Raw genomic sequence first — 115,343 nt, 5'->3', positions numbered from 1 at the left:
ATCTACAGCGTCAAGCTGATTATCATTGCCTTTAGTGAGTCAGTGTTATGGGGTTTATTATATTTGTTCCTACCATTCGCTAATCTGTATTTTATTATCACCCGCTGGGCGCAGTGCAAAGACCCTGTTATAAAAGCGCTACTTTGTATTCCATTCATTATTATAGGGGTGCTGTTGATGCCTTTGACGGTCGAGTATTAGCCACTGCTATAATAAATAGCCCCATAAAAGCTCAGGAACTACTGAATAGTGGCATGATAGCGGATATCACTGATAAATAATGCTAGACTAAATTAGCATCCTAGTATCAATATAAGTAAGTATAAATATAAACTTCATTAAATTTTAAGGAGAGCAGTCATGACTATAGAGCAGCACATTTTAGCCTGTATCGATGGTTCAGCAGTGACTGAGTCTGTCTGTGGCTACGCGTCTTGGTATGCCGAGCGCTTAAATATGCCCGTGGCTTTATTGAATGTCATTGAGGTTCCAGCGTCTACGAGGCGCGATTTGTCAGGCTCGATAGGGGTAGATAGTCGGCAAATACTATTACAAGAACTATCGCAGATTGATGAGCACCGCGCCAAGATTGCTAATAGTTATAGCAATGCCTTAATAGAAGATGCCAAGAGCCATATTAAGGAAAACTTTGCTGTAGACGTTAATGTTTATCAGCGCCGTAGTAAGCTGCTACCCGCCATCGAACACTTCAAATCAAAAAACCGCGCTATTATCATGGGTCGACGCGGTGAAGATCACAAAGATAGCCGTATCAATATCGGTAGCCAAATCGAAACCGTCGCTCGTGCATCGAGTGTGCCTATCTTGATTTGCTCAGAAGCGTTCACCACGCCTAACTCCTATATGATAGCCTTTGATGCTAGCAAGACCTCTATAAGAGCTATTGAGCTGGTGGCTAGAAGTCAGGTGCTAAAAGGTATGTCCGGTCATATCGTGATGATAGGTAATAATGATGATAGCTCAAAAAACCATTTAGCCGCGGCCGCCGCAAAGCTGATGGATGCAGGGTTTATGGTCACATCACATCACTTGCCACAAACGGATGCGGTTAATGGTTTATTAACTTTTCAGGCTGAGCATAACATCGATATTATGGTGATTGGTGCTTATGGTCGCTCGAAATGGCAGCAGCTGTTCCTAGGTAGTACGACGACTGAGATTATCGCTAGCACCTCGTCGCCTGTGATCTTGGTGCGTTAAAGCGAGCTGGTGTCATTCCAAGCGCTATCTTAAAAGCTGTTAGCTATTTAAAAGCCAGTAGCTATTTGAAAACACTATGTTAAGCGGGAGAAAGTCATTGCGCGCGGTTCCTTATAAGTCTATCGTTATCATAGGGTTGGTTATAGTTATCGCTGCTTTTTTGACTTTTCGCTGGTGGCAAGGACCGCTATTACCGAGCTATACCATATCTTCGATGCCCTTGGTACAAACCGTAGTCGCGACCGGTCGAGTCGTCGCCGTATCACGTACTGAGATTGGTAGCGAAGTGGCCGGTGTAGTCGTAGAGCGACTAGTGCAAGAGGGCGAGCAAGTAGCGGTAGGTGATCTATTACTATCCCTGAGCTCCGATGAGGTTGCCGCTCAAGTAAGTCAAGCGCAGGCACAGCTTGCACAGCTGACAAGTAGCACCCGTCCACAGGCAACGGTAGATCTGGCCAATGCCCAAGTGGCGCTAGCGCAAGCGAGCCGTAATGTCGAGCGTAGGCGTGATCTAGCAGCGATATCAGCTATCTCTGACGAAGAGATGGAGCAGGCGATTCAAGCGCAAGCACAAACCCGTAATGATCTCGAAAACGCTCGCCTAAGAGCAAATGCATTATCCGCTGGCGGTGTCGAAGAGGACTTATTACGCGCGCGCATTGCAGCTTTGCAGGCGCAATTGGATAAGACCCAAGTCCGTAGCAAAGTATCAGGCACTATCCTTAGCCGTACTGTCGAGATAGGTGATTTGGTACAGCCAGGTCAAGGCCTGTTTACGATCGCTCTCGATGGCAATACTGAGATACGAGTACCGCTGGATGAGCGCAATCTATCGCGATTGGCCGTGCAGCAAGAGGCGATTGCTATTGCTGATGCTTATCCTGATGAGGCGTTTCCCGTACGTATCAGCTTTATTGCACCAAGCATAGATCCGCAGCGCGGAACGGTCGAAGTCAGATTGGCCGTCGATCCTGTCCCTGATTTTTTGCGTCAAGATATGACCGTTTCAGTCAACATTGAGACCGATCGACGCCTCAAGGCATTGGTCGTTCCTAATGATGCGCTAGCTAACGTTAGAGGGGATAATGCCGAGGTCTGGTTGTTGCGTGAGGGTCGAGTACAACGCCAGCCAGTGACATTAGGACTACGCGGGTTAGCAGCATCAGAGGTACTCTCAGGTTTGAGTGCTGGCGATGAGATACTGGTTGATGCAACGCTTGCATTAGATAATGGCGCACGAGTTAAAACCACCCAACAATCAGCGTCTTTTGCTAATACTGATGAGCAGATAACAACGACGACAAGCGTTGAAAATCAAGCAGCGGGGACAGTCAATTGACAGCCCTTTTTGGTAGGCTTTGGATTGAAGCTACTATTGCCATTAGTTTTTTACGTGAGGGGCGCGTACAGTCGCTAATGATTACTCTAGGAGTTGCGATAGGGGTTGCAGTGATTATATTCATCACCGCACTAATCCAAGGGTTACAGACTAACCTTATCGATAGTACGCTTGGTAGTCAGGCTCATATTCGCTTAGTATCGCCAGATGAAGTCAATCTAATAGTGCCGCCTCATGATGACACGCTACAGTTAATACAAGAGGACAGACGTCCACAGCGTTTGCGATCCATTAATAACTGGCAGCAGATCACAGATACCTTAGATCAGCTACCGCTACTAACCGCTGTATCGCCAAACGTATCTGGGCCTGGGTTTGTTCGACGTGGTGAGGCATTAGAGTCAGTAATATTGGTCGGTACTGATCTGGCACGTTATCAACAAATCATCCCGCTTGATGAGTATTTAGTGAGTGGCGAGCTACGCGTAGGTGCGGACAATGTACTAATCGGTAGTGAGCTGGCCAAAAATTTAGGTGTACAAGTCGGCAGTAAGTTGCGCTTAGATACTGCTCAAGACAGCAGTAATAGTAGCACTATAAATATTGGTGCTGGCAACAACGCCAATGGCGTTAATAGCAACAACGACAGTGCCGTGGTCAATATTGCCGGTATCTTTGAGCTAGGTGTACGAGAGCTGGATGCTCGTTACGTTTATTTAGACTTAAAGCAAGCGCAGTCTCTGCTCAGTCTGCCAGGTGGTATCACTGTCATTGATTTAACCGTCGAAGATATCTTTGATGCAGAGGAGATCGCCGCGCAAGTGGGGCGCTTGACCTCCTTACAGGCGGAGAGCTGGATTGAGACTAATGCTCAGCTGCTGCGTGGTCTCACTGCGCAAAGTTTATCGAGTAATATGATCGTAATTTTTGTAGCGATCTCAGGCGCTTTTGGCATCGCCAGCGTATTATCAGTCAGTGTCGTACAGCGCACGCGCGAGATCGGTATCTTGCGAGCTATGGGCGCAACCCGTCAGCAAATCCTGCGAGTATTCTTAGTTCAAGGCGCTATATACGGCCTATTAGGCTCGATTGTCGGTAGTGGCGTCAGCTATATATTAGTCTGGTCGTTCAATACCTTTGGGCCCAGTATATTTACGATTCCAATATCTATAAATTTGATCTCAATAACTATGCTGCTAGCAACGCTAACGGGGATTATAGCAGCGGCTATCCCAGCCCAGCGCGCCGCAGCCCTTGATCCAGTGGTGGCCATTCGCTATGTCTAATCCTGACTCTAGCCATACTCTTACCGATACTTTGGATAATGCCGACCAGTCTCTGGCTAAGCCGTCAACGTCTAACCTCAATCACTCTCATGAAGTTTTGCGTTTAGAGGCTCTAAAAAAGTCCTATAACATCGGACAACCCAATGAGATTGAAGTGCTGCACGGTATCGATCTGACGATTAGTAACGACGACTTTGCCGCATTAATCGGCCCTTCAGGATCTGGCAAAAGCACCTTGTTAAATGTGTTAGGTTTATTGGATCAGCCGACCAGCGGTGAGCTGTATCTACTGGGTCAAGCCACCAGCGCTATGGATGATGCTGGCCGCACCGCTTTGCGTGGCAATAGCATTGGCTTTGTGTTTCAGTTCCATCATTTGATCCAAGCCTTTAGCGCTTTGGATAATATCCTGATGCCGCTCACCTTGACGCAAGGTCGTCCAGATAAGTCAGCTATCCAAAAAGCGAGAGAGTTATTGGCAGCGGTTGGTCTAGAGCGCTTTGCTGATAGTAAGCCTAACGAGCTCTCAGGTGGACAACAGCAGCGTGTGGCTATTGCACGAGCCTTGATCACTGAGCCGGCCTTATTGCTGGCTGATGAACCTACGGGTAATCTGGATACGGTCACGGCAGGGGAGGTGTTTGAGCTGTTTCGTAAGGTCAATCGTGAGCGTGATTGCGCAGTATTGCTAGTCACTCACGATCCGCGCCTATCAGCGTCCTGTGATCGTACTATCAATCTAGTGGATGGACGTATTGAGAGTGATTCGCTTAATAGTTAATATTATTTTATTAATAAATCCTCAAGCTAAACAGCTATCCGCGAAAACTTGTCTTGATACTCTTTTGGCGTCAGCTCTGTTGCGCGCTTAAAGAGCCGCGTAAAAGAGGAGATATCGCTATAACCTACTTGATCTGCTAACGATTTGATACTGACGTCTCTCAACTCTAATAAACGTTTGGCCTGCTCAATTCTGACTGCTTGAATGTACTCAATAGGGCGCAGATTTAGCGCCGATTGAAATCGTCGATTTAGAGTACGTGGCGTAATATTAACTTGAGTGGCAAGCGCACTTACTGATAGCGCTTGCTGAAAGTTATTCTCAATATAATCCTGTACCTTTTTGACCAACTGATCGCTGTGAGGCTTATACAAGGTCACATTAGTATAACTGTTCTGATTGCCTCTTTTACTATCAATAATCTGGGTCTTTGCCACTTGCGTTGAGATCTCACGCCCGCAATAGCGCTCTATCAATAACAGCGCTAAATCATAAAAAGCGCTGCCTCCTGCCGCACAAAATATATTATCCGATTGGGTGACGAACTGGTTTTGTTGCAAGTCAACTTGTGGATAATCGCGCTTAAACTTATCAGCATAGCCCCAATGAGTGGTTGCGGCGCGTCCGTCGAGCAATCCTGCTTTGGCCAACCAAAAAGCTCCGCTACAGTTACTGGCGACATCCGCTTTGGTATTAGCCAAGCGAATAATATGAGGTATCAATAACTGATTGTGCAACAGCACTTTATCGATAGAATCACCAATAGTCGGTATCAATAATAAGTCACACTCTATAACTTCGTTGATATCGCAATGGGCTTGCAGACTCAGGCGATTGCTACAGCGAATATCGACGCCGCCAAGGCTCGCAATCTGTACCTTAAATCTTGGCGTAACCTCTTGATCCAAAAAACGCTGCCAGCTAACCCCCGTGAATGAAAACAAGTCTAAAGCGCCTGCCAACACGCTACCGAGTACACCATCAAACCCAAGAACGATAACCATGTAAGGCTCTGCCTGTGACATTGGATTTCCTTTATTTACTAATTATTGTCCTATTTGACCTTAATTATGTCATAAATGACAATACGGTAAGTCGCTAAATTAGCTTACTATTGATAAATACTAATTTTAATGCCTTTAATTTTTATCCCTATAAGTCAATATAGATCAATACAGAGAGCATATTATGGCGACCGATACCCTTATCAATGACTTTGAATTACCCTTTCAGTTGTACGATGTCTTGGATACTCAGAGTCTTTGCAGTAGTGCGAAGTTTGCTGAGCATAACCGCGAAACCTTTAATGCGGTGTTAGATACTGCCAAAAAAATAGCAACAGACTTGTTTCTGCCGCATAACCATATAGCAGACAAAAACGAACCGCAGTTCGATGGCAAAACCGTCAGCATGATCGATGAGGTCAAAGTCGCGTTTGATGCCTTTCGTGATTCAGGATTTATCGCAGGTCGTTATAGCTTTGACGATGGTGGGATGCAATTACCAGAGACTGTGATGACAGCGGTAGCCGGTTATTTTATGGCGGCTAATCCTTCGACGACCGCCTATCCTTTTTTGACCACCGCTGCGATCAATGTGATTTCACATTTTGCCAGCGATGAGGTAAAACAAGCCTTTATGCCGCGTATGCTGACGGGTGAATTCACGGGTACGATGGCACTGACTGAGCCGCATGCAGGCTCATCATTGGCCGATATCAGAACCACAGCGACGCTACAAGATGATGGCTCTTATCGAATAAAGGGCAGCAAAATTTACATCTCTGGGGGCGATCATGAGTTATCTGGCAATATTGTGCATTTAGTATTGGCCAAGATTCCAGGCGGGCCGGGTGGGGTTAAAGGCATCTCATTATTTGTCGTACCAAAGTTTAGATTGGGTGATGAGGGTGCAATAGGCGAGCGTAATGATGTGCACTTAACAGGCTTGCTACATAAGCTGGGCTATCGCGGTACGACTTCTACTTCACTGAGCTTTGGTGATAAAGGCGAATGTCACGGCTATCTGGTAGGCGAACCGCATTTTGGTTTGCGTTATATGTTTAAGATGATGAATGAGGCGCGTATCGCGGTTGGCTTTGGCGCGGCGATGATTGGCTATCGCGGTTATCAGTACTCGCTCGATTATGCTAAAGACCGTACTCAAGGTCGTATCGCCCCGAACAATAAACCTGAGCATGACGCGACCGCTATCATCAATCACGGTGATGTCAAACGTATGCTACTGGCACAAAAAGCCTATAGCGAGGGTGGTATTTCATTGTGTTTATATGGCTCAAATTTGATTGACCGTATTAACACTACCGATGACGATACGCTTAAAAGCGAGCTGTCTGAATTACTTGATTTATTGACCCCAGTCCTCAAAGCTTGGCCGTCAGAATATGGGCCAAAAGCCAATGATCTAGGTATTCAAGTGCTAGGCGGTGCAGGCTACACCCGAGAGTATCATGCCGAGCAGTTTTGGCGCGATAATCGACTCAACCCTATCCACGAAGGCACAAATGGCGTACAGGCGCTGGATCTATCCTTTCGTAAGTTATGGCAGAATAAAGGCTTAGGTATTCAAATTCTAAAGCGTGAAATCACCACTGATTTGGAGAGTATCACGACACCTGAGACGGCTAAGCTGGCAGGTAAACTCACGCCTTACATGGGACATTTGCATGAAGTGCTAATGCATTTAAGCAAGGTATTACCTACCGAAAAGGCTATTACCTTAACGGGTAATGCGCAAGCGCTGATGAATATATTTGCCTCAATCGTGGTCAGCTGGATTTGGATCCGTCAAGCCAGCAAAGCTGAGCAGCTGCTTATTAATGTAGAAGCTAACGATTCGCAAAATGCTGATAAGCAAAACTTTTATAAAGGTAAAATTCAGGCGGCTAAGTACTTTATCGATTGGGAGCTGCCGACTATCCAGCGCGATATTGCGCTATTAAATAATGACAATGCGGTGTGTACTGACATGCAAGCGCAGTGGTTTTAGAGTCACTAAACGTCATACATCTCTAAAATAAAGCAGCTATAAAACAGCATAACTCAAACTCTGATAGTCAATAAAAGGAAGTAATGATGACAGATATATTAAATTTACCAGCATCGAATGTTACAGGTAAGCGAGTCCTGATCACAGGTGGCGCATCAGGTATTGGCGCAGCAAGTGCACTATTGCTAGCTAGTCGGGGCGCTAAAGTGGTCATCGGTGACATGAATGAGGAGCTAGGTGCAAGTATTGCTCGGCAAGGAGTAGACGCAGGCAATAGCATCACCTTTAAAAAGGTCGATGTGACCAATGGCGATGAAGTACGTGCACTATTTCATTTTGCTATGAAAGAGCTTGGCGGTCTCGATGTCGTGATTAATAATGCAGGTATCGATCATAACCCTAAGCCGATGCATGAGCTGAGTGACGATGATTTTGATCGTAGTATCGCGGTCAATTTAAAAGGCGTCTGGCACTGTATGCGTGCGGCTGTCGCTTGTATGGCGGGCAGTGGTGGCGGTCATGTGATCAATGTGGCTTCTATTGCGGGTCTGCGCTCAGCGCCGCTGCTATCGGCTTATAGCGCGAGCAAACATGGCGTGATGGGTCTTACTAAGTCAGCCGCTCATGAATATGCGCGGGTCAATATTCGCTTTAATGCCGTATGTCCGAGCTTTATCGATACGCCTATGGTACAGAATACGATGGCCAAAATGGACGAGCGCGCGCAAAAAGCCACTATCAATGCCAGTCCACTGCGTCGCTTAGGAAAAGTAGAAGAGGTCTCTAGCGCCATTGCTTGGCTGGCGAGTGATGAGAGCAGCTTTATGAATGGTCATGCCTTTACTCTAGATGGTGGGATGTTGGCTTAAATTGCGCTATAAATGAACGTCACTATAAATAAACAGAAACTATAAAAACATAAGGAATAGTAATGGAAGACTTATTTGACTTAACAGGCAAGATTGCTTTAGTGACAGGCGCTAGTCGCGGTATTGGCGAGTCTATCGCGCGCCTGCTAGCTACAAGAGGCGCACATGTCATCGTCTCTAGTCGTAAAATCGATGCCTGCCAAGCGGTTGCCGATAGTATTGTGGCAGATGGTGGCAAGGCCAGTGCATTTGCTTGTCATGTTGGTGAGATGGATCAAATCGAGGCCATCTTTGCGCATATTAAAGACAGCTTTGGGCGCATTGATATTTTAGTCAATAATGCCGCGGCTAACCCTTATTATGGTCATATTCTGGATACGGATGTAGCAGCGTTCGAGAAAACCGTCGATGTCAATATTCGCGGTTACTTCTTTATGTCAACCACCGCAGGTCAGATGATGGCCGAGCAGGGTGGTGGTGCTATCTTAAATACCGCTTCGGTAAATGGTATAGTAGCAGGCGATAAGCAAGGTATTTATTCTATTACCAAAGCCGCAGTTATTAGCATGACCAAAGCCTTTGCCAAAGAGTGCGGTCCGCTCAATATTCGCGTTAATGCACTACTACCAGGGCTAACAGACACTAAGTTTGCCTCAGCGCTGACCTCTAATGATAAAGTATTGAACATGGCACTGCATGCCATTCCGCTAGGACGTGTTGCGAACCCTGATGAGATGGCAGGGACGGTATTGTACTTAGTATCTGATGCCTCAAGCTATACAACGGGCGCTTGTATTATCGTTGATGGTGGAATGTTGGCTTAGGTTAATGTTGGCTTAGGTTTTAGCAACGCTATAAACAAACATATCCTCAGATCAATAAAAAGCACAGACTATTATTTAGACTGTGCTTTTTATACTATTAATATTAAGTCATTGATTATCATCAAGAAACTAGTATTGCGACACGATTACTATCGTATCAGCCACATAATCAATGTTACTGCTATATTTAAAATATAAATTGAATCTATAAATCATAAACCAGATTACTTCTTAACTCAATGTTATAGTAATCTGACTTTAGAGCTAGTTATACTGTGAACAATACAAATGATATGATTGAGGTTTATAGCAAAAATGCAGTCAAACAGTACTGAAAAAACTATCGCAACTCATAACGATTTCGCCAACATCAATAGCTGGCTATTCGTACCTGCGACTCGAATGGATCGAGTAGCCAAAGCCTTTGCCAGTGGCGCGGATGCCGTTATTGTTGATTTAGAAGATGCCGTCGCTCAAGCAGATAAAGCACAAGCGCGTATAGCTATACAAGACTATTACCACAGTCAAGACTATCAGCCTATTTGGCTACGAGTTAATAGGGCGAGTAGTGTAGAGTTTATGGAAGATATCGCGCTGTGTCAGCAGTTGCCAAATCTAGCTGGCGTAATACTAGCCAAAGCTGAGCAAGCCGCCGCTATCGAATATGTGAATCAAGCGACTAACTTACCCGTTATTGCTCTGATTGAAACCGCGTTAGGATTGTCTCAAGTCGATAACATGGCAGGTGCGTCAGGATTGCTGGCTTTTAGCTATGGATTCTTAGATTTGTGTAATGATTTAAACGTACAAGTTGGCACGCCAGCGGCTGATCATATTGCCAATCAGATTCGCTATCAGCTGTTAGTTAGCTCCAAAGTGCAAGGGTTACTGGCTCCTATCGATACTGTTTATCCTGATTTTAAGGATAACAAAGGTCTTTATGATAGAGTAATACTATGGTCGCAAATGGGTCTGTCAGGCATGCTGTGTATTCATCCTAAGCAAGTGGCCGTTATCCAGCAGTCCTTGCAACCTAGCGCGGCTGAGCTTGATTTTGCCAAGCGAGTAGTCGTCGAGTATGAACGGAGTCATGAGGCGGTATTTGAAGTCGATGGTAATATGGTGGATGCGCCAGTGATTGAGCGTTGTCGTCAGCTATTGGCAAAGTGGCCGAACATTTAATAATAGGTTATGATAAAACCTCGTTAATCATTCAACATACCTTATTCAATACACCTTAGTAAAACGCTATGATCTTTATTACACCTAGTATTAGCCTCGATGATAGTGAGATTGAGATTACCGCTATTCGTGCGCAAGGAGCAGGCGGTCAAAATGTCAATAAAGTATCTTCCGCCATACACCTACGTTTTGATATAACCGCATCCAGTCTAAGCACTGTTAATAAACAGCGGCTCATCGATAGTAAAGATGGACGTATTACCAAAGATGGCGTACTTATTATCAAAGCTCAGCAGTTTCGCACCCAAGAAAAAAATAAAGCCGACGCTTTTGAACGCTTGCAGAGCTTTATCAAAAAAGCCACTTACGTCACCAAAACTCGCAAGGCTACGAAACCAAGCAGGAACGCTAAACGTAAACGCGTGGACAAAAAGACTCAGCGCGGCAAAACCAAAGTGCTACGTGGTAAGGTCGATTATTAAAAGATAAAAATAGATAGGTAAAAAGTAGGGAGAGTTATGAAAAAAGTTATGTTTATAGGCTACGGCTCGATGGCAAGAAAAGTCCATCAGATGCTACCTGAGACTGTCGTCCTGTCGACAATTATAGCCAGTTCTAGAAGTGCCGATAGAATAAGAGCTGAGCTTGGCGATGATGTAAAGGTTATTACATCGGTCAATGAATTGTCCAATATGCCTGACTTAGCTGTTGAGATGGCAGGGCAAAGTGGTCTTGAAGCACATGCTATTGGGGTTTTAGAGAGAGGCATAACCCTTGGCATCGTATCAGTAGGTGCTTTTACTGATGACAAGTTTGCATGCCTTTTGCATGATACTGCCCAAAAAAATGGGGTAAAAATCCATATATTAGCTGGAGCTGTCGCGGGCATTGATGGTATCAATGCGGCAAGCTTAGCAGGACTCAATGAGGTGACTTACCAAGGCCGCAAAAAACCTGAGAGCTGGAAGGGCAGTCATGCCGATGAGCTGATCGACTATGATAACTTAGAGCAAGCTGAAGTGTTTTTTACCGGTAGCGCTAGGCAAGCGGCTACTTTGTTTCCTGCTAACTCTAACGTCGCCGCGACTATCGCGCTAGCAGGGGTAGGCTTAGATGATACTAAGGTTGAGCTAATCGTTGATCCGACGCTTGAGCATAATACTCATCATATTGTAGCAAAAGGTGTGTTCGGTCAGCTTGAGATCAGTATGATAGGCTTACCTTTAGCTGAAAACCCTAAGACGTCGAGCCTAGCGGCTTTTAGTGCGCTACGATTATGCTGTCAGCTTGATCAGGTTTACCAGATGTAAAGGCAGAGCTCAGGCTTCGTAATAAGCAAGGCAATAAGCAAAGCAATAAGAAAAATAGTTGTTACCAATAAATAACTCAGTATTAGTCAGTATAAGTAATGAAGCCTTTCGCTTTTAATGGGCGATACTTGAAGCGCAAGCCCAACCTCATTAAATAAATCAAGTTGATTAATATGTTTTTAGTCACTGTAATTTTATGGTAATATGGCATCAACCAAAAACAGTTCAACGCACCTATCTCATCGAGTAGCGATGAGTCTTGCACAATAATGATGGGTGTATTATCAATTGTGATTAAGCGTAGCGGTCAAAGGATGATCGTGAAAGGTATTAAGGAAGTCATTTAGCGGTCTGTAGATGTACCCCCAAACCGTATCAGATATTCTAAAGTTAATTGTCCGAACTACTCCCTGATTTGCAAGAGATAACGACTCTGGTTCTGCCCAAGTGCGCCATGCCTGATACCAATAATATTGAACTTAATATTAAACTCTTGACAGACAAAGCAATTTGACGTGTTTCTATCAGCACATCTGCTATATATTAAAACATAAAATATTATCTAAAGCACAACTCCGTGCGCCATTAGAAATAACCGCAGTTATCACTCAACAAAATTCAAGCAACACAAACCGCCAAGCTATGTCTGAGGATTTTGACCATAGCTTAGCCTTCCAAGCTGTATATGATTGAGTGTCTAAAGAAAAGTTTTATCCAAACGGCTAGGCTTCTTCTTTGCTCCATGAGTTCAAACATCAATTGATCGCAGCACAAAACCAAAACCACTAAGGAATACTATAAATGTCAACAAAAAGTACTTATTACGCCCCAACTGGTGGTCTGCCTCCACAAACACAATTGCTATCTGATCGCGCTATCTTTACCGAAGCTTATGCGATTATTCCAAAGCGCGTATTAACTGATATTGTTATTAGCTACCTGCCTTTTTGGGAAGGCATGCGCATGTGGGTAATTGCCCGTCCTTTGACTGGTTTTTCAGAAACCTTCTCGCAATACATCGTTGAAGTTGCACCAAATGGTGGCTCTCAAAAACCTGAGCTAGATGCCAAGGCTGAAGGGGTTGTATTCATCGTTGAAGGTGAAATGGACATGACTATCGAAGGCGTGTCGCATCACCTTGAAGCGGGTGGCTATGCATTCTTACCACCAGGCTGCAAATGGTCGCTAAAAAACAACAGCGACAAGCATGTTAAGTTCCATTGGATCCGTAAAGCTTATCAGTTCGTAGACGGTATTGATGCGCCTGAAGCTTTTGTTACTAGCGATCATGATGTTGAAGCTATTGAAATGCCAGGTACTGATGGCGTATGGACAACCACTAGATTCACCGAGCAGTCTGATATGCGTCACGACATGCATGTCAACATTGTAACCTTTCAGCCAGGCGGTGTGATTCCATTTGATGAAACTCATGTTATGGAACATGGCTTGTATGTACTAGAAGGTAAAGCGGTCTATCATTTAAACGCTGAATGGGTCGAAGTAGAAGCAGGCGACTTTATGTGGTTACGCGCGTTCTGCCCACAGTCTTGCTATGCTGGCGGTCCTGGTCCGTTCAGATACTTGCTGTATAAAGATGTAAACCGTCATATGCCGTTTATCCGTCCAGAAAGATAAGATATTATAAGTAGTATTTATATTACTTTTGAAAACTGCGCTATCAATGCTGTTGATAGCGCAGTTTTTTTGCAACCAGAAAAAATGTGTAGCCCTTATATTTAAGGACTACACAGTTCGGCATTTCGACAGTATTTAAATATCAGTATTAGGCATTAGTTTTCAAATACTCTAACATAGTGTCCGCATCTGATACTTCAAAGGGGTCGATTGGGCAGTTATCGCCAAAATCAGCTTCCTTAAACACTTTTTTAACTTCTTTATTGTCGACAACCATCGAATAACGCCATGAGCGCATACCAAAGCCAAGATTACTCTTATCAACAAGCATGCCCATTTTACGAGTGAACTCACCATTACCATCAGGCAGTAAGAAAACGTTTTCACGGTTTTGCTTTAGGCCCCATTGGTACATGACAAAGGCATCATTGACAGAGATACAAACTATTTCATCTACGCCCAACGCCTTAAACTCACTGTATAGCTTTTCATAACGAGGGAGATGGCTGGTCGAACATGTTGGCGTAAAGGCACCTGGTAGCGAGAACACAACCACTTTTTTATTAGCAAATAACTCATCTGTGGTTAAGTCATACCATGTGAATGGGTTGTCTCCTCCGATAGATTCATCACGAACACGAGTCTTAAAAGTCATATCAGGTACATGGGTAATCATTATTTACTCCGATTTAGGGTATTGTATTTTTTTCCAAAATGCTTCATTTATATAACAATAGTTGTAGCAGTCCACAAGCAAATCTTTAAGCTCATATCCACGATATAAGCTATCAAAGTAAATGGTAAGAAAAGCCAAGTCAAAGATTAGTTTATCCCAAAGGACTTATCTTTATTGACAGTATGGTTTATCTCATAGGCTTTTGATGGCCATATTTATGATGGGATAGTGTTATGGGACGGTTCATACTACCTTTTATCAAGTTACGTTACCACCAAAACTATGCAAAAATTGACTTGTAGTTTCTGATCGATTCGACACAAGGCTCTCACTGACATCAAGTTGTTCCAATGCTTTTAGGTTGGCAATACTATCGAGTAGATGTAGTGCGTCAGGATCACGAGGAACAGTACTGTCAGAGCTGCCATACCTATTATGGTTATCAATCCCGTCTCATATCTCTCTCATCCAGCCTTCAACGCGCGTATCTTGATTGCGAGTCTTATCCAGAGAGTGACGCCTATGTAGATAGTAAATTTGATGAGGCAGCGTATATAAGTAAAGTTAGCAGCAAAAGTAAGTAATGATATAATGTCCCGATAATCGATATTTTATAAAGGAGTTAAATTATGGCTCGTACCGCCAGCGCACTACATATTTTAGTAAAAGACAAAGAGTTAGCTGAAGATATTATTGCCAAGCTCAAAAAAGGTGGCCAGTTTGATGTGTTGGCTAAGAAACACTCAACCTGCCCATCAGCTAAAAAAGGTGGCAGCTTAGGTGAATTTAAAAAAGGCGACATGGTGCCAGCATTTGATAAAATCTGCTTCAACGGTGAACTATTTATCCCGCATTTGGTAAAAACCAAATTTGGCTGGCATGTGGTGAAAGTGCTTTATAGAACATAAAAGTTAGAATTGGAGCTTTGGTTGTAAGCCAAAGCTTTTCTATAGTTTGGTCATGGTGCTGATTTTTGGGCTTTTAATATATTAGATAAAACTAATGATAAGATTGGTTAAAGAATTACAAAAACCGCTGCAGCTCTTGAAAATTAGACAAAAAAAAGCCTCACTGTTAAGTGAGGCTTTTAATGCTTTTTCAAGCCATATTTGGAGCGGGAAAAGAGATTCGAACTCTCGACCCCAACCTTGGCAAGGTTATGCTCTACCACTGAGCTATTCCCGCTAATTATCAATTAACTATCGTCAGTTGATGAGGGCACATTATACGCAGTTTTTTGAGCGTGTCAATACATAGTACGAGAAAAATTAAAAGTAAGTAAATTGGCATATTATCCTAACCTTCATTTATGTTATAACAGATTATTATAATATACATTCCAAAAACTTTGCTTTCTATAAATAGGCTGGAATGCAGTTTTATAATTACTTTTATCATATTTATGATTTATAAACATCACACTTAAGGATAAGTAGTATGAGTCAACAATATACCATCGCTGACTATTTATTTGAGCGTATCGCTGAGGCAGGCGCAACTGAGATCTTTGGGGTGCCAGGCGATTTTAACCTAGCGTTTTTAGATAATATTATTGAATCAGATAAGCTGCGCTGGGTCGGTAATACCAATGAGTTGAATGCAGGTTACGCCGCAGATGGTTATGCCCGTGAGCGTGGTTTTGCAGCTATGGTGACTACCTTTGGCGTAGGTGAGCTATCGGCAATCAATGCTACCGCAGGCTCATTCGCTGAGCATGTGCCAGTACTGCATATAGTTGGCGCGCCATCGACCAAGCAGCAACATGCCAAACAGCGCATTCATCACTCATTAGGGGATGGCGTATTCAATCATTTTATTAAGATGGTAGAGCCAGTTACTGTAGCTAGAGCCCAGCTCACTGTCGAAAACGCAGCTTCTGAGATTGATAGAGTCATTCGGATGGTGCTCAAAAAGCATCGCCCAGGCTATCTAATGCTATCTCCAGATGTGGCAAGTCAGCCTATCTATCCGCCGACGACTAAGCTTGTCGATAGTGTAGAGGATGTGACTAGCCAAGCTGCCCTAGCAGCCTTTAAACAAGGACTGATAGACTTTCTGCCTAATAAGACAACGACTTTGATGGCAGATTTGATGGTGCATCGTTTGGGTTTGCAAGATCAGCTCAAGGCGCTGATTGCAGATACCGTAATTCCTTATACTACACTATCATGGGGCAAGACGTTATTAGATGAAAACAGTGAGCGTTGGGCTGGGACGTATGCTGGAATCGCTTCACGTCCAGTGGTTAAAGATGCGGTTGAGAACTGTGAGTGCTTAATTAAAGTTGGTGTGCAATATACGGATACTACTACCGCAGGCTTTAGCCAAGATATTGATGACAAGGTAGTAGTTGATTTGCATTACGAGCGCGCTAGTATTAGCGGTCAGAATTATGCCCCTATTGCGCTAAAGGATGCTTTGCAAACGCTACATGAGGTTATGACATCGGGCATAGAGATCACGCCTATGCCTCTAGCTGATGAAGTACATCCGTACGAGCAGAACGGCGCTGATAATGAGCCTATTCGCCAAGATGATCTATGGCATATCATTGCTGATCATTTAAGCGCTAATAACATCGTCTTTGCTGATCAAGGCACCTCTTATTTTGGTATTAGTGGGGTGCGCTTGCCTGAAGGAGTGGTTTGTTATGGACAGCCGATGTGGGGTTCGATTGGCTATACGTTGCCAGCCAGCTTAGGGGCAGCGCTTGCTTCTACACACAAGCGCAGTATCCTACTTATCGGTGATGGTTCGGCGCTTTTAACCATTCAAGAGATGGCGACTATGATTCAACAAGGCATTAATCCTGTAATCGTACTGATCAATAATAGTGGCTATACCGTTGAGCGTGCTATTCATGGGGCAAACCAGCGCTATAACGATATTCCTCAGTGTGATTGGCAGCTGATGCCGCAAGCGTTTGGTGCTAATAAAGACAACAGCTTATCTATCAAGGCTAAAACGATGGGTGAATTAAAGTCCGCTCTCAAAAAGGCTGCCTTAGCGACGGATAAATTAGTAATGCTTGAGGTAGTGACTGATAAGCATGATATACCACCTATGCTTGCCGATATTGCTGCTGCGCTTAAATAATGGTTCTAAAGAACGATTGCTTTTAACAATACAAAAAACCCGTTCAATTATGAACGGGTTTTTTATGATTAGGAAGTTTGATAACTTAGAATAGTAGAGATTAAAAGTGAACTTTTAATAGGGCACTTGGTACGCTTTGAGTAACGTCTTGACCAAACTTATTATTCCAGTAGCTGTATTCAACACCAAGCTCAACACGGTTATCTATACCAAGCACTTCTTGCAAGTTGTACTTAATCTGCGGGTTGATGTGTAGGCTATCTTTTTTATCATCGTTATTAAAAGAGTAATCAACATAACCGTCGACGATGAAATTATTCTTTTCCCAACCGTAAGTTAAGGTAATTTGTTGGTCATCGGCATCACTAAATGTATCGTCGTTAAAAGCGTGATAAAGCGATGCCGAAGCGTACTTCATACCATCGATAGGGATATCTAAATCAACACCAACGCCCACTAAATAGTTGTCTTGCTCAAAACCGCTACTACTGGTTCCAAACTCATAAGTACCTGCTAGATTAACTTGTTTGATAAAGCTGTTGCTATAGTCTGAGATCTTGAACTTAGGTGATAGCTCACCATAGATATCTTTGGCTCGGCTGCCCGCCGCATCGCTGGAACCTTGTAGGCGATCAACGAAGAAGAATAGACCACCCCAGTCAAAGGCTGACGCATGCTCTAAAGTAAGAGTAGTCAATTCGCCCTCTTCTGCTAGCTCATAATCACTACCATAGAGGACTGAAATACTGGTATCAGAAAAAAAGCGTTTGGCATTGGCACTCGTAGACATCGTGCCCATAGCGATAACAGTAACGGCTGCGATAGTTAACGGCTTAGTGACAGATAGGTTTGATAGATTAAAACGCACAGTGTAACTCCCTTATGTACAGTCGTAATTTCCCTAGCAGTCTCGGCTATAGTGGCACGTAACAACGGGTTTTAACTTCCTGTCAAAACGCAGCATCACCACTAGGGGATAAGTAGATATAGTTTAGATAGTCAGTAATGACTTAATCAGTAATAACTGTGAATAAAATAACGATGATTATTAGCGCTATTGGTAATCTCAAAGAGTTACTGAATAACTTGAACCATTAACAAAGTAACAGAACGTTTACTTATGGTTTAAAGCAGTTAACCATACTTTCTAAAGCCTAACAACTCTAATTTATTCCAAAGTAAAGGTACTTTAAGTGTCGTTATGTCACGAAAATAAGCTAAAGCGCTGATTTTAATAAATAAAATTGACCAAATAGTCAGGTTTTCTTATCGATAAAAAATAAGAATAATTTGTAACAATGGTAAATGAACTTATCAGCACTCTAAAAAATTAATTATATAGCAAAAGCAAAGGGTTAGATTCAGTTACAAAAAACTGAGTCTAACCCTCAAGTTATGACATCTTTGTTTATTAAAGCCCGTTATCAAAATGCTCGTTCAGCAAACCACCATAAAGCTATCGCCACACTAATCAGCGAGCCCAAATAAAATATAGCTATCTTATAAAACTGCGTATGACGTAGTAATAGCGCTATCGGGAATACTACTAAGATGAATACTAATTGTCCAAGCTCAATACCTACGTTGAAGCTCAATAGTGCTAATACACGCTCGCTGGTCGCTAATGGTAGATCTACTAACACATTGGCAAAACCAAAACCGTGAATCAAGCCAAACACAAACGCTAGATAGATAGCACGCACCCGTAACATAGGCACTAAGTTATTGAGCGCAGCAAAGGCTATCGATAGAGCGATGACAGACTCGATAAAGGCGGCTGGGATACTGACGATATCTAGAGCCGCCAGTGTTAAAGTGATGGAATGGGCGAGGGTAAATGAGGTGGCGATCCAAAACACCTCAACTAGCGCGGCTTTTGGTTTGCTGACAGCTACTAATCCATGTTCCTTGCGAGAATATACGGCGGGGATAAGTAACACAAATAAGAACAGTAGATGATCCCAGCCGATCAATAGATGGTGAATACCGCTCTTTAGGAATATAGTCGCTGTCGCCAGCCAGCCTGTATCGGCAGCTGCTCCTAATGGACTTTGTCCCACTGCCATGACTTGCACGGGTAGCCCGCCCTCTATCTGGGTCAAGATCAGGCGATGATTGGCATCGACACCTGCTAGTACCTGATAGTCAAGGCTTGAGATGGGTGCTGAGCAGCTTAGTTTGAAATTAGTATATAAATAATTAAAACCGCCGCGATTATTGATCGCAAGCGGCGCAAAGTCGGTGGGTTGGCAAGCTTGGGTATCTGTACTAAGCTTGACTTGAGCGCCAATCAGCTGCTCTATCAGTGTCGATTGGGACTTCACCTCAGCCCAGCTGACTTGACTGTCATTGTTGGCATCTATATTGATAAGCAGTGCGAGATCTCGCAGGGACAGCTCATATTCAGCATTATAAGTATTATCAGCGCCACTTTCAGCGCTAGTGGGTTCTAGATTTAGATAAGCGGTACTGGCTTCGTGAGCCTGTAGCGTCGTACAAGTCAGTATTAGCACCAGTAAAGTTAAGTAGCGATAAGTATGACGCCAGATGAGGCTACAAAAGACACTCATAGTGGTATCTCCTTAATAGATAATGGACTAACTGCTCGCACTGTATTAATAGGGTTTATTGTACCTAGCCGATCAACAGCATTCATAGCGTTAGTCGTGCCTAAGGCTTTTAGATTTAAAAGACTGCTCAATGAATCATGAATAAAAAAGTCAGAACGGTAAGCGGATCTGCTAGAAGCTTGAATATCAGAGGTTTGACAGTCTAAGCAGCCACTGATTTTACCTAAGCGCAAGTCGCGCTCTAGAGCAGGGTACTCATAGTTATTATCGGTAATAAACTGTTGAATAACTTCGATATCCTTGTCACTGCCTGTTTTGATGGCAGCGGTTGCATAAAGAATAATATCGGCAGTCTCACGCTGTTGCTGCCAGTTTGCACGAGCCAGCTCAAGTGCTGAGTCAAGCTGATTAGTCAGTAGCGCGTAAGTAGCTTGCTCGCGAATATGAGCGCTCTCTTCACGTAATTGTAAGACCTCCATACGTTCCTTCATAAGTGCAAGATTTTGCTGCGCCTTTGGATCTTTAAGCTTAAGCTGAGCGGTAATAAGCCTGAGCAGTAGTGCGTCTTTATCGGTATGATCTTGGAGGAGCTGGCGGGCTTGGCTGTATTGCCCCGTCTTTAATAGCCAGTCTGCTTGCGCCATGAGCGCGGGCACCGTATCGCTATCCATAACTCTAAAGACTTGCTCGGCAAGATCGGTATCTCGACTACGCAAAGCGGCATCAGCTTGGATAAGGTATATCCAGCGAGCAGTAGAGGGGTCAAGTCCGGATGCGATACTAGCAAGAGCATTTAAAGTTTGTTTAGCTTGCTCAAGCTGGCCTGTCATCGTCTGGATCTGCGCCATACAGGCGAGTTGATAGACTTGTAATGAGCTATCATTAAGCTTTTTGCAATGCTCCATAGCAGGTTTGTATTGACCTTCTACGACTAGCAAGGACGATAAGGTTAGTAGGGCATCGGGGTTATTAGGCTCTTTGGCTAATATTTGCTCCAAAGTATCTTTGGCCTTATCGAATTTATGATCAGATTGCAGCGCCCGTGCTTTTAACATTAGCGTTGCAGTGTCTTGATTGGTGGTTTGATCGAGATGGGCTTGTGCTTGCCCTAGCGCTCGTGGATCACCTTGCAGATAAGCACGCTCTAAAAGCTGCTCGGTTTGCATATTATTAAGGGGTTTGGTCGATGTCGAAAAGCTTTGGGCATTGCTATAAAGAGGAGGCGCTGCGTTTGTAGGGAGGATCGCTAGTATTTGTTGATCGTTAGCTGGGGTAAAGGGTGCAGCATATAGCGGTAGGCTAGCTATAGATAATATCAGAGCCAAGCCAATAGGACAGTTGATTCTATGCATGCATTTTATTCTGCGCATAAGGTATCTCCATAAGGGCGTGTTGAGCATTCACAAATGAGCACTGCTGATAAACAAACACCCAATCATTTGCATGATCAGGTGTTTTATTTAATTAAGCTTAAATTATAATGAAGCATTAGCGCCAGTAACGACAACAGGCTCAGCTAGGTTCGCCTCAGGTAGTACAATACGGCTGATATCTTGCGGCTCGTCGGTATCTAAATTGCGACTGGCCGCAATAACGGCTTCGACTTGACTGGCAGCTTGTACCGCTTTTGCTTGGTCTATAGCCACCTCGCCAATGTTTTGACTATTGAATCCATCATCGTCGTCATCACCAAAACAACCGGTAAGCGCCACTGATCCTGCTATCAATACGGCTAAACATATATAACGCATTTTGTTTCTCCTTAAATGAGGCTTATGAAACGTTTGAGTTAGTATCTGTAGCGCCTGGGTTAGGCGTTCTTAGATACGGAAAGACTGAATCAAACTCAGCGGCTGTTTTGCGGACACGATCAGTGTATGGAAAGTCACCAGCAGGAGCGTCATCAGACACGCAGGAAATATTGAGTTTACACAGCTTACCCATAGCTACTCGTAATGAGACATCAGTGACATCATCACCAGGTCGGCGACCATTCGGGAATCCTGCATTATCACCAGCAATCACCCCTAAATCATCTTGATTATTAGCAGGTTTGGTAGCAATACTAGTATTTAGGCGCAGCATATCTCCAGGTACTTGATTCGCATTAGCAGGTTTATTAATAGTGGGTACACCTGTTAAAAACGCTGTGACTAGATCTTGACGCGGGAAGTTAGTAGGTGCTACTACCCCTTTATCTGCGAATAATATCTCAATTAATTTAGGAAGCGTAGGATAGAAGACGTAATCCTTAAATTTATCCACATCGTCTTTTGGCTCTGAGGCATTAAATTTGTCTTTATCTTTGAGTCCGATAACCACTTCATTGACCAGTGGCATACCTAGTCTTGACACTTGCGTCCAAGCGCCACCTTTTTTGGTTGTCGTGCTAATACCAGATTCAGGCGATGGATTCACTAAAGTGGCTTGACGTACGCTCGCAGTCGTCCAAGCGCCAATCACAGGATCAACTTTATCTAAGCTGCCATTACCGTCTGAGTCTACTGCTAGCGTTGAGTTAACTAGACAGGATTTTGGCACTTCCATAGCGATAGAGGTTACGTTTTTGTTAGCTAAGATATTGGTGCCACCGTCGCGACTGCCGACTGGGTCTAGATTGATAAGATCGAACACTCTACCCAAATCAATAGCGAAGCTCTCAGCGCGTTGACCGACGAATACTTTACCCATTTTTCCATTTGCGCAGCTGCCCATATCTAGGGTTTTAACAAAGCCATTCGCATAGGCTGGATAGCTATCATTTGGGAAAGACTTAGTACCGATGTAATCAAAAGGCTTTTGATAGCTACCTAAAGCGGTACGATCGGTACTGCGTCGATCGCCTTTGACCATGTTGATAGCATAGCTCTCATTGGTTTGTACGTTACCTGGCATAGTAGCGTTGCCAATGTTAACAAGAGGTACTGCAACCTTTGCTGTACTTGGATCGCCATCAGTATCAAGCTCAATGCTATTTAGCTGTTGAGTAAATCTAAACTGGAAAGTGATGTCCTCGACCGCATCGCCGTTGTTATCGACATGGATTTCATACAGAGCATCGTCATCGAGTGAGAAATAATTAGGTCCGCCATAAGCATCCTGCAATGGCAGATAGTTAGCGATAATGGTGACATAATCTTGTCGGCCATTCTCATAACTATTGAACATATATAGGTCAGTAGCGTCGACTTTTGGCGATTTAGTAATAGAAGGGGCTTCACGATGGCTTGAAGCGAGAGCAGTTGCACTGGCACAAATGGCCATGGCTGCTATAAGGGCGGTTGCAGTATGTCTCATACGAATCCTTGTAAAGAAACTGAAGTGATAGTTAAAATAAATAGGTTACTATCCGAAGCTTAATAAGATAAATTACATAGTCGTCTCATTAAGTTAACCTCAACTATACACCTATCTTTTTGTATCTGTAGGTTTTTTATCAGAAAAATCGTATCATTTATCGGTTTTTACATTTATTTACAATTGTAAAAATTGCATGGCTAAATAGCTGACTCAAGCGGATCTTGCCGAAAAAACTTTACCATAATCGCATAAATCTCAGGATAAGCATCAACCAACTTACTTGGCGTTTCAAAAAACACTTCGCTCAATACCGCAAAGAACTCTGCTGGATTGGTCGCGCCATAACGATCGAGTCCCGCCTTACGATGCTTTTGAAAGTCCGCAAAACCGTGCTCCATAGTCTGCGTCCAGCGACTGGCATCCATATCAGGCTGTAGCGGCGGAAAGCCATTAGCGCGACCGTTCAACATATCGAGCTTATGCACAAACTCATGAATCACCACGTTATGACCATCGCGCTCGCCTGAGTGCTTGGCATCACTCCATGACAGAATCACAGGACCACGTAGCCATGCCTCGCCGCTACGGCTATGACTGTTTTGATGGACGATGCCCATCTCATCGATAGTCGTACTATCGTTCTTAAAAGCGCCTGGGTAGATAATAATAGACGACCAGCCTGCATACCACTCAAGGCTCAGATTTAAGATAGGCAGGCAAGCTTGTAGAGCAATGGAGCGTTTTACACTATCGGTGATAACAAAGCCTTGCGCGCCACTAAAAGATTTATCATCGAGCAGTAAAGTCGCCAAATCAAATAGTCGAGTGAGCTCGTCCTCTGTCAATCTATCGAGTATCGGAATTTTCTGCGCGGCTTGCTGCCAGTCAGCGCGTTTAAATGGGCTGTTATCTAAGATACGCTGTTCGCGCCAGTCCTTTATTATGCTAAACATGCTCTATGTCCTTAAGATGGTTTAATGGTATTAGTATGACTGAAATCACTTAAAGTATTTGTTGTTATCATTCGAGGTATTGACGGCTATAGGGTTAATAATTTGCGTAATAATCTTTATACTACGCACATAAATTATCTCCTTGTATAGTGAAGTCGTTATAGCCATTTTGCCTTAGTCATACTGTATAAGCACAACTTAAATTGAACGTTATGAAACCTACTGTCCAAGCCCAGCCAGACTCTCGCCGAACCCAATATTTTCGAGTTATATTAATGGGCATTAGCGCATTTGTGATCAATACCACAGAGTTCGTTCCTGTAGCGCTGTTGACCGATATCGCGCAAGACTTTTCTATTACTACGGCCGAGACAGGGTGGATGTTGACCTTGTATGCTTGGATCGTCGCTGCCTTGTCACTACCACTGATGTTATTGACAGGTAAGCTTGAGCGCAAACGCTTACTGCTAGCAGTATTTGTAGTATTTATCGCCAGCCATGTGCTGACTGTTTTTGCGTGGAATTTTGAGATATTGATGATCAGCCGTATCGGTGCGGCCTCAGCGCATGCGATATTTTGGTCGATTACCGCAGCCATAGCCCTGCGCGTAGCACCCAAAGGTAAAGGAGCGCTAGCACTAAGTGTCATAGCTATGGGCACCTCATTAGCTATGGTACTTGGCGTACCTATAGGGCGCTTGATCGGGCAATGGTTCGGTTGGCGGACTACTTTTGCGGGTATCGGCGTTATGGCGCTTATTATTTTTATCCTGCAGGCTAAGCTGTTACCGACTTTGCCCAGTCAGTTTGACGGTGATTATAAAAAAGTGCCAGAGCTGCTCAAGAATCCTTTGTTAGTGGGACTGTACTTATTTATTTTACTGGCATTTACCGCTCACTATACTGCTTATTCTTATATCGAGCCTTTTATGCGGGAGGTGGGATTTATTAGTGAAAGCTCAGTGACCTTAATGCTATTAGTATTTGGCGGGGCAGGGCTTATTGGCAGCGTGTTGTTTAGCCGGTGGGGTGAGGGATCGAGTCAAACCTTACTCGTCATATCTTCGCTATTGTTAGCGCTGTCGATGCTTGTCCTATTATGGGTGGTGACCTCGATATGGCTGTTGAGTGCAATTGCAATGATTTGGGGCACTGTGCTGATGCTACTGATACTTGCCGTTCAGGCAAAAGTCATTATAATCGATAAAAATGCTCAAGATGTGGTGATGGCGATGTTCTCAGGTATTATCAATCTGGGTATTGGCGCAGGCGCACTGATTGGTGGCTATACGGTCACCCACCTGACGCTGCCTTTTATCGGTTTTGTAGGCGCAGCGATTGCGGCTTTAGCTCTAATGCTAATACTATTTATGATAAAACGCTTTGCTAGGTTACGTTAGATGATGTTATTGCCAATTATTATTGCAAATGCCACGACTAACAAAAAAAATACTATTATAATCGACACCTATCAAATCTCTAAGAGTACAAGATGTTGAAGAAAATTGAGTTATCACTGGAGAAAACGATTTTTAATAGTCGTTGGATACTAGCTCCTTTTTATCTAGGTTTGGTATTAGGCATCATTTTACTATTCATCAAATTTATCCAAAAATTATGGTATATGATCGCCGATATCTTTGTTTCGACCGAAGCTGACGTTATTGTTGGTATTCTAATATTAGTCGATATTGCTTTAGTTGCCAGTTTACTGCTCATTATTATCTTTAGTGGCTATGAGATTTTTGTCTCAAAAATTGATACGGGCGAGCATGATGATCGACCTGCTTGGATGGGTAAGATAGATTTTTCTGGTCTAAAGTTAAAAGTAATTGGCGCTATTGTCGCTATCTCGGCAATCGATCTCTTAAAATCATTTATGAATATATCTAATGAGATAAGCGAAGGTGAAGCTGATAAGTTAATGTGGAAAGTCATTATTCATATGACCTTTGTGTTGTCTGGATTGTTATTTGCCCTTATGGACAAAGTAGTTGGTGATACCAAAAAGCACTAACAGATATTTCACACTAACTCGCCATAACTATTTAACGGCCTCCTCACGTTTGAGACCGATAGTTCGCAGACCGCCTTTGTCATCCAGCTCCTTGATAACTAGTGACCATTCGTCATTAATAGCGACGGTGTCACCTGAGACGGGCTTAACGTCTAAACTTGCGGTCACATATTCAGCTACGGTTTGCTGCCACATAATAGTCGCGTCATCATCAGTCTTAGACCTAAGCCGAGTGACCAGCGACTCTGATTGCATAACCCCAGTAAAAAACGGTAAGTCGCCAAGCTTGACACTCGGAGATAATAACCAGTCGCCATAAAAGTCATCGATAGCGCGGCGATCAAGCTTAGTATCATTGAATATTTGTGCGATTGGACGAGCATGATTACTTTGCATGGCATACCAGACATGGTCGCCAAACTTTAGCTGGGTATCCTCTGTAACGGTTACTAATTTTTGCTGGCGCACCAAAGCGAACACACTGATTTCATCAGGACTGACTCGATTGGATATGACTTTGGGATGGCGACCAATAGCAAACGCGCCCGATTGCACCTCAAACTCGTAAAGCGTGATGCTGGCCTTGTCCGATACCCAAACTTCGTGCTCTTCTTTAGGTTCGTTATTGGCAGGAATACGCACTTTAAATAGGGTTGCCATGAGGGGAATGGTGGTACCTTGTAATATTAGAGACAACACCACAACGCCAAAGGCAATATCAAAGAGCATAAAGGCATCATCAACCCCTGCCATCACAGGCAAAATAGCAAGGGTAATCGGTACAGCGCCACGCAAGCCTACCCAAGAGATAAAGCCTATTTCGCGGTCTTTGAATTTAAAAGGTTTGACGCTGGTATAAACCGCGATAGGGCGGGCGACCAAAATCATAAAGGCCACAATCGCAACAGAGTAATACCAGACATCTAACACATTAAAAGGGGTGACCAGCAAGCCAAGCACTACGAATAATACGGCCTGTGATAACCATGCAAAGCTATCCATCACTCGCAAAACATGCTCAGTCGAGTGTGCTTTGTGATTGCCAATGATAACCCCAGCTAAATATATCGCCAAAAAGCCACTACCGCCAATCAGATTAGTCGCGGCAAACACTGACAAGCCTGCTGACAATATAAGGATGGCATACATGCCCTCTGGCAGATGCAGCTTAGGTAATAATTTGGACAGCAAAAACCCAGCCAGCAAGCCGACTATTAGTCCAAAGCCCAATTGCTGTAATAGTAAGAGTAAAAATCCCACGACTGTCTGACCAGCAGGATCAACGTTCAATGCAATCAGGCCAGTCACTAATAATATGGCAAAGGGGTCGTTTGCGCCTGACTCTAATTCAAGCGTTGCCTGTACCCGATCATTGAGCTTGACACCGCCGTTACGTAACAGCGAAAAGACCGCTGCGGCATCGGTTGAGCCGACGATAGCCGCCATAAGGACACCTATTCGCCAATCCACATCCAATAGCCAAGTGACGAATACCCCTAGCACCACGACCGTGATTAGTACGCCCCAAGTCGCCAGCACCACCGCAGGCCTCAGGCCAACTCGAAACGACTGAAACGAGGTGCGCAGTCCGCCGTCAAGCAAAATACAAGCTAGTGCCGCCTGTCCAACAAAGTTTGCGAGACCATACTCCGCAAACTGAATCCCTAAAATACCGTCTTCACCTGCCAGCATGCCGACTATCAAAAATAGTAGCAATAACGGCACACCCAAACGCGCTGATAAAGTGCTGGCCATGATACTGGCAAATATGAGCAATGCACCGACTAAGTACAGGATATTCAAGGTATCCATGTTTTTTTAAACCCTGTTGTTAGATGATAATGGTATTGATAAAAGACTTATAAAGTAAGACGACTTAGCTAGTATTAGGTCGGTTCATTCTATGTGGTTTTGTTTACTTAGACCATAATGCAAAAAGGTATGATCTGCAAGGTCTGTCAAATTTGTAAGCGTACCCATTTTGCTCAAACATTCTGGACTTGCACAAATCACAGTGCGGATGGTGGCTAAAGGTCTTGCTTGATAACTAGAGTCCTGCAACTCAGCAATACGAATGGCTAGCTCATCGACAATACGTACAAATATTAGCATATCTCCAAGCTGCACCACAATTGTTCTCCAGATTAGAACTTACATTTGTCATTGCCACTGTTTATCCAAGCTCCGTCAACAGTTAGAATGCTATTATTACTCAGCAACAAGTTAATGAATAAAGGAAGGTAATCTAAGTTAACTTTAAAGCATTAACGCGATATTATAATTAATAGCTATTAATTAAAGCACACCTTAATATCTGAGATTAAGTATGAAGAATAACTAACAGCTAAAAACTAACTAAGAATATTGGAGAGTATCATGGGCTTATTAGTCGACGGCCAATGGCAAGATAAATGGTATGACACCGAATCCAATGGTGGTCGTTTTAAACGTCAAGATTCAAGCTTTCGCAATTGGGTAACCTCTGACGGTAGTGCCGGGCCTACAGGTGACAGCGGCTTTAAGGCTGAGGCTGATCGTTATCATCTGTATGTCTCGCTGGCGTGTCCTTGGGCGCATCGTACGATGATCTATCGCAAGCTAAAGGGCTTAGAGGATATGATCTCAATATCAGTGGTCAATGCCTTTATGGGAGGCGAGGGCTGGACGTTTAAGTCTGGTGAGGGGGTCATAGCTGATCCTATTTTTAATGCTACTCATTTATATGAGATTTATACCGCCGCGCAAGCCGATTATACCGGCCGAGTGACCGTACCTATTTTATGGGATAAAAAAACCAATACTATCGTGAATAACGAATCCTCTGAGATTATTCGTATGTTTAATAGTGCCTTTGATGAAATCGGTGCAACCGCAGGAGACTTCTCACCCGCAGAGCTGTTGACAGATATTGATGCATTAAATGACTTCATTTATCCAAACATCAATAATGGGGTCTACAAAGCAGGTTTTGCCACGACCCAGGATGCTTATAAGGAGGCGGTAACAGAATTGTTTGAAGCGCTAGATACACTAGAGGCGCGTTTGCAAAATAAGCGATATTTGCTAGGCGATACTATCACTGAGGCGGACTGGCGACTGTTCACCACTTTAGTACGCTTTGATGCTGCTTACGTCGGACATTTTAAATGTAATGTGCGCCGTATTGTTGACTATCCGAACCTTTGGGGTTATTTGCGTGACCTATATCAAGTACCAGGTATCGCCGACACTGTGGCGATCGATAATATCAAAGCGCATTATTATGGCAGCCACGAGACCATTAACCCAACCCGTATTATACCTGTCGGTCCTGATCTTGACTTTAATACTCCGCATGGGCGTGAACAGCTATCGTCGATGAATATCTAGCAAATATCAGTTATCAAATGAGCAGTAACTAAGATATTAATCATCAAATTAACAGCTCTCAATTATTACAAAATAGGAAATAACTATGTCAGTGATTATTAAAAAACTTTAAGCCCATCAGTGAGCGTCTACGGGTGCTAGGGCAATAAAATCGCAAAAATCTTATAAAAGGCTACGCTGCCACTCTCGAAAAAGCTTACCTTATATTCTCTAGGTCTAAAATTAACAACGATAATTAATAAAACCTACTGGTCTAAGCTGCTATTTATCGCTATCATTGTTAGGCTTATATTCGAGCTATTAATTAATTCACTAGGCAGCCAAAGTTTGCCTTTTCACCTTATGCTATACCGAGTCGTCTTATGGAACACTCAGCGCAGTCAGAAAGATTGCCGCATTTACATGAATCAGAGCTATTTCACGCTGTGAAAAACCCTGCCTTTCGTCGTATTGGGTTGATGGGGCGGGCAGGTAAGCGTAGCGTTACCCAGAGTCTGGCGCAAGTGGCGAATATCGTCAATGAGATGGGTCTGACCTTAATCATGGATGTGCAAACTGCTAATCTACCAACTTTAGATTTGACAGAGATCGAAAAAGTTAAGATCGTTAAGCGTAGCCTGATCGGTGAGATTTGTGACTTAGTTATCGTGGTCGGCGGTGATGGTTCAATACTGCATGCTGCAGAGGCGTTAGCACGCTACAGAGTTCCTGTGCTTGGCGTTAACCGTGGTCGGCTTGGCTTTTTGGCAGATGTGAAACCCAATGAAGTGGCACAAAAGCTGCGTCAAGTATTGATGGGAGACTATCAGCTGGATCATCGGTTCTTATTAACGATGGAGATACGTGAGGGTCAAAAAGTACTGCATGAAGATATGGCGCTTAATGACATCGTACTGCATGCTGGTAAGTCGGTACACATGATAGATTTTCAGATGAAAATTGATGGGCAAGATGTCTATCGTCAGCACAGTGATGGGCTTATAGTATCGACGCCTACGGGTTCAACGGCTTATGCTCTATCAGGTGGCGGGCCTATTATTCACCCAAGCATGGATGCTATCTGCTTAGTGCCTATGCATCCGCATACGCTATCGAGTCGGCCTATCGTAGTCAGTGGTAACAGTGAGATTTGCATTCGTATTCACGAGGATAATCGTACCCAGCCGATGGTAAGCGCAGATGGTAAGCCGAGCATATCGCTTGATCAGGAGCAGAGATTATATATTCGTAAGCATCCTGATAAGTTGACGCTGCTGCATCCACCAGGATTTGAGTTTTATGAGGCTTGTCGAACAAAACTACACTGGAACGTCCATGCTGAAGAGTTCGATCTTGATAGAGACGATGATACTATGGATGATCTGTAAGTAAAAAAAGTGTTGAAACGGCATAAGACTCGCCAATAAGTATATTAAAGATATAATTGGAGTAAGTAGCATGGATAAACAAACCGTATTAGCTAGCATAACCCCAGAAGTTGTCGATAAGTTTCGTATGGCTATTGAATTGGGCAAATGGCCTGATGGGCGTCAATTAACCTCTGATCAGCGCGAGACTTGTATGCAAGCAGTTATGATATGGGAGCATGAAAACCTACCGCCAGCTGAACGTACAGGTTTTTTGCATAAGCCAGTAAGAGACGACGGAACTGTCGTAGGTGCTGAATGCGATGTCGAGCATGAGCATCATTATCCTAATATGCCCAATCCCAAAGGGGCGATACAACCTGTGAAGTTTGTTGATAAGTAGCTAGTTTGAGTAAATCGTTTTTAAACAAAAGGGCCTCGCTATTATCATAAATAGCGAGGCCCTTTTATAACAAGTGCTTTAACAGTCGTTGACGAGCTGTTTTAGCTTTATAGCTCAGTTGTATCGACAGTTGGTCGAGCAGTCAGTGGGTTTTTTTGCATCAAAAACCCTTGCCAGCCCCAATGTAAAAAATTACGAATATTGGCATGATCGGTGCCATTAGGGGTCTCTTGGACCCGAGTATAATACTCACCAAATAATTTAAGAGTATCAAGTTGGCTTAGTCCGTGATGCTTGGCAAAGCCAAAGATCTTAGCACTACCTTCGTTTTCACCAGCGCCGTTATAGACCGTACCATTAGTAAAAGGTCTTGGCGTATAGCGATAAAAGTCATCGATAAAACTGATAACATCATTGAATCCGATAGATTTTTTATTTAGACCATTCAGTAGGGCGGATACATCTGCTTGGCGAATACTCATAAGTTATGACCTTAAAGCGAATTAAACCAATAAAATTTTAATAAATATTCAATATAAAAGCTAAAAACAAAGGTGTTTATAAAAAATATCAAGTCTTTAACGATTGAAATAATCTTCATCGTCAAATGATGGCGCAAAGCTGCCTGATTCTAAATGCTGCATCTGCGACTTTACCGAGCGCTCGTGCTGAATGCGCTGGTAAATCTCTTCACGATGCACTGCTATATCTTTGGGGGCATTAACCCCAATACGTACCTGATTGCCCTTAACGCCTAAAACCGTTACGCTAACTTCATCACCGATCATTAATGTCTCGCCCACACGGCGTGTCAAAATTAACATGCGTCATACTCCTTATGTCGCAATAAAATAGTATTGCTCATTGCTTTGCTTCTTAATTGCTGAATATCACTATAGCGCTAGTTGTCAAAATATAGATATTAAACTATACCTTGAAAATAACTACTTAAGTCTATTAATTTCTATTAAAATGTTAAATACAAGCATATATAACGATATGTGAATGTATTTTGCCCAAATAAGTCACCATTATAAGTGCCACGTTCAAGACTGTCACTGATTTTCACAAAACTGCTAGGTAGAGCTAAATATTAAAACACAAGGCTAGTGATAACTCTGCTGTACTAATAATTATTAGTCAAGATACCCGTCATTTGTAAAGCTATTGTCCAGCAACTTTACTATCACCATCTTCGCGATCAAGACCGAATGCGGTATGTAGCGACTTGACGGCCTTATCCAAATACTGCTCTTGAATAAGTACAGAGACTTTAATTTCACTAGTTGATATCATTTGAATATTGATGTTGTTTTCGGCAAGAGTCTGGAACATAAGGCTGGCAACACCAGCGTGAGAGCGCATACCAACGCCGACTAATGAGACTTTAACAACTTCATCATTGGCCAATATCTCTTTGGCACCGATCTCATTTTTGACTTCGTTTTCTAGTACTTTCATGGTTTTTTCCATGTCAGTACGGTTGACGGTAAAAGTAAAGTCGGTCGTACCGTTGGTAGATAGGTTTTGTACTATCATATCAATTTCTATATTGGCACGTCCAATAGGGCTAAGGATAGCAGAAGCAATACCAGGATGATCGGGAACACCGCGCACCACGATTTTTGCCTCATCACGGTTAAAAGCGATACCTGAGATAATTGCCTGTTCCATACTGTCTCCTTCGTCTATCGTAATTAAGGTGCCTACGTTGTTTTTAAAGTCATCATCAAAGCTGCCATCTGCATCGGTATCAAAGCTAGAGAGTACACGCAGCGGTACACCATATTTTCCAGCGAACTCTACTGAGCGAATCTGTAATATTTTTGAGCCAAGACTGGCCATCTCTAGCATTTCTTCAAAGGTAATTTTCTCAAGCTTTTTAGCTTTTGAAGTCACACGTGGGTCAGTAGTGTAAACCCCATCAACGTCAGTATAAATCTGGCACTCATCAGCGCCTAGAGCTGCAGCAATAGCGACCCCCGTGGTATCAGAACCGCCACGACCTAGCGTAGTGGCATTGCCATACTCATCAATGCCCTGAAATCCTGCAACGATGACCACATTACCCGCATCAAGCTGCTCGCGGATATTTTTATCATCAATTGACTCAATACGAGCCTTATTGTGCGCGGTATCCGTTTTTATTGCTACTTGACGACCCGTAAATGAGCGCGCGCCAACGCCGAGCTCTTTGATCGCCATAGCGAGTAGGGAGATTGATACTTGCTCGCCTGTTGAGACCATTTGATCATATTCACGCGGATCAGGTTGTGTGCTAATCTGACGGGCGAGATCGATAAGACGGTTGGTTTCACCGCTCATAGCCGATACCACTACCACCACTTGATGACCATGATCATGCCAGCGCTTGACTCGTTTGGCGACATTTTTGATGCGGTCAATACTGCCCATGGAAGTGCCGCCGTATTTCTGTACTATTAACGCCATAAAAATATTACCTATTATTTACAAGGGGCTGTATAGCTATTTATCATTTCAATTGGAATAAATACTATTCCTTGATAAAGATAACGCTCAATTATAAACATACCGTTTATGTTATATCATATTTACGTAAAAAAATTAACCCAGCTGTTCTGCAACCCAAGCGGGTAGCGCATTGATAACGGCTGCCGTATTTGCCGCTTTTGGCGCGCCGCCCTGAGCGTAATCAGGCTTACCGCCACCCTTACCGCCAAGCTCGCCTGCTAAATGACGGATAATATCGCCCGCTTTGATACGAGCAGTAAGCGATTTGGCTACACTAGCTGAGAGCGCTAGCTGACCGTCTTTATCACCGACTAATACAATTATACTATCAGGTAGCTTTGACTTGATATCATCCATCAGCGGACGGATGGATTTACCATCGACCCCAGCAAGGGTACTGATTAACACAGGGACACCTGCGATAGTTTGTACTTCACTGATCAAGTCAGCGGCTTGTAGGCTGGCAAGTTTCTGCTCTAGACGCTCTAACTGCTTTTCTAGCTCACGCTGCTTGTCCGCCATACTTTGGACGCGTGCGACTACCTCAGGGCGCTTGGCTTTGAGCTGGCTTGCAAGCTGACCCAATTGTTGATCGTTTTGCTGGATGTATTTGATTGCACCCATACCAGTTACGGCTTCAATACGGCGAATACCTGCTGCAATGCCTGCTTCACTAGTGATTTTTAATAGGCCAATATCGCCTGTGCGCTGCACGTGTAATCCACCGCATAGCTCAATAGAGAAGGGCTGAGACTTACCATCAATGATACTGTCCGTACCCATCGTTAAGACGCGCACATCACTACCGTATTTTTCACCGAATAGGGCGATTGCGCCTTTATCCATAGCCGCATCGATAGATATGGTTTCGATACTAGCTGAGGTGTTGGCTTGGATTTGCTCGTTGACTAAGCGCTCAACGCGCGCGATCTGAGTGCTATTAATAGGTTTGTCGTAGGAGAAATCAAAACGCAGTACTTCGCTAGAGACTAGCGAGCCTTTTTGAGTGACCTCATCGCCTAATACTTCACGCAGGGCGGCATGCAATAGATGCGTTGCTGAGTGGTTTTTGGCACTAGCTGCACGAATACTGGATAGTACATGAGCCTCTGCGGTTTGGCTGGTATGAACAACGCCCATATTGACCACGCCATAATGGATAATGGCTTGTCCAGATTTTTTGGTATCTTGTACCTCAAACACGCCAGACTCCGTACGAATCTCGCCCAACTCACCGACTTGTCCACCGCCTTCGGCATAAAATGGGGTACGATTCAGGACGAGTACACCCTCATCTCCTTCCGTCAAGCTAGTCGTCGCATCGCCGTCTTGATACATCGCTATCACTTCGACCTCAAGATCGCTCAGCTGCTCATAGCCGATAAATACTGTCGGCTCATCGACCTGAATTACACTACTATAATCAACATCGAACTTACCTGCATCACGAGCACGTTCGCGCTGCGCTTGCATGTGTTCATCGAACTGGGCTTCATCGATACTGATACCGCGCTCACGGGTGATATCGGCAGTCAAATCAAGCGGAAAGCCATAAGTATCGTACAGCTTAAATGCAGCCTCGCCAGAGAGAATATCTCCCTCTTTTAAGTCATCTAGCTCACCAGCTAGCAGGCGGAGACCTTGTGCCAAGGTTTTAGCAAACTGGGCTTCTTCTTTTTCAATAGCGCTCTCAATGATGCTTTGGCGCTCTTTGAGCTCAGGATAAGCGTCGCCTATTTCCTCGACTAAAGGCGCAACCATCTTGTAGAAAAATTCACTCTGGGCACCGAGCTTATTGCCATGACGTACCGCACGGCGAATCACACGGCGCAATACATAGCCGCGACCTTCATTGCTTGGCATCACGCCGTCAGCGATCAAGAATGATACCGCGCGTATATGATCGGCAATCACCTTTAGAGAGGCCTGTTGCTCATTATCAATCTCTAAAATAGCGGCCGCAGCATCCATCAAATGGGTGAATAAATCAATTTGGTAGTTGCCATGCACGCCTTGCATGATAGCGCTGATCCGCTCAAGCCCCATACCGGTATCGACGCTTGGCGCAGGTAGTGGCAGCATGGTGCCGTCTTTTTGACGATTGAACTGCATAAAGACGCAATTCCAAATCTCAATATAGCGATCGCCATCTTCCTCAGGTGTACCTGGCAAGCCGCCTTCGATATCAGCACCGTGATCATAAAATACTTCGGTACAAGGGCCACAGGGGCCGGTATCACCCATTGTCCAAAAGTTATCCGAGGCATAGGGTGCGCCTTTATTATCGCCAATACGAATAATACGCTCCGCTGGCAAGCCGATATCATTATGCCAAATATCAAAAGCTTCGTCATCAGTCTCATAGATAGTGACATACAGACGATCTTTATCTATCGCCAGCCACTCATCGGAGGTTAAAAACTCCCAAATATAAGCGATACCCGCTGATTTGAAATAATCGCCAAAAGAGAAGTTGCCGAGCATCTCAAAAAAAGTATGATGACGCGCGGTATAGCCGACATTATCAAGATCGTTGTGTTTGCCACCAGCACGCACGCATTTTTGTGAAGTCACTGCGCGGGTATAATCGCGTGGCTCCAATCCCAAAAAGGTCTCTTTAAACTGATTCATACCGGCATTGGTAAACAGTAAAGTAGGGTCGTTATGCGGAATTAAGCTCGATGAAGATACAGGGGTATGCTGCTTACTTATAAAAAAATCGAAAAACGCCTTACGTATATCGGCTGTTTGATGTGGCTGGCTCACAGCGGCTCCTTACTGGCAAATAAATAAAATAATAAAAGGTAAGTTAAAAATCAACTTAAATAATTTTGCAAGCGATTTTAGCACAAATGCTCGTAGGGTGTTTGACCATTCACCTTTAGTCTTACCTAGTCATCCATCAATACATAGTGATTGTATAATCTTTGGCTCTACGACTTGTTAATTGGTCAAAATAGCGGCATCGGTTTTGTCAAGCTTATCTCTGATAACCGGGTTAGATTCAATAACTTGTACAGGTATGTAGCGCAGTTGCAACTTGATAGGTAAGTAGTTTGGATAATTTTCAACCATGTCTTGAGTAACCACGGCCTCAATTTTATTGACATCGCTTGAGTTAGGGATCGTCTCACCGCGAACAACCGCACGAACAATTTGATTGCCATTGGCTTTGGTAAACTGAGTATTGGTCAACACATTACCTTGATCTATAAAGTGATCATTAATGGCTTGTTTGACACTGCTCTCAAACACTTGTTGCTTGGCATTGGTTTGTAGATTTATCGTTAAATAAGATCCCACGCCAGCTAATAGCAGTATGGTTATCGCGTTGCGGCGCAAAAAAGTCAAATAAGTTTTAGATTTATAATCATCATCTACCAAACGCCTAAAGCCTAATAGCCACAGTACCATAGCATTGGTAAACTGAATGGCAATAATATTAGTAAGCGCAAGCAGTGCCGCTCCAAATCCCATCGACAGCTCACCATGAGCGAACAAGATACCGCTGGCAGCTAAAGGTGGCACCAAAGCAGTCGCTACCGCTACACCTACGACAGCGACAGACAGATGCGGTGAGACCATAGCATAAGCACCCGCCGTACCACCCGCTAAGGCAATCATTAGATCCATAGATGTGGGCTGAGTACGCGATAATATCTCTGCGGTTAGCGGCTGTGCGCTATGTAATGTACCAATCAAAAACCCTACAAATATAACCAAAGAGACGCCAGCTAGCACCGTAAATAATGACTTACGTAATAGCGGCATACGATAATCAATGATGGCAAGTGCGACACCTGTGATAGGCCCTAGCATCATAGCAACTAACATAGCGCCAATAACGACAGCTGCTGAGTTGGTGACCAGTCCATAGCTTGCAATAATAGCGGAAAGAATATTCATCACAAAGTACATTTTGCTTGGTAAGGCATTTGCTTCGATCTTGACACGTATCTCTGGATAATCTATTTTTTGATTGCTAAATTGCTCAGCGATAAACTGCTTATAAGACTCAAGTTTGGCTTCTTTTTTTTCTTGAACCGCCTCTTCAGCTTTTTCGATATCTTCTAGATCCTGCAAGTCAGATTCAGTCTGATCATCTGTACTTGTAGTATCATTTGACTCATCCTCATCAGGCATAGGCGGCGCTTGCTCAAGCTCTATATCGATGACACCTTTTTCAACCAACCTATTAAGGTTGTTAAGATCATCACTATCCTCTGTATTCACAGAGAGTATATCTTCATTTTCGATGTCTTTCGTTGCGGCTATATCGGGGGCGGTAGAGGTTTGCGCTTTATTTGAAGACACTATTTCAGTAGGAACTGAGATATCTGTAGAAGTTTCAACATCAACGCTCTCCACAGTAGCTATAGCGACATCAGGCTCAGGCGAATCAATAATTATCTTAGTCTCAGTCTCCTGCATGCTCGCATCTAGTGTTGTCTGCTTATGAGCATCATCTGTACTATTACTAAGCTCTTCGCTATGATTTGCAGTCACTGCATCATCGTTGCTAGCTAGTTCCTCAGAGATATAGTCTTCACTTGTCGTGGCGGATTGAGCATCATCTGGGTTCAGAGAGGTAGGGTTGCGCGTAGGTTGAGTATTAGCAGAGGGTGAGGTCATAGTAATAAGGCTTTATTAATAAAATAATAGAAAGCCACAATTATAATGATAAATATAAAAAGTTATATCGCCTTTTTGCTATCAGATACCTGTGTTGTTTTACGTTTTGTATATCTAAGAGATAAATAGAAGGGATTTGGTAGTCGAATAACTTGAAAAATAGAGGATTTCATAAGACCTCAACTAACTCCCTAATAATAACATGGTTTTACTGCGGAGTCACTGAAAATAAAAGGCTCTAGAGTCTATGTCAAATACTTACTATTTTTGTGGATATAGCGTATAAAGGTGGTATACAAGATAAACACACACCTAAAATAAGGATTTGATTATGAACTGGCCTCTATTTTCTGTTATCTACTCTATGGCTGCTACTGTAATCGTCGGAATATTTATGATTACCGCTTTGGTCACAGGCTTTAATGAGATCCCTCATATTCAAACTGCTGTAGTCGTAGGGCTTTTAGTCTCTATACCAGCAGGTATGTATTTTACCAAAAAAATAAATAGTATCACTGGTAATGAAGAAGGTTATAAAGATATTACTATTTAACATGCTTAGATTTGAAAACATTAGATATCAATAACTATAAGTTTTGAGCTAGAAAGGTTTTAAACAAAAAACAGCTTCTAATAAATAGAAGCTGTTTTTTTACTTTGACGTTAGAGGACTACTTATTGCAATACTACGGTCGCACCATTTTCGATGTTAGCGTATACCTCAAGCACATCCCAGTTAGTCAAGCGCACGCAACCTGCCGATGCTTGGCGACTGATGCCCTCAGGCTTTGGCGAGCCATGCAGACCATAAGAAGGCTTAGATAGACCCATCCATACGACACCTACTGGATTGTTAGGGCCAGGTGGTATCATATGCACTTCTTTACCACTACCTTCACCAACAGTGGCTTTATACCAAGGCATTTTGACTTTATTGACGATCTTAAAGGTACCTTGCGGAGAAGGGGTGCTACTGCTGCCTACTGTAGTCGGATAAGTAGCTACTAATTTATCACCGTTATAAGCATAAAGTGTTTGATCCGCTTTGTTCGCCACTACGCGATTGATACGCTGATTGAGCGCACCGCGATTGTTAAGCACAGTAATCGTTTCGCCAACTTTATAATCTTTGTTTTGATTGAGCTTATCTAAATAGCGCACATCCATATGGAAGCGCTCACCGAGCATCTCTTTGATGTCTTGATAATAAAGCCCTTTCATTTTTGATTTAGCCTCATAACCTGAAGGCGTCGCAGAAAAGTTGGTTTTAAGATCGTCTTCGGTCAAAGTATAAGTAACTAGCACGGGCTTATTGGCAGGGATATTTTTATTTAGCGCCTCCCAAGTTTTTTGATTCATTTTGCCTGTCGCTTGCAAGCCTTTCATATTTTGAAAGTTAATGAGCGCTTTTTTGCTGTTCATACCCCAGCCGCCATCGATAGGACCTGGAGAGGCATGATTCCAATCCAATAAGGCTTGCATCTTAATAGTCATTGCCGAATTAACATTCATATTGGGCGACCATTTTGAGTCATTGACCTGTTTGGCATAATTAGACAGATTCAATGTCGTATAAGTCTTGCCATCTTTATCTTCAATACTTTTTATAGCAGAGTCATTGTTTGAAAGTTGATTTTGTTCGCTCTGCGACACATTTGACGTTGTATCAGGACCTGCAAATGCTTGCCCATCGCTAATATCGTCAGCACTCTCTGATTGGCGATCTTTAAGCACTAATTCTTCAACACTCATGTTATCAGGACTAACGCTCGCCGTTGAAGGTTGCTCGCGCTGGCTATTGATCAGCTGGCCCATTCGATCTGTTGATGGCTTAGCGGCAGGCTTACTGGGTTTAGGATTAACATTAACACTGCGACTACGATTTTCATCAACATTAAGGCTTGCTAAGACTGCCATACTAGACTGGCTATCCATCGTACGTACAGGTAGCGTACGCGCATCGGTATCTACAGCGGCTTGAGCACTGATGTTAATACCAGCACTGAGAGCTACGATAGCCATTGATGTAATAAGTAATTTTATTTTCATAATAGGGGATCACAAGGTTGCTACGAATGAGCCTATTATGCGCAAACTTTCGACGCTGCGCAAACTTTTGATACATATATTTAGATCAATAGAATACTAAGTGCCAGCAGTTGACGTATTCGCTACAATTTGGTGATATTTGAGATATGCTAGATAGGGAGTAGAGAGTCTGTTGTTGAGTGCATGACTGAATAAATTACGAGGTTGGCGATCTATCAGCACTATTTATTCTAATTGATGTTTATAATGTAAGCCTTATTTAGAGTACAATCTTTGATAACAGATATAGGCGGGCATCATTGGCGCTATTGGCTATTTATGTCTATAATGCGTGATGGTTTTAAAATGACAAATTATCAATAAATAGACAGTTAATAAGGGGCGATATGCCAGAAGATCAGATTATAAGCGCGGAAGCTTTTCAAAATCAGTATGATTATGAGGATAATGAGAGGCTCAGTGAGGACGAGCTTGCAACCTTACAGGCAGAGCTTACAGAGGCGCGTGAGGAGCTAGTGAGTATTCGTGACTTTATCCGATTTTCCGTCACACAATTGCGCAATTATGATGTCGTAGTAGCACAAGGGACTACCGATGAGTTTGCTGAGGCGGCCGCAATCGTTCTACACTCTTTATCGTTAGAGTGGTCAGCGGATGAGCAGATACTCGATTGTCGTCTGACGACTAGCGAGAAGCAAGCGGTGCTAAGTCTTTTGGAGCAGCGTATCAGCGATCGTAAGCCGTTGAGCTATTTGATTAATTTGGCATACTTTTGTGATCTGCCTTTTTATATTGACGAACGCGTACTCATACCGCGCTCACCGATAGCGGAGCTGATCCGTCAGCAGTTCTATCCTTATTTTGATGCCAATGAATTTGCTAAACCTCTAGGCGCGACTGTTAATAATCAGCCTGCAACCTTTTATGAGCACGGGCTTGAGATGAAGCAGCTGTCACAGCCTGAGCGCATATTAGATCTATGTACGGGCTCTGCTTGTATTGCTATTGCACTAGCTACCCGTTTTGTCGATGCGCTAGTCGATGCTGTCGATATCGATAAGGGAGCGCTTGAAGTTGCTATGGTCAATGTCGATCATCATGATCTCAATCATCAGGTCAATGTCATTGAGTCGGATTTGTTTGCCAAGCTGCCTGCTGAGCATCAATATGAGCTAATCGTCACTAATCCACCTTATGTCGACGCCGCCATTATGGCAGATTTGCCGCCAGAGTTCTTATATGAGCCTGAGCAAGCGCTCGCTGCGGGTCAAGACGGCTTAGATCTTGTGCATCATATCTTGTTCGAGGCCGCAGATTATCTCAGTCCTGAAGGTCTATTGGTCTGTGAAGTTGGCGATAGCGAATGGGCATTAAGCCAAGCCTATCCAGATATTCAGTTTGATTGGCTCAAGTTCGCGCATGGTGGTCATGGCGTATTTGCTATTACCTTTGATGAGCTAGTAGAGCATCGTGAGCTTTTTGCGCGTTACGTAAATGCAGCCGCAGCCGTCAAATAATAGACAGTAGTGTTAGCTACTGTTTTAGTTGCTAAGTTTTAGTTGCAAGAAGTAAAGTACTGACAAATAAAATCGATTGTTAAGGATAGACATGGCAGGCAATAGTATTGGTAAGCTCTTTAGTGTGACCACTTGCGGTGAGTCGCACGGGCCAGGGTTATTAGCAATTGTGGATGGTGTGCCACCTGGGCTTGAGCTGTGCGCTGAGGATCTACAAGTTGACTTAGATCGTCGTAAACCTGGTACGTCCAAATACTCAACCCAGCGCCGTGAGTCTGATGAGGTCGAGATTATCTCAGGGGTATTTGAAGGCAAAACCACAGGCACCTCTATCGGTCTGCTCATTCGCAATACCAATCAAAAATCAAAAGATTATAGCGAGATCAAAGACACTTTTCGCCCAGGTCATGCCGATTATACTTATAGCATGAAGTATGGCTTTCGTGATTATCGTGGTGGGGGTCGCTCCTCTGCTCGTGAAACCGCTATGCGCGTGGCAGCTGGCGCGATTGCCAAAAAGTATTTGCATGACCGTCTAGGCGTGCAAGTGCGTGGTCATGTCACCCAAATAGGCAACGAGTTTAGTAAAGTAGTAGACACCGACGCTATTGATTGGGAATTCGTCAATAGCAATCCGTTCTTTTGTGCTGATAGAGATGCAGTTAGTCGTTTTGAAACGCTTATAGACAGTCTACGCCGCGAAGGCACTAGCTGTGGCGCGCGGTTAGAAATTATCGCTAGTGGCGTGCCTGTAGGATTGGGTGAGCCTGTATTCGATCGACTAGATGCTGATATTGCCCATGCGATGATGAGTATCAACGCGGTAAAAGGCGTTGAGATTGGCGATGGTATGAGTGTCGCTGGTCAGTTCGGGCATAAGTCACGCGATGAGCTAACCCCAGATGGCTTTACGGCCAATCATGCAGGTGGCATCTTAGGCGGTATCTCTTCAGGTCAAGATATTAGCGTGAGTATTGCACTCAAGCCTACCTCGAGCATCACCACTGCGGGCAAGAGTATCAATACCCAAGGCGAGGCGGTTGATATGCTGACTAAAGGCCGTCATGATCCGTGTGTTGGTGTACGAGCGACACCTATCGCTGAGGCTATGCTCGCTATAGTATTGCTTGATCATTATCTACGTAACCGTGGACAGAATGGGGATGTTGTACCGCCAGTTGAGTCGATTACTTAAACTCATTATTTTTATCGGAAACTAGCCCTTTATTTCTTGATTTAATAGATAGAGGGTTTTTTATTGGCTAATGGTTTTGTAAATATCAAAATTAAGACTATATCGCGTTTTTTAAAGTAAAAAAATTGAATTTATAAATAGGTAAGCCAAGTGATATAAGGCTTTAAACGCTAGTATCGTAGTAATTAACCGCGACGCAGTGCTGATGACGAAAGACCAACAGTAATTGCTGGCTAGGAATAGCGAGCCAGTGCGCAAAGGCAATATTGCTTATTCTATGGTCTGATAATAATTGTAAGCAGTGCTGACGACTATAGCCTAAGCAATTATTGATGAAAGAGTTTTGAAGAGTAGGGTGAATTGTAGAATTGTGCATGGTTTTATACCTGTATTTAAATAGCTGATTCAATAAGCTATCGTAGAATAAGCAGATATAAAACTGATGGGTAAACGATGAAAAGTTAATGAATTAGTTTGCTCAATTTTTCGAAGGTTTAGCTAAAGGCAGGGTAATGCTAAATATTACCCCAGCATATGAGTTAGCGTTAGCGTCACCTTCTACATTATCGATAGCTACCGTACCGCCATGATGCTCGATCACTTGCTTAACTAGTGTTAGACCCAATCCTGTACCTTTTTTTGGTGTGGTTTGTAGCGTAGGATTTTGCTCAGCCTTTGACTCAGTCGTTTGATTAGCTTGATTACTAGTCTGGTAGGCGCTGTTTTGGTTGACATTGCGTTGATGCGACAAGCTAAAATAGCGATCAAAAGCTTTGGTTAAAGCATAATCGGGTAGTGGCTTGCCATCATTAAATACAGTTAGAGTAACTACTTGCTCTACATGAATATTTATATTGAAGCTGACATTGTTTTGGGCAAAATAAATCGCATTATCGAGCACATTTTGTAGTGCTTGTAGTAGCCAAAAGCTATCGGCATACACCGTCGTTTTTTCCATCAAATCATTTTTAATGATATCTTCTTTAGCTAACAGCTGATTATTTATAAACAATTCGATAGCAGGTAGCTGACGCTGCTGTAGCTTTGGTGTACTGTCTTTGATCAGGCTACTAAGCAAAGGCAATAGGGCTATCGGTTCACGATTGAGCTTAAAAGTTGGCTGCTCCACTTTAGCCAATAGCAATAGCCGATCTATCAGCTGATGCATCTTAATACTTTGCTCACCTATCGTCTGATTGAGCATTTGCCGATCATCAGCGTCAAGACCATCATCTTCTAATAGCTCGCTGCTGGCACGAATAGCGGTCAATGGACTTTTAAGCTCATGAGTCAATGTATGCACATAGTCACTGACATAAGCACGGTTTTCTAGTCGATGCTTCATACTCTCGATAGTATCGGTCAGGCTGTTGAGCTCGTGGCCTAAATAAAAGTAAGGCTTTTTGGTCTGCTCTGCCAGCTCGCGAGTATAATGAGTGACTAAAGTAATACTTTGCTTGAGCCACCAAGCAACCAGCCCTGCTAACAGCAGCGCGACTATACTTATCAGTAGCATAGTAATGAGCATGCGCCGACGGGTATTGTCCAAATAAGGCATTACGCTATCGACGGGTTTGCCGACGCTGACCACACCGATAAGTTGACCTGTCGCATCGTTAATCGGCTGCGCCACATACATGATTGAGCTATCACGTTTGCTATTGATATCTGGCGTACTGCGTGCGCCGTATTGACCTAGTAGCGTTAGATAAACGTCGTTCCATCGGCTATAATCTTGGCCTTCGGCATTAGTAGACGTGGGACGTGAGTCGTAAATGACTAAACCTGTGCTATCAGTGACATAAATCCGAAAGCTACTATAAGCTTTGCGTCGATAGGCAGGCTCTTCTTTATAGACTTGTCGGTACTTATCCGCGCTATTGGCGAGCCTAGTACTGTTGGCTGTTTTACTACTATTATTGGGTTCAGACGTTACTGGCACATGGACAAAGGCACTATCGAGTTGTCTTTGATAAGACTCAGTCAACATCTCGCCTGTTTGCAGAGGTGTCTGTAAGCTGGCGGCCAGCAATTTACTAGTATCTAATAGCGTATCTTCGATCACTTGCTGGGCGGTAGGTTTGACATGACTGAACAGTTGAGTAAATACTACGATACCGCAGATAATAAGAACTAAAGCGACTGCAAGCCAAATCCGAAAAAATATACTTAAGTTTAGGACGCGCTTGGGCGCAGTGGTTTGTTGATCGCTACCTATAGGATGCAGCTTGGCATACCAACTGTTTTGGCTCGACTGAGTGCTGTTATTGGGCTTATTATCAGTCATTAGGCGGGACACAAAGCATAACCAAGACCGCGATGAGTATGAATAACATCGGTATCTGGATTAATCATAGCCAACTGCTTACGGATGGATTTAACATGACTATCGATCGTTCTTGCCAGACGATGATCCGGATAGTCGCTGACAGCATTTAGTAGCTGCTCGCGGCTAAAGACTTGATTGGGTGCTTGTAATAACGCTAATAGAATCTTACGCTCAGTATTGCTCAGGTCTAGCTTTTGCTCTTGCCAAGTCAGCGAATAATTTAGCGGTTGATAGTGCCAGTGACCTGAGGGGCCATCAAACGTTAAAGCTTTATCTGCTGCGGGCTTATCAGTGTTACCAGCGCTTACGGACTCTTGCGCTTCTACTAATAATTGCTCGCGCCGCCAAATCGCTTTGAGGCGTGCGACCAATTCACGAGGACTAAAGGGCTTAGCGCAGTAATCATCACCGCCCATCTCAAGACCCAAGATACGATCCACCTCTTCGCTACGTGCGGTCAAAAATATAATCGGAATGTTTTTTAGGCTATCAATATCAGCGGCATGGCGAATCTGCTGGCAAAGGCTCAAGCCATCACCATCGGGCAGACCGACATCTAGAATGATAGCGGATAGATCTTGCGCCTCGGCAGCATGAAGCATCGGCAGCACGCTACTGGCATTATCCAGCCAAGTGATCTGCCAGCCTTCACGTTTAGCAGTCACTTTCAGTGACATGGCGATAGCGGGATCGTCTTCTACTAAAAGAATATGAGTCATAAGATTTTATCTTTTTATTATCGATTAGGGCGTATTGAACATTCATAAATGAGCACTGCTGATAGCTACAATTGGTCTAGTCTAAGTGAAAATCGCAGGTAATGCAGATGCCTTGGCTAGCTGTTTTTAGTTAGACGGTTACAACGAATAGAGCGATTTTAGCATCAGCCCTGAGAACGGATCGAGCAAAGCACTGCTTTGCCCGTTCGCAAGACGAGAGCTGTGCTCGAGTGGGACAGGACTCTTTTTTACCGCTTCATTGCTAAAAATAGACGCTTAGAATGACTAAACTTACAATTTTTATCTGCGAATCACCTAAAAAATAGTCACTGTCAGTGCCACGATCGAATGTTCAACACGCCCTAAATACTGAGAAGATGCTAACAAGCTTTACCAGTAATATAGAAATTAGATTTGCAGCGTTAACTATTGAAAAGGGCTGATCTAACATCATAAACAGTAATGATTATTCAAAGTGCAAGTATTTACACTGATTTAAGCTTAGCATAAAATTATTTTCATATTATGCAATAGCTAAGCAAAGATTGTGGAAAATTGATGGATAACAGTCACTGTAATAAAGCTTTCCATTATTTCAATTTAATAACTATTTTTAATTCATCTTTTAATAAAGACAGGAAGATTGTATGAGCAACTATCTAGACGTCGTAACGGTAGAGCACAACCCATCGAACAAGCCAATAGACCGCGCGGTTATTTGGCTGCATGGTCTAGGCGCAAGCGGTCATGACTTTGAGCCAGTCGTCCCGCAGTTGGGCTTAGATAACGATATGGCAGTACGTTTTATATTCCCACATGCACCGAGTCGTCCAGTAACTATTAATGGCGGTATGGTGATGCCATCGTGGTACGATATTTTTGAGATGAGCCTAGATCGTAAAGTCGACGTTGCGCAAATAGAGCAATCAAGCCAGCAGATTAAAGATCTCATCAATCGTGAGGTTGAGCGCGGCGTCAAGCCTGAGCATATTGTGATCGCAGGATTCTCACAGGGCGGGGCAGTGGCTTATCACTTAGCACTCGGCTATCCGCAGCGTTTGGCAGGCTTGATGACGCTATCCACTTATTTAGCCACTAACGATCAGATTAATTATAGCGATGCTAATAAAGAGTTACCGATATTGATTGAGCATGGCATTCATGATCCCATTGTGCCTGTCGCTTTAGGCGAGCAAGCATCTAAGACTTTATCAGCCAAAGGCTATAATGTTGAATACATTACCTATCCTATGGCGCATCAAGTCTGTATGCCACAGATTCAAGGTATTGGGGTATGGCTGAATAAGGTATTAGGATAAGTTTTTAAGCGACTTCTCGTTGTTAATTAAATTCGACAAGATCTGTTTGATCTTATACTAGATAATAATAGAACTAGTCCTATAAAGGGGCTGGTTTTATTATTTAATAAGCCATAGTAATACTTGCGCTATACATTTACACTAGTAAATATAGAGTTTGACTTTGCTTGATGGTGGGCAATTATTTATTTCAATGCTCTCATCCAAATAACACATAATTTTTGGAGGCAACCCATGCAAACAACTCATTTAGCGTTTTACATTGCGGATCAAGGCAAGTTATTGGATCGAATCATTAGCAAAATTGATGGCTCACCCTATAGCCATTGCGAGCTAATCATTGAGGATCTTGGGAATAAACACTATGACTGTATTAGCTCAAGCCACCGTGATGGTGGGCTTAGACGCAAGGTAATTGATATGACTACCGATCATTGGGAGCTAGTACCTGTACAATGCGATCTTGATTACGCGGTACGTTGGTTCAATAAGCGCCAAGGCTTTGGTTATGATTATCTAGCCTTGATTCGTACTATCGTACCGGGTTTTTATAATCCTGAGCGCCTAGTATTTTGCTCTGAGGCCTGCGCTGATATGCTGGAGCTTATAGATCCTGGAAGTTATGGACTTGAAAAGCTATATCGCTGGGCAACTCAACTAAAGCGACCTAAAGTTGAGTGAAGTGTATAATAAAATTGATGATGACATGCCTTAGAGTAGAGTGGTTATAAGTTATCAAACAAACTAGCTGAGCCTATAGAACATAAGCTGTTAATTAATGTAATGTTATCAAGTTAGCAGTTGAAACAAACCTTATAACTGCTATATAATATGCCCATCTATTGGGGATGTTCTGGCTTCGACGCTGGTGATGAAACTCAATGATGCATGTCGAGAGTATATGTCCTCTCGTTAATCCAACATATATTGTTATAGTCGCAAACGACGAAAATTACGCTCTAGCAGCTTAAACCCAGTTTACTTGGTTTAAACCCTGTTTACTTAGTTGCTGATCACCTACAGTTGGTCAACTAAGTTGAAGCGTCCGCATGTAGGCTCGCCACAAGGGATTGTCTCAATCGCTTGGGTTCAAAAGTAGAGAATCGGCTAATCCATCCTGACTGTCGGATCGGTGCAGACTAAAATTAAAGACAGAAACTAAACATGTAGATTCATGAGCGTAATGCTGGCGGACGCGGGTTCAACTCCCGCCATCTCCACCAAATTTTAATAGAGAAACCAGTCACTTAGGTGGCTGGTTTTTTTATGCCTATAAATTGATGATAATTGTCTCTAAAACGCTGTTCATACACGTTAGTAAAAGCTTGCATGCAAGCCATACCCAAATCGGCTAAGCTCGATACTGTACTTTGGCTAATACCAGAGACAGGAATATTTCTTCGGTGCAAACTAACTGCTGGCAATGATGCGGCTAAGCTGACAAATCAATGTTTGGCAAAAGGGATGGTATTAGCGTCAAGTAATTTTTTAGCCAAGCACAAAATGCCCAGAGCTTTATGATACTTTATGTGGCGCAAGCTGCGGATGCGAAAATCTATGAAGTGTTGGCTGGGGCTTTGGAGTGATTGGAGCAACGTTGCGTAGGTTGCAACCTATAAGTTACGTTAGATGTTATTTTTCAAATGGTTTCTCATAGCGATTACTACAGAAGCAGCAAGCTATCGTTTCGAAATTTGCATCAAAGTTATGGTTAGTAATCGGTGCGCAGGGCGCACCCTACAAAAACTTAAACCAGCTTTGTGTTTAGTGGAGATGGCAGGAGTTAAACCTGCGTCTTTAACTTAAAAAACCGAATAGTCTTATTAGCTTTTATATTATCAACCCAATATAAATCATCTTCCAAACCAAAGATTATCCTCAAGACCGCCACTCTCATTTGGCGTTGCGATATGACGCGCCGCTTTTGCAAATATATCGTGTGAAGCACTAGAGAACACTTGCCACTCAGCCCAGCGCTTAAGTACATATATTGTCTTTGGTACGTGCTCATCTAGACTGTCGGTAGTTGATTGCAAAGTTTGCAGCCACCAGAATTTTTCTTCATCATCTAACTGATATCCGCTAGATTTTTCCTTGCTTTGATGAGTATTCCATTGTTCCAGCATGGTAAGAGCATCTGTAACGCCAGGACTGCCTTGAAGGATAATGACCGCTATTAGTGCTCGAAACCAGTAGCCCAAGGCATTACGCTGTGCGTTTTCATCGAGATGTGGCAGCACGCACAATACTGCATGCAGGCTGGTCAATCCATGTACGATAAAGAACTCATTATCGCTACTGTACACGGCAATTGCTGCAATCACGGTTAGTACTTCGATAGAAGCCGTTAGGTCAGAGGCAGCTAAGTTGTCGTCAATGTCAGGTAATCTTAGCGTCACCATCTCGTTAAGGAACTGTGCCATCGGTTCATCAGGATTATCAAAGGTAATCAAGCGCTGTTGAAACTTACCTCTATTTAAATTTTTATAATCTTCAGTCTTGCTCAATGCATAAGCTTGCTCTGTCAGTTTGGTGGTTCTGTCATCGGTCAAGATTTGCTTAAGCACTTCGATTATATCTGGCGCATCAGGCGACCATAGCTGACAAGGTTGATAGTCACTATGATTTGCGCCAGTTGCTAAGGGCTGAAAGGCCGTTGCCATATAAGCAAGTCCTTCTGATGCCATATCATCAGACTCAACATCGACTGCCCAGCCCGTATGAATGACTGGATGTAGTGCAGCTCCAGCCATACCTTTTGAAAGCGTAGGGTAGTAGCGCTTGAGGCAGACGCTTAATCCTAGCTCTGCTATTTCTGCATCAAAAAAGTCACGATATGATTCAAAGCCAATCCGAGTAGACTGCAAATTGTTTAGCCAATTAGCTTCTGTTATTGCGGTGTAGTAAAGTGCATTTTTACGAGGTGGCGCAAGCATTCCAGACTCTGCTATAGCGCTCATGGCATCTCTGTTCGTATCCTTAACATCATCTTTAAGAATGCCCTCATTGATATAAACGGTTTGCCACCACTGCATTTTACTTTTGCTAACGCCAGCGGCATCCAATGCAATCCAATTGTGGGTAATGTGGTTGGAGAGGTATTGATCATATTCAATGTGCCAGTTTCTACCGCGTTTGAGCCACTCATGTAGATGCTTAGAATAGTTTGGCTTTGAATAAAATATCATAATGATGATCTGCTATATTTAATACTAAAAATATAGCATAAAAAAAGCCAGTAACATAAGTTACTGGCTTCTTTTAATCCAAACAAGCTTAGCTAAAGATTACTCTTCAGAATCATCCGCTTGTTCTTCTTCTACTAGATCTTCGTCTTCATCATCGCCATCTTCTGATAGGATAGTGACCAAGATAGTAGCCGTTACATCATGATGCAATTGGATATCAACATTGTATTCACCGATCTGACGTAGTGTACCTTCTGGTAGCTTAACCTCAGCACGATCTACTTCTAGACCTGAGTTGGTTAATGCTTCAGCGATATCACGAGTACCGATAGAACCGAATAATTTACCTTCATCGCCTGATTTTGCACGCATGATTACATTAACGTCAGTTAACGCGTCAGCACGTGTTTGAGCAGTTGCGACCTCAGCAGCTTCTTCAGCTTCAAGTTCGGCACGACGTGCTTCGAACTTTTCAATGTTAAGCTTAGTAGCAGGAAGTGCTTTGCCATGAGGGATAAGAAAGTTACGTCCGTAACCTGGTTTTACATCGACAGTTTCACCGAGCTTACCAAGGTTGACGATACGCTGTAACAAAATAATTTGCATGAGTCATTCCTAGTTAACGGTTAACCCTGATGGTTATCAGTGTATGGTAAGAGCGATAAATAACGAGCTTGCTTGATAGCAGTCGCTAGTTGACGCTGATATTTTGTAGAAGTACCAGTAATACGACTTGGTACGATTTTGCCATTATCACTGATATACTGTTTTAGCAATTCAACATCTTTATAATCGATGTGAGTAATGCCTTCAGCGGTGAAACGGCAGAATTTGCGACGGCGATAGAAACGTGCCATGAGTATTCTCCTTTAATTAGTCATCACTGTTGTTGTCGTTGTCGTCATTGTCTTGATCTGGACGACGAGGAGTAGCTTTGCGTGCGCGTTTTTCATCGGCATTCTTAGCTAACATCGACTCTTCAGTGACAGCTTCGTCACGACGCATAACTAGGCTACGAATAACGGCATCGTTATAACGGAACAATTCTTCAAGCTCTTCTAAAGTATCACCGTCAGTTTCAATGTTGAAAAGAACATAGTGAGCTTTATGGATCTTGTTGATTGGATAAGCCAATTGACGGCGGCCCCAATCTTCTAAACGATGGATAGCGCCACCATTGTCTTGAACCAACTTGATATAGCGTTCAACCATGCCGACCACTTGGTCGCTTTGGTCTGGGTGTACAATTAACACCACTTCGTAATGTCGCATTTGGACTCCTTACGGATTAGTAGCTATTAACCCTATGTTAATAGCAAGGAGATTTATAGAGTAAACTCAATCTTAATAATAAAGGGTCTTGATAATAAAAAGCCTTTAAAATAAAGAATAAGCTTAGCTTATAAAGCGCCGTAGTATAACAGTAACTGATGATTAATACAAAGTTTAAAAACAACAGTAATGAATTTTGGCAAATAAAGATTTTATCTACAAAAGGGAGTTCATAAAAAAGCAACGCCGAAGCGCTGCTGTTATTTTTATTAAAACTATTAGTTTTTATCGAATAGCTTAAAGCTATTTAATTTTAGGTTGTTTGACCAATTGACTACTATTGGCTTTGACGACTAAGGTCTTAGCCAATTTATCATGCCAGCCGATATTTTCAGGGCTTTTTGAGGCCATGTAATAGTTGATCGCAACGACTAAAAAGCCCATAAAACTAGTAAAAGAAAATAATAGATTGTAAATGATAAATAATAATAGCGTACGAGTACCAATCAGCTTGATAAATGAAGGCAGACGATGAGTGCTTTGATCAACCACCCGAATACCTGTAATGAGCTTACCAAGAGACTGCCCACGTAGGGTAATAAATACCAGTTGCAGCGCAAATAGTCCAAATACGAGTACCTGTGACATCATCAGAGTGCCACTAGGCATACTTTCCATCAATGTCAAAGAGTACTGGTAAGCGGCATCCATATTTTGGATATCTTGAAACTTAGTATAATCGACATCCATCTTGGCTAAAGCCAACACCAAGGGAAAGATGGCTAATAGATACATCAGCGCATTAATCGCTGTCGCTAATATTCGCGACATAATAGGCGCAAGGATCACATCACCAATGACAACATCTTTTGCCGAAGCTGCTTTATTGGTTTTATTCAATGAAACGTTGTTGGGCGAATATTGACGATTGGTCGTCATATCAGCTTTAGTATTTTTAGCAGTAGACTTAGACTCAGGCTTACCATAGAGTCTATCGATAGACATCTTTTTACCATCATTAGTCTTTGAGCCTTGAGGATTATTATCTTCAGGGAACACCGTGACATTGTTAATAATAGAATCATTGGTAACTGTTGAGTTAGATCCTGTATTAGCAGGGCGATAAGCGTATTGATTGGCGGTCAAATCGCCGATACGTTGCCATTTATCTAAACCCTCATGCCATACCAAATCATCAAGCATCACCTCACCTGAGGTCAACATGATATTGAGCTGATCTAAGGTATAAGGACCCGCTTGTACATTATTTCGAGCAAGAAAAATCTGCATAATAGCCTATATCTTTAGTGGTAGCTTACTTTGTTATATTAGGGCGTATTTACTATTCACAAGTAAACTGATTTCATAAGTAAACTGATTAACCGCTATCAGCGCCTACTTAATACAGTTTAGGGTTTGCTTGCCGATTCATCAAAGTGCAAGATGAGTGGCAAACAAACCCTAAATATAAAGCGTGTAACTTATGGAGCGTTTATTTGACTTCTTCATCCGCTAAGAAGAACCAAGTATCGAGTACTGAATCAGGGTTCAGTGATACTGAGCTGATACCTTGCTCCATCAGCCAATAGGCAAGATCAGGATGATCTGATGGGCCTTGACCACAGATACCGACATACTTGTTTTGTTTACGGCAAGCTTCAATCGCCATAGTAAGTAGCTTTTTGACTGCAGGATCACGCTCATCAAATAGATGCGAGATAATACCTGAATCACGATCAAGACCTAAAGTCAGCTGAGTCAAGTCGTTTGAGCCAATAGAGAAGCCATCAAAGTATTCTAAGAACTCTTCTGCTAGTAGGCAGTTGGTTGGCAGCTCACACATCATGATAACGCGCAGACCGTTTTCGCCACGTTTGAGACCGTTTTTCTCAAGCAACTCGATAACTTGCGCCGCTTCACCGACAGTACGCACAAACGGAATCATAATCTCAACGTTAGTTAGACCCATCTCATCACGGACGCGTTTGAGGGCTTTACACTCAAGCTCAAAGCAGTCACGGAAATTGTCAGAGACATAACGGCTCGCACCACGGAAGCCCAGCATTGGGTTTTCTTCTGATGGCTCGTATAATTTACCACCCAAAAGGTTGGCATATTCGTTCGATTTAAAATCAGACATACGTACGATGACCGGTTGATCCATAAAGGCAACCGCTAGTGTTGAGATACCTTCAACCAATTTATCAACGTAGAAGTCAACAGGTGAAGCATAGCCTGCAATACGCTCATTAATAGCTTGTGCCACTTCACGCGGTAAGCTGTTCATATTGAGCAGTGCTTTTGGATGCACGCCAATCATACGGTTGATGATAAACTCTAAACGGGCAAGGCCGATACCTTCGTTTGGCATTTGGGTAAAGGAGAAAGCGCGATCAGGATTACCGACGTTCATCATCACTTTGAATGCAAGCTCAGGCATAGACTCGATAGAGTTGGTCTGAATATCAAAATCAATTTGGCTCTCATAGATAAAGCCAGTATCACCCTCAGCACAAGAGACGGTTACATCTTGACCATCGACGAGCAATTCTGTGGCATTACCACAACCGACGATAGCAGGCACACCGAGCTCACGGGCGATAATAGCGGCATGACAGGTACGACCACCACGGTTAGTGATGATAGCTGAGGCACGCTTCATGACGGGCTCCCAATCTGGATCCGTCATGTCTGAAACTAGTACGTCGCCATCTTCTACTTTGTCCATCTCGCTAATATCATTGACGATACGCACTTTACCAGCACCGATACGTTGACCGATTGAGCGACCCTCGCATAGCACTTTAGCACCTTTAGTGTCGATGATATAACGCTCCATGACGTTACTGTCCTGACGACTCTTAACGGTCTCTGGACGCGCTTGAACGATAAAGATTTCACCCGTGTCGCCGTCTTTTGCCCACTCAATATCCATCGCTTGACCATAATGTTTTTCGATGGTCATGGCTTGCTTGGCTAGTGAGTTTAGCTCTTCGGTCGATAGTGAGAACTGCATACGCTCTTGCTTTTCAACATCGACAATTTTGACTGATTTGGCAGTGCTGCCTTCATCGCCATAGATCATCTTTTTATGCTTGCTACCGATGTTACGACGAATAACCGCAGGCTTGCCATTTTCTAGTAATCTTTTAGATAAATAAAACTCATCAGGATTGACCGCACCTTGTACGACCATCTCACCTAGACCATAGCTTGAAGTAATGAATACCACTTGATCAAAGCCGCTTTCGGTATCTAGGGTGAACATAACGCCAGCTGCGCCCGTCTCTGAGCGTACCATACGCTGAATACCAGCAGACAACGCAACGCCTTCATGCTCAAAGCCTTTATGGACGCGATAAGAGATCGCGCGGTCATTATATAGCGATGAAAATACTTCTTTTATAGCAATCAGTACGTTATCAATACCGCGAATATTTAGATAAGTCTCTTGCTGACCGGCAAATGAGGCATCTGGTAAATCTTCAGCAGTAGCAGAAGAGCGTACTGCAACCGAAATATCTTCACCCTTGCTCATCTCTTCGAATGATTGACGTACTTGCGCCTCAAGATCACTCGGCAAGTCTTGATCAATAATCCAACCGCGAATCTTTTTACCTGTCGCTGCTAGCTTATTAACATCATTAACATCTAAAGCTTTTAACTCGTCATTAATCTTATCAAGTAGACCCGTTTCGGTTAAAAAACGATTAAAAGCATCGGCGGTCGTTGCAAAGCCACCAGGGACACTAACGCCCAAATCTGATAGGTGACTGATCATCTCACCAAGCGATGAATTCTTGCCACCAACCGTGTCAACATCGTTTTTACCTAGCTTATTAAGGTTGATTACAAGTGCTGAAGATTGCTCTGCCATGATAACTCCAAGAAATAAGGTTATTTAGTAAGGATTATAACGCGGAATTATACCCCTATATTGGTCAGATTTCGAGTGATAAAGTGAAAAAATGACTAAACTGACAAAAATTATCTGCTTTTTTTGACGGCTTATCATTTTACGATATGTTTTGTTGTCAAAAATACTGGTTTCAATGAGTAATAATCAATGACGGTTGTCTACAATAGACTTTCATGTTTTAGCAGATTTAGTAACATTGATTTCTATTGGTTTGCTATTATGAGTATAATGTAAGCCATAATATTTAGGCTATAAGATCTAAGTTATAGTACCTAAGCAATAATATTATTTAAGCAATAACAATATCTAAGCAATAGTATCTAAGCCTGCTTTGATAGGGGTATCAAAAAACGGCTCAATCACCGTAGTCGTCTAAAGGTTATTGTCCAAAGGCCATCATTGAGGTTCTGCAGTTATGTATTCTAATCAGACATCCGAACAGGATAAGCCCACTATCCAAAACCATCATGCGCTAAGCTTAGACAATTCACAAACGATAAGAAGTGCGTTTTTTATATCGGATGGTACGGCTATTACCGCTGAGACTCTTGGGCGCTCCATTTTGAGTCAATTTGCCTCCGTGCCTTTTGAGACGCGAGTGCTGCCGTATGTTGATAGCTTGGAGCGCGCTGAAGATGCGGTTGAGCAAATAAACATTGCCTATCAGCGTGACGGTCTGTTGCCGCTGGTGTTCGATACCATTGTCAATCCTGAGATTCGTGAAAAAGTCAATTCAGCTCACGGCTGCAACTTAGATATGTATGAAGGTCTGATCGGTCGTATTGCTGAAGAGATTGCCGTCGAGCCTGATGGTCACTCGGGTAACGCTCATGATAACGTCGACTCTGAGAACTACAAAGAGCGTATCGATGCAGTGCATTTTGCCCTAGACAACGATGATGGCGCGCGTACCCGTCATTATAGTATGGCTGACATAATCTTGATTGGTGTATCGCGTTCGGGCAAGACGCCAACTTCACTTTATTTAGCGCTGCAATTCGGTATTCGTGCGGCAAACTATCCGCTGACCGAAGATGACTTGTATGATAATCAGCTGCCAAAAGCGTTGCGTGAGCATAAAGACAAGCTGTTCGGTTTAGTGATTAACACGGATCGGTTGGTTAAGATACGTCAAGAGCGTCGTGCGGGTAGTCGCTATTCGAGCTATCAACAAGTGCAGCAAGAGCAGCGTGCTATACAAGGTATCTATATCTCACAAGGTATTCCAAGCCTTGATGTCTCAGAGATGTCCGTTGAAGAGATTGCCACACGTATATTACAAATGACAGGTCTAAAGCGCCGCATTGGTTAAACTGATTTTTATTTGTTATTGTCTTATTCACTATTAAAAGAATCCTAAGAGCTAAATGCTAAATAAACGGAAGAACAAAGAGGATACTATGGGAAGCAAACGTAAAGATGATGCCACTAATGATACTGGCAAAGAGTCGCAAACCGAAGTCTCAAATAAAGACAGTGGCAGCGCACCAACAACTGCGCCTGAGCAAACTCAAGCTATGAGTAAAGAAGAAAAAATTGAGCAAACACATGAGCAAGTTACTGACGATATCATGCACCATCCTGATTTAGTCAGTCCACTAGATGACAAGCGCGTCTACGTCAAATCAGGGTATGGTAAAGATGCTGAGCGCTTAAAAAAAGACGATCATGACTACACTTACGATGCAGTAATATTAGGGGCAGGACCTGCTGGTGAAGCGGCGGCTATGAAGCTTACTAAATCAGGCAAAAAGGTTGCGGTCATTGACCCACGCGATCAAGTCGGTGGTAACTGTACTCATGTCGGTACCATACCCAGTAAATCCTTGCGCCAATCTGTATTTAACTTGATTAATTTCCGTCGTGATCCGATGTTTACCAAAACCTTGGATTATCACAGAGTACCTCTAAATAAGGTGCTGGCTAATGCTCGTCAAGTTATTCGCCGCCAGGTTACTACGCATACGCGGTTTTATGAGCGTAATCAAGTCGATGTGATTCACGGCTGGGCAAGCTTCGTTGATGCGCATACGGTCAAGATTGAAACCGAAGAAAACGTCTTTGAGACGGTTACCTTTAACAAAGCTATCATTACGGTCGGTAGCCGCCCTTATCGCCCTGATCTACTAGACTTCGATCATCCACGCGTATTTGATTCAGATAAAATACTGCAAATGGATTATGTTATTCGTAAGATTATTATCTATGGTGCAGGCGTGATCGGCTCTGAGTATGCCTCAATCTTTACGGGTCTGGGCTGCAAAGTAGATTTAATTAATAATCAAACCCGATTATTAAATTATTTAGATAGTGAGATTAGCGACGCTCTTGCCCATGATTTTAGACAATTTGGTGTGGTTATTCGCAATAATGAAGAAATTGATCATTTAGAGACCCATGATGATTATGTTGTTTTGCATTTAAAAAGCGGTAAGAAAATAAAGGCCGATGCCATTTTGTGGTCTAATGGACGCTCGGGTAATACGGAAGGATTAAATGTAGAAGCCTTGGGTCTAACACCTAATAGCCGCGGACAGCTCAAAGTCGATGATACCTACCGTACTGAGGTGGATAATATCTACGCGGCAGGAGATGTGATTGGCTGGCCGTCGCTTGCCTCAGCCGCTTATGACCAAGGACGCTGTGCTGCCGCCTTTATGGTCGGTGATAGTGACGCTGAGCCTGTCTCTAGTGTGCCGACGGGTATTTACACTATTCCTGAGATCTCAAGTATTGGTAAAACCGAGCAAGAGCTCACAGATGAGCAGATTCCTTATGAAGTCGGGCAGGCGTTCTTTAAAGACTTGGCGCGCGCGCAAATCATTGGCGAACGCACAGGTGTCCTCAAGATATTATTCCATCGTGAGACGCTACAGTTATTAGGCGTTCACTGCTATGGTAACCATGCCTCAGAGATTATCCATATCGGACAGGCGGTCATGAAGTGTGGTGCAACACTTGAATACTTCGTCAATACGACCTTTAACTATCCGACGATGGCAGAAGCTTATCGGGTAGCAGCACTTAACGGTCTTAATCGGGTGTTTTAAATTTGAAAAAGCTAACTTGATAATAAAAAAGCGTCTGTATGAACTACAGGCGCTTTTTTTGATTTTTTAAATATAGATATCACTGATAAATATTTTTGTTATCATGCCAGCGAAAAGCCAATAACAGAATAAAATACAATGCCCACAATCCCACTAGTGCATAAAAGCCAGTAGCCACTTGGGCAACGCTTGCGCCCATTTGATTCATCTGTACTGACATATTTAACCCAGGCGTCGTTGGTACTAGCCAACGTATCACTTGCAGTGCTTCGGGCAACTGATTGGCAGGCCATGGATAGCCGCTGATAAAAAATAAAGGCAGTGAGCTGAAGATCAAAATCTGTAAACTACGCTCACGCTGACGAAACCATAAACCAAGCAGGCAGCCGAGCGTCGCCACCGTCGGACAGAACAGCGCCAAAAATAATAAACTGCCAAGCATATTCTCACCGCGCGGGTAATGATGCAGCTCAAAGGCCCAGCCATAATAAAAACAGCCAACAATGAAGCTCAAAGCGCTTAGCGCCATGATACGTCCAAGCCAGCCTCGTATACTAGTCGCGTGGCGACGCTGCTCATACCACGTGCCAATCAACATCGCTGCCGCCATTAATAAAGTCTGCTGCATAATCAAAATGGCTACTGCTGGCACCACATAAGCACCATAGCCCTCAGTCTGATTATATAAAGGAATGATCTGTAGGGGTACAGCTTGGGTATTACTCGAAGCTGTTCCTAGATAGGCGCCTTGTGCTACATTCTTTTTGACCTCGATACCAGCCGATACCGTGCTTACTGCCTGCAAAAATCCTAATTGCACGTTTTTATTGAGAATAAAATAACCGCCATTACCTAAAACGCTGACGCTAGCGGCTTTACCTGATAGCACTTGCTGCTCAAGACCGCTTGGGATAATCATATAGCCGGCGATGTCATCAGTCCATATCGCTTGTTTGGCGGCTTGCTCATTGACAAAACGTTGAGTATCTAGCTGGGGGCTGGCACTCGCATAACGGACGATAGTACGAGATAGAGGGCTATTATCATTGTCGATGATACCGACTGGCACATGATTAACCGCCTCATTTGAATAGGGCCAAGGATAAAAAAAACCATAAATGACAGGCGCGATAAGCAGCATGAGCACCACACCGCTATCTGTAAAAATATCTTTAAACGTTTGCAAAAAGCTCGCCCAAAACGTTATCGGTGATGGCGTCGGTGCTAGTGATGATGTTGGCTTTGAGAGCTTTGTCGTCTTTTTGGTTTTGTTAGCCAATAACATCAGCGTGCTCCCCAACGTTCAGGATGTTTCAGGGCACGCTTCGTTAACAGCGCTGTAAATAGCATAGCAATCATAGTCGCCAACGCTAAACCATAGACGATAGGTAACGAAATGGCTGTTGGGGCATGCATTTGTAGTTGAGCAATATGAAGTTTGAGATAATGCGTTAATGGCAGAACATCTGACCAATGCTGAGCGCCTTCACTGATAGCAATATAAGGAAAAGTAACGCCAGCAAAAGCATAAGAGGGGGCGGAGATAAAGCCTGTCGCTGACAAGCCTGCGCGCAAGGAGAAAGACGCTAATGTAAAAATAGCGCCTAGCCAAAATGACAGTATCATCAATAATACTAAGCCAATATAAGTAGCCAGCAGCGAGCTTATAGCAATAGAGTCTTGCAAAGTGGCTAACCACAGCGCTAATGCGGCCCAAAGACTATAAGCGAGTGTCGGCCAACAATACTTACCTGCCAAGCCAAATAATAATACAGACAAGCTGCTTTTCTCTAGTGATATTATATTAGTCGCTGTTTGCTTGTTATTTACTTTATTTACATTGAGCTTGTCGTTCTCTATTGGGCTTGAATCGTTACGTTTGTTATCAATAAATCGATACCAACGACCTAAGCGTTTGTCACGCAGTTCACGGCCGATAGTCGTCGCGCCAATGACCATAGCCAAAATATGCAGTAACGCTGGAATAACCGTCGATGCCAAAAACTGCTGATAATTAGTCGTAGCATTAAACAGGCTAGTACGTTGGATACTAATTGGCGAGTAGGCAATGGCTGCTTGCGAGGGTGCCATACCTTGTTTGATGAAACGCTGAATCTCGACCCCTGCCGATAGGGTGCCTGCTACGGATTGGACACTCTTTTGAATAATGCCCGAGTGCGTACCGTACTGAGCATTGACTTGTAAGACAATAGGCGCAGGTTTGCTAGATAAAATATTACGCGAAAAGTCTTCAGGAATGATAACCAAGGCATAGATATCGCGCTGCAAAATCGCATCTTTAGCCGCTGCTGGCGAGCTGTAGGAACTGGCGATAGTGATATCGGGACTAGCCTCTAAGTAGCGAGTTAAAGTATTAGCCATCGGACTATGGTCTTGATCGATAACCCCAATAGGTAAGTCAGTAATTTGCGTCTGCGAAAATATCCACCAAATGAGCAGTACCGTTGCCAAAGGAATCCAGACGATCATCGCCAGATCCCATGGGTTTTTGGCCAAAAATCGCCGCTCATAGGCAGCACTGCGTACAAAAGCTTCAGTTAAACGCGTCACTTATGGCTGACTCTGCTGGCTAGTTGACTGCTTAGTCGCTTGCGGATTTATGCGGACAACAACACTCATTCCCGAACGAATACGCGAGTCTGGCATTGTTGGTCTTGCTTTAACCTCAAAGGTACGTACATCAAAACCATCATCGTTGTTGGTTGGTCGCCAAGTCGCAAAGTCAGACAAGGTAGAAGTGGCGTAGACGGTGAACTCTTTAGTATAAGGGCGCTCAGTAGAGGAGAGCGCAGGGATAGTACCTATAAACTTCTGACCGATAGCAAACTGGTTAAGATAAGTCTCAGTCACGTTTAAGACGGCCCATTGCTTACTAGTATCGACTACCGTTAATAGAGGGACGCCTTGACCTATGACTTCACCAGGGCTGACGATGACATTATCAACAATACCGGCAATCGGACTTTTTAAGTTGGCTTCTTGTTTGGCAACCAAGGCTTCTTCTAGCTTGGCATCGACTTGTGCAACTTGCGCTGTCGCCGCTGATTTGTCTTCACTGCGTGCCCCTTCCATTGCCAAATCATATTGCAGGCGCGCCGCTTCGGTTTGCGCTTTAGTCGCTTGATACTGAGCAAAAGACTCATCGCGCTTTTGCCTAGCCATCAACCCTTCCTCATAGAGACGATCAATACGCTCATAAGTATTGGCTGCCAAATCGGATGACGCTTTGTTCGCTTGCCAAGCGGCTTTGGCCTGCGCAATCTCTTGTGGTCGTGCACCGTTTTCCGCTTTATCCAGTTGGCTTTGGGCCATCTCCTTACCAGCACGAGCTTGATTAATCTTGGCATTAATCTCTGGCGAGTCCATCTCGATCAGCTGTTGGCCTATCTCGACACTATCGCCTTCAGTCACCAATATCTGTGCAATACGTCCAGGTACTTTTGCGCTAATAGAGGTCTGCTGCATCTGCATTTGACCTTGCAAAGTGATGCTTTCAGGTTCGCTATGCTGATTACTTTTGAATAGTCCATAAGCGATAACACTAAGTACGATTAATACTAATAGTGCAAGAAGCGCTTTTTTGATAAGTGCAGGCTTATCGGTTTTGCTACGCTTATAAGTAGTGGTTACTGGCTCTACGCTATCAGTATTATTAGAGGCTTGCTCGTTATGAGAATCACCTGATAAATCTAAATTGTTAGCGTCATCAGAGTCATTGTGGCGTTCAGACATAACAGCAAACTTCCTAAAGCAGTTGGGAATAAAAGTTATTATAAAATATTGATTTACTGACTGTTTAACTGCTCAATTGCACAGTTAACGAGTCAGCTAAGAATAAACTCGGATAGCATCTGCCTTATTGCCTTCGGTAACCTGAAAATTAAAGACTGCACCAAAGGCGACGATAAATGCCGAATAGTACAACCACAACATAATAACGACCGCAGCTGACAGCGCACCAAACTCAGCACTATAATTATTAAAGTTCTGCACATATACCGAAAAAAGAGCAGATAGTAGTATCCAGAGCACCGTTGCCAAAGCCGCTCCTGGCACTAGTTTTTTCAGGGGCATAGCAGCACGATTTGGTGCTACTCGATAAAGTCCTAGAAAGCCGATAAATATAATGCCAGCTAATAGAGGCCATCGGCTCCAAAGCGCAATAGTCTTTGCTATCTGTGGAAAAGGAAAATAGGCGGCTAATAACGGCACTAGGGCAATCGACGATAGCGCTATGATAAAGATAACTAAAGCTGCAAATGTCAAACCTAGAGCTCTAATAAGGCTCTGTATAAAGCCGCGCTCTTGGGTAATACCAAAGGCAATGTTGACCAGTTTAATCAAAGACTTGATACCCTTGGAGCCTGCATAAAGTGCCGCAGAGGTTGAGATAAGTAAGCTAAAAGTCAGGCGCGTATTAGTATTAGAGACCAGCTGACTTAAGCGAGCATCGAGCACTTCGTATACTGTAGTAGGGACAAAGGGTCGCAAAAATGAGATCTGCTCTTGCATCTGGTCAGGTGAGAAGGCAAGACCATATATCAATACGAATACCGCCATAACTGGGAAAATAGATAAAAAACCAAAAAATCCGACACTGGCGCAATGTGCCCAGATACTAGAGTTATTAGTGTTACGCCAAGTTGGTAATATAAGCGCTAGCCAACTAGGTATTTTAGCGGTACTTTTAGTCATAAGAGTAGTCTTATTCGAGTCATTGTTTAAAAAGTAAGTAGGCACTAAGTTAATGAGAAAGTGCCATTTAATAACAAGATAATAGCAAAATTTATTGAGCGAGCTCTAATGCTATTGTCGCAACTATTTGCTATTTATCGTAACTATTCGCTATATAAAGTTGGTAGGCGAATATCAGCCGCATTAAGATAAGCATTAAATGCAAGCGGCGTACCACAGCTTTGCATTAATGCCGCTAGCCCTTGCACGTAGTCATTTGCCGCTTGCGCTTGTTCAGTACGAGCTTTGAGAGATTGGGTCTGCGCCTGCACCACATCGATAGTTGTATTGACACCTTCTTGTAGGCCTAACCGGCGCAGGCGCAATACTTCTGCTGCCAGATCAACGTTGCTTTGTAGCGCTTGATAGCGAGACTGCGCATTATTGACATCGTGCCAGTTTTTTTCAACAAGTAATAATAAATTATCACTGACCTCAATCTCAGACAGATCAGCTTGGCGTATTTTGGCGTTACTCGAAGCCAAGGTCGCTTTTTTATCGAGCCCGCCCCAAAGCTTCCAACTGGCAGATATGCCCGCAATCCAGCTAGGGTCTTGCTCTAGCTGACCATAGCCATATAATAGCACTGTCGGCTTATAGCCAGTATCAGATAACGCATGAAGCTGCTGAGCCTGCGCCCGTTTGGCTGCGACTTTTTGTAGGCCTGGATGATAGGTAAGCGCGAGTTCCTGAAAGTAGCTGACATCAGGTAGCTGACGGCTGGAGACAAATAGTGGAGTCGTCGGTTTGATACGATACTCAGTGCGTAGCAGGCGCTGCAAAGCAATCATTGCCAGACGAGCGTCATTATTAGCATTAATCGACTCACTCTTAGCATCCGCGAGTGCAGACTGCGCCTCTAAGCGCTCCACTCGTGATATAAAACCTTCTTCAAACAAGCGCTTAGCCATGTGATCAGTCTGCTGCAACGTTTCATAGGCATCTTCACGTAAATAAGCAGCGATTATAGCCAATTGCGCTTTAAAATAGCGCTCAATCAAAGTGCTATAAAGCTCATTTTTATCCAACGTACCATCAGCTATTTCCTCTTGAGTACGCGCATTAGAGATGCCAGTCAATGCTTTGGTACGTCCAGCCATATAGATAGGCCAAGCGACTCCAATTCCAGCGCTAGTAGTAGAGCCTGAGCGCTTAAAGTTATAGGAATCAGGAATACGATCACCTACCAATTCACCAAAGTTGGGTAGATCTGGAATGCCTGGGATAGAAGGAATGACTGTGTCGACGCTATTATTGACTTCATTGACCACCCCATTTCTAAGCGAGGACAAATCCACATCAGCATCTAAATTGTAGGTGCTAGCTGAAACTCGGGCAAATACAAAAGGTCTATCGATAGTGCTGAGCGCCTCAGTTTGATAATTGCTGGCAGCAACAGCGGCTTCATTGGCAGCAAGCTTTGGCGATACTTGCAGCAAGATAGCTTGCGCTTGCTCAAGGCTCAAAAAGCTAGAGACTTCTAAGGGATAGCTGTTTTCGATATATTTATGGGTGACGGGATCAAGTAAGGTTGTCAGAGTACTGTCAGGTTCAAAGTCTGCTTCTGTCTTTGATGTGATATCTGCTGTATTTGGCATGGTAGCAGGCGAGCCATTATTGATAGTACTCATACTATCAGTGCTCATACTATCTATGGCAGAATTGTCTATACGAGAATCATCCATCCGAGCATCAATGATTTGAGTGGTCGCCACTGGCGATACCATGCCTTGCACGCTATTATCATAGCCATTAGCGTTGACACTACTATCAAAAAGCTCAGAATGACTTGCTAATGAATGGTTTGAGACAGCAGCTAGCATAGTCATACTTATAGCAGTAGAAACAAAAGATAAAGCAGATTTCATAGTTGAGCCGGTAGTTGAGCTGATAATTAAGCTGATAATTAAGCTGATAATCAAAAACAGTATCGTCGATGACGGTGCGCACACTGTAGAGTGTCAAGCATGACTGGTCAATGCTTAGTATTCTCTAGGCAATCATTGAGTAAAATGATGGATTGTGCTAGCTCAATAATTTAGGTATTAATAATAGCATTATTCATAAGTGAGTGATAAAAATTTGTTAGGGGCTAAAGTCTAGGATTTGCTACAGTAGACAATGTGATGGGTGTGCTTTTTTTATAAGTTAAAAGTCTATATTTAATAAGCTGTATCCAACAAGCGCTATCGATAAGCATAAATCAGCAGGATTAAGGAGTAGGTAATGGCAGGATATATTTTGGCGCTAGATCAAGGCACTACTTCGAGCAGGGCAATTTTATACGATGATCAAGCGCGACCTATCAAAATAGTGCAAAAGCCTACTAGCCTGCAAACCCCAAAAGCCGATTATGTCGAGCAGGATGCGCAGCAAATATGGCAAACGCAGATCAGCTGCGCTCATGATGTCATTAACCAAGCAGGTTTGCTCGCGACTGATGTGACAGGCATCGCCATTACTAATCAGCGCGAATCTATCGTTATTTGGGATAAGAAAACAGGTAAGGCGGTTGCGCCAGCGATTATCTGGCAGGATAGACGTACCGCTCAGTATTGCCAAAGCTTAGCCAAGAGAGAAGCGGACAAGCGATTTGAGTCTGATGGCAATGATAGCTTAGCGCAGCAAGTACAGCGTATAACGGGTCTGCGACTTGATCCTTATTTTAGCGCCAGTAAGATCGCTTGGCTACTTGATAACACTCCTAATCTAAGGGCGCGTGCGAGCAGACATGAGCTGGCGGTGGGTACTATCGATAGCTGGCTGATTCATCAGCTAACTGGCGGTGAGCATGTCATCGATGTCACCAATGCTTCGCGAACGCTATTGTATGACATACATAAGCTGGCTTGGTCGGATGAACTATGCGACCTTTTTAATATTCCTATAACAATATTACCCAAAGTACTACCCTCAGATGGTGAGTTTGGTAAAACTAAAAAAGGACTATTTGCTAAGCAAATTCCTATTCATGCCGTACTTGGCGATCAGCAAGCGGCGCTATTTGGTCAAGGCTGCTTAGATGCAGGTATGGCAAAAAATACTTATGGCACAGGCTGTTTCATGCTGATGAATATCGGACAAATGCCCAAAATTAGTGAACATCAATTATTAACGACTATCGCTTGGCAACGCAAAACGCCTGTGAGTCAAAATGATAATCTATTTCTTAATCAAATCATGCAATCTAGCAAGCGCCTATTACAAGTGCCAAACGCCAGTACCAATGCTAGGACTAGTAGTGCTGAGCATCAAGTTACTTATGCTCTCGAAGGTAGCGTATTTATGGCAGGGGCTATCGTACAATGGCTACGCGATAACTTAGGGATGATCAAGCAAAGCTGTGATATCGAAACGCTAGCACGGCAAGTGAATAGTAGCGAAGAGGTGGTCGTGCTACCTGCGTTTACAGGACTTGGTGCCCCTTATTGGCGCTCAGATATTAGCGCGAGCATAAGCGGCATGACCCGCGGTACAACCAAAGCTCATATCGCTCGAGCAGCTCTTGAGTCTATTGCTTATCAGACCTACGATGTTCTGATTGCTATGCAAAAAGATAGTCCTCATCCATTGACAGAGTTGAGGGTTGATGGCGGGGCGGCTAATAACGACTTATTGATGCAGTTTCAGGCGGATTTATTGGGCGTGCCTGTATTAAGACCCAAAGATACTGAAATCACTGCCAAAGGTGCAGCGCTACTAGCAGGTCTTAAGATGGGACTATATGATGACTCAACTATGCAAGACTCATGGCAGATAGAGCGAAGCTTTGAGCCGACTATGTCAGGTGAGCGCCGTGAGCAGCACCTTGATAAGTGGCAACAAGTTATCGCCAAAGCCTTGTTGCTTTAATAGCCTTGTTGCTTCAATGGAATCATTATTTCAATAGTTTTGTTGCTTTAATAATTTTATCCAACGACCGATTCTTTTTATCAAAGGCTGGGTATAGGCGTATGCGCAGTTACTGTATTTCATTGCTCATTATCAATAACAGTTATTAATATACATGCTGTAACTCAAGGTCATCGCGATGATGACATAGCTTACATATTACGCATAGCTGTCAGGGTAGACATGTTTATATACTTTACGAGTAAATAGATAACAGGTGAACGAACAGTTTAGGTTATTTTAATAATTAACTAATAATCAAAAGGATATAATAATGAGTAACAGAGATATTGAAAACGAAACCTTAGTGAGTACAGATGGTTATATCATTAATACTGATAATCCTCATCCTTCTACACATGTTAGTGATCAGTTAGCGAGCACAGATGGTTACATTGTCACTGATGATGATCTTGGGGTTGGCGATAGAGAGCGTATCATTGATGATAATGCTCGTAGAATGGCTGATCCTGAAGTGGTTGATAGAAAGGTTGTTACTAATGACCCGAGTAATATTGATCGTAGTGAAGTTAAGCACATGTCAAAAGAAACTAAGCATGATCTTAATGCCGATATTATTACTGGTGAGCCAGGCTCACACCCAGTAGGAACAGCTATTGGTGGTGTTGGTGGTGCTGTAGCTGGTGCCGCTATTGGTTCTATGGCAGGTCCACTAGGTACGTTGATTGGTGGTGCTATCGGTGCCATCGCTGGTGGTGGTGCAGGTCATGCTTCAGCTGAAGCTATCGACCCTACACATGAAGAAGCTTATTGGCGTGCAGAAGCTGTTAATACTGATTACCACAAAGAAGGCTATGATTTTGACCGTGATATGCATCCTGCCTATGCAGTAGGCTATGCCAATCGTGGACGCTATCCTGCCGATGCACGTTTTGAAGATCATGAAGCAGACCTAAAACGCTCATGGGAAGAAGTAAAAGGTGAGTCACGTATGGAGTGGAACGAAGCACGTATGGCATCACGTGATGCTTGGAACCGTATCAAGTAACCACTTATAGCGTGAAATAACGCGTTTACAATGACTTAGATTTGTTAAAAGCTTTCGAAAATAGTTTCGGGAGCTTTTTTTTGCTGTATATTAAACATATTCTGAACATGATTTCATACTAAAACAAACAATAGTTCATAATAAACGAAAATTATTTCTGAACCTTAAGCACAAGGTTTGTTATTATAGCGAGTTTTGATAACTTGCTAATCTACGGATTATTACTACAAATAATCCGCCTACAACAACACAATAGGTCAACAACGAATACTTATTTCGAAAGACTGTCGTTATTGAGTGCATCTGTTAAAGTATTATAAGAATAATGATTAACCAAAATAGGTAAAATATGGCTCAGCACAATACGCAAAATAATCATAAACAGTTTTATATTGCTACAGCAAATTTGCTCAATTTTGCCAATCCTAAGCGTATTTATTATGATAATGCTCCAGCTTATGATGAGCAAAGCTATCAGCGTAAGGTAGCAGGGATTACTGATCTGCTCTCAAAAGCCAATGCTGACATTATAGCGGTACAAGAGGTGTGGGATAGCAATGCATTAGAGGCAGTTGCTACGGGTTTGGGCTTTACCCCTGACCAAGTTATTGTTCCATTAGCCAGTAACGATAGTTATAGTCGCTATACGCAGGGAAGAGGCGCTCAAGGTACTCCTGCAGTAGGCATTATTAGCCGATTCAAGCCATTGGAGCAGCAGTTATTGCAGGACGTGGTTAGCGAGGCTGTGATAGATATCCCTGATATTGGACCTTATCGCGAATTCAAGCGGCCACCATTATTACTGCGAGTTGATGCCTATGGTCAGCCTATGACGATTATCACCGCACATTTAAAGAGTAAGCGGGCGTTTTTCTTACGCGATAAAGAGGGCAACCTACTAGAGGATATGGACGATCCAAATATTAGAGTCCGTGCCAAACTGCGTAGTCTTTGTATGCGTGCCAGTGAGGCGGCGTCAATTAGGATGACAATTATCGAGCGCCTGCGCCGTACTCGTGAGCCCCTTATATTGTTAGGTGATATGAATGATGTGACAGGAAGCGTGACTACTCAGTTGATGGCAGAGACAGGCGAGGTTAATTATGATAAAAGTATGCGCGATGTCGCACTGTTCGATGCGGCACGTATTCAGGCTCGCTATGGTTGGATGAAAGATGTGGCTTATACTCATATCTATCAAGGTATTCCCGAGGTTATCGATCAGCTATTCGTCTCAGAAGAGTTTTTGCCCGATAGTAAATTTGCTATAGGTCATGTTGAGCGAGTGGATTATTTTAATGATCATCTAAAATGGGACTATGAAGACAGAGTTATCGACCATGGCATTGTCAGAGCAAAAATACGCTTGAGCGATTGATCATAAGTTTGATAAATCGATACATTACATTGACTATACTTGCTCCTTGCTTGCTGATGTACAAGCAGTTATAACGTCGAAAATCAAATAGGATGACTATCATATTGATAGTTACCCTTATTATTAATGCGCCAATTGAGTACTAATAATCGTTGATAGATTCGTAATTTATAATAGAGCACACACAAAGAAAGGGTTTATGATGAGTGACTACAAAACAGACGATAAAATCGAAGATGTACTAGTAGATTCGGAGCTGGCCAAAAAGCTGGTGCCAAACAAGTTTAAATTTACTAGTCAGCAGGGCCGTATACGCCGCCAAAAACTATTAATGGGTGCCAAAAAGCTTAGTGAGACTCATCCTATTAATGATATTACTTTAGCAGCAGTGTGTGAAGAAGCGGGTATCCCTCGTGCCTCTGCTTATCACTTTTTCCCAAATATCGAAGCTATATTTTTAGCGTTACGTTTTTTGAACGCTATTGAGATATTAGAAGTATTGCAGACTGTCGAAAATGGCGATTACGATAGATGGCAGGGATATTTAACCGCCCTGATTGAGCGCTGTGTGCACATATTCCATGATGATGAAACCAAAGCTAAGCTAATATATGATACTAATACGCCTGATTTTGAAGGGGACAGCTTCGGTGAAGATATGGATCATCAGATCGTCAAGTTAGTTTATGAGCGCTTATCTGAACGCTACGAGATGCCCAAATTCGATGATATTCAAGATACTTTGCTGATTACCCATAGCATTATTAACGGTATCTTTACCTTGTCTTATCGTCGTCATGGCAGTATCACGGATAACTATGTACAAGAGGCAAACACTGCTTCTATCGCTTATTTGCGTTGCTATATGCCAGAGAAGCTCCCGCGCAAAAGTCGTTAATAGTTCTATTTAAAGCATAAAAAAGCCGACATTACGTCGGCTTTTTTATGCTTTAAATATTGATATCTTATATAGCAGAGGGAAAGCGATAGCTACGACAACTATCATCATTAGAATCAACAAGAGCGTATTGCTTATAATAGCTATTAGTGAGCCTCTCAAGCGCTACGTTAGTCTCTGAGTCGTGAGCATTGACATAAGCTTCGCGTGCCTGCTCAAGCCAGCGATCCGCCATCCGAAAGTGAGAGCCTGATTGACGAGCGCCGTGCTCGCAGTGATCGGCCGCTGCCCATACTAGTGCTACTTCACTAAAGGCCAGCTCTCTTGGCGCCTGCTCCATACCATCCTTGTCTTTTAGCGCTGTCAATACAGCCCAAAGATCAGGACGCATTAGCGCTGAGCTATCAGGAATATCTGGGCTTAGATCAAGCGTTTGCAGGTTAGAGTTTTTTAATGCCTGTAAGATAATATCAGCAGATTGTAGCGCATGATTGCCAGCAGCTGTATGGCTTTTTATACTATTCTCATGGGTGGCATAATTTAGCCAAGCTTGTGCTTTGTAAGCTAAGTACTGCTGGCGAGCCGCTTGAGGTTTGGTTAAAGTACTCAATACAGCCTCATCTTGAAAACGTTCAAGCTCAGCCAGCTTACACTCGATATTCGCGCGATTTGCGCTTTGATGCAGTCTTGATTTTAGGGCTGAGGGGTCCGATAGATTTGTAGTAGTACAGCCAGTAGCTGATTGAGCAAAGGCATCCACTTTATAAGTGTCTACATCTGCTGCCCCAGCACTAGATACTGCGCCCATCAAAAGCAGCGCCGCCAAAGTACGAGCAGCTGATGATAAATAAGGACGACACACTTGGGGTAGCGCGATTGTAGCATTAGACATAGGACAGACCTTAATAGTATAAGGGTAAATGAGTATAGCGGTAAATATAGGCTTTAATAGGGGCTTATAGTACCGCTAACTGCTACAAGTAGCTTTGATAAATACAGCTTTGACAAATACAGCTTTGATAAATACAACTATAATAAACTATAGCGTAGAGATATTGTTTAAGCGCTTATCTTTACGCGGATCATCACGTTTGAATAGCTCTTCATCAAACTTAAAGCGTAATCTAAAATAAGCCCCTTGTTGCGTAGTGTCTTCATAAGCGATATCTTCATCTTCAAAGCCCATAAAGTTATAACCTAACGACAACCAAAGATTAGTCATCGGGCTATAGCCGACCTCAGCCCCAAGCATATAGGACATATCATCAGCTTGAGCATTCCAATAAGTACCTGCTTGTAAGCCAATATCCCAGCGCTCGCTAACATCATAAAGTCCGCGACCATAAAGAGCATGAGCCGTATTATCGCTACTGATGTTGTCAGCGTCAAACTGAGTATACTTACCTGCGTAACGACCAGAGAGTGTCAATGGACGAGTAGGATGGTAGTTACCACTTAAAGACCAGATGATCGCATCTTTTTGATAAGCATCATTGCCTGTCTGGTTATCATCCAAACGATACTCAAGCTTGGCTAGCATGTCTAACTGATTGCTATCATAGTCACGATAAGCGCCCCCAAGCTGGAAACGATTAACGGTACGGTGACCATCATCATAATTAACTTTTGAATAGATATCTTTGGCGAGTAGAGTAATCTCATCAGTATAACGATAAGCAATACCAGCGCTACCTAATAAAGTATCGCTGGTATCACCCCAACGATTTTCAAAGCGCGCAGAGGCTTTGTAGTTCTCATTAGCCAAGTATTCGACACCGATACCGGCTGCAGTAGCTGTACTATCGTCATCGCCTTCTAAGGATTCAACACGCTCAAATAAGGTGTTTATCGTTAGACCATCTTGTACATACCATTTGTTCTTAAGGCCAATAGCCGCCTCAGCTTCACGAGCACTGATAGCGTCACGCATCCGATATTCGCTATATACTTTGCCATCCTTCATATAAGTGGCATCAAAACCAAAGACCGTACGTTGACGCTCCTCAGTATCATCAAGACCATAGCTACCTGATAAGCTATTAATCAAATCATGACGCGCATAAAGACGACCTAACTTACCTAGTGGCGTCTCACCACCGATTGAGGTTGCATTACGATCGCTATTGTCGATATCCTGCTCATATTCTGCAAAGACTAAGGAGTTATTGAGCTTAGGCAGACGGGCGGTGATACGCGCGCGTGCCGTAGTGCCTTCGATGTCTTTATCAGCAGTGCTAACACCGTTGAGTGCAGACTGATTGATAATGTCATCATTAAAGATAGTGTCGTCAGTGACATCAACGACATCAGTAGCGCCTTGAATATTACGTGAGGCTGCTGTTGAATCTTGCTTATAATAACGCAAGCCTACTTCACCGACTATGTTAGTACTTAAGCGCTGCTCGATACTAGCAAGCACCCCTTGGCGACTGGCCTCAGTAGTACTGTCTTTAGTGCTCACGCCCTCAAGTTTGAGCGCGGTATTTTTATCGTTAATAAGGTGAGTAAGCTTGATTCCAGACTCTGTGCGTCCAGCAGTTAAGGGTGAAGCACCAGTAACGAAACCTTCTTCTGCATCATTATAATAAGCCTTGGCAAGCGTATTCTTTTTATTGTCGTAGTCAAGCTCGATACGTAATGCATCACCCTTAGCATCTTGATCGGTTAGCAAAGCGGCATTGATCTGATTGCTGGCTTGATAATTAGGGTTTTGTGCTTTATTCATCGCATATTCAGCAACGAGTTTTAGATTGTTATTGAATTTAACGACAGTATTCACGCTGGCAAGCTCCTCATTATTGAGCGGATCATCGCTCTTAACATAGCTGCCACCAATAGCGAATTTTTCGCTCAATTGCTGCTTAGCTGCCACGCCGCCGACCCAATATTTCTCGCCACCTGTGTCCACTTCTACAGTGACTCGAATATAGATAGGGTTGCCACTGAGATCTTGGCTTGCGATAGGTGATTTTAAGAATAAACTACGACTAATAGGATCAATCTCATAATCAGCGAAACGCGTTAGAACCTCACGATTGATGATCAATCCAGGGTTGTTCGCATCACGAGTGATCACCTCGATAGTCTCAGAATTCTCTAGTACCGCATCGAAGTTCTCAGCTAGTGGATAAGGGCCTGAGATACCTAGACCGCGAGTCTCATTGACACGCTGGCTGCTGCTAGTTTCTGCAAGAAAAGCAGTAACGCGAGTATTGTCATCTTCGAATTGAGCTTTAGCACCCGTTAATGTACGGTTGTACAGACCAAGCTTGATACCGTCATCACCGTCGATTTGCGTCTTTAGATCGCCGTACATAGCAAATGAGCGACCCTTGTCAACGCGTACATACAGCTTGCTAGTTGATTGCGCATCAAAGCCTTTAGCTGATGAATCACCATAGACAGGGTAGTACTCGCCAGGTTCGATATCACGGAACAGGCGCTCGCCTTTATTGTCACTATCATAAGCTAAAGTCAGTAGATAATCACCGCGAACTTTACCTTTTAGGAACATCGCCGCACGACCGGTAGCTGAGTAATCATCGTTACCCGCAAACTCATGCAGCTCTTTTTCAAACGCGCCCTGCGCATCAGTGATCTGACCACCATCAAAGTCTTTTAGTGAGATAGCGCCTTCAACGATACCGACGGCAATGAGTGGGCGTAGCTTTGAGGTGAACTGCAGTGGAATAACTTGTTTGCTATTGCCTGTGTTGATGATCATCTCGCCACGACCTGGTACGCTTGGCGCTACGACTGGTATTAACAGCTCGCCACCATTAACCGTAACTTGGACACCAGCGTCATCTTTACTGCTATCTTCGAGATTAACACGACCAATATTAGTATCGATAGTGATCGGCGTTGCACCTACAAAGGGGCGACCGTCACGATCTTCTAGACTAATGACAACTTGGTATTCACTGATCCCATCGGCTTGTATCAATTGCTTTTGAGTACGATAATTGATGGCTTGCAAGCTATCAGGTGTCAAGACTTCGATAGTTTGCTCAGAGATAACCTTACCATTGATATCAGTGGCCACGCCGCGCAGGGTGTTAGATCCACGTTTTAGGTCGACTGCATAATAATCAAAGGCGGTAACGTTCTGGTTTTCTTGCTCAGCCGTTTTACCAATTTGCTGCTCTGATACCGCTTTGCCATTGGCATAAAGGGTAAAGATAGAGCCTAATGGCGCTTGTACTTGTACCATCTGCTTATAAGTGCTTAGCTGTTGACCCGCCGTTAGATTAATAAAGCTAACATCGTTACTAGCGACATCTTTTAGATATTCTTCAAGCAGTTTTGGCTGCGGCTGAGTGACGGTAGTGACCTCCATATCTATACGATCCGCAGGAGAGTTGACCATATCATTGACAATGGCCGAGTCACAACCAATACCGAGGTCTAAATCACCATTAATATTACAGCCACTGGCATCGACATTGTCCTCATAGTCACGACTATAATCAGGGTCTAAGGTAAGTTCCGTTTTGACCGCTTGCTCGAGAGTATCGTTCTTTGCGCTAATGGTTTTGCTACGGGTAACCAGCTCTTTGTTTAGGCGCTCAGTACTGTCACCCATACCACCAACGATAGCGAAGTCAGCACGATGCAATTCACCATATTTTAGGTCGACAAAACGGCTGCCAGCATCGCCTGCATTGCGGTTACTTTGGATGACCATTTCGGTTGCGTTAGGTAGCGTGGTACGATCCACTTTTAGCACGTGGGTTTTGGCACTGATACCATAAAAGTTATATTTACCTTCAGGATCGGTGACGACAAAGTTACCGTTTTCCATGTAGATACGTACACCCGCAACGCCAAGCTCGCCATCTTCTTTTTGCTGAATGCCATCGCGGTTGATATCATGATATACCTTACCGATGATGATGCCGTCAGTATTCATCACACCGCGCTCAACTTCAATCTTCCACTGTGCCTCTCTTGAGATTAAGGTTAACCCTTGCTCGTCACGCGCGTTGGCAGTAGCACGGTTGATACCGTCGCCACCTAGCGCTGATGCTCCTAACAATACTCGGTAAGTAATGCTCTTAGTTTCGCCCACTGCCATATCGCCTAGGCCTAATACTTGATATTTGCCTTCAGCTTTGAACTCAGTAGTTTGTGGTTGATCGATATCGACAGTAGTAGTCGGGGTAATACGCACACTACCTTCAACATAGTCAAAGCCACGGGGCAGCGCGTCTTTTAATTCGACATCATAAGCGGTAGATCGACCGTTATTAGTGATATCGATACTGTAGCTGACATAATCACCAAGCTCAGCGGTTTTTACCTCACTTTCTTTGGTCACTAATAGGCTGGGCGCTTCGTTGATAATATTGATAGCGCTGTTAATATTTTCAGTAATATCGACGCGATTGCCATCGTTATCAATACAAGCATCCAAACTCACCGTTAGATTATCGCCTTCCAACGTTTGAACAATCTTGTCATTAATCGCATTGGCATTGTTCTCTGTCAGTACCTTTACCTGATACTTACCCGTATTATTACCCGTTTCAACAGCTTTTAATGAGTAAGTATCACCAGTTCCCGTTGATGGCTGAGATGATTTGACAGTGACCCAAACTTCGTCAGTTTTATCGGCTCTAAAGTTACACTGAGCATAATTAGCTTGGACATAAATATCTGCACCAACTTGTGAGGTGCTCTTATTACCATCAAACTTAAAAGTCGTGAAGTTGATACTAGGTTCAACGATTACTAAGCCATCAGTGGCGGTTGCTGCCGATACTGAGGGATCCTCTAAAACAACAGCACCCAGTCGAATATCAGCGGTATCGCCTTCGCTTGCATTACGATCGGTTAAAGCTTGCACAATCAGCTGAATGCTCTCACTTTGTCCTAAAGTAATTTGTGCCTTTAAATCTTTAAATTCAACCAATTGGTCGCCAGCATCGACGATACCATTGTTATTTAGGTCGCGATAGACCATCAGGTTAGACAAAGTCGTTGGGGCAGCTAAGCTAAGCTCAATAGTCTGATCGTTATAGCTTGTGTTACTTAAAACGTTGATCCAGCTGGCAGTCGCTCCAGGCGATACCGTCTGTCTAAGCGGTTTGGATAAGGTAATACCATATTCAGGTAGCGCAGAAGATTTGACGCGTACCTTGTTAGAAGTGGATTCTAAGGTAACCTTGGTTTCACCATTAACGTTATAACTGGCCTGTGCGGTGTTATCAATCACGCTTAACAGGTCGGTCGCTGCTAATGCAGAATTTGATTGCATAATCAGTATAGCTGCAGTCAAAGCCGATAGCTTAGCCGCTTTTGTAGTCAGACGAGTAGACTGAGAAATACAGTAAAGTGTCATAATACGTGATTATCCAATCAAATCTAAAGGGTAAGAAAGTGGTCTTTGTTGATGATCTTATAACAACAAAGACCGCTGGGTTGGGCACTTTATTAAACTATTAATAAAGTGCACCATAGATCAAAAATGCTCATTCTTATTAAGGCTGAGTAGTATCTTCTTCAGTACCTGCAGTATTGATTTTTACTGCAAACATCATAGCAGCGTACTGTTGTGGCGCTATTGTAGTGACGGTACCGCCAACTCTAGTGGCATCCAAATCAGCTGAGTACTTATTGGTAGTAGGCTTTATAGTTGGGCCAGTAACGTCATCAAGTTTGATCTCAAAGCTTGGCGTCGTCGTACTAGTCAAAACAGTAGCTATATCACCGAACTGAGATATAACATCACTTATAAGTGTGTTATCAAAAGTGAAACGCGCATCTGCAGTCGAGAAGTTATTAAAAGCAGATATCTTATAAACGATACAGTTACCAGGCGTAGCGCTAATAGGTCCGTCGGCGAAGTTTAATGCCGCATTTGCCCCGCAAGTTACATTTAAAGCTTGCTGTTTATTGAGTATTAGACCTTTAACCACCGTTTTATTGATGACTTGAGTATTAGGCACAACAGGCGCATCTGTACCACCTGGAATCAAAGTGATATTAATATTTTCTGTAGTGCCTAAAACAGCATCCTCAGATTTAGTTTTATAGTTAATAGTAACTGTTGAGCCTGGTGCCATGCCAGTCCAAGCAGGCGCACCATCTTTGGGAAGGGCATTAGTTAAGTCATTATCACCGTTGCCATCACGTAGGATAGTATAAGTAAAGTTAGGCGTAGCAGGATTATTATCAGGATCGTATACTAGCTCGACTGAACCCGTTACTACGGTCACTTTATTATCAGCATCAGGCTTGATAGTGAATTTGATCTCGCCTGGCGTGTCACCTTCGACCTCTTTTCCTGAGTTAGTAATAACAGCAGAATGAGTCACCAACGTAGTCGCAGAAGTGTTGGTTGGAATCTCTTTACTGGTTGCGCCGCTAATGTCAAAAGCACGCTGATTGGCGATCAATGGTGACGTTGAATCACCACCAGTAGCAGCGTTATTAGCACCATTGATGTTTTCACTATCGTCAGTTGTTGGGTAATAAGTTCCAGTGTTTTGAGCGGTATCACTTGGGTCTGTTGTATCGTAAATCTCACCACTGTCAGCCCCTAAATTAAGCTTGACTACGGCATGGTTAACAACACCTTTGACTACAGCACTAAGCTCGTCAGCATCTCTTTGTACATCAAACTTAATAGTCGCTGTTTCGCCTACGGCTAGATTAAGGTTGGTAACAAGGACGCTGTCGTTAGCGGCGCCTTGACCTGCACCGTTATTGCCCGCAGCAATACTAGCCCCATTGCTTACACTCAGGTTTGGACTACTTGCTAAACGTAAGCCTGCTGGTAGGTTATCAATAATATTGATCCCATTAGCAGCGCTGGCATAAGCTGCACTACCATCGTTCAGCACAGTCACAGTATACGTTACAATATCACTGGCATCATTTAAGTCCAAAGTACTACCTGTGCGACTGGTAATCTTAAAGACAGGTACTTTTGTCGTACTGTTATTAACGTTTGTAAGATTAGCTGAACCAGGTTCAGCAGTAGTGATAAAGGTACTGCTTGCTCCTAGTGTCAAGTTTTGCAATTCACCACCGATGTTGTCACGAGTTTTTGCAGAAATAACGATTTCTGCTCTTGCGCCCGCTGGTAATACAATGACTTTATTTTGGAACTCGGTACCTGTGACTGTAGTAGAGCTAGTCTGTGTACCTAATGCATTATAAATAATATAAGTGACGTTGGTTAGATCCAAGTCATAGTCGCTTGCATTTTGAGGTGTGATACCTGGAATAGTGCCACCTTGAGTCAATGACATGGTATAAGTGTCATCTATGTTGCCTGAGTTAGTCAAAGTATGATTAAAAGAGACACGACCTTTAGGAGTAACGACTACGCTTTTGTTAAAGTCATCTGCTGTGTCGCCATCTTCGTTATCAGCTGATAAGTCAAATGCAGCACTTTGCGTAATATTTACTGTGACAGGGTTGGATTTGACTGGAGTCTGCGCTACATCACCAATACTATAAGTCGCTGTAGCCACGTTAGTAACAGTAGGGGTCGATCCTACTGATGTCGTGGCAGCAATAGCAGTACCAGTAATACCCAGTGCACTGACAATACCAACGGTCAGTACTGAGTGTTTAAATAAGTTAGATTTCATGCGGTGAATCTCCTAAAGGTTCTAAATGAAAAGCTCTAAAATGAACCATTCAACAAAGGTTTAAATAAAAAATAGTAAACTAACAATGGTAGTAACCAGCCAGTGATTAGCAGTACTAGTCAACAATAGTGTTAAGAGCGACAGCAGCGGACTTCTGTGCAGGCAAGAGTTTAATATTCCAGCGTAGGGTACGATATTCAGAAAAGGGAACTTTGACTAGCTTGCCCTCGACTTTGCGCATCAGTGGCATATCAGCATAGTTTTTACCATCGATGCTTGCTTGTGCACTAGTAGGACTTGCTTCACCAGTAAAGGTCATATTGGCAGGGATAGGTAAGACTACTGCCAAATCTTGGATATCTTTGTTGACAGTGTTTACATAAGTTGCTTTGTACTGAACGACTGTGCCAGCAGGTGCTGTGCTAATAGGGGCATAAGAAACTTTACCATTGGCTGCGGTGATAACTTTATTAGCAGATAGCTCCATCTTTAGTGCTTCCTCAGCATAGGCAGTATTGAGTAGACATACTGATGCTAACGCTGCGATCAAAACACTCTGAATAGGCTTTACATATTTCATTTAATATCCCTTATATGAATATTGTGTTAAAAAATTCTAAATCTATAATAAACGAGCAAATATTGTGCCAGAATATTATATAAAACATTTATTTGCGATATACGGCTGTGTAACGGACTTATTTGGTAGCCATTTTTACAAATAAGTTACATATAGTCACTTTAATTCCGATAAACGGTAAAATTAATAGCGTTTACAGTAATATAGTTAAATGATTGATTAGCTGCCGTAACTTATTTAGTGTCAGAAAATAATTTGGCTTTTATTGATGTGGTGGAGCCAGCAAGCACTTTTACCCATTCAAATTTGCTGGATAAGACAGTGCTGTTTCGACCATATATGAAGGGTTACTGCGAGCATAAACTTCTGCAGCAATACCAAGCGAACGTAGTAGGCTAAAAACAGACTTTATTGGAGGAGTGGATAATTCATCATTGATTTGTACACTCTGTAATTCAATATCACCTTTGTTAAGTGCTTCAATTCTATAAGCTAGAGTAAGTTGCGCTTAATTAACATAAGATCTAGGTCTTAGGTATTTAAATGCAATAAATGTACCAATAAAACTGCAATTGTAAATATACGTACGTGATATTTGATCTTCATATGCAAGTAATGATTTGAAACAGATAGGGTTTATCGTGAATACACGAGGGTAGACTTAATAACAGGCATGTCTTTTATTATTATGATTATGGTCAGAGGATATAAGATAGGGGGTATGAGGGAATAATAGTCATTATTAATTGAGAAAACCAAATTTTGACACTTCAGCTTATTAAGGGTGACAAAATTTGTCACCCTTAATGTTTTCTTAACAGTGTAAGGCTATAGATTTATCGCATATTACAAAAAATCTATAAAAAATGACGTTTCCTAGGTAATATTTAATAACGTGAATATATTGATCATTTATCTAAAAAATATTTATGCCAATAGTATTTATAAACAGTTATAAACAACACGGGGATAACTGTTTATAATAACGGGCTATAATTCTATGTATAGAGGCTATCAAGTCTTTTATTTACTAATTCTTAGGTATATAGGTTTCAGGTACATAGCTCTCAAGTACATAAGTTTTAGGCATAAGGGAAAATTATACTGACTATATGTTATAGTCAGCTAATAGTCGCCATTTTATAGACAAGTGGTGAGTGATGTTGTGTTTGAGACGATTGCAATATAAGTGAGCTTTAATCTTAACCTAATCAATAACACTCGATCCTATTTACTGATTAATCTCTAGCATAGCAATACTCTGCCCTAAATGAAGTGATGGACAGTATCGAATAAGATCTGACTTAATTTCAATTAGGGTGCTATCAAAATTAAATGATCATAAAGAATAGATAAAGGTTTTTAGTTTTGTCATTAGTCTTTATAATTATACAATTATGGTTATGTCGTAATTTTTGTATTACCATGTTAGACCCCTCTAATCGCACCAACCTACTAAATTGACAGACACCTTTGAGTGCTGTTACCCCGCTGGACACAGGACTGCTTAAATGTAGCAAGGACGTCGTTAAGCTACCTTTGTCTCATCAAACTGTTCAATTACCCCCTGTTATTGCAGGAACGACTGATATATAAGGATTATCGTAGATGAATTATTATAAGGATGCTGATAGCACCGAAACCCAAGAATGGCTGGAAGCGTTTGAGTCCGTCATAAAACACGCGGACAAAGATCGCGCACAGTTTTTATTAAAAGCGTTATACAACATGGCGGTGCAAGAAGGGCTGCCTTTTAACCGTTTGGACACTGCTTATGTCAATACTATCGCTGTTGAAGATGAGCCGATGTACCCTGGTGACCCAGCTATTGAGCGTAAGATTCGTGCCTTGATTCGCTACAATGCTTTGGCAATGGTGATGCGTGCAAACAAAAATGACGACGACTTAGGCGGTCATTTGGCATCATTTGCCTCTAGTGCTACCCTCTATGAGACAGGTTTTAACCACTTTTTCCGCGCTGCCAGTGATCATTTTGGCGGTGATATGGTTTACTACCAAGGTCACTCAGCGCCAGGTATCTATGCGCGTTCTTATTTAGAAGGTCGCTTGGATGAGGAGCAGCTAGATAACTTTCGTCGTGAAGTAGGCGGCAAGGGACTGTCAAGCTACCCACATCCCTACCTAATGCCAGATTATTGGCAGTTCCCTACAGTATCTATGGGCTTAGGTCCGATCATGTCGATCTATCATGCGCATGTCCATCGCTATATGGAAAACCGTAAATTGCTAGAGTCGGAAGGGCGCAAAATTTGGGCGTTCTTAGGTGATGGTGAAACAGATGAGCCAGAAAGCTTAGGTGCTATTTCTCTTGCTGGTCGTGAGAAGCTTGATAACCTCATTTGGGTAGTCAACTGTAACTTACAGCGTCTTGATGGACCGGTACGTGGTAATGGTAAGATTATTCAAGAGCTCGAGTCAGTATTCCGCGGTGCAGGCTGGCGAGTAATAAAGGTGATTTGGGGCGGTAAGTGGGATAGTTTGCTTGCCAATGATGATACGGGTGTGCTCAAACACCGTATGGAAGAAGTGGTCGATGGCGAGTATCAATTATATGAGGCGCGTACGCCTGAATTTACGCGCAAAGGGTTCTTTGGTAAATATCCTGAGCTAGAAGAGATGGCAGATGCCTTGACAGATGATGACATCTCACGCCTAAACCGTGGTGGTCATGATCCGATGAAGGTCTATGCTGCGTTTAGTGAAGCGATGAAAACCAAAGGTCAACCAACCGTTGTATTGGTTAAGACGGTTAAGGGTTACGGCCTATCTAACCAAGCGCAAGCAGTCAATAACTCACATCAAATCAAAAAGCTTAATCAAGAAGCTTTGGTATATTTCCGTGATCGTTTTGATTTGCCCTTTACCGATGAGCAGCTAGAGACGCTACCTTTTTATCGCCCTGAAGAGGGTTCAGCGGAGATGAAATACCTAAAAGGTCGCCGTGAAGCGTTAGGCGGTCATCTACCAAACCGCCGTAGTGGTCATATTCCACTAAATATTCCAGAGTTGTCTATCTTTGATCGCGTAATACAAGGTAGCAAAGGCAAAGAGCAGTCGACGACTATGGTGTTTGTACGTCTTCTATCGGCCATGCTAAAAAACAAAGACATCCAAGACCGTGTGGTACCTATCGTACCTGACGAAGCACGCACCTTTGGATTAGAAGGTATGTTCCGTCAACTGGGTATCTACTCTGCTCTTGGGCAAAAATATACGCCAGAAGATAGCGAAGCTTTGATGGGCTATAAAGAAGCCATCGACGGTCACATGTTAGAAGAAGGTATCAATGAAGCGGGTGCTATGAGTGCCTGGATTGCTTTGGCAACCAGCTATTCTGTTAACGCGTTACCGATGATTCCGATGTATATTTACTACTCAATGTTTGGTTTCCAGCGCGTTGGTGACTTGGCTTGGGCAGCAGGAGACTGTCAGGCTCAGGGTTTCTTACTAGGCGCGACAGCAGGCCGTACTACGCTAAATGGCGAGGGTCTACAGCATCAAGATGGTCATTCGCAGATATTGTTCAATGTCGTGCCAAACTGTGTCAGCTATGATCCTTGCTTCGGTTATGAGCTGGCAGTCGTGATGCATGACGGTCTGCGCCGTATGTATGGTGAAGGCGAGCGCGTTTATTATTACTTGACGCTCATGAATGAGAACTACGAGCAGCCTGCTATGCCAGAAGGTGTAGAAGAAGGTATCAAACGTGGTATGTATCTGTTAGAAGATAATGGTTCAACTCAAGTTCAGCTATTAGGCTCAGGGGTCATCTTACGCGAAGTGCAAAAAGCAGCTCGTATCCTAAAAGATGAGTTTAACATTACCTCTAACGTCTGGAGTGTAACGAGCTTTAATGAGCTGACTCGTGATGGTATGGCTTGTGATGACTACAATCGTCTGCATCCTATGGAAGAGGAAAAAGTCTCTTGGATCACTGAGCAGTTAGCACCGCACGAAGGTATCGTAGTCGCTGCGACAGATTATATGCGTAATTATTCTGAGCAAATCCGTGCTTGGTTACCAGACAACCGTCCTTATACTACTTTAGGTACTGATGGTTATGGTCGCTCGGATACCCGTGAGAACTTACGTAGCTTCTTTAATGTTGATGCGGCACACATTGTCGTTGCAACTCTTAAGCGCCTAGCGGATGAAGGTGAAGTTGAAATGCGCTTGGTCAAAGACGCGATCTCAAGTTTTGGAATCGATGTTGATCAGCCACCAGCATGGCAGCAGCAACCTCATTATGATCATTTCCCAGATGCACCTGCGCCTGACAAGGTAAACCCGAATCCTGTACCTGAGTTTGTTGGTGAAGACGATGATGAAATCAGTAGTGAAGGTCGCGCTGAAGACAAAGCCGATGCCCAGTTACTTAATGATGATGACGTCGCAGAATAAACTACAAGACAAGGTAGTCTTAAGATAAGGATAGTAAGGATGGAAATTAAAGCCCCCGATTTAGGCGTCGATAGTGCCGAAGTCAGCGAGATTATGGTACAAGTCGGCGATGTGATTGCCAAAGATGATAATATTATATTATTAGAGTCTGACAAAGCCTCAGTCGAAGTACCAAGCTCTGCTGCTGGAAAAGTCACTAAGATCAATGTCGCTATTGGCGATCAGGTCACTGAAGGCGTACTTTTAATTGAAATTGACAGCGCTGATTCTGATAGCGCCGAAAGCACACCTGAGACCCAAGAAAAACCAGCAGAAAACAAAACTCAAAGCAATGAAGCTAAGACTGAAGTGGCAAGCGATAACGCCTCTGAGTCTAAAGCCACATCTGCTAAAGCGGCAGCAAAATCCGCAACAACGCATCCATTGCCTGATCTTGGCGTCGATGAAGCGCAAGTAGCTGAGATTATGGTCAGCGTTGGCGATATGGTCACTGAGGATCAATCAATACTGTTAATCGAATCTGACAAAGCTTCGGTTGAAGTACCAGCACCAGAGGCGGGTAAGATTGAAAAAATCTTAGTCAATGTTGGTGATATGGTTGCCAATGGCCAAGACTTTATTGTGATCGTTGGCAGTGCTGCGGATGATAGCGCTCAGGTAGATGAGCCTAAAGCTGATGAGCCGACAGCCAAAACGTCTACTGCAGACAAGCAAGCAACACAAACCACAGGTGAGCCTAAGCAAGCTCCTGCTAAGGCTGCGACAGCCAGTACTGCACCAGCAGCGACTGCTAAGCTGACGGAATCTCAAGTTAATGAAAAATTAACAGAGGTTTATGCAGGCCCTGCTGTGCGTAAGCTTGCCCGTCAGCTTGGTGTTGATATCACTCAGGTGAGTGGTTCAGCGATCAATGAGCGTATCCTAAAAGAAGATCTGTTTGCGCATGTAAAAAACAGTTTGAGCACTCAGCAAGCAGCACCTGCTACTAGCAGTAGTGCGCATGCTAGTCTGCCTACATTACCTGATATGAGTAATGCTGCAATCTGGGGCGAGCTTGAGGTGCAAGATCTGACACGCTTGCAAAAGGTGTCTATACCGCAGCTCAACTATAATACTTACTTACCACAAGTGACTCAGTTTGACCTATCGGATATTACTGAGACCGAAAAACTACGTGGTGAGCTTAAAGGCGGTATGAAAGCACAAGGTATAGGTCTGACTATTTTAGCCTTTATCGTTAAGGCTACTGCTTATGCGCTTACTCAGCATCCGCGCTTCAATAGTCATCTAAGTGATGATAATACCCAAGTTATCCTACGCAAAAGCGTGAATATGGGTATTGCTGTCGCTACTGATGACGGCTTGATAGTTCCTGTGATTAAAGATGCGCAAGATAAAGGCATCAAGCAGATTGCTATTGAGATTGGCGAGCTGGCTGTAAAAGCCCGTGATAAAAAGCTTAGTACCAAAGATCTACAAGGCGCTAGCTTTACGATATCAAGCCAAGGTATCTTAGGTGGTACAGCATTTACACCACTAGTTAACTGGCCACAAGTTGGTATCTTAGGTGCCTCAGAGGCAACGATGCAACTAGTGTGGAATGCTGCCAAACAGACCTTCGAACCGCGTTTAATGTTACCACTATCATTATCTTATGATCATCGTGTTATCAATGGCGCTGATGCAGCAGTATTCACCCGTTATGTGGCGAGCCTATTGGCTGATCCACGCAAGATTTTGTTGTAAAGCTGATTTAACTATCTAGAAGATTTAATAAAAATTAGACTGTCTACGGATGGTCTTTTTTATGGGCTTAACTAATTGATTCAAGGCCTGATATTTATAGGTAATAGACACCAAAAAGCCAGCATCAACGCTGGCTTTTTATTAATAAGTTTATCTAAAATTTACCTATATTAGAACTGTTTAACGAATGCTACGCCATAAACCCAAGGGCTGATATCAATCTCACCGATGTCGGCACCGTTCAAGCTAGCGTCAGTTTTGATATCCATATAGCGGGCATCAATACGGAAAGCTTCAGTTGCAGCATACGGAATATCGATACCAACATGACCTGCTACGCCAACGCTATCATCAAGATCTAAATCTGCACCATTAGAGATTCTTTCCTTAAAAAACATCGTATAGTTGACACCAACACCTACGAATGGCTTGATATTTAATGGCATATTGTCATAATCAAAATGATATTGTAATGACAGAGTAGGTGGCAGATGTTGGGTGCTACCTGTAAGGACTTCATTACCAGCCGCATCGTTCAAAGTAAAGTCATGATGAAAAGGAATAGCTGCTAGTAATTCAATACCGACGTTATTAGCGATAAAGTATTCACCGCTGATTGTTGGACGAATATCATCATCGACATCAACATTTAGACCATTATTTAAAGTGCCATTGTCGCTTTTTGGATCTACCATGTGCGCGCCAGCAGCAACAGACCAAGTACCAGCAGGAACCGCAAAAGCAGTGGTCATACTAAGTGCCGTAGCAGTGGCTAAAACTAGGGATTGTAGTTTCATTGTTTAAGTCCTTAACATAATAAATAATATTCAGTAATTATTGATGAGGGATGGCATCATTTACTGAGAGACAAAGTTACTATAAAAAACAACTAGTAGCTTATAGGTATTATTATAATATAAAACCCTTACAAACTGTAGTGATTTAAAAATAAACTCTAAACAATTTTATAGAGAACTATCTTATTGGTTAATATATGACTGGATACTGTAGTAACTCCCCACTGCGCTGTAACAGCGCACGCTTAATGCAGGTAGTGAGCGCAGATGATAACCGTTGTCCAGAATGCGGCTTATCGTTAGTGCCAGCAAATAACTTAAGTAGCAGCTCTTATAAAGAACAGCAAGTTTTGAGCTGGTCGTTGGGTATCATTGCCTTATTGCTATTGGTATTGTGCTATATTTATTATGCAAATTTTGTATAATTGTCACAGCTTTTATTAAAGTCATGATAATAAGGTTCTAACACGCCCTAAACGTTATAAAACGCTCAAGATTTTAATTGAGTTTTATAAGCTCCATTAGCCATTAAGGTCAGTATGCCATTTCATCCCATACACCGCTTACGTCACTTTGTTTATGACATTCTGCAAAACGATGACCACGATACTTTGTTTAGTCGGAGCATTGATTACTTTTTAATTTTGTTAATCCTGACTAACGTAGCTGCCGTTATTGCTGAGTCTGTTGATCAGTGGTATTACCCTTATCAAGACTATTTTACTTGGTTTGAAAATTTCTCCATCGTGGTGTTTTCGATCGAATATCTGCTACGGTTTTGGAGTGTCGCTGAGGCTAAGCCTGATAATACCACTTGGCGACAACGTTGGGAGTGGCTCAAAAGCCCTTCAGCACTGATCGATCTTATCGCTATTGCACCTGCCTTTTTGAACTTCTTTGTCAGTATCGATTTACGCTTCTTGCGTATATTACGCTTGTTTAGAATCTTAAAGCTTACGCGCTATTTTGCTTCGATGCGTATTCTGCTCGTGGTTATCAGTAAAGAGAAGGGCTCGTTTCAAGCGGTTATCTTTATTTTAATAATTATGATAGTGACCGCCTCTAGTGGCATTTATTTAGTTGAGAATCATGCCCAGCCTGAGGAGTTTGAATCTATACCTAAAGCGATGTGGTGGGCGGTGGTGACTCTAACTACCGTCGGTTATGGTGATGTCACGCCGATCACTAATGCAGGCAAGATATTAGGTGCTATTATTACTATCTTGGGTGTTGGCTTGGCAGCTTTGCCAGCAGGTATTTTGGCCACAGGCCTTGCCAATGAGCTTGAGCAACGGCGTGATGAGATCGAGCAGCAGTTTCGTGAGTATTTAGTCGATGGTGATTTTGATCTAGTGCAGAATCAGACAATGATTGATAAGATACGCCGTGAGCTGGGATTGGATCGAGAAGAGGCACAGGCTATCGTCTTACAAGTACTGCGCGAGCAAGCGCTAGAGCAGCGCGAAAAAGAAGTAAAGCAAAAGAACTTTTGCCCTAATTGTGGTGAGTCTTTATAGTTTTTTCAACAGTATAGTCAAAGTTACGACATTAAAAAGGCTGCTCCCTATATACAGAGAGTAGCCTTTTTAGCGTTAAGCAAGCATAAACAGCATAGTAGAGACTCATGCTGTCATGAGATTGTCATAGATCAGGTAGCGACAGATAGAGGTACGGGTAGGGCACGCGCTAGCTCATGCGCGACTTCTTGCGCCGCCTTTTCTAGATCCTTGGCAGGTAGGGGCAGATTCTGTAGGATTAAATGCCAATCGCCAACCTCACGATGTAAGCTTGCTACCCAAAGTGTATGACAATCGCCTGGTAACTGTTTTAAATTAATATCAAAAGCCCGATTGCCTTCATCATCGCTCAAATGTATCTCACCTGCATGGACGCGTCTGAAGGGCTGTTCATAATAAGAGTTCGCTAATAGGCCGATACTAGTCACTTGAGCAGGAATATCTTTCAAATAAAGGCGGATTTGCTCTTGATCGAGCGGCGCATGATACAACGCTTGCTCACCGCGATCTTTACCATTTAGGCTATCACCTTGATGGCGAACAGACTCAGCACTATCACGCAGCTGCTTGAACCAAACCATGTCTACAATAGTGCACTGCTTATCATAAAGCACACAAGCGATATCAATGTCTATAGCGCCTTGATTTTGCTTAAAACGATTCTTTTTCTTTTTCTCAGTTTTAGGCGGAGTAAAGTCAAAGTTCAACGAAAAAAACAAAGTCTTCGCTGTGAGTCCTAATGTAGATAGACTGTTAGACAATGTAGGTTGAGTCGCGATGGCCATAGTATTCCTTTTTTGTTATAAAGGTTTTTCATAAGTTTTGATAAATGAGCTATCTTAAAAATAAAACCGACAATAAATTTACTGATTCAGAGGTTTACTCAAATTCAATACCTGATACGGCTTGATAAAGCAGAGCGGGCTTAGTAGCCAACAAGCCATTACCGAAGCCACGTAACCACCAGACTAGCTGTGAGGTAAGATTTACCGTTGCCGATATGGTCAGGGTATCATCGTCATTTAGGGTTACCGTTTGATCGTCACTTAACTTACTTTCCGTCAAGCTTCTACCAGCGCTTTTAGTAAAGTGCAGCTCGATGGCGGTGTTTTTACCATGGTCAGGTAATTGACTCAGTAGCGGATGGGTAAAGCCCATACCGCCAGCATCTAGATAGCTATCTAACTGAAAGCCGCTTGGCGTTTGGGCGCTAGTCTCTAATAGCTCAACGCTAGTAAAGCGGTGTAGGGCAAAGGTGCGAATAATAACATCAGGATCATCAGTACGGGTTGCGAGCAAATAGATAATGACCCCACGTTGAATAATAGCGATAGGGTTCAGTGTATATTCACTTGCCTCAAGCTTATTGCTACGGGTATAGCACGCTTGAATCTGCAGCTGATAAAATAACGCATGATAGATATTGTCTTTGCTCTCTAAGTCGATATGCGGGGCAATTAGTGGCTGAGTGGCAGGCTCAATACGCACACGATCTATCCATGAATGGGTAACCTTGCTATTTTTTAGCTGACGTCGCGCTAGATCAAACCAAGGAAATAACTCATCTAAAATAGCAGGCGGTAATAATTGAGTCAGATTGGCCTCAACCATATTGAAGGCCACCGCTTGCGATAGATTCATATGCGGTAGACTTTGCAGTGGCGCATCATCGCACCAGCGCCAGCCTTGCGGATTGGCGTTATTCTTCTCAATCGGAAAGCGTTTGGCTAAGGCGTTGAGGTCTCTTTGCACTGTACGTAAGCTAATATCAAACCCTGCCAGCTTGAGCTGCTCATAAACATGAGTCGTGCCCACCCAGCGATTACGCTGCAACTGTGATAGCACCTGCCATTGACGTGCGGTGGTCGCGGCTCCGTGTCGGCTGGCAGCATCATTAGTATTGTCTTCGGTTTTGGATGCTGTTTGCTCGCTCATGGAGGAATTACCTTTATCAGTCAGTCTTAAAGCTATTTGGTTTATATCGCTAATGAATTATCATCGCAGAAAAAATTAGTAGCGTCTAGGTTTGTTAGATGAAATCTTGCGACCGTAGATTTTAATACTAACATTGCTCTATGGTTGATTGGCATCTTGTTGGTCCTCATCCTTTATAGGGTCATTCAAAGCAGACTCTTTATCTTTACGCTTTTTTTTAGCCTTGCGCTTAGCTTTGGCCTTCTTTTTGGCTTTATTCGCTTTTTTATCATCAATATCAGCCGCATCGGCTTGGTTTTCATCCCATAACATTAAGCGCTGTAAGACTTTACCAAAGAGCGTCTCTTTACGGTAGCGCCCCTTTTTAGTCATGATATCAATAGGCAATCCCATCATCAGCGTCAGAGCTTGGCTGAGCGTATTGACGCCATAAATATAAAACTGCTCCGCATCAACCGCTTCAATAATATCGTCGCGTAACATCAACTGCTTGACGTTAGCCATAGGGATGACAACCCCTTGCTCACCTGTCAAACCTTGCTCGCGGCAGGCATCAAAGAACCCTGCTATCTTGGCATTAATTCCACCAACCGCTTGTACTTCGCCCAGCTGGTTCATGGAGCCGGTGATCGCTAGCGCTTGATTGATCGGCACATCGGCGAGCGCTGAGAGCAGGGCGCAGGCTTCGCTGACGGTCGCACTATCGCCGTCGATATGAGCGTAGCTTTGCTCAAAGGCGAGTGAAGCACTAAAATTTAGCGCATGATGGCGGCTAAATAAGGCGCGTAGATAGCTGGTCATAATCAGCATACCCTTGGCATGTAAGCTACCGCCTAGATCGACATCACGCTCGATATCTAGTATCTCACCTGCACCGATATTGGGCTGAATCAAAGCAGTCAAGCGCGCAGGCATGCCAAATTCGCTATCAGCATAGCTGACTACCGTGAGCGCATTAACCTGTCCGACAGCCGTGCCTTGGGTGTTGATGAGCTGCTGACCGTTTTTGAGCTCCTGCCAGTATAAATCACGCAGATAGCCTGAGCGTTCATCCATATCAGCGATAGCTTGAGTGACATGACTGGCATCAACGAGCTCACATTCTTGCAGGCGGGCATGACGATTGGACTCTTGTAGTAATTTAATCAAGCGATCGCTGTGTAGACTAAGACGGTTTTGATCTTCAGCTTGTAAGCTCAAATGCTCAAGTAATGCCGCTTGTGCTTCGCTATCAAAAGGATGTAGATCGGCATAGTCGATGATATCAGCCATTTTTGCCACTAGTGCTAGCTCATGCGCGTGGGTGCGAGTGACATCATCGTGAAAGTCCGCGCGTATCTTAAAGACTGCATCAAATTCAGGCTCAAGCTCGAGCAGCTCATAATACAAATCAGCTTCGCCTAATAAGATTACCTTTATATCCAAATCAATAGGCGCTGGTGCCAACGATAAGCTGCCTGTCAACGTTAGCATTTGCTCAAGGCTAGACAGTTTTATTTTACGAGATTGCAGCGCGCGTTTTAGTCCTTGCCAAGCGTAAGGGTGCTCAAGAACGTGGCTGGCCTCTAAAATCAGATAACCACCATTAGCGCGATGCAGAGCACCTGCGCGAATCATACTGACATCTGTGGTCACTGTGCCCAATTGGGTGATCTGCTCAACGTGCCCAAGTAAATTCAGATGGGTCGGTAGATCCTCAAAGATAACGGGCGCACCACTATCAGCCTCATGACTGACCATAACATTCACGCTATAGCGGCTAGGAGTAGTAGCCAAGAGTGGAGATACGAACGCTTCATCATCGCCATTAACAATATGCGCGGCATGCTCAATCATATCGTCAAATATAGTGTGCAAATAGTCAATAACTAAGGGGCTAGCGGCGAACTGTTCATAAAGTGATGCAAATAGTGGCTCAAGTGCGCGCTGGGCGATATCTTTATGCAAAGCTTCAATAGCACTATTAGCTTCGTCTTCTAACTGCTCCAAAACGATCGTCAGCTTGCTAAAACGCTTGTGCATGTGGTTTTTTTGCACAAAGTTGTTTTCTGCAAAGTTATTTTGTTCAAAGCTATTCTGTTCAAAATTACTGTGCTCATGTTGATCGGTTGTGTTATGCGAGGATGACTGAGTATTCGATTTATTAGACCTAAGCTCATCAGGCGATTCTGTATGCTTAGTATAAGTAGAGGTGTTTTCAATACTCTCTGGTAATTGGCTCGGATGTACAAACAGCGCTTTATTATCAAAAGCTCGAAACGTCAATGCCAAATTATACTGCTTGCCCTCAGCACTTAGCTCGTCATAAGCCAAAACTTCTTGCTGCTGAGTGCTGTTCTTAATCGCTTCGATCTCATTTTGATAATGATCACTACGAAAGCGCTGGTTAAGGCGCTTGTGGGCTTGCTGCCATACCTTATTGACTTGCTGCTTTAATAATAAGGCTTGGCCACTAGGTAAGCTCAGCGCCAGCGGCGCACGCGGATCGCTAAAGTTATGTACGTAGACCCAATCATCAGGCGTAGGAGCGTCGCCTGCGATACGGCGTAGCAAGCGGCTAATAATAGTACGTTTACCCAAGCCGTTCTCACCTGCTGCAAACACATGATAGCCACTGGCTTTGATATCCACTGCCGTCTGCAAAGCTTTGATAGCCCGCTGTTGACCAAAACCCACGTCCAAATCATCAGCTACGCGAGTGTCCGTTGGCAGCTGGCTTGGCTGGGTATAGCGTTTTAGATGTTCCGCTGAAATAAAACATTGCTCATTAATCTGTACCGAAATAGGATGCGGCGTTGATTCAGCGGCTATTGCCGTGTCATCTACCGATGCATCTTTCGCGGCTTTATTTTTTGGAGCTTTATTTTTGGAAGTAGACTTTTTATTAGCGCTTTTTTTATTATTAAGAGTGTCATTAGAGAGGTCGTCAAGGAGCACACTAGCGTCTGCATCATTTATCTGTGCAGGTGTTTGGGTAGATAAAGAGTCAATAACAACGGTCTTTTGAGTCATTGCGGTATCATGGTCAGTCATAGGCGGTACACTATCTCAAAAGTTATAAAGCTTAGTAGGTAAAGCTGGTTAATAGGCGGTATTAAGGACAGTAAAATCGAATAAATCTTCACTATTAGTGTAGATAGTATAAGATGACGGTCAATGACGCAATCTGCAACTATTCAAGGGGCAGCCTGCATGATAAAATAATCGGTTCACGCGCCACAACAGGATAATATACAGTATGTCAGCTTCTAAATTTGCCTATAATAGTGATCAACTGGCTGATCCTACTGGATTCGTAAAGCTTGGCGCGCAGTTGCCAGATTTAGCCATTATCTTAGTGCAGGCTATACAGGAGCTCGATTTATCGCTAACTATGGTACAGCAGCGCAAACTATTATTATATTTAGATCAGTTGCTATTATGGAGTAAAACCTATAATTTGACGGCGATTACCGATCCACAAGAGGCACTTATCAAGCATGTGATCGACTGCTTGGCTATTATAACGCATTTACCCGCTGGGAATTTGTTGGATATCGGTACAGGAGCTGGACTGCCAGCAGTTATTATCGCTATTTGCCAGCCTGAGCGCCAGTGTAGTGCGCTGGATAGTAATCAGAAAAAAATCCGCTTTATTAAACAGGTCAGTAGCGAGCTTGGATTGGATAATATACAGCCTATTGCTGCGCGTATTGAAGCTCATGAGGGGCAGTATAAGGTAGTTACCTCTAGAGCCTTTGCTAGCTTGACTGACTTTGTGGCAGCTGCCCAGCCACGTTTGGCGAGCGATGGTTATTTGTGTGCGATGAAGGGCAAAGAGCCGACCCTTGATGAGCTGCAAGCGCTAGAGCAAAAATGGCAGATTAGAACGATCAAATTAAAGGTGCCGCGTCTTGAAGACAGTCGTCATCTTATTGAGCTGACCCAAAAAGCTCTAGCTTAGCCGCTATAATTTTAACTATTAGAGTTTTAGCCACTACAGTTTTACCGCTACAATCTACGACTGAATATCTGAAAACTTAGATAGATAGATAAATAAAAAGTATCACATTAATCAAATTGAGTGAGTGTATGGAAATCATAGCCATTGCGAATCAAAAAGGCGGCGTGGGTAAGACCACAACGGCGGTAAATTTGACGGCAAGCCTAGCGGCTAAGCGCAAGCGTGTCCTGCTGATTGACTTAGATCCGCAAGGTAATGCCACCTCAGGTACGGGTTTGGATAAAAACGATTTGGACTTGACCGTAGCTGATGTCTTGCTTGATGGCGTGTCACTGGCAGCGGCAACGGTTCAGAGTCCAGCGGGCTTTGATGTGATCGGCGCCAATCGTGAGCTGGCAGGTCTAGATATTACTTTGATGGGTCAAACCAATAGCCATGAATTATTAAAAGCAGCTATGGGTGTACTGATAGCTGATCAAAGCGTTAATAAACCTTATGACTATATCATAATGGACTGTGCGCCAAGCTTGAACCTACTGACGGTTAACGCTCTTATTGCAACCGATAGCGTCATTATTCCGATGCAGTGCGAGTATTATGCGCTTGAAGGTTTGGCTGATTTGTCGCAGACTATAGAGCGCTTAACAGAGCTCAACCCTACGCTTTATATTCGCGGCGTGGTCAGAACCTTGTTCGATGCACGTAATACCTTAGCCAATGATGTCTCAGCTGAATTACAAGCACACTTTGGCGATATCATGTATAAAACCCATATCCCACGTAATATACGTCTGGCAGAAGCACCAGCCCATGGGGTGCCAGTACTTGAATTTGATAAAAATTCAAAAGGGGCTATGGCTTACCAGCAGCTGGCGGCTGAGGTGATTAAACAAAGCCCAAAAAAATCAGCTGAGCGGCTCAAATAGAGCCTAAAAAGCTTTTGCACTAGCTGAGCCTTTAAAGCGCTAGTTAAGCATTTAACTTTAATTATTTAATTTTACAGTCACTATTGAGCCATTACCCTAATGATAGGGCTCTTATTTTGACTTTTATTATTATTTTTATCTTTATTACAGTATGAAAGGATAGCTAATCATGGCGAAAAAACGAGGCTTAGCTGCCAATCGAGGTTTGGATGCTCTGTTGGGCTCAATCAAAAAAGAAAAGCAAATTACTGCCTCAGCCTTACAAGATGATACGGTTGCGCATCATGACGTTCATCACCTTGCCACGACCAAAACGGCTTTAGATACCGATCTACCATCAGCGACTAGTACTGGGTCTAAAAGTGCTATCCCTGCTAAGGCTAAACGGTCAAAAGCTACTGCTAATGAAAAAGATAATATTGAAGGTGCTACTACTAAAAACCGTACTCGTGCAGCACGTGCTATCAGCACTAAGCCCAATCCTGATGCTAACAGTAGCGAAGATCAAATCAGCCTCATTCAGATCGATGTGCTGCATCTGCAGGCAGGTAAATACCAGCCGCGCCGCGATATGAGTGAGACTGCGCTAGCAGAGCTAGCATCCTCAATTGAGCAGCATGGGGTAATGCAGCCTATCGTTATCAGACCATTACTTGCAAGCGAGGACAAAAGCAGTGCGCAAGTGACCCATGAAATTATCGCAGGTGAGCGGCGCTGGCGTGCGGCAAAGATGGCTGGCAAAGCGGTGATTCCAGCGATTGAGCGCGCCTTGTCTGATGAGCTGGCTATTGCTTTGGCACTAATAGAGAATATTCAACGCGAAGATCTATCTGTCATTGAGCAAGCTGCCGCTTTGCAACGCTTTCATACTGAGTTTGGTATGAGTCATGCTATGATTGCTGAAGTCGTTGGCAAAGCGCGAACGACAGTATCAAACCTTTTGCGTCTCAATCAGCTGCACGATACGGTCAAAGATCATCTAGCGACCAGTGCTCTAGATATGGGCCATGCGCGAACCTTACTGGCATTATCCTCTGAGCAGCAGCCTATCATCGCTCAAAAAATCATCGATGGCGCAATGACGGTGCGCGAAGCTGAAAAACTGGTCAAGTCTATTTTGCAGCCTGCACCTAAAGCCAATCCCAACACAGCAGTAGCTAGCTTTGATACCCAGCAGATGGTACAGCGCCTAACGGATACGCTAGGGGCACAAGTTAAGCTTAAGCATAAAAAAGATGGTCAAGGCAGTGTCGAGATATTTTTTCATGATGATGAACAGTTCACCGCTTTAATCAAACAGCTAGAAGCACAGCGCTAATGTCACTAATGTCACTATTTTCAATATTGTCACTATAAATCTCAATGTCAAGTCACTGGCTACTGTCTACATTATAGTGAATGAGCAGTAGTGTATAAGTGAAAAACTCACCAAATATCATTAAACTGAGGCTTTTATGAGCCAACCTGTACCAGCTGATATAACCAAAGCTTCCGCTAGCAATGAGACAGCGCACGCGCCTGTAACGCCGCCTAAGCATAAAACTTTGCTGCGTCTGCTAAGTTATCTTAAGCCTTATTGGTGGGCGCTTGCATTGACGGTTATCGGCTTTGCTATTAACGCAGGCACTGAGATTTGGATCGCTAAGTTGTTGCAATACATCACTGATGCTATCAATAATAACGATCAGACCAAACAAAATTTATTCCCGCTCATTATTATCATGCTGTTCTTTGTGCGCGGTGTTGGTAGCTTTTTGGGGAATTATTATACCGCGCTCGTATCTCGCAACTTAGTCTATCAACTGCGGGTAGAGGTATTTAATAAATTGCTGCGTCTACCCAGCACATTTTATTTGGCCAATCCTGCAGGGACGATCTCATCTAAGCTGATATTCGACGTTGAGCAAGTCACTGCTGCCAGTACAGACTCAATGAAAACCTTGTTGCGTGATGGCTTGACGGTCGTAGCCTTGATTGGGTTTTTGTTATATAGCAATTGGCGTTTAACTTTGATTTTGTTTGTGGTACTGCCGCCTATATTATGGCTGATTCGTGTTGCCTCAAAACGTTATCTTAAGCTCTCAAAAGGGATTCAGGAGACCATGGGCGAGGTGAGTCATATCACTAATGAGGTGGTTAGTGGTTATCATGTGGTCAAAAACTATGGTGGTCAAGCGTACGAGTCCCAGCGATTTGATCAGATCTCCAAAAAGAACTTGCGTCAAGGCATGAAAATAGTCGTAACCAATAGCATTAATACGCCAATGGTGCAGTTATTAATGGCAATGGCGATGTCTGTCGTAGTATGGCTAGCACTGCGCCCTGCGGTTATTGATAACATCTCAGCGGGTGCATTTATCTCTTATATTGCCGCTGCTGGACTGCTGAGCAAGCCTGTGCGCTCGCTGACAGACGTCAACCAAAAGCTGCAAAAAGGGATTGCCGCTGGTGAGTCTATTTTTGCTTTGCTTGATGAGCCTGAAGAGGTCGATACCGGTCTTATTAATATAGGGTTGTCTGGCGCGATCACCCTTGATCAAGTTAATTTGGTTTATCCTGACTCAACCGTTGCTCTGCAAGACTTTAGCTTAGATATAAAAGCGGGTGAGACTGTCGCATTAGTCGGTCGTAGTGGTGCAGGCAAGTCGTCGCTGGTCAATTTATTGACGCGTACGTTGACCACCAGCTCAGGGCGTATCACTATGGATGGGTTCGATATAGACGATATTACTCTAGATAGCTTGCGCGCGCAGATTGCGATGGTCAATCAACAAGTGGTGTTATTTAATACCACGGTGTTCAATAACATTGCCTACGGTAGCTTAGCCAGTAAATCGCCTGTTGAAGTAGAACGCGCGGCAAAAGATGCCTTTGCTCATGACTTTATTAGTAAAATGCCTAATGGTTATCAAAGTGAAATCGGTGCCGAAGGCCTGCAACTATCAGGTGGTCAGCGTCAGCGCTTATCGATCGCTCGTGCTCTATTAAAAGACGCGCCTATTCTCATCTTAGATGAGGCTACTAGTGCCTTGGATAACGAGTCTGAGCATTACATTCAACAAGCGCTTGATAATGTTATGAAGGATCGCACTACGCTCGTCATAGCCCATCGTTTGACGACTATTGAGTCCGCTGATCGTATTGTGGTACTTGATGGCGGCCGAATTGTTGAGATTGGTACTCATAAAGAGTTGTTAGGCAATAAGAGCTATTATGCCCAAATGTATGAGCGTGACTTTGAATAAAGAAGCGATTGATTGTCTAGGTGAAAAACTAACTGGCATAATAAGAATTCAGCTATGAGTCTTGAAACTAAAATCACTCAAGCATGGCAACGACAAGCCCTTTGGTTATGGCTACTACTTCCTGTTAGCTGGTTATATGGTCTGATAATTTCAATACGTCAGCAAGCCTATAAGCTTGGCTTAGCAAAAAGCTATCGTGCGCCTATACCTATTATGGTGATCGGTAACATCACCGTTGGTGGTAGCGGTAAAACACCGCTTATTATGGCTTTGGTCGACTATTTGCAGCAGCATAAGGTGCCAGTAGGGGTGATTAGCCGCGGTTATGGCGGCGATAGCGCTCAGATGCCAGCTTTAGTGACTACCGATAGCTTGCCCAGCGTCGTAGGCGATGAGCCAAGCTTGATTGTCTCTATGACAGGGGTACCGATGGCGGTATGTCCTAATCGGCAGCAAGCCATAAGCACGCTCATACAAGCTCATCCTAACTTACAACTCATTATCGCTGATGATGGGCTACAGCACTATGCGTTGCAGCGCGATATTGAATGGATAGTGGTCGATGTTGCGCGTGGATTTGGTAGTGGTCAATTACTGCCGACAGGGTTTTTGCGCGAGCCGATGTCACGACTAGATAAGGCGACGGTTATCTATCATGAAAAGATTAATAGCCATTCAACAGCGAATAGTTCGCAGTCCACTGAGCGTTTAACTATGCATTTGCAACCTGATAGCCTGCAAGCTTTATGGCCTAGCTTATGGTCTAGTGATGCCGATAGTTTGTGCGTAACTTCACAAGCAGCAGGTGTTAAGCCTTTGGCAGGTAGCCAAGTACACGGGGTCAGTGGGATTGGCTATCCGCAGCGGTTTTTTGCGACTCTTGAAGGGTTAGGGTTCAAAGTGAGCGCTCATCCTTATCCTGATCACTACGATTTTGAGCTCACTGATTTACTGCAATACCAGCACTATCCTATTATTATTACTAGTAAAGATGCGGTAAAAATACGAGCACTATTAGCAAAAGTGTTTGATACTATAAATAACGATGAAAATAAACAAACTGAGTTTGATGGTTTCAATAAAGCTGAGCTCGCTGAGCTGGTCGCTAGACTTTGGGTATTACCGGTCAGCGCTGAGCTATCAGACGCCTGTTATACTAAACTGCAGCGGCAACTACAAGGTTTAGGTATTGCTATAAAAAACGCTACTTATTAGAAGGCTCTATTATGTCCTCATCTGTCCCTGTCAAAACCCATATCGTGATTCCTGCTCGCTTTAACAGCACGCGTCTGCCAGGGAAACCACTATTGGCTATCCATGGTATGCCGATGATACTTTGGGTCGCCCGAAAAGCACAAGCGGCTACCTTTGCCGATGATATGTGTATTGCAACGGATGATGAGAGTATTGCCAAGATATGTCGTGACGCAGGATTTGAGGTCGTTATGACGCGTCAAGATCATATTTCAGGCACTGATCGCTTGGCAGAGGTTGCCGCTATAAAGGGCTGGGGCGCGCAAGATATTATCATTAATATGCAAGGTGATGAGCCATTAGTGCCGCCTTTATTATTGCAGCAAGTCAAAGATCTGCTAGTACAAGACAGTCAAAGTGTGATGGCGACGCTATATGAGCCTATCGAAGATTACGCTACTTTTATAAGACCTTCTGTGGTCAAAGTCGTAAGCGCCAGTTATGACAATAAGCAACGCGCATTGTATTTTAGCCGAGCGCCTATTCCTTGTGATCGTGATTTGGTGTTATCAGTTGAGAATAATGCTGATTTATCAGATACATCAGCTCTGCCTGTACCTAGCACTGCCAAACGTCATTTAGGCTTGTATGCCTATCGCGTCAGTTTGCTAAAACAGTTTGTCAACTGGCTACCAACCGCACTTGAAACCTTGGAGAGTCTAGAGCAACTGCGGGTCATGGAGAATGGTGGCGCTATCGCTATCGAAGCGGCCAAAGTAAAATTGCCAGCAGGTGTCGATACTGTAGAAGATTTAGAGCGTCTTAATAACATGAGCTTAGCAGACTTTCAAAACGACGAGTATGCATAAAAATAGCCTAAGTATTTTTTAAAACTAAACTATTTATTGTGAATAAGTTTTAATCCGTTATCCATAAAAGTTATAAAAATATTGGGAGTTGCCAACATCAACGACATCGATGACAGCATTTACTTTGCACCGCTATTGCCTTGGCAACAAAGTCTATGGGTGCAGCTGACGGCGCGCGCGTCAAGCTCATCGCTACCTCATGCGTTACTAGCAGCAGGGATGCAAGGCATGGGTAAACGCGCGTTTATCTGGCGTTTGGTGGCTTGGCTACTGTGCTTGCAGCGAGATCAGCATTCAGAGGGTGCCTGTGGTCAATGCGCTAGTTGCCAATGGCTCAAGTCGGGCACTCATCCCAGCTTGCAAGTACTGCCACTGGCGCAAATGCCAATAAGTGCCAACAGCAGTCAAGCGAGCGAGCTGGCAAGTAAAAACAGTAAAAAATCTGTTAAAGCCACGGCTAAGGCATCAGTCACTATCAAAGTAGATGACATCCGCGCGCTACAGCCTTTTATTTACCAAGGCGGGCAAGGTATTCGCATTTGTGTTTTAGACTATGCCGAACAGATGACTATAGCTGCAGCTAATGCGCTACTCAAAACCCTTGAGGAGCCACAAGCACAGGTACATTTATTCCTTATTAGTGATACCCCAACTCAGCTATTACCTACTATTAAGAGTCGAGTCCAGCAGTTGCCGCTTCAGCAGATAGAGTCTGCCGGCGCGCTTAATTATGTCACCCAAGCCTTAGGCAGTACTGTTAATCGAGAGGCGGTCGGCCCTGATCAGATCAGTCAGTTATTGCAACTAGCCAATGGAGCGCCACTTGCTGCTATAGATTTGGCGCAAGCGAATTGGTATAGCAAGCGTGGGCTTTGGCTAACGACTTGGCAAGCGCTACGTAATGGCAAACGTAGTGCTATTGCTGCTAGTGACTATTGGCAAAAACAGCTGGATATCGCGGATTTTATAAAACTGAGTGAGATGATGCTGGTTGATATTCGGCGAGTCTATATGGGACTACCAAGCCGTCAAAAAGATATCGATTTATTAGCCGCTGTAAATCCTCATCTGCTTGATGATTCTTCGCTAAACGACAACTTGACAAGCGATAACGCCCTTACAATGATAGAGCAGATGCTACAGCAGATAAAAATATCGCTACAACAAAATGTTCAAGAGAAGTTCGCTTATGATAAGCTAATGCAACAGCTGACTCAGCTATAACGCTGTTCGTATAGTACTGTTCTAAACGGCAAATCTAAGCTATAACTATCTTTATGATTATCATATATTTTGCGTTTAACTGCTTTTGCGTTTAACTGTCTTTTATACCTTTTGTTTCTATAAGGAGCTTATTATGGCAATGCCCAGTCGCGGTGGAATTGTTACTCATCATATCGAAGATATAGCAACGTTGTATGCCAGCTACTTATCTTTTGTTGATAATGGAGCGATTTTTGTACCGAGTGATCGCGTACAAAACTTAGGCGATGAAGTCTTTGTTGCGATAACTTTGCCAAATTCTAGTGAGCGCTTGCCAATGAATGGTAAAGTGATTTGGATCAATCGAAAAGCTCAAGGCAATCGACCAGCAGGATTTGCGGTACAAATAGGTCAGGATGCCAGTGGACAGCGTATTAAAAACGAAGTAGAGCGCTTATTAGCGGGCAAAATAGACAGCCAGCAAGCGACTTATACGATGTAGGTTCAAGTTACTACTAGTAAAAGCCTTGATGGCTAAAAGCTTTAATAGCGTGGCGGTACATACATATCATCAGGAATAGGCTCGCGATAATACTCATTATCACGCGTGCGATCAGGCAGTTCTACCTCATCACGCGGCACTTCATTATAGGGTATCTGATCTAATAAATGCGCAATACAGTTGAGTCGTGCGCGCTTCTTATTATTGCCTTCAACCACCCACCACGGGGCTTCTGGAATATGAGTACGCTCAAACATAGTCTCTTTAGCCTTGGTATAATCCTCCCAGCGCCTACGGGACTGTAAATCCATTGGTGAGAGCTTCCACTGCTTGAGTGGATCATGAATACGGCTCATAAAGCGTGAGTGTTGCTCATCATCAGTGATCGAGAACCAATACTTAATCAAGCGTATGCCTGAGCGTACTAGCATACGCTCAAAATCAGGCACCGACTGAAAAAACTCCTCATATTGCCCACCGTTGCAAAACCCCATTACCTGCTCAACACCAGCGCGGTTATACCAGCTGCGATCAAACAAGACGATCTCGCCAGCTGCTGGTAGATGGGCGACATAACGCTGAAAATACCACTGCGTCTGCTCACGTTCGGTCGGCGCAGGCAGGGCTGCAACTCGGCAAACCCTTGGGTTTAGCCGCTGAGTGATGCGCTTAATCGCACCGCCTTTACCTGCAGAATCACGCCCCTCAAACACCACCACGATACGCTCACCGCTATCCACTACCCAGTCTTGTAGCTTAATCAATTCGCGTTGCAGACGTACTAGCTCCTGAAAATAAGTGCGACGATCAAGTTTTTCTTGCTCAGTCATCACATGCCCATCGAATCGCAAATCGCGCATGTAGTCATCAATTTCGTTTTCAAGCTCTTCGTCATAAGTGTCAATTAAGTCTTGGTGCATCTTGCGCCGCAGCTCATCATTCAATACATCTTTATCGATGCGTTGAATCATAGCAGTTTGCTCTAATACTTTTTTATCAGCGTGCGGTTGTACTTTCAAGGGTTGAGGCTGGTGCGTTAAGAGTGGTTTTGCCACGATAAGCTCCTCATGACCAAGAATAGTATGCTTAAGTTTATTCAACAGCGAGTGTAATGTACCCATAGACTCCACCTCTAATCAGCTGAGTAATTATTGTGTAAATCTATTATAGGTTTTTTATTGTGACAAATATAGCGCATAAAAAAACGCCCTTTAATTTATGTAGTAAAGGGCGTTTTAGTAGAGCATCTGTACTGGCTGAACGGGTCAATCAGTAGCTATTGTGATAATAGTTACGCTGTGCATTATTACGCTGTGCGTTATTAGTCTTTATATCTTATTGCAGACTATTTCTCTAAGATACAAGTTACACCTTGACCGCCAGCGGCGCAGATAGAGATTAGTGCACGACCTGAGCCTTTTTGATCCAGTAATTTTGCAGCAGTGGCTAAGATACGACCACCAGTAGCGGCGAACGGATGACCTGCGGCGAGTGATGAGCCATTCACATTGAGCTTGCTACGATCGATTGAGCCTAGTGGCGCATCTAACCCTAAGCGCTCTTTGCAGAAGCTCTCATCATCCCAAGCCGCGAGCGTAGATAACACTTGCGAGGCAAAGGCTTCATGAATCTCATAAAAATCAAAGTCTTGTAACGTTAAACCTGCACGTTCAAGCATACGCGGCACAGCATATGCTGGCGCCATTAATAAGCCTTCTTTGTCACCAGATTTGCCAATGAAGTCAACCGCAGCGGTTTCTTGATGCACAATATAAGCTAATGGCTTTAAGTTACGCTCTTTTGCCCAGTCTTCATTGGCCAGTAGCACACAAGAGGCGCCATCTGTCAGCGGCGTAGAGTTGGCAGCGGTCATCGTTGGATTGGCATTCTTTTTGCCAAAGGCGGGCTTTAATTTACCCAGTTTCTCAATAGTAGAATCGGGGCGCAAGTTATTGTCACGAGTCAAGCCTTTGTACGGGGTGATTAGGTCATCAAAGAAGCCTTCATCATAAGCTTGGGCTAGGTTTTTGTGGCTATCAAAGGCTAATTTGTCTTGCGCTTCACGGCTGATGTTCCATTCAAGCGTAGTGATGGCTTGATGATCACCCATAGAGAGACCTGTACGCGGCTCACCATTTTGTGGGGCGTCGATTAAGTCTTTAGGATCAAACTTTTTAAGCGCTTTGAGGCGCTGTTTCATATTTTTGGCAGAGCCAAGCTTGAGCAGCACTTTACGCAGACCATCACCGATAGCGATGGGTGCATCAGAGGTAGTATCTACGCCGCCTGTGATCGCTGAATCAATAATACCAAGGGCGATTTTATTAGCCGAAGCAAAGGTTGCTTGCACGCCAGTGGCACAAGCTTGAGAGATATCATAAGCGGGGGTTTGTGGATTAAGAGCTGTATTTAGGGTCGCTTCGCGAGTTAAGTTAATATCACGGCTAAGCTTAATAACGGCGCCCGCAACCACTTCACCTAATAGCGCATCTTGTAAGTTGTAACGCTCAATTAGACCATTGAGGGCAGCGGTCAGCATGTCGGTATTGCTAGCATCAGAATAAGCACCGTTAGAGCGGGCAAACGGGATACGGTTACCACCTAAGATAGCTACGCGGTGTTGGCCGGCACTCGGTTTGGTGGTGGGCTTTTTCTTAGCAGCGACGCTTCTATTAGCGGCGGGCTTTTTAGCTGCTGTAGTCGCTTTACTAGCGGTGCTAGCTGGCGTTTTTTTCTGAGTGGTGCTAGCTGGCGTTTTTTTCTGAGCGGTGCTAGCTGGCGTTTTTTTCTGAGCGGTGCTAGCTGGCGTCTTTTTCTGAGCGCTAGGTTTAGGGGCTTCTTTTTCATCAGCTTGACTATCGCTGTGTGCTTTTTTGCTGGCATTAGCAGTGGCTGCTGCTGACACTGATTCATTAAAGTCATTGGCCTCTTTAATCTCTTTGGCTTCATCAACCAGCTCTTGTTTTAACTTAGCTTTTTTATCAGCTTGATCGCTTGTGGTTGACTCGCTCACCGAATTACCCTCTGCATCAACGATATCGGTGGCTTTTTTGAGCTCAGCGATAGAGTCATACTGTTCATTACTGTTTTTGGTTTCAGCTTTGGACGGCTCAGCGGCTTTATTAGTGGTAGCAGTGCCTTTTTTCACAACGGTACTCTCAACGATTGGGCTGTCTTTTTGGTTGCTCATAATAGGTTCCTTAAGTTAGTTAAAAAAAGTTAGTTAAAAATTGATTAAAAAGTAAGTCGTAAAAATAAAAGTATTGACAGAGGGCTTATTTGCCCTAGGGTTACGACTTTAGATGTAGAAGAAAACAAGGTAGAAAGTGATAACGTATAAAATAATATAGTTGCTTATGATATTAGGTTTTTATCGCGCTATTGTAGGTCTTTAGCAAATAAAGTAATGTAAAAACAGTCTTATAAGCAGTATCAAGCTAATCTATAAACTGACCAGTATCAATAATTGACCTAGTAGTATGAAGTTTCTGATAATATATTGTTATTGCTATTTGCATGAGCTATAACTTATAAGTTCCATTCTAGCATAAGCATTTGACGATATATGTCAGTTACGATGAACAACTTGTGTACTGGATTGTTTACAAATGACTATAGACATTTGGACTTGTCCATTCTAGATGTGTATAGTTAGGACAGCTTAAGCCTCATTTATTGAACTCTAAATAATCAATCTCAAAAAGTGTATCTACTATTATAGATACGCTTTTTATCTTTAAATAGTTAACCTTTAATCATAAATAATAGGATTATATTATGTCAGACCGTTATGGTGATTTCGTTCAATCTTCAATCGGCAAAAAAGTCGCCAAAAACTTAGGCTTGCCACTGCCAGTAGGCTTAGATCGTTTTGAGAGTGGTCAACGCTTAATACGCGGTAGCGTACTAGTCGGTGCTGCGACTGGTGAAGACAACCGTGTCAGCCAAGCTATTGCCCGTATCTTCTCAGAGCTACATGCCGAAATTTTTGTTAATAATAATGACTATGTCAAAGGCGCGCTGGCTGATGCGGGTGTTGAGGCCAAAGCTAATACGGCTGATGATAACAAATTCAAAGTTTTACTGTTTGATGCTAGTAATATCAGTAATGCCAGTGAGCTCAAACAAGTTTATGAATTCTTTCATGCCGTCGCTCGCCGTGTTGAGCGCTCAGGTCGTGTGGTTATTATCGGTCGTCCACCAGAGGAATGCGATGATATCGAATTCGCTTTGGCTCAGCGCGCGCTTGAAGGTTTTATCAAGTCCGTCGGTAAAGAGTTCAAACGTGGTATTACCGCTCAATTGATCTATGTCGCTGAAGATGCTGAGCAAAACCTAGATTCAACCCTGAGATTCTTTACCTCAGCGCGTTCAGCTTATGTCTCAGGTCAAGTTATCCGTGTCGATAAAGCCAATGCCATTGATATTGATTGGGCGCAGCCGCTAGGTGGCAAAACCATGCTAGTAACTGGCGCTAGTCGCGGCATCGGTGAGTCAATCGCGCGCGTACTAGCTCGTGAAGGCGCTCATGTTATCTGCTTGGATGTGCCACAGCAGCAAGCAGATCTACAAAAAGTCGCTAGTGAGATTAGCGGCTCGACATTATTAGTTGATATTACAAGCGACGATGCTGGCGCGCAGGTTGCCGACGCTGCCGAAAAACGTGGTGGTCTTGATGCTATTATTCATAACGCTGGCGTCACTCGTGATAAAACTTTAGCCAATATGGATGAGCAAAAGTGGGATATGGTGATCAATATTAATCTGGCCAGTATCGCCAAGCTAGATCGCTATTTGCTCGATAATGACGTACTCAAAGACGATGCTCGTATCGTCTGTGTCTCATCAATATCAGGTATCGCAGGTAACCTAGGTCAGACTAACTACGCCACTTCAAAAGCAGGGGTTATTGGTTTAGTCGATGCGACTGCCAAGCAATTAAGCCGCAACGATAAAGGCATGACTATTAACGCTGTAGCGCCAGGATTCATCGAAACTCAAATGACCGAAGCGATTCCTTTTGCTATTCGTGAAGCAGGTCGTCGCATGAACTCTATGAGTCAAGGTGGTTTGCCAGTAGATGTCGCAGAAACGATCGCTTGGCTTGCGTCTCCTGCCTCGGGCGGCCTGAACGGCAATACCGTCCGCGTCTGTGGTCAAAGTCTGCTAGGCGCATAAAAGCTGTGGCTCTTTAACATTATTGATCTCTAATACTATTGCTTTTGACTATAGTTACAAGTGGAGTTAGCTTAATGATTACTTTTTAAGGCTACTTTTAAACTATGTTGAAAGTAATAATTGCTTACCAAAAATACGCCGATGAAGATCGATAAAGCTGCCTACGGGTGGCTTTTTTTATATTATTTATTTAGTACTCATTCAAGTTGTTATGCTATGAATTGTTCCTAGAAATACTGTAAAATAAATCTAACGCTCAACTATTTTAAAACGCTTCATATAATCACTTCTTAATAAAAAATATCTAGGACTCACTTATGTCAGATAAAAATTTTGATGCTCTTCCTAAAGCGCATACCACTTACGCTAATATCATCAAGAGCTTACTGCCTATCGGTAATAGTGGCAAAGTTAGCAAGGATCAGCTGCCACAAGCCACTTATAGCGTCGATGATATGCATATTGATCAAGATAATCTCGATGATTATCGCAAGATTTGTGGGTTTTTGGATAATGGTAAAGTGCCGATTACTTATTTTTCAGTATTATCACAAGCGCTGCAGATGAACATGATGGTTAAAGAGCCGTTCCCTTTTGCGCTATTAGGGCTAGTACATGTCGATAATACTGTGACGCAGTATCGCCCCATTGGAGAGCGCGAGACTGTCAGTATGTCAGTCAGTTTTGCAAACCTACGCGATCATGCGCAGGGGCAGCAGTTTGACTTTGTGACCATTGTTAAGTCGCAAGAGGATATTATTTGGCAAGGGTCGTCAACTTACTTGGCGCGTAGTAACAAAAAAGGCGATAGCGCTGCCATCAAGAAAAGTGCGCCGCGTCCTGTGACCGTCAAGCCAATGATTGATGAGGCGGGCGTCCATAAGATATTTGAAGTCCCTGAAGATATGGGTCGTCGTTATGCATTTGTTTCGGGTGATTTTAATTTGATTCACCTGCATCCTTTATCAGCCAAAGCTTTTGGTTTTCCTAAAGCTATCGCCCATGGCATGTGGTCTAAAGCTAAGTGTCTAGCGATGATGGGCGAGCTACCAGAGGCTTGTAGCGCTGTCGTGGCATTTAAGCTACCGATCTTCTTGCCATCCGAGGTTGAGCTGATCGCTGAGCCCGTTGCTAAGCTTAAGAGTGCTGAGGACAACTGTGTATTCGGTTTATATAGTGCCAAAAATGATAAGCCGCATCTAACAGGTCACCTAAATTTAGTTAATAAAGAAAAGGCCTAATCTTATAACCATTAACAACTAACAAGCGATCGCAACTTTATAGAACTATGACTATGACGCAAAGTAATCAAGATAAGAGCAATCAAGCTCAAAGTAATCAAGTTGGAAATAGCCAAGACCAAATGGCGGCTAACGATACTTTCAATGGCAAAGAGATAGATAATAGTGAAAAGGTCGATAATAGCGAAGAGGGTGTGATCTATCTTGATGCTGATAACACTGTCAATCTATCTGCGACGTTGAGTCCTTATTATCGCCCAAATGAGCAGACTATCGTTTGCGGAGCATTGGATGATAAAAAAGTGCAAGCGCTAGCAGATGCTGGCGTTGAGCTAGTGATTAACCTACAGCCTGATACTGAGCTAGACTTTGATGAAGCCGCTGCTGTGCAACAAGCGGGTATGGCCTATGAGCACCTGCCTATCAGTGGCGCAGAGGATCTAAAGCAGCTTAAGATATTAGCGTTTGACAAGCTATTACGTCAGTATCATGGCAAAAAAATAGCGATGCATTGTGGCTCTGGCAATAGAGTAGGCGCTGCAATGACGCTGCGTTCTGGTTGGTTGCGTGGTCGCAAAATGGATACGGCAATGAAGCATGGCTATGATCATGGGCTGACAAGCTTAGAGGAAGAGGCGCATAACCGTTTGCTTGTACCGCGCTAAGCTTAAAAGCTTCTGAATTTATAAGCTTCTTTATAAAATTTTATTTCATAAAACAGGCAACTATTAAGTGGCCTGTTTTACTATTCGCTACTGATCCATCTATAGATGAACTGCAATGAGACAGCTATGACCCATAATGAGAACATCGTTTTTAGTAACACTGAGTTGCAGCAACACTTACAACAACTGCTAATTGATTTGCAGCTAGATGATGCGCCAGCTGGCGGGTCTTTAATGGTTTATCAAGCGGGTCAATGCATCGCACAAGCCAGTGTCGGTATGGCGCAAATAGACATGCCTTGGCAAGCTGATACTTTATCACTGAATTTCTCGACAGGTAAAGGTGTATTGGCAACTTTGGCTCACGTATTGGTCTCGCAGCAACGGCTTGCGTACGATACGCCAATTGCTGAGTACTGGCCTGCATTTGCCGCCAATGGTAAAGCTGATATAACGCTGCGGATGCTGATGTCGCATCAAGCTGATCTGTTTGCAATCAGTACTATTGACGTCGATAACGAAACACTGCTCGACTGGGATAAGATGGTTGATCTAGTGGCGGCTATGCCGTTGACGACACCTAGTCAAGATGAAAAGTCGTCAGCAGCTTATCACTCTGCCTACAGCGCTTTGGTTTATGGTTGGATATTGGGTGGTTTGATAGAGATTGTTAGCGAGATGAGCTTGGCTAAAGCACTAAAGCATTATTTAACGACTCCTTTGGGCATTGCGGACAGTTGTTACTTTGGTGTGCCAACTGAGCGTGTTGGTGAAGTAGCCAAGCTGACCAAAGACTTTACCGCAGACAAAGGTAATAACTCACAACTGGGCAAAAAACGCCATAAGCCGACTCTAAAAGTGGACTCTGAAGCTACTATGCAAACCTATCAGCAGCTAGCGAGTTATCCATGTTGGCTACAGCAAGCCACCGATAAACAGCTCAACTTAGCTGACGATAAGCTCAATGCTGTGCAAATTAATCGCTTATATTTTAGTCATGGCAGTATCAATGCTAATAACTACCGAGCGGCGTTAGTTCCTGCGAGTAAACAGCCTATTGACTACTATGATGAGCAAGTGATGCAAGCGGTCATTCCAGCAGCAAATGGTGTTGTCTCAGCTCAGGCATTAGCAACGATTTACGCTATGCTGGCGAATGGCGGCGTATGGCAAGGTAAAACCTTGATTGATAGCCGCACCTTTGAGCAATTATCAGCGCTGCAAGTGACGGGCATGGATGCAGTCATGCCAGCAGAAATGAGCTGGCGTCTAGGTTATCACCGACTATTTAGTATCTGCAATAATAACGCTGAGCAGGGCTTTGGACATATGGGCTATAACGGTTCGGTAGCGTGGTGTGAGCCGACGCGCCAATTATCGTTTGCTTTTGTCCATAATTTTGATGTCACTATGCTAAACGATATTCGTCAATTTGCATTGACAGAAGCAATATTAGCTTTAGTTGATAAAACTAATGAATAAAATTATTGAATGCAACAACGCCCTAATATTAAGTATAAAAAAGCCATTAATTATGAGGATTTTTTGGCGTCATTTTCAATAAACTTGGCGCACTTAATCCATGAACGAAGATTGAGGCTAAGATAACAATAGAGCAAACAATCCATAATTTAAGTGCATCATCATCAGCGAAGTAACCTTGATTTAAGGCATAAGATAAGTAATATAAGGTACCGATACCACGGATACCTAATGCTGATATAGCATATTTTTCGGTTCGGTGCATATCTAAGCCTGATAGAGCAATAATCCCACCTAAAGGACGTATAAATACTAAAAATGCTAAGCTGACTGCATATACTTTCCAAGTCAGCTCAATACCAGATTGTAAGCCTTGACCGATTAATATCCCAAAGCCTACAAGTACTAGTGACATGAGTAAACCCTCGGACTGTTCAGCAAAGTCATGGAGTTTTTCATGATACTCATGCTCACACTCTGAGCGCCGAAAGGCAAAAGCGGCGACAAATACAGCAATAAAGCCATAGCTATGTATATACTCAGCCAAGCCATAAGCGAGCAGCGTCAGCGCGATCACCACATAGCCTTGTGAGAGCGCTGTATCTTTGGTATGTTTTGAAAATACTATTTTTGCTAATACTTTACCCACGACTATGCCAACAATGACGCCTGCGCCGATTTGCCATAGTACGTCTTGGGTGAACCATGACCATAGCATCTCACTGGTGAAGCGCTTGCCCTCGCTAAAAGCTTCGGCTACTTTGATGGCTAAATAGACAAAAGGGAACGCCAGACCATCATTGAGTCCAGCCTCAGAGGTCAAGGTAAAGCGCGTCGTATCTTCACCGCCTGTATTAGGGGGTCCAACTTGGATGCTAGCGGCTAATACTGGGTCGGTAGGCGCTAGTACCGCACCAAGTAAAATAGCGGCACCAATACTCAGGCCAAAAGTATAATAGCCGAGTACCGCCATGGTAAAAATACAAATGGGCATTGTAATAAGCAGCAAGCGCATAGTAGGCCGCCATAGCTGCCAGGTCAGATCAGTATCAATCTTGATACCCGCGCCAACCAGCGAGACTAGTACCACAATCTCAGTGATTTTTTCAATCGCTAAGCCATTATCAATAGGGTCTAAAAACGTTAGACCCGTCCACCAATACCCTATCGTCATACCGAATAGAACTTGTAAAATAGGCAAGGAGATAGGGGTGCGTCTAAAGATAATAGGAAACAGAGCGCCAAGTAAAAACGCAAAACCACCAATTAATAAGAGTAAATTATAATTTTCAAGCATCAGCTTTGCAGGCACGCCCTAATGATAAAAAGTTATTTATAATGACGCAAAAAATAAAAATATTAAGCAAAAAAACGTTATCAGAGCTTAGATTACGTTGGTTTTTGGTAGTTGCCCATCAATAGCTATACAAATAGTCAGCTATATAAATAATGAGCCACAAAAAAAGCCAGCATAGCGCTGGCTTAATATTGAATGATACTCTTTAAGTAAAACTATAAATAGATCCTAACGCTCAACTTGACTGACATCACGCACAGCGCCAGTATCAGCACTAGTCGTCATCGCGGCATAGGCTCGAAGTGCAGGAGTCACATGACGTACGCGACTGACAGGTTTCCATGCCTGACTACCACGGCTTTCCATTTCCTCACGGCGCGCGACCAATTCAGCATCGTCAACCAGCATATTAATGGTACGGTTCGGGATATCAATATGAATAGTATCGCCCTCAGCAACTAAACCAATAGCGCCACCTTCAGCAGCTTCAGGGCTGGCATGACCAATCGATAGTCCTGAGGTACCACCTGAAAATCTTCCATCGGTAAGTAGGGCACACTCTTTACCTAATCCTTTAGATTTAAGATAGGTAGTCGGATAGAGCATTTCCTGCATACCAGGGCCACCTTTTGGACCTTCATAACGAATGATTACTACGTCACCAGCGACGATTTGGTCGTCAAGTACTGCAGCTACCGCATCATCTTGAGATTCAAAAAGTCGTGCACGACCTGTAAATACTAAGATACTGTCATCAACGCCTGCGGTCTTGACCACACAGCCACGTTCAGCGATATTGCCATAAAGCACTGCCAAGCCACCATCTGATGAATAAGCATGCTGAGCACTACGGATACAGCCTGACTCACGATTGACGTCGAGGTTTGACCATTCCTGAGATTGTGAGAAGGCCTGCGTGGTACGCACACCACCAGGAGCAGCAATATAGCGTGCTCGTGCCTCGCTATTATCAGGATTCATAATATCCCACTTATCAATCGCCTCTTTCATCGTAGCGCTATGAATAGTAGGTAAATCCGTTTTTAATAATCCTGCCCGATCCAGCTCTGCTAACAGCGCAAAGACACCACCAGCACGATGCACATCTTCCATATGATATTTTTGTGAAGCTGGCGCTACTTTTGCCAGACAAGGTACACCGCGACTCAAACGGTCAATATCATGCATCTTAAAGTCGACTTCTGCTTCATTAGCAGCGGCTAGCAGATGCAAAATAGTATTCGTCGAGCCGCCCATAGCGATATCTAACGTCATTGCATTCTCAAACGCCGCTTTGCTCGCGATAGAGCGTGGTAGTACTGAATCATCATCTTGCTCATAGCGACGCTTGGCAAGAGATACAATAGTACGACCTGCTTCTAAAAATAGCTCACGACGTAGTGAGTGGGTGGCAAGTAGCGAGCCATTACCCGGTAGTGCCAATCCTAATGCTTCGGTCAAACAGTTCATTGAGTTGGCGGTAAACATGCCCGAGCATGAGCCACAAGTAGGACAAGCTGAAGCTTCGATAGCAGCAACATCCTCATCACTAATGCTATCGTCAGCCGCATCCATCATCGCATCGACGAGATCAAGCTTACGAATGGCACTGTCATTGCTGTCTTCATTATTATGGCTTTTACCGACGGTACTGGCGACAATCTTGCCAGCCTCCATCGGGCCACCAGATATAAATACCACTGGAATATTGAGACGCATGGCTGCCATCAACATACCGGGAGTGATTTTATCGCAGTTAGAGATACACACTAATGCATCGGCGCAGTGGGCATTGACCATATATTCGACAGAGTCTGCAATTAAGTCACGGCTCGGTAGAGAGTACAGCATGCCACTGTGACCCATGGCAATACCATCATCGACCGCGATAGTATTGAACTCTTTTGCCACACCGCCTGCTTTTTCAATTTCACGCGCGACCAGCTGACCTAAGTCTTTTAGGTGTACATGCCCTGGTACAAACTGGGTAAAAGAGTTTGAAATGGCGATAATAGGTTTGCCAAAGTCGCTATCAGTCATGCCAGTGGCGCGCCATAGTGCACGAGCACCCGCCATATTACGACCGCCAGTTGAGGTCTTTGAGCGATAATCCATGTGAGATTCCTTGCGATTAGTCGAGGTGACTTAAGTTTTCACCTACAAATATAATAAAGTTGTTGTGACTTTTATGATTATTGTGCTTTTTATAAACAGTGAGGACAAGTGAATAATACTAAGTGGCTACCTTACCATCAGCTATCAGTAAGTCAAAACAATCAGCGGATAGTTTTAAGATCGTTGAAGCGCACATAGGTATTTCGGTTAACACTATTCAAGACGCTCTAAGATAGCCGATTCAAACCAAGGTAGTTGTTCTTTATCCGCTTCTAATTTGGCAATAACGAGTAGGGCGTGAGGCGCTGGTAAGTACTGATAGTCAGTGCTTGCCTCGATAGTGAGTACTTGTGCGTTATCTATAGCGCTTTCGTCTACACTGATCAAAGCCTGCTTCGCACTTTTGTATAGCACATCAATACGACCAAAGAACTGCCACTCTTTAAAGGCGGCTACTAGCGCATCAGCGGCATCTTTGGTGTAAAGCTGCTCGGTCGCTTTACCCGTATTGGTCCAATGCAGCCGTACTGCTAATTGTAGCGCTTCACTAAACACCACTAATGATCCTGTTACTTTGACATGCCAAGGGCTAGAGATTAATGCCGCATCAATGCCAATAAGTTGCGCAGCCTCAGTTGCCGTCATCGGCGTATTAAACTGCGCTAATAGTTTGGGTGTTAATGGATTCGCCTGTTTAATCACGTTATCTAGACTATCGTAATGATACAAAAACTGCAGTGGTAAGTTTTGCGTTACGGTCTTTTTGCTAACTTTACAGTTATGAATACGCCAAGCAATAGCGCTATCGGTCAACACCTCGGTCAAAATAATAGCGTTGGGGTCGATGGATTGCTTGTTATCGGTATCAACATTATCTATCACATTATTATGCGGCATATCCTCATAGGACTCGATATGAGTATCTGTAATGTCAATGGGTTCAGTCTGCGAAACAGTCAAATTCATAAGCTCAAGGTTATAAAAATAGCCTACTAATATAACATTTTTTATGGATTATCTCGCCATCAATTTAGAGTTTTTTGGATGAGACAACACTTGAACTAGCATAAAAATTCGTCCA

General features: G+C 43.4%; 87 protein-coding genes, 1 tRNA gene, 1 other RNA gene and 1 pseudogene (1 of these 90 cut by a window edge). 46 read left to right on the top strand and 44 right to left on the bottom strand.

Annotation, left to right across the window (positions count from 1 at the left end):
* The 5 genes from Q9G97_RS08160 to Q9G97_RS08140 all read left to right on the top strand — a co-directional run.
* A protein-coding gene (locus tag Q9G97_RS08160; protein WP_305898392.1) for a hypothetical protein crosses the window boundary here: on the top strand, positions 1–201 show its 3' portion. The gene continues 51 nt to the left of window position 1, outside the view; 201 of the gene's 252 nt are visible here — the last part of the coding sequence; the start codon falls outside the window, past its left edge; it ends in the stop codon at positions 199–201.
* Between the two features lie 159 nt (positions 202–360).
* Positions 361–1,221 (top strand): universal stress protein, encoded by an 861-nt coding sequence (locus Q9G97_RS08155; protein ID WP_305898391.1) that lies wholly within the window; start codon positions 361–363, stop codon positions 1,219–1,221.
* Between the two features lie 97 nt (positions 1,222–1,318).
* Entirely contained in the window at positions 1,319–2,560 is a 1,242-nt protein-coding gene (locus tag Q9G97_RS08150; RefSeq protein WP_305900307.1) for an efflux RND transporter periplasmic adaptor subunit, read from the top strand.
* On the top strand, positions 2,557–3,846 hold the full coding sequence (locus Q9G97_RS08145; protein ID WP_227680215.1) for an FtsX-like permease family protein: 1,290 nt from the start codon (positions 2,557–2,559) through the stop codon (positions 3,844–3,846). Before Q9G97_RS08150 ends, Q9G97_RS08145 begins: the two co-directional genes overlap by 4 nt.
* Positions 3,839–4,627 carry an ABC transporter ATP-binding protein gene (locus Q9G97_RS08140; protein WP_305898390.1) on the top strand — a complete coding sequence of 263 codons (789 nt, stop codon included), beginning with the start codon at positions 3,839–3,841 and terminating at the stop codon, positions 4,625–4,627. Before Q9G97_RS08145 ends, Q9G97_RS08140 begins: the two co-directional genes overlap by 8 nt.
* Before the next feature lie 26 nt (positions 4,628–4,653).
* On the opposite strand, the gene Q9G97_RS08135 is transcribed toward Q9G97_RS08140, so the two are convergent.
* Positions 4,654–5,652, bottom strand: a complete 999-nt coding sequence (locus tag Q9G97_RS08135; protein ID WP_305898389.1) for a GlxA family transcriptional regulator — start codon at positions 5,650–5,652, stop codon at positions 4,654–4,656.
* Positions 5,653–5,815: 163 nt separating this feature from the next.
* On the opposite strand from Q9G97_RS08135, the gene Q9G97_RS08130 reads away from it, so the two are divergent.
* From Q9G97_RS08130 to Q9G97_RS08100, 7 genes are all read left to right on the top strand, one after another.
* Positions 5,816–7,636: an acyl-CoA dehydrogenase gene (locus Q9G97_RS08130; protein WP_305898388.1), complete on the top strand. Its 1,821-nt coding sequence runs from the start codon at positions 5,816–5,818 to the stop codon at positions 7,634–7,636.
* A gap of 86 nt (positions 7,637–7,722) precedes the next feature.
* Positions 7,723–8,505, top strand: a complete 783-nt coding sequence (locus tag Q9G97_RS08125; protein ID WP_305898387.1) for an SDR family NAD(P)-dependent oxidoreductase — start codon at positions 7,723–7,725, stop codon at positions 8,503–8,505.
* Between the two features lie 62 nt (positions 8,506–8,567).
* A complete protein-coding gene (locus Q9G97_RS08120) occupies positions 8,568–9,329 on the top strand; it encodes an SDR family oxidoreductase (protein ID WP_201569337.1) in 762 nt (253 codons plus the stop codon).
* Positions 9,330–9,644: 315 nt separating this feature from the next.
* On the top strand, positions 9,645–10,511 hold the full coding sequence (locus Q9G97_RS08115) for a CoA ester lyase (RefSeq protein ID WP_305898386.1): 867 nt from the start codon (positions 9,645–9,647) through the stop codon (positions 10,509–10,511).
* A gap of 68 nt (positions 10,512–10,579) precedes the next feature.
* Positions 10,580–10,993: an alternative ribosome rescue aminoacyl-tRNA hydrolase ArfB gene (arfB, locus tag Q9G97_RS08110; RefSeq protein WP_201569333.1), complete on the top strand. Its 414-nt coding sequence runs from the start codon at positions 10,580–10,582 to the stop codon at positions 10,991–10,993.
* Positions 10,994–11,029: 36 nt separating this feature from the next.
* A complete protein-coding gene (locus tag Q9G97_RS08105; RefSeq protein WP_305898385.1) occupies positions 11,030–11,821 on the top strand; it encodes an aspartate dehydrogenase in 792 nt (263 codons plus the stop codon).
* A gap of 801 nt (positions 11,822–12,622) precedes the next feature.
* Positions 12,623–13,459, top strand: a complete 837-nt coding sequence (locus Q9G97_RS08100; RefSeq protein ID WP_201569329.1) for a bifunctional allantoicase/(S)-ureidoglycine aminohydrolase — start codon at positions 12,623–12,625, stop codon at positions 13,457–13,459.
* Positions 13,460–13,607: 148 nt separating this feature from the next.
* On the opposite strand, the gene Q9G97_RS08095 is transcribed toward Q9G97_RS08100, so the two are convergent.
* Positions 13,608–14,135, bottom strand: coding sequence for a peroxiredoxin (locus tag Q9G97_RS08095; protein WP_305898384.1), 528 nt, complete (start codon positions 14,133–14,135; stop codon positions 13,608–13,610).
* Between the two features lie 629 nt (positions 14,136–14,764).
* Here Q9G97_RS08095 and Q9G97_RS08090 point away from each other — a divergent pair.
* Positions 14,765–15,043 (top strand): peptidylprolyl isomerase, encoded by a 279-nt coding sequence (locus Q9G97_RS08090; protein ID WP_305898383.1) that lies wholly within the window; start codon positions 14,765–14,767, stop codon positions 15,041–15,043.
* A gap of 202 nt (positions 15,044–15,245) precedes the next feature.
* Here the strand turns inward: Q9G97_RS08090 and Q9G97_RS08085 are convergent.
* Positions 15,246–15,320: transfer RNA gene (locus Q9G97_RS08085), tRNA-Gly, on the bottom strand.
* A 252-nt stretch (positions 15,321–15,572) separates the two neighbouring features.
* Here Q9G97_RS08085 and Q9G97_RS08080 point away from each other — a divergent pair.
* On the top strand, positions 15,573–17,231 hold the full coding sequence (locus Q9G97_RS08080; RefSeq protein WP_305898382.1) for an alpha-keto acid decarboxylase family protein: 1,659 nt from the start codon (positions 15,573–15,575) through the stop codon (positions 17,229–17,231).
* Positions 17,232–17,331: 100 nt separating this feature from the next.
* On the opposite strand, the gene Q9G97_RS08075 is transcribed toward Q9G97_RS08080, so the two are convergent.
* From Q9G97_RS08075 to Q9G97_RS08050, 6 genes are all read right to left on the bottom strand, one after another.
* Positions 17,332–18,099, bottom strand: coding sequence for a DUF5020 family protein (locus Q9G97_RS08075; RefSeq protein ID WP_305898381.1), 768 nt, complete (start codon positions 18,097–18,099; stop codon positions 17,332–17,334).
* A gap of 556 nt (positions 18,100–18,655) precedes the next feature.
* A complete protein-coding gene (locus Q9G97_RS08070) occupies positions 18,656–19,801 on the bottom strand; it encodes a HupE/UreJ family protein (RefSeq protein WP_305898380.1) in 1,146 nt (381 codons plus the stop codon).
* Positions 19,798–21,171: a lipopolysaccharide assembly protein LapB gene (locus Q9G97_RS08065; protein WP_305898379.1), complete on the bottom strand. Its 1,374-nt coding sequence runs from the start codon at positions 21,169–21,171 to the stop codon at positions 19,798–19,800. The genes Q9G97_RS08070 and Q9G97_RS08065 overlap by 4 nt, the downstream gene beginning before the upstream one ends.
* A gap of 105 nt (positions 21,172–21,276) precedes the next feature.
* On the bottom strand, positions 21,277–21,552 hold the full coding sequence (locus Q9G97_RS08060) for a hypothetical protein (RefSeq protein ID WP_305898378.1): 276 nt from the start codon (positions 21,550–21,552) through the stop codon (positions 21,277–21,279).
* Positions 21,553–21,574: 22 nt separating this feature from the next.
* A complete protein-coding gene (locus tag Q9G97_RS08055; protein WP_305898377.1) occupies positions 21,575–23,098 on the bottom strand; it encodes a DUF4331 domain-containing protein in 1,524 nt (507 codons plus the stop codon).
* Between the two features lie 200 nt (positions 23,099–23,298).
* A complete protein-coding gene (locus tag Q9G97_RS08050) occupies positions 23,299–24,054 on the bottom strand; it encodes a zinc-dependent peptidase (RefSeq protein WP_201569292.1) in 756 nt (251 codons plus the stop codon).
* Between the two features lie 212 nt (positions 24,055–24,266).
* On the opposite strand from Q9G97_RS08050, the gene Q9G97_RS08045 reads away from it, so the two are divergent.
* Together Q9G97_RS08045 and Q9G97_RS08040 are read left to right on the top strand one after the other, a co-directional pair.
* Positions 24,267–25,454 (top strand): sugar transporter, encoded by a 1,188-nt coding sequence (locus Q9G97_RS08045; RefSeq protein WP_305898376.1) that lies wholly within the window; start codon positions 24,267–24,269, stop codon positions 25,452–25,454.
* 92 nt (positions 25,455–25,546) lie between these two features.
* Positions 25,547–26,071, top strand: coding sequence for a TIGR00645 family protein (locus Q9G97_RS08040; RefSeq protein WP_305898375.1), 525 nt, complete (start codon positions 25,547–25,549; stop codon positions 26,069–26,071).
* Between the two features lie 27 nt (positions 26,072–26,098).
* Here Q9G97_RS08040 and Q9G97_RS08035 read toward each other — a convergent pair whose 3' ends face one another.
* Entirely contained in the window at positions 26,099–27,883 is a 1,785-nt protein-coding gene (locus Q9G97_RS08035; RefSeq protein WP_305898374.1) for a potassium/proton antiporter, read from the bottom strand.
* 84 nt (positions 27,884–27,967) lie between these two features.
* Positions 27,968–28,201, bottom strand: coding sequence for a LysR substrate-binding domain-containing protein (locus Q9G97_RS08030; protein ID WP_305898373.1), 234 nt, complete (start codon positions 28,199–28,201; stop codon positions 27,968–27,970).
* Between the two features lie 246 nt (positions 28,202–28,447).
* On the opposite strand from Q9G97_RS08030, the gene Q9G97_RS08025 reads away from it, so the two are divergent.
* The 3 genes from Q9G97_RS08025 (at position 28,448) to Q9G97_RS08015 (ending at position 31,189) form a co-directional block, all read left to right on the top strand.
* Positions 28,448–29,440 carry a glutathione S-transferase family protein gene (locus Q9G97_RS08025; protein WP_305898372.1) on the top strand — a complete coding sequence of 331 codons (993 nt, stop codon included), beginning with the start codon at positions 28,448–28,450 and terminating at the stop codon, positions 29,438–29,440.
* Positions 29,441–29,898: 458 nt separating this feature from the next.
* A complete protein-coding gene (locus tag Q9G97_RS08020) occupies positions 29,899–30,807 on the top strand; it encodes an NAD(+) kinase (RefSeq protein WP_305900306.1) in 909 nt (302 codons plus the stop codon).
* A 70-nt stretch (positions 30,808–30,877) separates the two neighbouring features.
* Positions 30,878–31,189, top strand: a complete 312-nt coding sequence (locus tag Q9G97_RS08015; protein ID WP_201569280.1) for a YeaC family protein — start codon at positions 30,878–30,880, stop codon at positions 31,187–31,189.
* A 107-nt stretch (positions 31,190–31,296) separates the two neighbouring features.
* Here Q9G97_RS08015 and Q9G97_RS08010 read toward each other — a convergent pair whose 3' ends face one another.
* The 5 genes and pseudogenes from Q9G97_RS08010 to Q9G97_RS07990 all read right to left on the bottom strand — a co-directional run bounded on the left by Q9G97_RS08010 (position 31,297) and on the right by Q9G97_RS07990 (position 38,314).
* Positions 31,297–31,671 carry a HopJ type III effector protein gene (locus Q9G97_RS08010; protein WP_201569278.1) on the bottom strand — a complete coding sequence of 125 codons (375 nt, stop codon included), beginning with the start codon at positions 31,669–31,671 and terminating at the stop codon, positions 31,297–31,299.
* Positions 31,672–31,845: 174 nt separating this feature from the next.
* Positions 31,846–32,013, bottom strand: a pseudogene (gene csrA / locus Q9G97_RS08005) (carbon storage regulator CsrA); the annotation flags it as partial.
* Between the two features lie 340 nt (positions 32,014–32,353).
* Positions 32,354–33,640 (bottom strand): aspartate kinase, encoded by a 1,287-nt coding sequence (locus Q9G97_RS08000; RefSeq protein ID WP_201569274.1) that lies wholly within the window; start codon positions 33,638–33,640, stop codon positions 32,354–32,356.
* Between the two features lie 135 nt (positions 33,641–33,775).
* The gene (gene alaS / locus Q9G97_RS07995) at positions 33,776–36,448 is read right to left on the bottom strand and encodes an alanine--tRNA ligase (RefSeq protein ID WP_305898371.1); all 2,673 of its coding nucleotides are present in this window, start codon (positions 36,446–36,448) and stop codon (positions 33,776–33,778) included.
* A gap of 177 nt (positions 36,449–36,625) precedes the next feature.
* Positions 36,626–38,314, bottom strand: a complete 1,689-nt coding sequence (locus Q9G97_RS07990; RefSeq protein WP_305898370.1) for a DUF389 domain-containing protein — start codon at positions 38,312–38,314, stop codon at positions 36,626–36,628.
* A gap of 331 nt (positions 38,315–38,645) precedes the next feature.
* Between Q9G97_RS07990 and Q9G97_RS07985 the strand changes: the two genes are divergently transcribed.
* Positions 38,646–38,867: a hypothetical protein gene (locus Q9G97_RS07985; RefSeq protein WP_201569268.1), complete on the top strand. Its 222-nt coding sequence runs from the start codon at positions 38,646–38,648 to the stop codon at positions 38,865–38,867.
* Positions 38,868–38,989: 122 nt separating this feature from the next.
* Here Q9G97_RS07985 and Q9G97_RS07980 read toward each other — a convergent pair whose 3' ends face one another.
* Entirely contained in the window at positions 38,990–40,363 is a 1,374-nt protein-coding gene (locus Q9G97_RS07980) for a L,D-transpeptidase family protein (RefSeq protein ID WP_305898369.1), read from the bottom strand.
* Positions 40,364–40,749: 386 nt separating this feature from the next.
* Here Q9G97_RS07980 and prmB point away from each other — a divergent pair, with 386 nt between their 5' ends.
* On the top strand, positions 40,750–41,880 hold the full coding sequence (gene prmB, locus Q9G97_RS07975; RefSeq protein WP_305898368.1) for a 50S ribosomal protein L3 N(5)-glutamine methyltransferase: 1,131 nt from the start codon (positions 40,750–40,752) through the stop codon (positions 41,878–41,880).
* Between the two features lie 91 nt (positions 41,881–41,971).
* Positions 41,972–43,075, top strand: coding sequence for a chorismate synthase (gene aroC, locus Q9G97_RS07970; RefSeq protein ID WP_305898367.1), 1,104 nt, complete (start codon positions 41,972–41,974; stop codon positions 43,073–43,075).
* Positions 43,076–43,238: 163 nt separating this feature from the next.
* Here aroC and Q9G97_RS07965 read toward each other — a convergent pair whose 3' ends face one another.
* The 3 genes from Q9G97_RS07965 to Q9G97_RS07955 form a co-directional block, all read right to left on the bottom strand.
* Positions 43,239–43,451, bottom strand: coding sequence for a hypothetical protein (locus Q9G97_RS07965; protein ID WP_305898366.1), 213 nt, complete (start codon positions 43,449–43,451; stop codon positions 43,239–43,241).
* 102 nt (positions 43,452–43,553) lie between these two features.
* Positions 43,554–45,374, bottom strand: a complete 1,821-nt coding sequence (gene creC, locus Q9G97_RS07960) for a two-component system sensor histidine kinase CreC (protein ID WP_305898365.1) — start codon at positions 45,372–45,374, stop codon at positions 43,554–43,556.
* Positions 45,362–46,123 carry a response regulator gene (locus Q9G97_RS07955; RefSeq protein ID WP_305898364.1) on the bottom strand — a complete coding sequence of 254 codons (762 nt, stop codon included), beginning with the start codon at positions 46,121–46,123 and terminating at the stop codon, positions 45,362–45,364. The genes creC and Q9G97_RS07955 overlap by 13 nt, the downstream gene beginning before the upstream one ends.
* A 647-nt stretch (positions 46,124–46,770) precedes the next feature.
* Here Q9G97_RS07955 and Q9G97_RS07950 point away from each other — a divergent pair.
* The 3 genes from Q9G97_RS07950 (at position 46,771) to ssrA (ending at position 48,665) form a co-directional block, all read left to right on the top strand.
* Complete coding sequence (locus tag Q9G97_RS07950) at positions 46,771–47,442, top strand: alpha/beta hydrolase (protein WP_305898363.1); 672 nt, start codon at positions 46,771–46,773, stop codon at positions 47,440–47,442.
* A 234-nt stretch (positions 47,443–47,676) separates the two neighbouring features.
* Positions 47,677–48,123 (top strand): hypothetical protein, encoded by a 447-nt coding sequence (locus Q9G97_RS07945; RefSeq protein ID WP_201569252.1) that lies wholly within the window; start codon positions 47,677–47,679, stop codon positions 48,121–48,123.
* A gap of 163 nt (positions 48,124–48,286) precedes the next feature.
* Positions 48,287–48,665, top strand: a transfer-messenger RNA (tmRNA) gene (ssrA, locus tag Q9G97_RS07940).
* Positions 48,666–49,295: 630 nt separating this feature from the next.
* Here the strand turns inward: ssrA and Q9G97_RS07935 are convergent.
* From Q9G97_RS07935 to ppsA, 6 genes are all read right to left on the bottom strand, one after another.
* Positions 49,296–50,630, bottom strand: a complete 1,335-nt coding sequence (locus Q9G97_RS07935; RefSeq protein ID WP_305898362.1) for a questin oxidase family protein — start codon at positions 50,628–50,630, stop codon at positions 49,296–49,298.
* A gap of 99 nt (positions 50,631–50,729) precedes the next feature.
* Positions 50,730–51,236 (bottom strand): 50S ribosomal protein L9, encoded by a 507-nt coding sequence (rplI, locus tag Q9G97_RS07930; RefSeq protein WP_201569248.1) that lies wholly within the window; start codon positions 51,234–51,236, stop codon positions 50,730–50,732.
* A 20-nt stretch (positions 51,237–51,256) separates the two neighbouring features.
* Positions 51,257–51,487: a 30S ribosomal protein S18 gene (gene rpsR / locus Q9G97_RS07925; protein WP_010198808.1), complete on the bottom strand. Its 231-nt coding sequence runs from the start codon at positions 51,485–51,487 to the stop codon at positions 51,257–51,259.
* A 16-nt stretch (positions 51,488–51,503) separates the two neighbouring features.
* Positions 51,504–51,902, bottom strand: a complete 399-nt coding sequence (rpsF, locus tag Q9G97_RS07920) for a 30S ribosomal protein S6 (RefSeq protein ID WP_201569246.1) — start codon at positions 51,900–51,902, stop codon at positions 51,504–51,506.
* A gap of 303 nt (positions 51,903–52,205) precedes the next feature.
* The gene (locus tag Q9G97_RS07915) at positions 52,206–53,192 is read right to left on the bottom strand and encodes an RDD family protein (protein WP_305898361.1); all 987 of its coding nucleotides are present in this window, start codon (positions 53,190–53,192) and stop codon (positions 52,206–52,208) included.
* A 202-nt stretch (positions 53,193–53,394) separates the two neighbouring features.
* Complete coding sequence (gene ppsA / locus Q9G97_RS07910) at positions 53,395–55,779, bottom strand: phosphoenolpyruvate synthase (protein ID WP_305898360.1); 2,385 nt, start codon at positions 55,777–55,779, stop codon at positions 53,395–53,397.
* Positions 55,780–56,236: 457 nt separating this feature from the next.
* Between ppsA and Q9G97_RS07905 the strand changes: the two genes are divergently transcribed.
* Positions 56,237–57,133 carry a pyruvate, water dikinase regulatory protein gene (locus Q9G97_RS07905; protein ID WP_227680210.1) on the top strand — a complete coding sequence of 299 codons (897 nt, stop codon included), beginning with the start codon at positions 56,237–56,239 and terminating at the stop codon, positions 57,131–57,133.
* 88 nt (positions 57,134–57,221) lie between these two features.
* Complete coding sequence (gene sthA, locus Q9G97_RS07900; protein WP_305898359.1) at positions 57,222–58,871, top strand: Si-specific NAD(P)(+) transhydrogenase; 1,650 nt, start codon at positions 57,222–57,224, stop codon at positions 58,869–58,871.
* A 79-nt stretch (positions 58,872–58,950) separates the two neighbouring features.
* Here the strand turns inward: sthA and Q9G97_RS07895 are convergent, their stop codons facing one another.
* From Q9G97_RS07895 to Q9G97_RS07875, 5 genes are all read right to left on the bottom strand, one after another.
* Complete coding sequence (locus Q9G97_RS07895; RefSeq protein WP_305898358.1) at positions 58,951–60,156, bottom strand: ABC transporter permease; 1,206 nt, start codon at positions 60,154–60,156, stop codon at positions 58,951–58,953.
* Positions 60,156–61,442 (bottom strand): ABC transporter permease, encoded by a 1,287-nt coding sequence (locus tag Q9G97_RS07890; protein ID WP_305898357.1) that lies wholly within the window; start codon positions 61,440–61,442, stop codon positions 60,156–60,158. Before Q9G97_RS07890 ends, Q9G97_RS07895 begins: the two co-directional genes overlap by 1 nt.
* On the bottom strand, positions 61,443–62,624 hold the full coding sequence (locus tag Q9G97_RS07885) for an HlyD family secretion protein (protein WP_305898356.1): 1,182 nt from the start codon (positions 62,622–62,624) through the stop codon (positions 61,443–61,445).
* 96 nt (positions 62,625–62,720) lie between these two features.
* Positions 62,721–63,587: a YihY/virulence factor BrkB family protein gene (locus Q9G97_RS07880; protein WP_305898355.1), complete on the bottom strand. Its 867-nt coding sequence runs from the start codon at positions 63,585–63,587 to the stop codon at positions 62,721–62,723.
* A 143-nt stretch (positions 63,588–63,730) separates the two neighbouring features.
* Positions 63,731–65,494, bottom strand: a complete 1,764-nt coding sequence (locus Q9G97_RS07875) for a TolC family protein (RefSeq protein ID WP_305898354.1) — start codon at positions 65,492–65,494, stop codon at positions 63,731–63,733.
* A gap of 358 nt (positions 65,495–65,852) precedes the next feature.
* On the opposite strand from Q9G97_RS07875, the gene glpK reads away from it, so the two are divergent.
* The 4 genes from glpK (at position 65,853) to Q9G97_RS07855 (ending at position 70,802) form a co-directional block, all read left to right on the top strand.
* Positions 65,853–67,478, top strand: coding sequence for a glycerol kinase GlpK (gene glpK / locus Q9G97_RS07870; RefSeq protein WP_305898353.1), 1,626 nt, complete (start codon positions 65,853–65,855; stop codon positions 67,476–67,478).
* A gap of 499 nt (positions 67,479–67,977) precedes the next feature.
* On the top strand, positions 67,978–68,526 hold the full coding sequence (locus tag Q9G97_RS07865) for a hypothetical protein (RefSeq protein WP_305900305.1): 549 nt from the start codon (positions 67,978–67,980) through the stop codon (positions 68,524–68,526).
* Positions 68,527–68,875: 349 nt separating this feature from the next.
* On the top strand, positions 68,876–69,904 hold the full coding sequence (locus Q9G97_RS07860) for an endonuclease/exonuclease/phosphatase family protein (protein WP_201569232.1): 1,029 nt from the start codon (positions 68,876–68,878) through the stop codon (positions 69,902–69,904).
* A 202-nt stretch (positions 69,905–70,106) separates the two neighbouring features.
* Complete coding sequence (locus Q9G97_RS07855; RefSeq protein WP_201569230.1) at positions 70,107–70,802, top strand: TetR/AcrR family transcriptional regulator; 696 nt, start codon at positions 70,107–70,109, stop codon at positions 70,800–70,802.
* Positions 70,803–70,869: 67 nt separating this feature from the next.
* Here Q9G97_RS07855 and Q9G97_RS07850 read toward each other — a convergent pair whose 3' ends face one another.
* The 4 genes from Q9G97_RS07850 to Q9G97_RS07835 all read right to left on the bottom strand — a co-directional run bounded on the left by Q9G97_RS07850 (position 70,870) and on the right by Q9G97_RS07835 (position 79,985).
* Entirely contained in the window at positions 70,870–71,694 is an 825-nt protein-coding gene (locus Q9G97_RS07850) for a hypothetical protein (protein WP_305898352.1), read from the bottom strand.
* 147 nt (positions 71,695–71,841) lie between these two features.
* Positions 71,842–77,145, bottom strand: coding sequence for a hypothetical protein (locus tag Q9G97_RS07845; RefSeq protein ID WP_305898351.1), 5,304 nt, complete (start codon positions 77,143–77,145; stop codon positions 71,842–71,844).
* Between the two features lie 139 nt (positions 77,146–77,284).
* The gene (locus Q9G97_RS07840; protein ID WP_305898350.1) at positions 77,285–79,405 is read right to left on the bottom strand and encodes a hypothetical protein; all 2,121 of its coding nucleotides are present in this window, start codon (positions 79,403–79,405) and stop codon (positions 77,285–77,287) included.
* Between the two features lie 115 nt (positions 79,406–79,520).
* Positions 79,521–79,985, bottom strand: coding sequence for a hypothetical protein (locus Q9G97_RS07835; RefSeq protein WP_305898349.1), 465 nt, complete (start codon positions 79,983–79,985; stop codon positions 79,521–79,523).
* 1,608 nt (positions 79,986–81,593) lie between these two features.
* On the opposite strand from Q9G97_RS07835, the gene aceE reads away from it, so the two are divergent.
* A complete protein-coding gene (gene aceE, locus Q9G97_RS07830) occupies positions 81,594–84,407 on the top strand; it encodes a pyruvate dehydrogenase (acetyl-transferring), homodimeric type (protein WP_305898348.1) in 2,814 nt (937 codons plus the stop codon).
* A 39-nt stretch (positions 84,408–84,446) separates the two neighbouring features.
* The gene (locus Q9G97_RS07825; protein WP_305898347.1) at positions 84,447–86,153 is read left to right on the top strand and encodes a 2-oxo acid dehydrogenase subunit E2; all 1,707 of its coding nucleotides are present in this window, start codon (positions 84,447–84,449) and stop codon (positions 86,151–86,153) included.
* A gap of 170 nt (positions 86,154–86,323) precedes the next feature.
* Here Q9G97_RS07825 and Q9G97_RS07820 read toward each other — a convergent pair whose 3' ends face one another.
* Positions 86,324–86,950 carry an OmpW family protein gene (locus tag Q9G97_RS07820; RefSeq protein ID WP_305898346.1) on the bottom strand — a complete coding sequence of 209 codons (627 nt, stop codon included), beginning with the start codon at positions 86,948–86,950 and terminating at the stop codon, positions 86,324–86,326.
* A 539-nt stretch (positions 86,951–87,489) separates the two neighbouring features.
* Here Q9G97_RS07820 and Q9G97_RS07815 point away from each other — a divergent pair.
* Entirely contained in the window at positions 87,490–88,467 is a 978-nt protein-coding gene (locus Q9G97_RS07815) for an ion transporter (RefSeq protein ID WP_305898345.1), read from the top strand.
* A 131-nt stretch (positions 88,468–88,598) separates the two neighbouring features.
* Here the strand turns inward: Q9G97_RS07815 and Q9G97_RS07810 are convergent, their stop codons facing one another.
* The 3 genes from Q9G97_RS07810 to Q9G97_RS07800 form a co-directional block, all read right to left on the bottom strand.
* A complete protein-coding gene (locus Q9G97_RS07810; RefSeq protein ID WP_305898344.1) occupies positions 88,599–89,252 on the bottom strand; it encodes a TerD family protein in 654 nt (217 codons plus the stop codon).
* Positions 89,253–89,346: 94 nt separating this feature from the next.
* Positions 89,347–90,402, bottom strand: a complete 1,056-nt coding sequence (locus Q9G97_RS07805; RefSeq protein ID WP_305898343.1) for a YafY family protein — start codon at positions 90,400–90,402, stop codon at positions 89,347–89,349.
* A gap of 138 nt (positions 90,403–90,540) precedes the next feature.
* On the bottom strand, positions 90,541–93,435 hold the full coding sequence (locus Q9G97_RS07800) for an AAA family ATPase (protein ID WP_371747867.1): 2,895 nt from the start codon (positions 93,433–93,435) through the stop codon (positions 90,541–90,543).
* Positions 93,436–93,640: 205 nt separating this feature from the next.
* Between Q9G97_RS07800 and rsmG the strand changes: the two genes are divergently transcribed.
* The 8 genes from rsmG (at position 93,641) to Q9G97_RS07760 (ending at position 102,284) form a co-directional block, all read left to right on the top strand.
* Positions 93,641–94,345 carry a 16S rRNA (guanine(527)-N(7))-methyltransferase RsmG gene (rsmG, locus tag Q9G97_RS07795; RefSeq protein WP_305898342.1) on the top strand — a complete coding sequence of 235 codons (705 nt, stop codon included), beginning with the start codon at positions 93,641–93,643 and terminating at the stop codon, positions 94,343–94,345.
* 128 nt (positions 94,346–94,473) lie between these two features.
* Positions 94,474–95,271, top strand: coding sequence for a ParA family protein (locus tag Q9G97_RS07790; protein WP_305898341.1), 798 nt, complete (start codon positions 94,474–94,476; stop codon positions 95,269–95,271).
* Positions 95,272–95,440: 169 nt separating this feature from the next.
* Positions 95,441–96,589, top strand: coding sequence for a ParB/RepB/Spo0J family partition protein (locus Q9G97_RS07785; protein ID WP_201569205.1), 1,149 nt, complete (start codon positions 95,441–95,443; stop codon positions 96,587–96,589).
* A 136-nt stretch (positions 96,590–96,725) separates the two neighbouring features.
* On the top strand, positions 96,726–98,516 hold the full coding sequence (gene msbA / locus Q9G97_RS07780) for a lipid A export permease/ATP-binding protein MsbA (protein WP_201569203.1): 1,791 nt from the start codon (positions 96,726–96,728) through the stop codon (positions 98,514–98,516).
* 54 nt (positions 98,517–98,570) lie between these two features.
* Positions 98,571–99,731 (top strand): tetraacyldisaccharide 4'-kinase, encoded by a 1,161-nt coding sequence (lpxK, locus tag Q9G97_RS07775; RefSeq protein WP_305898340.1) that lies wholly within the window; start codon positions 98,571–98,573, stop codon positions 99,729–99,731.
* 11 nt (positions 99,732–99,742) lie between these two features.
* The gene (gene kdsB, locus Q9G97_RS07770) at positions 99,743–100,579 is read left to right on the top strand and encodes a 3-deoxy-manno-octulosonate cytidylyltransferase (protein WP_305898339.1); all 837 of its coding nucleotides are present in this window, start codon (positions 99,743–99,745) and stop codon (positions 100,577–100,579) included.
* A 78-nt stretch (positions 100,580–100,657) separates the two neighbouring features.
* Positions 100,658–101,803: a DNA polymerase III subunit delta' gene (locus tag Q9G97_RS07765; RefSeq protein WP_305900303.1), complete on the top strand. Its 1,146-nt coding sequence runs from the start codon at positions 100,658–100,660 to the stop codon at positions 101,801–101,803.
* Positions 101,804–101,936: 133 nt separating this feature from the next.
* Entirely contained in the window at positions 101,937–102,284 is a 348-nt protein-coding gene (locus Q9G97_RS07760; protein ID WP_201569195.1) for a PilZ domain-containing protein, read from the top strand.
* Between the two features lie 41 nt (positions 102,285–102,325).
* Here Q9G97_RS07760 and ppk2 read toward each other — a convergent pair whose 3' ends face one another.
* Together ppk2 and Q9G97_RS07750 are read right to left on the bottom strand one after the other, a co-directional pair.
* The gene (gene ppk2, locus Q9G97_RS07755) at positions 102,326–103,405 is read right to left on the bottom strand and encodes a polyphosphate kinase 2 (protein WP_305898338.1); all 1,080 of its coding nucleotides are present in this window, start codon (positions 103,403–103,405) and stop codon (positions 102,326–102,328) included.
* A gap of 224 nt (positions 103,406–103,629) precedes the next feature.
* The gene (locus tag Q9G97_RS07750; protein ID WP_371747866.1) at positions 103,630–105,474 is read right to left on the bottom strand and encodes an acetyl-CoA C-acetyltransferase; all 1,845 of its coding nucleotides are present in this window, start codon (positions 105,472–105,474) and stop codon (positions 103,630–103,632) included.
* A 587-nt stretch (positions 105,475–106,061) separates the two neighbouring features.
* Between Q9G97_RS07750 and Q9G97_RS07745 the strand changes: the two genes are divergently transcribed.
* From Q9G97_RS07745 to Q9G97_RS07730, 4 genes are all read left to right on the top strand, one after another.
* Positions 106,062–107,462, top strand: coding sequence for a 3-oxoacyl-ACP reductase (locus Q9G97_RS07745; RefSeq protein ID WP_201569193.1), 1,401 nt, complete (start codon positions 106,062–106,064; stop codon positions 107,460–107,462).
* 317 nt (positions 107,463–107,779) lie between these two features.
* Positions 107,780–108,703 (top strand): MaoC family dehydratase, encoded by a 924-nt coding sequence (locus Q9G97_RS07740; protein WP_201569191.1) that lies wholly within the window; start codon positions 107,780–107,782, stop codon positions 108,701–108,703.
* A gap of 53 nt (positions 108,704–108,756) precedes the next feature.
* Positions 108,757–109,368 carry a beta-lactamase hydrolase domain-containing protein gene (locus Q9G97_RS07735; RefSeq protein ID WP_305898337.1) on the top strand — a complete coding sequence of 204 codons (612 nt, stop codon included), beginning with the start codon at positions 108,757–108,759 and terminating at the stop codon, positions 109,366–109,368.
* Between the two features lie 126 nt (positions 109,369–109,494).
* Positions 109,495–110,850 carry a serine hydrolase gene (locus Q9G97_RS07730; protein WP_201569189.1) on the top strand — a complete coding sequence of 452 codons (1,356 nt, stop codon included), beginning with the start codon at positions 109,495–109,497 and terminating at the stop codon, positions 110,848–110,850.
* A 46-nt stretch (positions 110,851–110,896) separates the two neighbouring features.
* Here Q9G97_RS07730 and Q9G97_RS07725 read toward each other — a convergent pair whose 3' ends face one another.
* The 3 genes from Q9G97_RS07725 to Q9G97_RS07715 form a co-directional block, all read right to left on the bottom strand.
* Positions 110,897–112,147: a sodium:proton antiporter gene (locus Q9G97_RS07725; RefSeq protein ID WP_305898336.1), complete on the bottom strand. Its 1,251-nt coding sequence runs from the start codon at positions 112,145–112,147 to the stop codon at positions 110,897–110,899.
* 228 nt (positions 112,148–112,375) lie between these two features.
* Positions 112,376–114,262, bottom strand: a complete 1,887-nt coding sequence (gene ilvD / locus Q9G97_RS07720) for a dihydroxy-acid dehydratase (protein ID WP_305898335.1) — start codon at positions 114,260–114,262, stop codon at positions 112,376–112,378.
* Between the two features lie 213 nt (positions 114,263–114,475).
* A complete protein-coding gene (locus tag Q9G97_RS07715) occupies positions 114,476–115,228 on the bottom strand; it encodes a hypothetical protein (protein WP_305898334.1) in 753 nt (250 codons plus the stop codon).
* Positions 115,229–115,343 lie beyond the last annotated feature (115 nt).

The sequence above is a fragment of the Psychrobacter sp. M13 genome, from assembly GCF_030718935.1.
Classification (GTDB): domain Bacteria; phylum Pseudomonadota; class Gammaproteobacteria; order Pseudomonadales; family Moraxellaceae; genus Psychrobacter; species Psychrobacter immobilis_G.
Note: the sequence above shows the minus strand (reverse complement) of the source record. Positions and strands in the feature narration are given on the sequence as shown.

What these genes read in the sequence shown, in the direction of transcription:
- Q9G97_RS07805 (WP_305898343.1), bottom strand. Translation starts at nt 90,402, where the DNA reads ATGAGCGAGCAAACAGCATCCAAAACCGAAGACAATACTAATGATGCT.
- Q9G97_RS08120 (WP_201569337.1), top strand. Translation starts at nt 8,568, where the DNA reads ATGGAAGACTTATTTGACTTAACAGGCAAGATTGCTTTAGTGACAGGC.
- Q9G97_RS07750 (WP_371747866.1), bottom strand. Translation starts at nt 105,474, where the DNA reads ATGAGCAACCAAAAAGACAGCCCAATCGTTGAGAGTACCGTTGTGAAA.
- Q9G97_RS08065 (WP_305898379.1), bottom strand. Translation starts at nt 21,171, where the DNA reads ATGCGCAGAATAAAATGCATGCATAGAATCAACTGTCCTATTGGCTTG.
- kdsB (WP_305898339.1), top strand. Translation starts at nt 99,743, where the DNA reads ATGTCCTCATCTGTCCCTGTCAAAACCCATATCGTGATTCCTGCTCGC.
- Q9G97_RS07850 (WP_305898352.1), bottom strand. Translation starts at nt 71,694, where the DNA reads ATGTCTAATGCTACAATCGCGCTACCCCAAGTGTGTCGTCCTTATTTA.
- Q9G97_RS08035 (WP_305898374.1), bottom strand. Translation starts at nt 27,883, where the DNA reads ATGGATACCTTGAATATCCTGTACTTAGTCGGTGCATTGCTCATATTT.
- Q9G97_RS07735 (WP_305898337.1), top strand. Translation starts at nt 108,757, where the DNA reads ATGACGCAAAGTAATCAAGATAAGAGCAATCAAGCTCAAAGTAATCAA.
- Q9G97_RS08130 (WP_305898388.1), top strand. Translation starts at nt 5,816, where the DNA reads ATGGCGACCGATACCCTTATCAATGACTTTGAATTACCCTTTCAGTTG.
- Q9G97_RS07855 (WP_201569230.1), top strand. Translation starts at nt 70,107, where the DNA reads ATGAGTGACTACAAAACAGACGATAAAATCGAAGATGTACTAGTAGAT.
- Q9G97_RS07985 (WP_201569268.1), top strand. Translation starts at nt 38,646, where the DNA reads ATGAACTGGCCTCTATTTTCTGTTATCTACTCTATGGCTGCTACTGTA.
- aroC (WP_305898367.1), top strand. Translation starts at nt 41,972, where the DNA reads ATGGCAGGCAATAGTATTGGTAAGCTCTTTAGTGTGACCACTTGCGGT.
- Q9G97_RS07980 (WP_305898369.1), bottom strand. Translation starts at nt 40,363, where the DNA reads ATGAAAATAAAATTACTTATTACATCAATGGCTATCGTAGCTCTCAGT.
- arfB (WP_201569333.1), top strand. Translation starts at nt 10,580, where the DNA reads ATGATCTTTATTACACCTAGTATTAGCCTCGATGATAGTGAGATTGAG.
- Q9G97_RS07880 (WP_305898355.1), bottom strand. Translation starts at nt 63,587, where the DNA reads ATGACTAAAAGTACCGCTAAAATACCTAGTTGGCTAGCGCTTATATTA.
- rpsF (WP_201569246.1), bottom strand. Translation starts at nt 51,902, where the DNA reads ATGCGACATTACGAAGTGGTGTTAATTGTACACCCAGACCAAAGCGAC.
- Q9G97_RS07835 (WP_305898349.1), bottom strand. Translation starts at nt 79,985, where the DNA reads ATGAAATATGTAAAGCCTATTCAGAGTGTTTTGATCGCAGCGTTAGCA.
- Q9G97_RS08025 (WP_305898372.1), top strand. Translation starts at nt 28,448, where the DNA reads ATGGGCTTATTAGTCGACGGCCAATGGCAAGATAAATGGTATGACACC.
- Q9G97_RS08050 (WP_201569292.1), bottom strand. Translation starts at nt 24,054, where the DNA reads ATGTTTAGCATAATAAAGGACTGGCGCGAACAGCGTATCTTAGATAAC.
- Q9G97_RS08140 (WP_305898390.1), top strand. Translation starts at nt 3,839, where the DNA reads ATGTCTAATCCTGACTCTAGCCATACTCTTACCGATACTTTGGATAAT.
- rpsR (WP_010198808.1), bottom strand. Translation starts at nt 51,487, where the DNA reads ATGGCACGTTTCTATCGCCGTCGCAAATTCTGCCGTTTCACCGCTGAA.
- Q9G97_RS08135 (WP_305898389.1), bottom strand. Translation starts at nt 5,652, where the DNA reads ATGTCACAGGCAGAGCCTTACATGGTTATCGTTCTTGGGTTTGATGGT.
- Q9G97_RS07840 (WP_305898350.1), bottom strand. Translation starts at nt 79,405, where the DNA reads ATGAAATCTAACTTATTTAAACACTCAGTACTGACCGTTGGTATTGTC.
- Q9G97_RS08095 (WP_305898384.1), bottom strand. Translation starts at nt 14,135, where the DNA reads ATGATTACCCATGTACCTGATATGACTTTTAAGACTCGTGTTCGTGAT.
- Q9G97_RS08020 (WP_305900306.1), top strand. Translation starts at nt 29,899, where the DNA reads ATGGGGCGGGCAGGTAAGCGTAGCGTTACCCAGAGTCTGGCGCAAGTG.
- Q9G97_RS07860 (WP_201569232.1), top strand. Translation starts at nt 68,876, where the DNA reads ATGGCTCAGCACAATACGCAAAATAATCATAAACAGTTTTATATTGCT.
- Q9G97_RS07790 (WP_305898341.1), top strand. Translation starts at nt 94,474, where the DNA reads ATGGAAATCATAGCCATTGCGAATCAAAAAGGCGGCGTGGGTAAGACC.
- Q9G97_RS07730 (WP_201569189.1), top strand. Translation starts at nt 109,495, where the DNA reads ATGACCCATAATGAGAACATCGTTTTTAGTAACACTGAGTTGCAGCAA.
- Q9G97_RS07740 (WP_201569191.1), top strand. Translation starts at nt 107,780, where the DNA reads ATGTCAGATAAAAATTTTGATGCTCTTCCTAAAGCGCATACCACTTAC.
- Q9G97_RS08090 (WP_305898383.1), top strand. Translation starts at nt 14,765, where the DNA reads ATGGCTCGTACCGCCAGCGCACTACATATTTTAGTAAAAGACAAAGAG.
- prmB (WP_305898368.1), top strand. Translation starts at nt 40,750, where the DNA reads ATGCCAGAAGATCAGATTATAAGCGCGGAAGCTTTTCAAAATCAGTAT.
- sthA (WP_305898359.1), top strand. Translation starts at nt 57,222, where the DNA reads ATGGGAAGCAAACGTAAAGATGATGCCACTAATGATACTGGCAAAGAG.
- Q9G97_RS07950 (WP_305898363.1), top strand. Translation starts at nt 46,771, where the DNA reads ATGAGCAACTATCTAGACGTCGTAACGGTAGAGCACAACCCATCGAAC.
- Q9G97_RS07745 (WP_201569193.1), top strand. Translation starts at nt 106,062, where the DNA reads ATGTCAGACCGTTATGGTGATTTCGTTCAATCTTCAATCGGCAAAAAA.
- glpK (WP_305898353.1), top strand. Translation starts at nt 65,853, where the DNA reads ATGGCAGGATATATTTTGGCGCTAGATCAAGGCACTACTTCGAGCAGG.
- Q9G97_RS07810 (WP_305898344.1), bottom strand. Translation starts at nt 89,252, where the DNA reads ATGGCCATCGCGACTCAACCTACATTGTCTAACAGTCTATCTACATTA.
- Q9G97_RS08015 (WP_201569280.1), top strand. Translation starts at nt 30,878, where the DNA reads ATGGATAAACAAACCGTATTAGCTAGCATAACCCCAGAAGTTGTCGAT.
- Q9G97_RS07820 (WP_305898346.1), bottom strand. Translation starts at nt 86,950, where the DNA reads ATGAAACTACAATCCCTAGTTTTAGCCACTGCTACGGCACTTAGTATG.
- Q9G97_RS07935 (WP_305898362.1), bottom strand. Translation starts at nt 50,630, where the DNA reads ATGATATTTTATTCAAAGCCAAACTATTCTAAGCATCTACATGAGTGG.
- Q9G97_RS07865 (WP_305900305.1), top strand. Translation starts at nt 67,978, where the DNA reads ATGGCTGATCCTGAAGTGGTTGATAGAAAGGTTGTTACTAATGACCCG.
- ppsA (WP_305898360.1), bottom strand. Translation starts at nt 55,779, where the DNA reads ATGGCAGAGCAATCTTCAGCACTTGTAATCAACCTTAATAAGCTAGGT.
- Q9G97_RS07800 (WP_371747867.1), bottom strand. Translation starts at nt 93,435, where the DNA reads ATGACTGACCATGATACCGCAATGACTCAAAAGACCGTTGTTATTGAC.
- rsmG (WP_305898342.1), top strand. Translation starts at nt 93,641, where the DNA reads ATGTCAGCTTCTAAATTTGCCTATAATAGTGATCAACTGGCTGATCCT.
- Q9G97_RS08125 (WP_305898387.1), top strand. Translation starts at nt 7,723, where the DNA reads ATGACAGATATATTAAATTTACCAGCATCGAATGTTACAGGTAAGCGA.
- rplI (WP_201569248.1), bottom strand. Translation starts at nt 51,236, where the DNA reads ATGCAAATTATTTTGTTACAGCGTATCGTCAACCTTGGTAAGCTCGGT.
- Q9G97_RS07845 (WP_305898351.1), bottom strand. Translation starts at nt 77,145, where the DNA reads ATGACACTTTACTGTATTTCTCAGTCTACTCGTCTGACTACAAAAGCG.
- Q9G97_RS07885 (WP_305898356.1), bottom strand. Translation starts at nt 62,624, where the DNA reads ATGTCTGAACGCCACAATGACTCTGATGACGCTAACAATTTAGATTTA.
- Q9G97_RS07905 (WP_227680210.1), top strand. Translation starts at nt 56,237, where the DNA reads ATGTATTCTAATCAGACATCCGAACAGGATAAGCCCACTATCCAAAAC.
- Q9G97_RS08080 (WP_305898382.1), top strand. Translation starts at nt 15,573, where the DNA reads ATGAGTCAACAATATACCATCGCTGACTATTTATTTGAGCGTATCGCT.
- Q9G97_RS07715 (WP_305898334.1), bottom strand. Translation starts at nt 115,228, where the DNA reads ATGAATTTGACTGTTTCGCAGACTGAACCCATTGACATTACAGATACT.
- Q9G97_RS07945 (WP_201569252.1), top strand. Translation starts at nt 47,677, where the DNA reads ATGCAAACAACTCATTTAGCGTTTTACATTGCGGATCAAGGCAAGTTA.
- Q9G97_RS07760 (WP_201569195.1), top strand. Translation starts at nt 101,937, where the DNA reads ATGGCAATGCCCAGTCGCGGTGGAATTGTTACTCATCATATCGAAGAT.
- Q9G97_RS07815 (WP_305898345.1), top strand. Translation starts at nt 87,490, where the DNA reads ATGCCATTTCATCCCATACACCGCTTACGTCACTTTGTTTATGACATT.
- Q9G97_RS08000 (WP_201569274.1), bottom strand. Translation starts at nt 33,640, where the DNA reads ATGGCGTTAATAGTACAGAAATACGGCGGCACTTCCATGGGCAGTATT.
- Q9G97_RS07785 (WP_201569205.1), top strand. Translation starts at nt 95,441, where the DNA reads ATGGCGAAAAAACGAGGCTTAGCTGCCAATCGAGGTTTGGATGCTCTG.
- Q9G97_RS08055 (WP_305898377.1), bottom strand. Translation starts at nt 23,098, where the DNA reads ATGAGACATACTGCAACCGCCCTTATAGCAGCCATGGCCATTTGTGCC.
- Q9G97_RS08045 (WP_305898376.1), top strand. Translation starts at nt 24,267, where the DNA reads ATGAAACCTACTGTCCAAGCCCAGCCAGACTCTCGCCGAACCCAATAT.
- aceE (WP_305898348.1), top strand. Translation starts at nt 81,594, where the DNA reads ATGAATTATTATAAGGATGCTGATAGCACCGAAACCCAAGAATGGCTG.
- Q9G97_RS08060 (WP_305898378.1), bottom strand. Translation starts at nt 21,552, where the DNA reads ATGCGTTATATATGTTTAGCCGTATTGATAGCAGGATCAGTGGCGCTT.
- lpxK (WP_305898340.1), top strand. Translation starts at nt 98,571, where the DNA reads ATGAGTCTTGAAACTAAAATCACTCAAGCATGGCAACGACAAGCCCTT.
- Q9G97_RS07965 (WP_305898366.1), bottom strand. Translation starts at nt 43,451, where the DNA reads ATGCACAATTCTACAATTCACCCTACTCTTCAAAACTCTTTCATCAAT.
- Q9G97_RS08100 (WP_201569329.1), top strand. Translation starts at nt 12,623, where the DNA reads ATGTCAACAAAAAGTACTTATTACGCCCCAACTGGTGGTCTGCCTCCA.
- Q9G97_RS08010 (WP_201569278.1), bottom strand. Translation starts at nt 31,671, where the DNA reads ATGAGTATTCGCCAAGCAGATGTATCCGCCCTACTGAATGGTCTAAAT.
- Q9G97_RS08155 (WP_305898391.1), top strand. Translation starts at nt 361, where the DNA reads ATGACTATAGAGCAGCACATTTTAGCCTGTATCGATGGTTCAGCAGTG.
- Q9G97_RS07955 (WP_305898364.1), bottom strand. Translation starts at nt 46,123, where the DNA reads ATGACTCATATTCTTTTAGTAGAAGACGATCCCGCTATCGCCATGTCA.
- Q9G97_RS07875 (WP_305898354.1), bottom strand. Translation starts at nt 65,494, where the DNA reads ATGAAATCTGCTTTATCTTTTGTTTCTACTGCTATAAGTATGACTATG.
- Q9G97_RS08040 (WP_305898375.1), top strand. Translation starts at nt 25,547, where the DNA reads ATGTTGAAGAAAATTGAGTTATCACTGGAGAAAACGATTTTTAATAGT.
- Q9G97_RS08070 (WP_305898380.1), bottom strand. Translation starts at nt 19,801, where the DNA reads ATGAGTGTCTTTTGTAGCCTCATCTGGCGTCATACTTATCGCTACTTA.
- Q9G97_RS07725 (WP_305898336.1), bottom strand. Translation starts at nt 112,147, where the DNA reads ATGCTTGAAAATTATAATTTACTCTTATTAATTGGTGGTTTTGCGTTT.
- ilvD (WP_305898335.1), bottom strand. Translation starts at nt 114,262, where the DNA reads ATGGATTATCGCTCAAAGACCTCAACTGGCGGTCGTAATATGGCGGGT.
- ppk2 (WP_305898338.1), bottom strand. Translation starts at nt 103,405, where the DNA reads ATGGGTACATTACACTCGCTGTTGAATAAACTTAAGCATACTATTCTT.
- msbA (WP_201569203.1), top strand. Translation starts at nt 96,726, where the DNA reads ATGAGCCAACCTGTACCAGCTGATATAACCAAAGCTTCCGCTAGCAAT.
- Q9G97_RS07990 (WP_305898370.1), bottom strand. Translation starts at nt 38,314, where the DNA reads ATGACCTCACCCTCTGCTAATACTCAACCTACGCGCAACCCTACCTCT.
- Q9G97_RS08115 (WP_305898386.1), top strand. Translation starts at nt 9,645, where the DNA reads ATGCAGTCAAACAGTACTGAAAAAACTATCGCAACTCATAACGATTTC.
- Q9G97_RS07915 (WP_305898361.1), bottom strand. Translation starts at nt 53,192, where the DNA reads ATGCAGATTTTTCTTGCTCGAAATAATGTACAAGCGGGTCCTTATACC.
- Q9G97_RS07825 (WP_305898347.1), top strand. Translation starts at nt 84,447, where the DNA reads ATGGAAATTAAAGCCCCCGATTTAGGCGTCGATAGTGCCGAAGTCAGC.
- Q9G97_RS08105 (WP_305898385.1), top strand. Translation starts at nt 11,030, where the DNA reads ATGAAAAAAGTTATGTTTATAGGCTACGGCTCGATGGCAAGAAAAGTC.
- Q9G97_RS07895 (WP_305898358.1), bottom strand. Translation starts at nt 60,156, where the DNA reads ATGTTATTGGCTAACAAAACCAAAAAGACGACAAAGCTCTCAAAGCCA.